The sequence below is a fragment of the Acinetobacter sp. WU_MDCI_Abxe161 genome, assembly GCF_025514355.1.
Lineage (GTDB): Bacteria > Pseudomonadota > Gammaproteobacteria > Pseudomonadales > Moraxellaceae > Acinetobacter > Acinetobacter pittii_E.
This window is the reverse complement of the sequence record NZ_JAHPTU010000007.1, coordinates 1-115,343: the sequence shown is the minus strand read 5'-3', so window position 1 is coordinate 115,343 and position 115,343 is coordinate 1. Positions and strand designations below refer to the sequence as shown.

The window sequence follows — 115,343 nt, the reverse complement described above, 5'->3', positions numbered from 1 at the left end:
TATTTTTGATACCATTTTATATTTTCAATTGAAGAGCAAAGTACAGAAATCCCAGCACCAGCTAAGGTAATTTTTGAAGTAGAGGTAAATTGAATTGGTCTATTTGGATTGCCTGCTTTTGAACATTCATCAATTATATTAATCAAAGAAAACTTCTCTTCGGTAAGATGATGGAAGTGATAAGCATCATCCCAAAATATACGAAAATCATCAGCAGCAGTTTTCATCCGTGCTAATTTTTTAATAATTTCATCAGAATAAATCACACCATTAGGATTACTATATTTAGGTACACACCATATACCTTTTATACTTGAATCTTCTTTTACAAGTTTTTCAATCTTATTTATATCAGGTCCATCATGATTGATTGGAATATTAATCATGTTAATACCAAGGTTTTCACAAATAGAAAAGTGACGGTCATAACCAGGAACAGGACATAGAAAAGAGATTGGTTCTTTTATCCAAGGTTTACCATTAGGAGTTCCATATAACATAGAAAAAATAATACAATCATGCATTAAGGCAAGACTAGAGTTATCACCTACGATAATTTGTTGATAAGGAATATTTAATAAATTTTCAAATAATAATCGGGCATCAAGAATACCTAAGGACTCGCCATAATTTCGAACATCAAGATGATCTATTGATTTGTAATTATCTAGTTTATTCAATAATTTTGTAGATAAATCTAATTGTTCAGATGAGGGTTTTCCTCGTGACATATCAAGTTTTAATCCAAGTTCTTTAAAAGAATTGTATTCTGCTTGGACGGAAAGTTCACTCATAACATTAGACCTTACTAAATAGAAATTAAAAGCAAGTAATACAGTATGCATACTAATAAAAATTAATCTATTTTATATCAAAGCATTGCGTGTTGGTTTTTGTGGCATACAGATCTGTTTACTTTGGCTAAATCTTATGCTGCGAAAAAAAATATGTCAATATTTGTTTATAATAGAATAATTAAAAAATTGATATCTAAATTAAAATTAACTTTCTATTAAAACTTTGAATTTTAGTAGATTAAATTATTCATAATGCAGAATTATGAATAATTTCATTGGTCGTAAAAGCAAATAAAATTAATAATCTCACAATGATAATAATAAAGTGTGATGTAGTTATCTTAATCTAAAAAGTTAAATTACTTATATATTAAGAAGAATTGACATTGGGAAAACAGAAGATTAAGATCGCACAAAAAAAAGGAAACAGATCTGTTTCTTTATGTAGGGAAAATATCAAATGATTGAAAAAAATGAGTTAATGAAAAAAAAATTAGTAATATTTGATTTGGACGGTACTTTAGTAGATACATTAGATGATGTTGTCACATCCTTAAATGAAGCATTAGCAATATATAATTATCAAGGTGTAACAAAAGATTATGTTAAGGGGTATTTAGGATATGGAGGAAATACTTTAGTAAGTTCAATCTTAAAATTTGACGAAAAGCATTTAGTGAATGAAATTAACAATATATATTTAGAGAAATATCAAAAAAATTTATTAAATAATACTATTTTATATCCAGGTGTAATGAATACATTAGATTGTCTTGCAAATTTAGATGTTAAAATGGCAGTTTGTACAAATAAGAAAAGTAATTTTACTTGGGAGATTATAGAAGAATTAAAAATTAAAAAGTATTTTAAAATAATTGTTTCTGGCGATACATTGGAAGATAAAAAGCCATCAGGAATACCACTAAGTCATATTATAAATAAACTTTCTATTGAAAAAACAAACACAGTAATGGTAGGGGATACTGAAATTGACTATAAGTCGGCTATATCGGCAGATGTTGAGTTTATATATGCTAACTATGGATATGGTGAAACTATAAAAACTTTAAATAAAGTAAATAATTTTAAAGAGCTTCTAAACTATTTTAAATAAAAGGAGTAATGTATGCTGAATAAAGAGCAGAAAAGAAGTCAAATTTCATCAGGTCATAGATTAATTGAATTAGCTAAAAAAAATAGGGATAAATTATATACAAGTAATGAGTTTAATGCTAAAGCTATATTTTTATCTGCTGACTTTTGGCTTGAAAATTTTATTCCTCAACTAAAAATTAATATGAGTACAAATATTTCTAATCGTGTGAGTGCAGCTATAGCACGGGCAAGAAAAAATATAAGTTTGTATAATGTTGAGGCCGTTGGTATACCTGAATTAATTGCTGAGGCTCTATTTGATAATAACTGGTATAAGGCTAAAGAAGATAATATTTCAAGAATAGAGGTGCGTGATAAAATATCTAATATACTTGGTAAAAACAAAAAGATACAGTTGTATTTACCAATATTATCGAGAAAGCCATATAGTCCTGTAAAAAATAAAGGTACTTTGCCAGATATTTCAGAATTACATACACTCGCAAGATGTGCTGAAGCTGCTTATACAATTAACTCTTTAAGTCCTACAGGGTGTGAATTTATAATTTTGTCTGATGGCTTTAAATATAATAGGGCTTGTGGTACCCCAGATTCAGAAGTTGAGCTTTATCAATCTGGATTAAATTATTGGATTGATTTATTAGATATAAAAGATGTAGTTAAACTGGAAAATTATGAGAATTGGGTAAATAAAGATTTATCAGATTTATTAAAAAACAAAAGAGAAGAGCATTATAATAATAAGTGTATAGAGTTAAGGAATGAGTTTGATAGTTTTTTTGATTGTAATGATATAGAAAAATCTATGTCTAAAATTTCAGATAGAAGTGATGTTGGTAATCAATTGGAATTTACTTTTTGGTCTATTGTTAGTTCAGTATATTATGAAGAGTTATTTGAGTTAACTGAATGTAAAAATTTAAATTTTAATGAACAATATTATAATGATGATATTCAAAAATTATATACTTTATATTTGACATCATTAGATAAAAATCTGAATTTATATAAATTTCCGAGTTTTATTCTTAACTTGACCGGTTACTTATCTAGTTTAAAAATAAAAGAACTCTTTCAGAGAATGAGGAGTAGAGCTTGGGAATCTGCAATTAAATATGTGGCAATTTCATTAACTGATCGTGAGTTAAACACCTTAGAAGAAGTAAATGAGAATGCAATAAAATTAACAATCCATGGTAAGAAGGGGGAAGTACATTTCTTATCAACTACTAAACAAGATGCTAATATAACAGCTCAACATTGTTGCGGAGGAATTGATTTTAAAAATGGTAGTACAAAGCTATCTTTTAAATATAGATTAGAACGTGAATTAAAAGAAGAGATACCTATTCTTATTGATGATTTAGTTGATAGTAAATTTAATCGTAATAAGTATGGGAATATATTTCTATTAAGTAGAAGAAAACAACCAATTTGCTATGTTTCAAATGGTTTTGATTTTAAAAAAGAATTAATTAATAGTTATAGTTTACGTAGAGACTAATGATGAATATGAATATTGCAACTGATAAAAATATTGTAAGTGAATCAAACTTGCTTAAATTATTTGTGAGTAATTCTAAAGTCAATATTAGTGATATTCCAAATTTTGAAGAAATTTATTTGGATAACACTCATTTAAATATATTTCTTCAGTCATGGAAAAATAATATAGAACGTGATGCTACACTTTTACAACGACAATCATTAAGTGCGCTTACTGATTTACCAGAAGATTCATTATATTATAATTTAGATAAACAAGATTGGCGAAAAGCTGCGCAAATAACTGAAGTATTTAGAAATCCATTATTGTGTAAGAATGCTGGTCGACTAGACTTAAAATTTTTACAAAGAAATATTAGAAAATGGATTATAAGTTCAGATGAGCATTTGAATTTAATTATTGGTTGGGGGCAACCAAAACGTTCTGCTGGAGGTATAAAAAGTATAGGCCCTTATGCAGATTTAGCAGAATTATTTAGTATTTGCAGACTAATTACCATTGTAAAAGCTTTGGAAAATATTGTTGGATGTAATATAACTTTAAAAGTTCTGACTGGGGGAAGCCGATTTTTCTCGGCTCTATTTACTCGGCCTGACATTACTAATAATTATGACATGCAAAGGCAGGCTATAGCTGATCTTTTAGATGAAACAAAAAAAATTGAGTTCATCCCATTTATGGAAGAAGTTGATAATTCAAATAATTATTTAAAATTAAATAGTTGTGATGTGAGAGATATTTCTGATGAACAAATACTAAGTAAACTTAAAACAATTATATTGAATATTGATTGGGAACATTTATTTCATCCAAATGTAAAATATAGATATAAAAAACCTCATAGTATTGAATTGCCTAAATCTTTAGATAAGTGGCTACAAGGAAACTCTATTGAAAATATTAGGAAGTTTATAAGAATTTCAGTTTGTTTCTTAATTACTAATAATTACTATAACGGTTTAAATGAAAATCTTGAAGAGAATTCTATTTTGGATGATATGATTTCTTTTATACATGATGTTTCTTGGGAGTCTACTAAAAAATATATCGCTATTCATGATCTTAATGATTTAAGTGATGAAAATCTAGTCTATGATAATAATTTTAGGCTTACTGTTCATGAAAAAAAAGGATTACGTTCTCTCCCCGCTATTTTGACATTAGGAATTAATGGTGGTAATCAATTATCCCAACATGTAGTAACTTATTTAAATAATAAAGAAGCTATTTTTGGAGCTTATGCAGAGTTTTGGGATAAAGATTTATTTCTTTTTAAATTAAAAAAAGATTGTAATTATGATTTGTTTAATTGGTTAAAAGAATATGAACAGCCATTATTTATTTCATCAATTTCTATGGATGAAGTTCTACCAATTCTAAATAAGGCTTCAAGAGTTTTTAATTAAAGGTAATTATAATATGAATAATATTTCAAAAAATATGATAATTCTCGCTATTGGCCAGGCTTTAACTACTACTGTTGTTTCATTGTTAACATTAGTATCTAGCCTATCAGGAAATTTTCTAGCTCCTTTACCGTCTTTAAGTACTTTGCCCGTTACTGCCACCGTAATTGGCACAATGTGCATGATTTATCCAGCTTCGATAATAATGGGTAAGCTTGGCCGTAAGAATGGTTTTATGTTTAAAGCAAGTATTGGCTTCTTTGGTGGGTTAATATGTTATTTAGCTTTATTCATTCATAATTTTTATATTTTAATTTTGGGTACATTTATTTTAGGTGTTTTTAGCTCTTTTGGGCAATATTATAGATTTGCTGCTATTGAAGTAGCTAAGAATGAAGAAGAAAAACATATAGCTATTTCAGTTGTTACAGGTGCAGGAGTGATAGGAGGAATTGTTGGTCCATTTTTAGGCGGGAGCTATGCACAATCAATTTCAAATACACCTTATGGTGGAGCATTTATCGTTTTATCGGTTGTTTGTATTCTATTGGCGATTTCACAGTTTTGGTTATCGGCAGATCTTGGGAAAATAGCTAATATCACGAACTCTAAAACTGAAAAATTTAAATTAAATCAATCTTTTTATTTGATTACATTGATTTGTGCTATAGGTTTTTCGGTAATGACACTCGTAATGAATGCTGCTCCCATCTCACTTCATCATGATGGATTTAACTTGAGAGATACGGCATTAGTGTTACAGATTCATTTTATCTTAATGTATATACCCTCATTCTTTAACCCTTCCATAATAAAGAGAATTGGTGTCAATGGGTTGATATCGGTAGGAGCTTTTTGTAGCTTGCTAGCAAGTTTACTTTCATTCTATCCTGAACAAACCAAAATTATATATATAGTGGAGCTCGGATTAGCAGGTATTGGTTGGAACTTTATTTTTAATGGTGGTACATTATTGTTAGTTAATACTTATTCACCGAATTTAAAAGTTAAAGCACAAGGAATTAATTCACTTTTTGTCTATTCTGCTAATGTGTTTTCTTCTTTTGGTGCTGGTTTTCTAATTACCCAATACAATTGGAAGGCTGTTAATTCTGTCTGCATTCCACTTTTGATTTTAGTATTGTATTTAATTGCCATAAAAAAGGTTCACAAATTCAAGCTTAATCTATTTTCATGACAAATTAAATCTTCTATTTTTGGGATTAATTGTTCAAAATAATCCTCTTTTAAGAAAAGGAATAGCTTATATGCAAGAAAAAGGGGGGAAAAAGGCTCTTATTATTGATGTTGCGACAGAGCTATTTGGTAAATATGGATATCATGCAGTAGGAGTAGATTGGATAATTAGAGAGGCAGGAATTTCAAAAAAAACCTTATATAACCACTTTAATTCAAAGGAAAATTTAATTATTGAAGTTCTTATAAATCGTGATAAGGAATGCTTTACTTCTTTAAATCAATTACTAATGGACGTAAGTGATCCGTTGATGAAGTTAGAATTGATTTTTAATTGGCACGATGAATGGTTTAATCAGCAAACTTTTACAGGATGTATATTTGCCAAAGCAGCAAGTGAATTCCCCAATAAAGGTGAAGAAATAAATAAAATCGCGACCCAGCAAAAAACGGGTCTAATGAATAGAATTGAGAAGATTCTTGAGGAAATCGTTCTCTCTGAAAAAGCTAAAAGCATTGCCCCGATTGTGATTATGCTTTTGGATGGGGCAACACTTTCAGCTCAAGTGATTGGAAATAAAAATTCTGCGAATGATGCTTGGGAAGTTGTTAAACAGCTTCTCAAATAGCCTTTAAATATTGATATAAGCTATCGTAATAGTCATTACAAGTTTTTAGACGGAAATAAGTACCCAGCAAAATATCATGTTTGACATTATTCGCAGCTACAATGGGTTCGATGACGTTTGTAAGCCATCCTTTAGCATGTTCTACATCAATCTCTGAATGTTCTGAATAATAACGATATAACCTGTCATTCATATTGTAACGTTTACAAGCTTCTTGTACTTTGATATAGGACTGAGGATCAATAATTTCAGTTGCAGCCATAATTCCAAGTAGTAAATAATAATATTTTCTGTTTAAAGAGGCTAACATAAATAGATTATAACCAGCTAATTTTTGCCAAGTATCATGGGGTTCAATTAAAATTTTGTTATCAAGTTCAAAATTTTCGATTAAATCATTGAACATATTGACATGGGTTTCTTTTCGGTTACCTTTACCAGATTCATCCCATAGATTTTTTATCATCTCCATACGCCCTGTCGTGGGTGAGTTGAGTAAAGTAAGAAGTAATAAATCGAAAAAGCGTACATTTAACTCATAGTCACTATTAAAGAAAGCGAATAACTGTCTCTCAGAAGCTTCTTTTGCAAGAAAATTAAATAAAGGATGCTCTGATAGATTCATATTACTGCATAGCGACAGGATTAAATCGGAAATCGTTTCATCCGTATCTTTAGAATTATAAATAAAGTCTAAATTTAAAAAATTAAGCCAGAATTCTTCAATTTTATTTCTTATCTCATAAAAGAATGGCTGGTGCTGATTAATAGCAGCATTGGAAAGAGGGTCACAAATTTGCAAGTTATAGAGTTGATATAATGTTGAATGAATTTCATAGTTAGTACTACTATTTTTGGTTAGAAATGCATCTTCTAACTTTGTTTGAATACTTTCAAGAAGTCTATTTTTAAAATTTGTTGACTCTCTGAGGCAAAGATCAAGATCTTTTTTATTGATTAAATAATTGATAGTTTTATGCAGAGGCGAATGTAGCCAACTAGAAAGAGTTGAAGCATGTGTAGTTGAATCGTTAATCTCAGTTTCTGGAAAATTTTCCATAATAACTCCCTGCAATATAGTTGGCTTTAAAGATATAAAATGAAACCCTCTTTAGTATTAATTTAAGAAGGTCTTTATAGCTATTATTAATAGAAGATTAATCTATTAAATAAGAGGGATTATAACCGATGAAATTAGGGCAATGGCAAATATCATGAATACACTACCACCAATTTTGTTCAGTATTACGAAGCCATTGCTTGCGCCTATTTTTTTTCTCGCTGTTTGAGCAAAAAGTGCATAAACTAAATGAATTAAAATAACTAATATACAAAAAGTTATACCTAAAATTAGAAATTGATGAATAAAAGGCCGATTAACATCAACAAATTGAGGGAAAAGAGCCATAAAAAAAACTATAGGTTTGGGGTTTAATAATGATACGAACATTCCTTCACGAAATCTTTTCCATTTTGAAGGAATATTTGTATTAATAGTTGAATCATCAAGAATTTTCTTTGGCGCAGATTTAAATAATTTAATACCAAGATATATTAGATAAGCTGCTCCAATTACTTTGACAACTGAGAGTGCAAGGGGAGAGGATGTAATAATAATTCCTAAGCTACTAGCAGCTATTATTGCGATAATTCCCATTCCTGCGGAAACACCGAGTATACCGATAAATGAGTTTTTTAATGTATAATGTATTGTATTGGTAAGGGTTAACAAAATGCCTGGCCCTGGGCTAGCAATAGTTAAACTAGCAATAAGAATATATAACATAAGAGGTTGCATTATCTTTTTCCTTGTATAGTTAAGGAGCTTAGCTCCTTAACTTAGTTGTATTTAAACTTTTAAATGTCTATATTCTTGGCCAGTAAAAATTGGACTATTGATTAATAGATCACCTTGATTTTTCGCAACTTCAATATGGAATTTTGTTGGACCTGCATACTCAAAATAGTTACGAGGGATTTCTAGGTCTTTAGCACGTTCTGCATCATATGTACTTTGATCACAGAAGAATCTCATAACAAATGCTGCGCGAGAATCAATAGGTCCTTCGCCTAACATTACGCTCTTATGAATTACATATTTATCAAAAATTAAAGCATCCCCTAACTCAAATTTATCCTCTACTCCAAAGTGATCCAAAATATCTTTCTGAGCAGTATCATTCAAAGGCCCATCACGCCACTGAACAAATTCTTCAAGTTTAGGATCTTCTTTTTTATCAATTTTATTCTGAAGCATTCTAAAAACAGCTGGGTCAATATGGCTATATAAGTATTTACCATTTACGACATTTTTAGGCACATAAGCCATACCACCACGTTGCCCTTCAGGATTAATAGGAGCTAAAGGTGCCCAAATGGTACATCCAAAATCATCAGCATGGTGATAGCCAAAACTTTGAGTACCAATGTGCCAAGGGAAACCTTTATTTTTGAGTTTTTCTAGTTCAAATGAGAGGGCTTGGGCAAAGAACATATCCCTTTGAGTTAGCTCTTTCATAGTTTCACGAAATTTTTTATTTTCTAAAAGTTCAATTACTTTTTCATCGCCATCATACATGTCAAATGCAAGTCTACTAAAACCACTTTGATATTTATCAGTTGGTGTATTGATATATTTTCCAATAGTGGATTGGATGTAAGCAACAAATTCTGGAGAATAAAAGCCTTTTAATAATAGGAAGCCTTTTTCTTGAAATTCCTTGATTTGATCCTGAGTTAACTTGAAATTTTCATTCAACATTTTTTCTTACTCCATAGGTGGATTATACTGATAAAACATGACTTTATATTTTATAAATAATAACTTTTAGAAAATTTAAAGCTTTTACTTTTGTCTTGGTATACAGATCTGTTTACCTTGCGAATCGTATTTTATAATTTTCTTATTGTCAACTACGACTTTCTTGTTATTTTCATAGATTTTACAAAGAGGTATGAGAAATAAATATTGCAAAAAAATGACATAATTGTTTTGTGAAATATTACTTTGATTTAAGTTTTTAATAAAAAAGATATTTAATTAATTAAATATCTTTTTATTATTTAAGTTTTAATGTGATTTATATGTTGGGAATACTTTATCTAGATGATTTTAATTGTATTTTATACATTAAAAATTATTTTTATTTAAAGGTAAGTTGATTTTATCAATCTTTAATTCATTATTTATGTGTTGTTTTATTCCAGGTTGCATAGCTCCACAACTAATTAATCTATCAACTATAGTTGGATTGTTAATTAATCCTACTAAAAATGATAGTTCATAAATTGATCTAAGTTCTTGCTGTTCCATCATTTCACCTAGTTCATCTTTTCCTTGAAAATTTATATCATTTGCGGTGAAATCTTTTACTTTGGATAGCGAAACTGGAAAATCTCTATATTTATATTGGGATTTACTTTTAAGTAAAGAATTTAACTTATTCGCTTCATTAATTATATTTTGAGGAATATTTTTATTATTAGCTTTTCTTTCAATTACTAAAATGTTGTTTTTTATACTTTGAATAATTGGTAATATGAAGTCTCTACTTAAAAAATATGAGTGCATTTGGAAGTTATAAGATGTTTTGATTTCATGTTTAATATACTCTGATTTGTTATCAGTATTTTTCCCAGCATAACAAGAAAATTCAAAATCTTGAATAATTTGTTTTTCTAAATTTTTGGTTGTTTGGATGGTAGTATATAATTCTCTAGGCTGTTGTTCTAAATAATCTATTAATAAATTAGTTTGTTCATAAACATTGCTATCTACTGTAGATGCATATTTGTTTTTAATCTTACTAAGATATAAAGTATTTTTTGAAATTGGTTTGATACATTTTTGGTCTAACTGATACGATGTAAGAAATAAATTCTTTGAGGCTTCTGTTAAACATTCTTTATATACTGTTTCTAATTTGTCAATTGTATTGTTAACTTCCTTTAAATATGAGTTTGTTTGATTTTTATCGTTTTTATCCTCTATTGAGTTATTTGTATATTTATCTAAAAATATATAAATTAAGCATATTATAATAGCTATTGTGATTAGGATAAGGATAATTTTTCTGGTTTTAAATGTTGAGGTTATATTATTAAAACCATAAAATTTCCTAGCTTTATCAGAGGTATTAATTCGATCAACAATCTCATCCCATCCCCATAAAATTACTTGAGCCTGATTCTTATTTCTTTTAGTATTTAGCTTAGCTACAAAGTTTTGGCTTTGAATATCATTAGGTAATGTAATAAGAATATAGATTTCTTCTATATGATTATCGTATTCTTTATCAATTTTATATACAATACTTTCTATTTCTGTTTCACTTATTTTCTTAGTACTATTTATAGAGTCTCGACATTTACACTGTATTACAATATTTTTAGTACCAAGTTTACCAATAATATCTACTCCTTTTTGACCTTGCCCAGCTCTTCCATATCTCATAAATGAGGCATGGAAATGATCTTCAAATAATATTCTAGTAAGACGTTCAAAATCCTGCCAGTTATCAGGTGGAGTGAATTTAAAAGGTACTTTTGACATTTATATATTCCAGTTAGTTATTTAATTGAGTATTTATTGTAGCTAATTTCTGTAGGGTATAAATATTCGATTTAAGTCTTATTAATTATATTTCATTAATTATATTTAATATATTTTGTTAATGATTACTTTTTATTAATAATTTAATTATAGATAAGTTAAAATAATTTTATGTAAACTATTAATTAATTGGCTAAATAAAGAAATAATCAATAAAAATTGCTTTTTAAAAAGAAATAACTAGAAAGCTAACCTAATTCTACTATACGTTTTTACTTATTGTATTCTAGTGAAAAAGATAGCAGCTATCTATATTAGAAAGCTGCTATCTACATGGCTAACAGATACTACTTATCACGCACTTGGGTAGTAAGTTTACAGTTTTAAAACTGCCAGCTCTGATAGGCTACGGAATTATTATAACGCATTCATCCTATATAAGTTAAAGGTTTATGCTCTTTTTGGAGAGATGAGTGAGCTAAACTTTAAAATAGTTTGAGTCCTTTAATTTCTGTACGTCTTCTCGCTTAAACAATCTAATTTTTTTATCATTTTTACCCATATAATAAGGTTTGATCAGCCTCTGTTTCTGTAAGTTAGTGATATATGAATGACGCATACCAAGTAGAGTACTAGCTTCAGCCCCAGTTATGTATTCATCTTTTAATTTAAGAACTTCATTCAACTCACTTTTCTTTATAAGCCTCCAAAAGATGAGCTTTTCAATTGTTAGAAAGCCTGTTTTGCACCAATACTGGTTCAACCAATTCAATGGGCAATTTAATATTTCGGCAGCTGCTTCAAAGCTAACGTAGTCTTCACTCTCAATTTTTTGTTTCAATGAGTCTAGGGATATCCTGTCAACTTTTACAGATGCAGGATCGAGATAATTTCTTGAGAGATGACCTGCATGTATCAAGTATGATACAGCCCGTACACTGATTTTCAATAGTGCAGCAGCTTCAAGTAGAGAGTAGCAGTGAGCTTTTACTGAGTTCTTGGTGTCTTTCTTATGTCTTCCTGTGCGTGTTTTATAGTTTGCTATGGAGTTAATATCACTCTGTCTAATACTTTCTACAGAAGATTTTTCATAAATATTAATAGGTAACCCATCAACATATGGCCCACTAACAGGAGATATATCAATACTCAAAAGCTTCTCAACTAAGTTTGTGGGATTAACATCGAGCTTTCTAGCCAAGCTTGAGGCAGTTATATAATTTTTATAGAAATCTTCAAGTTTTTCATATGAGATAACTTTGACTATAGACACGTTATCTTCAAGGAGCCAATGAGTCTTACTTAGCTTTCTTGCTGTCTCAAAATTAATATCAAGTTTTGTGGCAATTTCAGAAATGGTTGGTTGTATTGGCTTACTCCTGTGTGTACTTTTAGGCGGAGTAAATATTTCATAATCTATAAATTTATTTTTTCTAATTAAAAGCTTCTCAATTGATGAGCTTTTAAAGTCTTCATGACCATAGTAGTTCTTACCTACCTTCAGAAAATCATCGGCAATAAGACTTTTCAGTCGCTGACGTCCAATGTTTAAAACAAGCCTTACCTCTTCCTGTGATAGAAAAAGCTCTTCTAATCTAGAGCTAGTGATTTTATAGCGAGAACATTTTTTTTCTACTAATTTTAGATAGTCACAAAAGTAGTGGAACTTCTCTTTTTCCTTTAAAAAAGGAAGAAGTTGAATTCTCGGATGGGCTAGATAAATTCTATTGTTGATCCACGTGCTTAATCTTTTTATCGAGCTTGGAAGGTCAGTAAAATATTCGTAAGTTATTTTTGTGTATTCTTCATCAGATAATGTATCTTGAAACTCAGCAAAGTTCTTTAAAGCTGTCCAATAAGAAGTAAATTCATGAAAAAAATCAGTATTTTCTTCTTCTAAAATTCTTATAAACCAACGAACAATATGGACTGTCTTACAAAAAATTCTTGGTGCTTTTGTTCGATCCGTTTTACAAGAAGGGCATAACGTAATATGACCCTTCGCAAGTGTAATTGTCTCACCACATTGATGACATTTGTCTAGAAGTAATAAAGAATGTATTGGGCATGCATAAATTGGCCTAAAGAGCCATATTTTTTTAAAATAAGCTTGTTCATTAAGACAGTCAGGACAAAATGAAAATTCATGATGCAGTAGGAGGTTTTCATTGATTTCTAGCTGTCCCCATCTTTTGGGAGAACGACTGGTTGGACCTACTCGTTCTAAAGCTACAGTTTGATAAGAAGAATTTATCCCCAAAACTTTTAGAGCAAATTTGAAGCGGGGAAGATCTGTCAAATCACAGTTTGGCGCTTGCTTAGTCAAGTAGGCAAAATTTTCTTTGCCTATTAGCGTATATACTGATGAATGCATATTAAGTTGTGCAGCTCTTAGTAAATAGCTAGCGGCGGATTCATCCTCATAGGGAATTGGTTGTATAAGTAAACCTTTATTATTCATAATTATACCTCTCTTATATTTGATGCTAATTGGCTGAGACTCATAGCAAAGGGATCTTGTTTAAAATCACTAATAATAGGGTTATTCCAAGTGCCCATGCCTGACTAAAATCATTTTGAGTAACGGTCGTTCTACCATCTTCTGATGCGATCATCATACTTTCACGGACCAGGCTCATTACATACGAATGATAGCCTTTGGTTGCCGCATAGATTTGCATACCTAAAAGGTAGCTATCTAACTCAGGGCTGAAATGAGTATTATGTTGAAGTGCTTTATTGGCGATTTCATGAAGAAACGAGTAAATCGTGCCACAGATATCTTTTGTACCTAAGGTAAGCGGAGATAATTTATAGTGAAAAGGGAACCTTCTTGCGATTTGGGTATCAACCTGAATAAGGTCTGCGAATTGAGGAAGCCCTACAAGACAGAAACTAATTCCGGTTTCATTAACTAGAGTTTTTATCCAATTTCCAACCGTAATATTCATTCTTGTTGAAGTTGGTTTACGATCAAAAAGATGATGAAACTCATCTAAAAAAACCAGTTTAGTTTCACATTGTATAAGTAAGTACGTAAGTCTTGAGGTGAGGTATTTTGTTGTTCCGATGTCATAACTTGGGTCACCTAGTTTATTTAGCATTGTGATTGCTAATGATTTCACTGTTGCTGGTGAGGGAACTTCAACGTAAAACGCCGGAATGATAATTTTCTGTCGATCATTCTCTATTTTTATGGAATTTGGCATTTGAGCGATTACTGCATGACATAGAGTTGTTTTTCCAAGTCCTCCTTCAGATAGAAGCATACTTCCAATTGGTTCTTTATAAGCAATACTACGTTCAGCGCATTGCTGAATACCTGTATAGGCATTCATAAATTCCTCTGAAGTAATAACAAGATCATTAAGATAACTAACGGATTCAAAACTATTATTATTTTTCATCTTTTTTTTACCTCCATTGAGCCAAATCTAGTTGGAGACGCTTTATTCGCTTTATGGATTTTCTCGTAGATTTTTAGGTCTTCTTGATTGTTACTCGTATTTAAGCCTAGTTTTTTTTCCAGCTGTTGCAATTGTTTTGGAATATCAATTTTGATTTGTTTTAGTTTTGGTTTTTTTCTGACAAGATCGATTTGTATGTCTTGCATAAGCTTGTATAAGCTATGAAGATCAGCAAACTTCCCTAATCTTTGTCGATCTGAATCTGCCATAAGCTTTTTTCTTTCTTGTACTTCTAGATGGATTATCCGAGATAAATTTTGAGTGTATTCTGGATTTGTTGAGTCGGCTTGAATGACCAGTTGTTTATCATTCGGCGAAAGAATATAGACAATGTTAAGATCAAGATCGTCGACTAAAACGGTAACTTTTTTAATTCTTTTTGCTTCTAATACTTTTAATGCGTGGGAATAATAAGCTAATCCATCAATTTGTACTTGCCCATGATTGATTGTTCTTTCAACAGGCCTACGACAAATAATTTTGGCGTCAGATACTGTTAGAAAAGATGGTTTAACCTGCTCAATTGCATCATTCCACATTAAAATAGGGGTTCTTCCAGTCTGGCTATGAATAGATTGGTGATAGACATCATTGATCCACTCATTTACGTATTCTTTTACTTGTAGTAGTGAATAGCCTGCATTCTTCCCAGAATTATAGAGACCACGTTCACCAGGATTTGAAAAGGTTGTACCTGATAACTTTTGAATGACTCCTTTGGTCAATGTTGAGAAAAAACGTTCAATATGAGGCTTATTATTAGGGGTTCCAATTTGAGAGGGTGTGAGCGTAATTTTTAATTGTTCACAGACTCTTGCTAAGGAATTATTCTTAAATTCAATTCCATTATCTGGAATGATGATTGATGCAATTCCTCCAGGTAGTCCATAGTTTGGGCGCGTAATCATATCTTTAATAACAGCTAAAGTAGTCATCGCACTTGGTGGGAACATACTTATATATGTACCCACAATTGCACGTGAATATACATCAATAGCACAAGCCAAGTATGGTCGCCCGAGTACTTGCTGGGTTAATGGATCAATCACAATAATATCTAAATAATGTGTGTCAATTTCAACCATATAAAGTGCAAAGGGGCTGGGACAACTTTTACCAGATGCTTGAAAAGCTTTATGTGCTATACGGCTCCCTTTTTTAATTTTAGTAACTAAATAAGGATCTAATTTTTCTATGTAACGTTGAACAGTTCTTCTACTGGGCAAATATTTTGTTGATATACCTTGTTCTATCAATTTACCTAATATGTATGCTTGAACATCTTTACTAGTTCTATACTCAGGCTTTAAATAAATTTCATTAATACCCTGAGACATAATTTGATAGATTTCTGGAGGGAATCGAAGTGACTGATTACCTTTATAACTATTACTTAAACTGAGGTTATGATGACAACTACTACGGTATTTATTTATCCATCTTGCAACTGTTCTAGGAGAAGGAGGGACTTGATCACCGAGTTCTGTTGCAATCTCATCAATAAGCTTTTTTAAAGGAATTAAGGCTGTAGGTTCATATAGTTTGTAAAGTGCAGATCTTACATATCGTTCTTTACGTTGAATTTCGCTACATTTTTCCGGATTGATGATTAATTTTTCGGGAGCAAAAATGCATTTGATTTCATCGTTTTTATAGTATTGCTCAAACGCATCAGATGATAAGGTGAAGGATTTTCCACCGATAACAGCAGCATAACGAATTTGACCATAAGTAACATTAGTGATCTCAAAAACATAGTCGTCTTGATTACTAAAAGCGAAACGAAAACCTGGCTGAGGAATAAATAATGATGATGGCATCTTAAATTCCTCCATCTGTATCTATGGTGATCTTTTTATGAAAAAGTAAATAGTCGCCTAATTCACAAGGTAAATCCGATTCTTGAAGTGATCTATATATTGCTTCAATGTTCTGGAAAGCAGTTTCCTTCAGTGCATCCATTGCTTGATCAATTTCTAAAGGTGTCCAGTTTCGTTTATGCCCCCTTTGATAAAGATATAAAAGATTTTGAAGCTGTTTTGTTGTTGGTAAGCTGAATTGGTCAATAAGCTTAAACAATATCCCCATTTGATTAAGTATCTCAGAGACTTGTTCAAACTTCTGGAGCTCTTCTTGTGCCAGAGCCCTAATAGAGGGTTTCACTTCATGGATCTCAAATGATCCATCGATGTTTTGTATCAAAAAGTCTGGATAGGAAAAACGATTACCTGATAAAGGTATTTTTATGGCCTGAGTACGGAAACTTTTCACTTGGGGACTTTGTTCAAGGCAGAGTGCTTGAGCCAATTCAAGACGACTTTCAAGTGGAATTGCTCCACCAGATTTAGTACTAGGAAATAAGGCTGTTCTGCGGCCAAAACACCCTTGATAAATTTTTCGTTGGCCATGGAGTGTTGATGCTAAATTAGGTTTAACCTGAAAAGCTTTTTCTATTTGTTCCCAAATAAATTGAGCCAAATTATTTCTATTGTTTTGTGGGAAAGGGTACATATATGTATCTCCAGTATTCCGTTACATCTCCAAAACTTTTTTAGAGATGAGTGAAATTCTTTGTTGCTTAAAAAATGGCAACAAGACTTGACTGGTGGCTTTATACGGAAGATACTTTGATTACGACGTCTTTGTATCTTCGTGTATAAAGTCACTAGCGGACCCTTCTAGGGTCCGTTTTTTATTTGCTTAGATTTTTAGATCATTCATGTTCTCCTTAGTACCAATTAACTTTATTGGATTGCTTCATTTCGCTGTTTTGCTAACCAGAAAGCTAAATCTTTAACTAATGCATATTTACCACGACGGTTTTCGACAGAAAAAATAGGGATCGGTACAGTTTTTCTTGTTAAAGCTTGTCTAAAGGCATCAAAGGAACGATATCCTAAAGCAATTCTCAAAGCATCATCTGAAATCATGGGACCATGACGTTCAAATAGATCACGTTCAATCATTTCTGCACTTATTAAAATTGTTTTATTCATCTTATTTATTAGTCCTGACACAACATAACAAAATCATATATCCTTTTAATAAAATTGGGCAGGAGTAATCTAATGGCTAAAGTTTACTCTAGTAGTTCGTGTTAGATGGTTGATTTTAAAAAGATAATCATAATTTATTTATGGTTGCGTTGAGGTTGCCGCAACATGCAAACAAAAAAAAGAAGTAGTCGATCAAGAAGAGACTGGATTGATGTGATTCGTACAGCTATTTGGTACGCCTATATACAGACTAATTTTCCCGAGGCCACAAATTATCAGATAGAAAAAATCATTGAACCTGAAGCTTTTGTAAAAGATGGGGAATATTATTTTCATCGCAATAAATGGACGAAATATGAATTGGGAAGGCATACACCTGAAATGGAGCTTATTCGTAAAGTAAATCAACATGTAGAAGGAACAGCAAGAGTTATTAATCATGTTTTATGGGAGGCTATAAGAGGACGTAAGCCATTGAATTGGTTTATTGAGAGTGGGGTCAACCAACTTTCTTGGGATGTTCAACGAATTATTTTTAAATCAGAGAATGATCAAAAGGAATTAATTCCAGTTTTACAGATAAGAAAGGATTTAAGAAGATTAGAGCGGTTAGCAAACTTGGATGCATTAGCTGCTTTAATCATATTCTTAAGAATGGCAGATGATCAAAATCAAAGAGAAATTGCTTTAAGTATTGGGCAGTCAATTTATAGAATATTATTGGTAATGTGTGTGTTTTTGCCTTTAGCAAAGTTTAGGTATGGACTAGCATTTTTAATTTATCTATATGTGTTTCCTCTCTGTCGGAGTGAGATGAAAAAATTTGATAGTAATGATGTTGATGAGTTTTTTGATAGATCCAGTAATTTAAATTATATTTTATTAGCAGCTGAAGATGAAAATATTATTGATTTAGAGCGTAAGGGGATTACCAAAGAAATGTATGCTAATTTTCTATTTGACATTCTAGAGGGTAAACGTGGTCTTGAAATGATTCGTGAATTTTCTCCATCATTTTAAAATGAAATTTTATTAGTTTTTTATCTATTTTTTCTATATTTAATCAATACCTTATAGCTAGTAATTGGAAGTTGCTAAAAGGTATCGATCTTATTTTATTATTTGCTAACAATCTTTGTTGTAAGTGTTATATATCGCCAAGCATTTGTTCCATCATTTTTTGCTCTCCAGTTAGTTGCTTTAATGGAGGTTTTCCAATTTTCTGTACTACTTGAACAAGAATAGTCACCAATCCATTTAGAGTTACGAATTTGTGTAAGTACTTCAGTTGTTAAACGATCGGGAGGAGGTAACGGTTTTCCATTTTTTACTGATCCAGCATTTATCATTACTGAGTTATTATCACCTAAATAAGTAAATTGTCCATTTTGTCTTCGACATAGACCTTCTAGTTTTTTATAAGGTGATGCTAATTGCTCTACCCACTGCTGATGAATAAAAATAGGGGATGAGTATGTGGAGACCCGCATTTCAAACTCATTATCGATCAGGACTGGTTTTGATGAGTCATATGATTGTATATGCCATTCGTTAGTCAACATTTGGTTCACAGAGGTGGATGTACCTGTATCTTGAAATTTTGTTGTACAAGATGCCACGGTCATAACGCATAGAATTATTGGTAAATTTTTAATCTTTAACATCGTTCTAATTCTTAAATATCCTATTTTGGGATATTTTGAATTGTAACTGATATTGAGCCATGCGCTCAATACATGACCCTAGGTATCAAGACCTAATCAAGAAGCTTATAGAACTCCGCGAGTCAAAAAATGTGACTCAGGTTGAGCTTGCGCGTCGTTTGAACAAACCTCAATCTTATGTTTCTAAAATTGAAATTTTAGAAAGACGTATAGATGTGATTGAGTTAATAGATTGGTTAAATGTATTGGAAACTGATATTTCAGATTTTCTCACTTTTTGTAATGTTTTAAATAAAAGGCTTAGAAGATAACTCTAAGCCAGTCATAATTGTATATTTCAAGGTTATTTATAGATATCATAAAGTTGATTTAATGCTTTTGTTTCTGGAGAGTCTTCTTCAGATTTGAACTCTTCTAATTTTGTAATAATCCTTGAAATCAGCCCTTCAGATTTATTTTCTGGTTTAATGGATTTTTTAGTCAGTAACCAATAAATTCGATTCCATTGGTTGTTGTCCAACCATACCTTCAATCTTTCAGCCACTTTTTCCGGTGAAATTATAGAGAGATCTTGCCAATATATGCTTAGGTATTGGAACCCAGTATCATCAATAAAGTCTTCAGGCTGTTGGAAATATTCATTAGATATTTTGCTAAAATTATCTTCCTTATCTAAAAGGTATTCTGAAATTTTATCAAAGTGTTTCCAAACCTCTTTCTGAGTCTTATCTCCCTTAGCGATAACTTGTGATAACCATAGAAAGAAAGCTTCACTAAATTTGTAGTCAAGCTGGATTGGATAGTTAAAGAAATCACAAAGCTTCTTATCCTTGTTTAAATCATTCTCCCAATTTTCTTTATTGATATTTTTGATGAGCTCAATGACTTTACTCTGTGTTGGCTGGTCTCCATATTTTAGAAATAAGCATGAGCATTCACTATAAATTACAGGGCTATCCTTGTATTCGCTTTGCACATTGTCGTTGAATCCACCCATGGAACATATTTTAGTAATGATATCTGTGATCTGCTGTGTATCTTGAAGATATGAGTTATATTCATCAATAAAAAGAGCAGTCTCAGACTTTATACCAAATAACTGTTCATGCTCGCTTGATTTGATGATTTCAAGTGCTAAAAGATTTTCTTCATTACGGGCAATTCTTGAGATACGACCAAGTTGGTTGTATTTAGCTAGAAACTGAATAGTCTGTGTAATTTTTTCTTGAGAAGATGTTTTCCAATAATCTTTTATATCGGGTCTTTCAAATTGATTTTGAGTTTGGATCTCTTCAGTAAAGAGCAGGGCAACTAAGTAATATAACGAGGCATTATTTTTTATTTGTTCAGTGCTAATAGTTTGCTTTAAATGTACGTGTGTCTTTAATATTTTCTCTAAATTTTCAAAAGAAAAATTAGAAAGAAGTGCAAATGATAATTCATATAGCTCATCAATATCCTTCACTCTTTGGTTATAAGGTGTACTAAAGAGTTCCACTAACTTATTTATGACTCCTTCCCATTTCGCTTTATTTTTTATATAGGGAATTGTTTCAATAAGTAGATTTACATCCTCTTGTTGTATTTGAGCGACATTGGTTAAAGCATCAACACTCCAAGAAGAAAACTCATTTAGATTAGGAGTAATTTCTGGGAATCGAATGTTGTGACTTTTAGTAAGAGCTAACCATTTTGCCCATTGTATCTTGTTTAATGAAGCATAAGTTAAGGTAGGAAAGGTACTACCTAAATAACCAATAGTATCAATTAGTGCTCTTAATTCTGTTAAAGGGTCAGAATTTTTAATATTTTCTGGTTTTGATGTGACATGAACGCATAGTTTTTTAATACTTTCTGAAAGCCACTTTATATCTTCATCTCTATTTCCTAGGAAAGAAATTAGTGTTTCTAATGTTTTACTATATTCCCATGCCTCATTTAGCTCCCAATCGCTAGCTTTTATTGTTTTCCATTGTATTAGGAGATATTCCATATATTGGAACAATTGTTGGTCATCAGTAGTAAATTCAGAGCATATATAATTTGTAAAATGATTCAATTTACCAGATTCAAATGCATTATTCTTTTCAAAAAATATATCCCAATTGGTTGACCATGTAAGCCAGAATACGCTTTTATGCTCCTCAACAAGCTTTCGAAGATTACTTGGGACTAACTCATCTAAAGTACTTAATATAATTTCTTTTAATAAAAGTTCAGCTCCTTTTTCTTTTTCGACACCAAATAGTAAACCAGCTAATTCATATGTTAATGATATATCTTTGCTAAAAGATAACTTGTTGGTGTCATTTTCTACTAATATTTTTTTTAGCTCTGTTCCACTATATTGAAGGTGTAAAAAGGAATAGAGTGCAAGAGATTTAGTTGAAAATTTCTCTTTCCATTTATAGCCGTTCATACCAACTTGATTCACCCAAGCTCGCATTTTTCTAGGGGTAGGGGTGCTATCTTTTATAGCAACAATCCGACTATATTCGTTCAACAATGTATCTTTACTATCTTGTGACCAACCTATTAATGATTGATCAATGCTTTGACGACAATATCCAAGCCAATTGGATGTGATAGGCTGAGGAACTTCTACACGGACTTGGAAGCATTTGTCTAAAAAGGACGCTGCTGTTTCTGCTTTATCTTTATCCCATATTGCTGAGAAGCCATCTCTATCATAGGGTACGATAAACCATATTTTGTTTTGTAGATTAGCTATCTCATTCGATAGTGAGCGATTTTGAAAGAATGTTTGAAGTGTTGACCAGATACTTTTTGCTTGATCTGGATCGACACGGTCTAAGTTATCTATAACAATAAGTGCTTTAGTGTAGTTATTTGATTTAAAAGCAATTTCTAATATTTGTTTAAAATAGTTTTGAAATTCTATTGATGTTCGTTCCCCTTGCTCAGAGATATCTTGGGTATAGTTTTCTGTTGATTCGGTTCTGAAGAAATCCCAATTTCTTTGATTTGTAAGTGGATCAATATCCCCCCTTTTAGACCAATACAGGAGTACCCATGCTGGACTAAATAAGAAAATTAAAGATAAAAGGAAAAAGATTATGAAGGTCCAGTAAATAGGGTGTGTTGAGTCAAAACTTAACTTATCAAAATTTAGCTTATTAAAGAAAGCTATCCCTGCTGGTACTGCGAAAGCACAAACAGACAAAAGCTTACCTAGTCTAGAAGCAGACTTTTTTGCACTAACATCTACAGTCTTTTTTCTACCGCTTAATTGCTTTTGAAGCTCTTGTAGATCATTATTTGTTTCATCTGGATCGATGGTTTGAATAAGACTTTCTAAAAATATTCTTCTAAGTGGTTCATCTTCATGAGCCCAAGCATCAAACAAAAAGAATAAACTTGCCTCGTTTTTCTGAATTAGATCCTGGTGAAACATATTTATAACTGTTGATTTACCTGCTCCCCATGAGCCTTCTAAACCAATAGTGATATTTCCATTAGAAGAGTTGATAACTTGAAGTAATGTCTCAGCTGAGTGTTGATGAGTTTTATGCTCAAATAAGTCTTCAATAGCTGCATCATCATTTAAAATTTTAAATTCGAAAGTTTGTGTTTCTAGCATTTTTAATTATTCCCCATTATTACGTTATTAATATCCGTCCAAAATTTTTTAAATAAAATGGATTTTGATAAAGAAACCGCCATGAGTTGGCGGTTTCTTTATCAATGACAACTTATGTGTCGCTCAATGACATTTTATGTGTCGCAAATGACAACATATGTGTCGCGTGACGATAAGTTAGACTTACCAGCTTAACGCACCACCAGTCTGGTAGTCTGTTACGCGAGTTTCGAAGAAGTTCTTCTCTTTACGTAAGTCCATCATCTCAGACATCCACGCAAATGGGTTAGTTACACCAGCAAATTGCTCTGGTAAACCTAACTGAGATAAACGGCGGTTACAGATGAATTTCAAGTATTCTTCCATCATGCTTGCGTTCATACCCAATACACCGCGTGGCATTGTGTCACGTGCATATTCGATTTCAAGCATTGTACCTTCAACAATCATTTGAACCACTTCTTGTTGGAACTCAGCAGTCCAAAGGTGTGGGTTCTCAATCTTGATTTGGTTAATCATGTCGATACCAAAGTTCAAGTGCATCGATTCATCACGCAAGATGTATTGGAACTGCTCAGCAACACCGTTCATCTTGTTACGACGGCCCATACTCAAAATTTGAGTAAAGCCACAGTAGAAGAAGATCCCTTCAAGTACACAGTAGAATGCGATCAGGTTACGAAGTAAACGCTGGTCGTTTTCAGGTGTGCCTGTGTGGAAATTAGGGTCAGTTAAAGATTGCGTGTATTTCAAGCCCCAAGCTGCTTTACGTGCAACAGATGGAATCTCGCGGTACATGTTAAAGACTTCGCCTTCGTCCATACCTAAAGATTCGATACAGTATTGGTAAGCGTGAGTGTGAATTGCTTCTTCAAATGCTTGACGCAAGATGTACTGACGGCATTCAGGGTTAGTAATATGACGGTAAATCGCCAATACCAAGTTGTTTGCAACCAAAGAGTCCGCAGTCGAGAAGAAACCTAAAGAACGCATAACAATAGTACGCTCATCTTCGGTCAAGCCATTTTCAGACTTCCAAAGCGCGATGTCGTGGTTCATGTTAACTTCTTGAGGCATCCAGTGGTTTGCACACCCGTCAAGATATTTCTGCCAAGCCCACTCATATTTAAATGGAACAAGTTGGTTCAAGTCCGCACGACAGTTAATCATTGCTTTGTCGTCAACTTGAACACGTTGAGCACCCATTTCTAGCTCTTCAAGGCCAGGGGCAACGTCTAAATGTTCTAAGGCTTGAGCGGCTCTAGCCACTGTATCGGAGGCAACTGTTGGTCGCACGGAATGGGTTCCAGCGGATTGTGGAGCTGCCACGCTCGGCGATGATGGCTGCGCAGTAGATACATTCTGCGAATCTGACGCTTTTTCCGATTGGACGGGCGCAGACTTGTGTTCAGGTGCAGTCGGTTTTTGCGAATCATCTTCAAAATCGTCCCAACTAAGGATAGACATTTTTGTTCTCTCTTCGTTGTATATATCTATATTTGACATCTCTTAAACGAAGATGTCCCTACTATACGCTTTTAATGTGTAAACAAAATTAAGTTTTATTGATGCATGACCAAATTTTGGGCCTTTGGTCTCTACCCACTACAACTTATTTTGTTTACGCTGCTGCTTACGTATGGTGATAAATGCGTAAACCATCGGCATATAAAAGAAAATAAAGGCAAAGATTAAAACTCCAACACCAAGCATATAGTTATGGCTGAGATGAGAAAGCATAATCTTTACCTCTTTTAAAATTGCTCTTTAGTGAAAAAGAGCAATTTTATTGAATGTTATTGGCAAGCTTCACAATCAGGGTTATCGATTGAACAAGCCATTGGTACTGGAGCTGCTTGAGTAAAGCCTTCTTCTTCAACCGCTGCTTCTGGTTTCTTCGCTTCTACCACAGGGGCAGCAACCGCCGCTGCTTCAACAGTCGCTGGTTTAACTGCGTTTAAAGCACCTGTGTTGATTGTAGATTTTTCAGCAGAAGTTGCACCTAAAGCTCGGAGGTAATAAGTCGTCTTAAGACCACGTAACCATGCCATCTTGTAAGTGATGTCAAGTTTCTTACCGTTTGCACCAGAGATGTAAAGGTTAAGTGACTGAGCTTGATCAATCCATTTTTGACGGCGTGATGCAGCATCAACGATCCAACGTGTATCCACTTCAAACGCAGTAGCAAAGATTGCTTTTAATTCTTCAGGAATACGAGCAATTTTTTGTACTGAACCTTCAAAGTGTTTAAGGTCGTTAACCATTACTGTGTCCCAAAGACCACGTTCTTTTAATGCACGAACAAGGTATGGGTTAATAACAGTGAATTCACCAGACAAGTTAGATTTCACATATAAGTTTTGGAATGTTGGCTCAATAGACTGAGAAACACCACAAATGTTAGAGATGGTTGCAGTTGGAGCAATTGCCATCACGTTTGAGTTACGCATACCGTCTTTTTGAACTTTGGCACGTAAAGTGTCCCAGTCTAAACGTTGAGTACGGTCAACTTCGAACATGCGCTCTGGACGAGACTTCGCAACAATTTCTAAAGAGTCGATTGGAAGGATGCCTTGATCCCACAATGAACCTTTGAATGTTGAGTAAGCACCGCGTTCAACAGCCAAGTTGCTTGAAGTTTCAATCGCGTAGTAGCTAATTACTTCCATTGATTCATCAGCAAAATCAACGGCAGCATCTGAACCGTAAGCAATACCCATTTCATATAGAGCATCTTGGAAGCCCATGATACCCATACCCACAGGGCGGTGTTTCAAGTTCGAGTTTTTCGCTTGTGGTACAGCGTAGTAGTTAATGTCGATCACGTTATCGAGCATACGTACAGCTGTTTTAATTGTGCGAGCTAATTTCTCACGGTCTAACACACCACCTTGAACGTGTTGTACAAGGTTGATCGAACCTAAGTTACATACTGCAATTTCGTCTTGATTTGTGTTCAAGGTAATTTCAGTACATAAGTTAGATGAGTGAACTACGCCAACATGTTGTTGTGGTGAACGTAAGTTACATACATCTTTGAATGTGATCCACGGGTGACCAGTTTCAAACAACATAGAAAGCATTTTGCGCCATAAATCTTTAGCACGTACTTTCTTATGTAGCATGTTAGTTTCTTTCGCTACAGATTCATAGTAAGCATAACGCTCAGCAAATTCAGCACCAGTTAAGTCGTGCAAGTCTGGAGTTTCAGAAGGAGTAAATAATGTCCATTCACCATCTTCAAATACACGTTGCATAAACAAATCTGGAACCCAGTTCGCAGTGTTCATGTCGTGAGTACGGCGACGGTCATCACCCGTGTTTTTACGAAGCTCTAAGAACTCTTCGATGTCTAAGTGCCAAGTTTCTAAGTATGCACAAACGGCACCTTTACGCTTACCACCTTGGTTTACTGCAACAGCTGTATCGTTCGCAACTTTCAAGAATGGAACAACACCCTGAGACTTACCGTTTGTACCTTTAATATAAGAGTTCAAGGCACGTACAGGTGTCCAGTCATTACCTAAACCGCCAGCCCATTTAGAAAGCATCGCGTTGTCACGCATTGCGCCATAAATGTCATAAAGGTCATCGCCAATTGTTGTTAAGTAACAACTTGAAAGCTGTGGACGTAATGTACCTGAGTTAAACAGGGTAGGCGTAGAAGCCATGTAGTCGAAGCTAGACAATAAGTTATAGAACTCAATTGCACGTTCTTCTTTATCTTGCTCATTGAGTGCAAGACCCATCGACACACGCATGAAGAATAATTGTGGTAATTCGAAGCGAACGCCGTTTGAGTGAATGAAGTAACGGTCAAATAAAGTCTGTAAACCTAGGTAGGTAAACTGATTAGAACGTTCTGGCTGAATTGCTGCTGATAATTTTTCTAAGTCAAAGTCAAGCAAGTCAGGTGAAAGCAAATCAAGCTCAACACCTTTTTTCAAGAATGCTTCAAGTGCATTGTTTTCAGGTGTATCTGTTGATAAGCCTAAGAACGTTAAACCAGTGCTCACTAATTCGTTACAAAGCAAACGTGCAGTGACGTAAGTGTAGTTTGGTTCTTGTTCAATACGGGTACGTGTTGCCATCATCATTGTTGTGGCAATATCACTTTCTTTTACGCCGTTATATAAGTTTTTAACGGTTTCATCCACAATGGCTTGAACGTCAATACCTTCCAAACCTTCAGCTGCCTTAGAAACAGTTGCTTGCAATGCACTTAAATCAAGTGGCTGAAGCTGACCGTTTTTGTCGGTAACTTGTAAAGTAGGGTGGTGGTTTGAGTTCGTTTGCTGACGAGCGCTAGCACGTTGTTCACGGTAAATCACATAAGCGCGGGCAACCTTTTGTTCCCCAGTACGCATTAAAGCAAGTTCTACTTGATCTTGAATTTCTTCAATATGGATCGTACCGCCCGATGGTAAACGGCGAGTAAAAGTATTTAAGACCATTTCCGTCAACTGGGTAATACGGTCATGAATACGGCTAGAATCCGAACTCTGTTGACCTTCCACAGCAAGAAAAGCTTTACCAATCGCAACTGAAATTTTCTCTGCATCAAATGCAGCAACATCTCCAGTGCGTTTAATCACCTGAATTTGACCGGGAGTCGAAGTAATTACGCTCATGCCAGCATAGCTCCATTGTCACTTTTGTTATGTTCATAGACCGTTTGAACCGAGCAAAAAACATGCCACGATATTTGAGGGATAAACACAAGACTTAGTAGTTAAAGTTTATTTTCAACACAAGATACGGGATTTTTCATAGCAGATCAATCTTGACTTTTTAGTAATTTTTTATCTGTATGATTTGATGGGAGATAGCATAGCAAAGCTGTTAAAAAACACTTATAGATAAGTTTGTGGATAACTCAAAAAACAAACACTTAAATAAATTTAAACTAAACAGAGAAATAATTTGTTTAATATTCATACATTGGAAATATGAATAGAATATGAAATTTAATAACAATAAATAAATCTTAAAAACACGTGAAAATTCAAAGGCTAATAAAATGCAACAAAATACGATTGTCATGTATCAGTTTGGTGAACGCCTACTTGTTTACAATGTAAACGTGTGTATATTGCAAATGATAAACGAATGTATCTGCAAGATTTTTAAGATGCATGAAACGAGATTTATAGGGGCAATGATATGAGCCAAGAAGAAAAGTTACCAAAGATTCTGATCGTTGAAGATGATGAGCGCTTAGCGCGTTTAACTCAAGAATATTTAATTCGCAACGGTTTAGAAGTTGGTGTAGAAACTGATGGTAACCGTGCAATTCGTCGTATTATCAGTGAACAACCAGACCTAGTGGTCTTGGATGTCATGTTGCCGGGTGCCGATGGCTTAACTGTTTGCCGTGAAGTTCGTCCACATTACCATCAACCGATTCTTATGTTGACTGCACGTACAGAAGATATGGATCAGGTACTTGGTTTAGAAATGGGCGCAGATGACTATGTCGCTAAACCTGTTCAACCGCGTGTTCTTTTAGCGCGTATCCGTGCACTCTTACGTCGCACAGACAAAACTGTAGAAGATGAAGTTGCACAGCGTATCGAGTTTGATGACCTTGTCATCGACAATGGCGGTCGTTCTGTAACGCTAAATGGTGAACTTGTTGACTTCACCAGCGCAGAATATGACCTATTATGGTTGCTTGCATCAAATGCTGGTCGTATCTTATCGCGTGAAGATATCTTCGAACGTTTACGTGGTATCGAATACGATGGTCAGGACCGTTCAATCGACGTCCGTATTTCACGTATTCGTCCAAAAATTGGCGATGATCCTGAAAATCCAAAGCGTATTAAAACAGTACGTAGTAAAGGTTACTTGTTCGTTAAAGAAACCAACGGGTTATAAGGTCGGAATAAACTTCCTATAAGGTTGATCGAGTGTTTAAACACAGTATATTCCTGCGAATTTATGCGGGACTGGTAATTCTTGTTGTTTTGGTTGCTGTATTTGGTTATTTGCTTGTACAAATCATCAATTATCAACGGGCACAAGAATACCGAGAATCTTTAACTGATGGTATTTCTTATGTCATTAGTGAAGGGGTGGCTCGACAACCGGGGAAGCAACAGAAAATAGACTGGGTTTCAGACGCATCAGATTTATTGGAACTTCCAATTTACTATACTGATGCAAGCAAGGTTGAGTTATCTCGTACCGAGAAAAAACGAATCGAAGCTCAAAAGTCTGTTGTCCGTTACGATGCCAGTAATAGTATTGCGTATATCATTATTGGCTTGCGTGACGACCCACAGCATTATCTATCTATAAAAGTCGACAAGATTAGTGAGCGCCAAATGAAGGCTCTCCCTATTTTTGTACTTGATTATCTAATGTTTTATCCGGGGCAAGAACAAGAATATCTTGCCAAGATTCAAAAACATTTCTCTTATCCAATTAATATCTACAATATTCAAGACGTTAATTTGGACTCTGAGCAAATTGGTCGTTTACGCCAAGATCAAAGCGTCATGTTGTACAAAGACAGTGCAACAGTTCGCGGTACAACTATTTCAATCGTATCTCCAATCCCGAATCATCCTACACAGGTTCTCGTGCTTGGACCGGTGCCGATGTTTAATTGGATGCCTTTGCAGCTTTCAGCAGGGATTACCTTATTTAGCTTATTCTTGTTGAGTCTAGGCGTTTATGGGTTGATCTTGCCGCTAGAGCGTAAAATTCGCCAAGTGCGTTATGCATTAAACCGTATGAAGTCTGGTGATTTGTCATTGCGTGTTCCTATTGAAGGAAGTGACGAAATGGCAAACTTGGCATCAAGTTATAACAACATGTCTGATCATATCCAGCGTTTAATTGAGGCTCAGCGTGAGTTAATGAGAGCAGTATCTCATGAGCTTAGAACACCTGTGGCTCGTATTCGCTTTGGTACAGAAATGTTGGCTGAAGAAGATGATTACAACCATCGTATGCATCAGGTCGATATGATTGATAAAGATATTGAAGCACTCAATACTTTAATTGATGAAATCATGACTTATGCAAAACTAGAGCAGGGTACACCTTCACTAGATTTCGATGAAATTACTTTATTTGATGTGTTGGATCAGGTTGCTGTCGAAACTGAAGCTTTAAAAACGCAAAAAGAAATTGAACTGGTTGCTCCTCCTCTTTATGTAAAAGTAGATGCAGAGCGTCGTTATTTACATCGTGTTGTTCAAAACTTGGTAGGTAACGCGGTTCGTTATTGCGATAATAAAGTTCGAATTACCGGTGGCATTCACAGCGATGGCATGGCCTTTGTGTGTGTTGAAGATGATGGTGCCGGTATTCCTGAACAAGACCGTCAAAGAGTATTTGAAGCTTTTGCTCGTTTAGATGATAGCCGTACTCGTGCGTCGGGTGGTTATGGTTTAGGATTGTCTATTGTAAGTCGTATTGCATATTGGTTTGGTGGTGAAATTAAAGTCGATGAAAGCCCAAGCTTGGGTGGCGCTCGCTTTATCATGACATGGCCAGCAAAACGCTTTAAACAGCCTCCTTTAAAAGCCAATAAAAAAGCACCTTCATAAGGTGCTTTTTTATTGGGCTATTTATAGTCGAGTTGCATCTGGTTCCAAAATAGGTTTTCCGCTTCTTAAGCTGGTTAACGCATCGGAATTAAAGTCGATCAGTAACGAATTATTTTTTGCATCAATCTGGTATTTTTGAATAAGAGGTTGGTCTCCATTAATTGTTTCTATTTTATATTCATCAGCAATATGCAAAATACCTTCTAGGTTTGTTGTGGTTGACGCAAAATCCTGTCTAAATATTTCATAGACATCCCGCAAGTCAAAAATTGCATTATTAGCATCTGGATGTTTGTGAATATAGCTTTCTATATGTCGCACAAGTAGCTGTGCAAACAAGTAGTAATTTGGTTTGTGCGTATATTCTAGAGTCATGCATTTTTCTCCTTATTATCTGTTATTAGCATACATGGCAAAATACAGCTTATTGTATAAAATTCATTACACTAGATGATGAAATGAAAAAATTATAAAGAGATAAACACCCGATTACGTCCTTGGCGTTTTGCTTGATATAAAGCGTCATCTGCTTCTTTAAACAAACTCTCAATCGCTCTATGGGACGATGGGGAATATAAACTTATACCAATACTCACCTGTATGAAAATGGGTAATTTTCCATAAATATAAATAGGTTGCTGGCTAATTTTAATTCGGATTTGTTCTGCCAGTTCAAAAGCACTTTCCTTGCTGGTATCTGCAATAAAAATCGCAAATTCTTCACCGCCCAAGCGGCCTAACAAATCATGAGGATGCAAAATATTTTGAATCGTGGTGACACAAGTCTGTAGCGCACGATCACCGATTTGATGACCGTAGTTGTCGTTGACTTGTTTGAAATGGTCGACATCCAACATGAAAAAAGCTGAGGTTTTATTTTCTTTTTGTACTTTTTCTTGAAGTAATCTGACCGACTGTAAAAACTGGCGTCGAGTAAGACTAGAAGTCAGCTCGTCATGTGCAATTGCATGTTGAAGCTTCTGAATTAATTCTGAATGTAAAACACTAATACTCGAAACTGTCAGAGGGGCAATCGTCATCATGATTAACCCTATACGAATTGAAATCGTATTGCTGAAATACTCATTCGGATAGAGCAAAAGGTAATGTCCGGAAACATGATAAATAATATAGGCGCTGGTAAGGCTCGTAATGAGTGCAACAACAATAGGTTTATAGCGAATAGCGCACCAGATGAGCGCAGCAATGGGGTAGAGTAGCGAACCGGGACCGGAGTCATAATAACTGGCTGCGATGGAAATCAGAACAGCCCCAAAAGGTAAAAGGACGGTTGCCTGTAACCCACGACTTCTCGAAAAGTAATGCTTTACCTGACTATATTGAGGTAGGTTCAATATGATAGGTAAAAGAAGCAAAGCATTTTGCAATTCAGAAGTGAACCAATAACCGAATTCATCCAACAAACCACCCAACATAAATTTAGTATTAAACATAGGCACGAAAGTTGCTGCAAACAATCCGCCTACTACGCTACCGACTCCGCATAGAGCAAATAAAAAGAGGTAAGAATAGCCTCGGTAGGCTGCTTTAATATGCTGATTAAAAAATATATAGAGCGCAAACGTAGTAACAACATAAAGAAAATTTGAAGTTGTTAAAACGAGTGTGAGAGCAAAGGGCGTGCCTTGAAATAGATCGGCAATAACATAGCCGCTATATGCACCTAAAAATGTGCTTAGTCGACGTGTGTTCGGGAAGCGAATGAGCAAGCCAAGTAAAACGGAGTTGGCAGGCCAAAAAAACGCGAGAAAACTTAAAGGGCGAGATGCGATGCCAATGAAACAACATACTGCAATAATGATGCTAAACAGGAGAAAATATTTTAAAAAGGAGAAAGGTGAAAATTCACGAAGTGAGTATGGCATCAGCTGCCCTTAATGATAAATACTCTTATCTAAGAGTAATAAAATATTATGCATGATTAAACATTCATCATAATTCAGAGGAGAAGTTGAATACAATAAAAAACAAACTAATATTATAAAAAAGTAAGTTATTAAAACTTAATAGTCGATGAACTGTGTAAATATTCTAAAATTAAAAAATGAAAAAAATCATCATAAATAAAGAAACTATTAAATAAACCGATTATGTGCGGTGAAACCCCCCTTACAACACATAGATGAATAGTTTTGTTGGGAAAATCATCCGAAAGACTAAGACGCTTCAACTAGCATGGGAAATTAGAAATCAGGTACAATTGGCGGGATTAATTTTGTGTTTGGTGTATTTGAAGGCCAATACATACATTCTTTGTTAAATAAATAGGCCTGCCAGGAGTTATCCCCGCATGAGTGCCATTACTCCATACGACTGGGCGATTATCGCCTTCGTGATCGGCGTTACATTTCTTTGCGTCTTTATGCTCACAGTTCCCTTACTTCTCGGGGGAAAATCGTGGGGACGTGCTAAGCAAGAGCAGTTTGAATCAGGTGTCGTGAGTGCTGGTGGCGCTCGCATTCGCCTGTCTGCAAAGTTTTATTTAGTCGCAATTTTCTTTGTTGTCTTCGACTTAGAGGCTCTTTACCTCTATGCATGGTCTACTTCTGTGCGTGAAGTAGGGTGGTTGGGATATACCACTGTTGTGATCTTTGTCGTTGATTTATTGATTGCGCTTGTTTATGCCTTCTCTGTAGGTGCTCTAAGTTGGTCGCCAGCAGATCGCCGTAAATCAGCAGGTGAGGCGATTAAAATCGGTTCACCAACAATGAACATTGCTGAAATTACACGCTTTAATTCTATTGAAGAGCTCGTAACTGACCCTACAGGCCAGATTCCAGCTCAATCATCAGGTCGTGTTAAGTCAAAAACTACACCTGCATTGTCATCTGAAAAGGAGTAAGTCGGGATGAAATATACTCTGACCCGCGCGAATCCGGATGCTGATCAATACCCATTGCAAGAACGTCAAATTGTGACGGATCCGCTTGAAGAGGAAGTGAATAAAAACGTATTCATGACTCGTTTAGAGGATGTCTTGCATACAGCAGTAAACTGGGGACGTAAAAACTCCTTGTGGCCATTTAACTTTGGTACCTCATGTTGTTACGTCGAATATGCAACGACCTTAACAGGTGTGCATGACTTGTCACGTTTCGGTGCAGAGGTTATCCGTGCTTCACCTCGTCAGGCTGACTTGATGATTGTTGCAGGGACCTGTTTCGTAAAAATGGCACCAGTTATTCAGCGTCTTTATGAACAGATGTTAGAGCCTAAATGGGTCATTTCGATGGGTGCTTGTGCAAACTCTGGAGGTATGTACGACATCTATTCAGTAGTACAAGGTGTAGACAAAATTATTCCTGTTGACGTGTACGTCCCAGGTTGTCCGCCTCGTCCTGAAGCATTAATTCAAGCTTTAATGCTTTTACAAGACCAGATTCAATTAGAGCGACGCCCGCTTTCTGCCGTGATCGGTGATGATCTTCAGCCAGTGTATAAGCCAAAGATGATGCCAGAACGTGACCGTAAGAATGCACAGCGTATTGCCGTTAAAAACTTACGCTCTATGGATGAGATTAAATAATTTTTTGACGGTGTTTTGACATATCTAACTGATATGTTCATCGAGAAAATTGACAGAATTTGTATTAAATAGGAAGCCAAGCCAATGGCTGAAACTGACATTGCTATGCCAGAGTCAACAGCAGTTGATTCACGCCCAGCATTTGCAATCGTAGAAGAGCTCAAAACCAAATTTGGTGAGAACTTTTACGTGCAGGCGACTTTTGAAGAGTTTCCAACAGTCTGGGTTGAGCGCGCACGCGTGCAAGAAGTCCTTATGTTCCTACGTAAAGTGGAACGTCCGTATGTAATGCTATTTGACTTATCTGCGATGGATGAACGTTTACGTGTTCATCGTGATGGTCTACCAGCATCTGACTTCACTGTGTTCTATCATTTATTATCGCTTGAGCGTAATAGTGACATTCGTATCAAGGTTGCCTTGAACGAAAATGATCTTAACATTCCGACAGCGACAAATATCTGGCCAAATGCCAACTGGTATGAACGTGAAGCTTACGATATGTTCGGTATCAATTTCGAAGGGCATCCAATGCTCCGTCGTATTTTGTTGCCAACGTATTGGGAAGGTCATCCGCTTCGCAAAGAATACTCAGCACGTGCGACAGAATATACGCCGTACATGCAAGACAAAGCGAAACAAGACTTTGAACAAGAGCACTTACGTTTTGTGCCGGAAGACTGGGGTCTTAAGCGTGGTAACGCTGATGAAGACTTTATGTTCTTGAACTTGGGTCCTAACCATCCATCTGCACATGGTGCGTTCCGTGTTGTATTGCAGTTAGATGGCGAAGAAGTGAAGGACTGTGTACCTGATATCGGTTATCACCACCGTGGTGTGGAAAAGATGGCTGAACGTCAAACATGGCATTCTTTCATTCCTTATACTGACCGTGTTGACTACCTAGGTGGTTGTGCTCAAAACATGCCGTATGTGATGGCTGTCGAGCAAATGGCAGGTATTAAAGTTCCTGAACGTGCGCAAGTGATTCGTGTCATGTTGAACGAATTGTTCCGTATCAATAACCACTTATTATTCTGTGGTACGGCAATTCAGGATGCCGGTGGTATGACACCAGTATTCTATATGTTCGCAGACCGTCAAAAAGTTTACGACATTGTTGAAGCAATCACGGGTTACCGTATGCATCCAGCATGGTTCCGTATTGGCGGTACAGCACACGATCTTCCAAACAACTGGCAAAAGCTTGTTAAAGAATTGCTAGAGTGGATGCCTAAACGCTTAAACGAATACTACACAGCAGCATTGAAAAACTCTGTGTTTATTGGTCGTACGCGTAATGTTGCACAATACGATGCCAAATCTGCACTCGCATGGGGTGTAACTGGTACTGGTTTACGCGCAACAGGTATCGATTTTGATGTACGTAAATATCGTCCATACAGCGGCTATGAAAACTTCGATTTTGATGTGCCGGTTGAGTATGAAGGCGATGCTTATGCACGTGTGCTTGTTCACTTCCGTGAAATTACCGAGTCGCTAAAAATTATTCAACAGTGCTTGGATAACATGCCTTCTGGTCCATACAAAGCGGATCATCCATTGGCTGTTCCACCACCGAAAGATAAGACATTACAAGATATTGAAACCTTGATTACGCACTTCTTGAGCGTTTCATGGGGTCCTGTCATGCCAGCGGGCGAGTCATCATTTATGACTGAAGTGGTTAAAGGTGCAAGTACTTACTACTTGACTTCAGATAAAGCGACCATGAGTTATCGTACTCGTATTCGTACACCGACGTTTACTCACTTACAGCAAATGCCGTCAGTGATTAACGGAAGTTTAGTATCTGACTTAATCATTTATCTGGCGACCATTGACGTGGTTATGGCTGACGTGGATCGCTAAGAGGTAACACATAATGATGATTTTGACTGATAAAAAACCACGTGTGAATGTTGAAGGGATTTTGACTGCAGAAGAAATCCACGATATCGAACATCACATTGGTCACTATCCATACCCTCGTGCAGCCTCTTTGGATGCATTGAAATGCGTACAGCGCCGTAATGGTTGGGTAGATGACGCTCAGATGAATGCTATCGCACAGTTGTTGTCGATGAGCGTTGCTGATTTGGAAGGTGTCGCAACATTTTACAACCGTATCTATCGCCATCCGGTAGGTCGTCATGTGATTTTGCTTTGTGACTCAATTGCTTGCTTCTTGATGGGTGCAGAAACACTTGCTGAAGCATTCCAGCGCGAATTAGGAATTCAGTATGGTCAAACGACACCAGATGGTCGTTTTACGTTGCTTCCGATTTGCTGCCTAGGCAACTGCGACAAAGGCCCAACTTTAATGATTGATGAAGATACTCACGGTTTAGTCGAAGTGACATCAATTAAACAGTTATTGGAGAAGTATGTATGAATACTGAACCAAAACCAATTTATGGCGACGGTAATCCGGAAACTCATCCGCTCACTTGGCGTTTAAGCAAACAAGAAGCGGTACGTAGTGCTGATGATTACGAAGCACTTGAAGGTTATGCAGGCTTTAAAAAAGCATTAGGCATGAAACCTGCTGAAGTGTTAGACGTCATTAAAGCTGCAACTGTAAAAGGTCGTGGTGGTGCGGGTTTCCCAGCGGGTATTAAATGGTCATTGATGGCACCAAATGATGGTGGTCCACGTTACTTGATCTGTAATGCCGACGAAATGGAACCGGGTACCTTTAAAGACCGTTTGTTGATGGAAAAACTTCCACATCAATTGATCGAAGGCATGTTAATTGCGGGTTATACCTTAGAAGCAACTCAAGGTTATATCTTTATCCGTGGTGAATACATCGAGGCTGCTCAATATCTAAATGAAGCGTTAGAACAGATTCGTGCTAAAGGTTATTTAGGCGAAAACATCTTAGGTTCTGGCTGGAATTTTGATCTGCATGTACATACGGGTGCAGGGCGTTATATCTGTGGTGAAGAAACTGCATTGATTAACTCGCTTGAAGGCCGTCGTGCTAACCCTCGTACTAAGCCACCGTTCCCGCAAGTTGCAGGGGCATGGGGCCGTCCGACGATTGTGAACAACGTTGAAACTTATAACAACTTGCCAGCAATCATGCTTCGTGGACCAGAGTGGTATATCGGTTTATCAGCTGGTAAATCAAAAGATCCAGGCACTAAAATTTATGGTGCATCGGGTAAAGTTAAATTCCCAGGTCTTTGGGAATTGCCGTTTGGTACAACTGCACGTGAAGTCATTGAAGATCATGCAGGTGGTATGCGTGAGGGCTTAAAGCTCAAAGCATGGTTGCCAGGTGGTGCTTCAACTGACTTTTTACCAGCAGATACCATTGATTTACCAATGGATGCGGACACGATTATGAAAGCAGGTTCTCGTTTGGGAACATGTTTGTTAATGGTGGTAGACGAAACTCAATGTATGGTATCGCTCACTCGTAACTTAGAAGAGTTCTTTGCGCGTGAATCATGTGGTTTCTGTACACCGTGCCGTGATGGTTTGCCATGGGCTGTTAAAGCGCTTAAAGCACTTGAAGCAGGCGAAGGTAAGAAAGAAGATATCGACCATTTACAAGAACTAACTCGTAAATTATGGATTGGTAAAACTTTCTGTGCCCACGCACCAGGTGCGATGGAGCCGCTTATGGGCGCACTCAAACATTTCCGTGGTGAGTTTGAAGCGAAAGTGACGAATCGTCCTGTCGTGCAAACCAGCAACGTAGAACAAGCTTAAGGAATTCGACTATGGCTACAATTCATGTCGATGGAAAATCGTATGAAGTCAACGGCTCGGAAAACTTGCTACAAGCATGTTTGAGTCTGGGCATCGACATCCCATATTTTTGTTGGCATCCATCCTTAGGTTCGGTTGGTTCTTGCCGTCAATGTGCTGTTACGCAATATGCGAATCCAGAAGATACGCGTGGTCGTTTGGTCATGTCTTGCATGACACCAGCATCTGACAATACCTATATCTCAATTGAAGACAAAGAAGCAACGGATTTCCGTGCATCTATTGTTGAATTTTTGATGACCAACCACCCGCACGACTGTCCAGTTTGTGAAGAGGGTGGTCACTGTCATTTACAAGATATGACTGTAATGACAGGTCATGACCGTCGTCGCTATCGTTTTACAAAACGTACGCATTACAACCAAGAACTCGGCTCATTCATTGCGCATGAAATGAACCGTTGTATTGCTTGTTACCGTTGTGTTCGTTACTACAAAGACTATGCAGGCGGTACAGATTTTGGTGTTTATGCCAATGCATCTCGTGTTTACTTTGGTCGTCCGGAATCAGGTACTTTAGAGTCTGAATTCTCTGGTAACTTGACTGAAGTATGTCCAACAGGTGTATTCACTGATAAGACTCATTCAGAGCGTTATAACCGTAAATGGGACATGCAGTATGCACCAAGCGTGTGTCAAGGCTGTTCTTCTGGCTGTAACATTTCTCCGGGTGAACGCTATGGTGAAATTCGTCGTGTAGAAAACCGTTTTAATGGTTCAGTTAACCAATATTTCCTTTGTGACAAAGGTCGTTTTGGCACAGGTTATGTCAACCGTGCAGACCGTCCACGTCAGCCACAGTTCCGTAATGGCGAAACTGTTGCAACTGTTTCTGTCGATCAAGCTCTCGATCAAGCGATTGCGAAGCTTCAAGGCAAAAAAGTTTTGGGTATTGGTTCTCCTCGCGCAAGCTTAGAATCAAACTACGCATTACGTGAGCTTGTAGGTCAGGCAAACTACTCAACTGGTATTGCACAAAAAGAGCAAAAGCTTGTTGAACTTGCTGCCTCTATCATGCAAACCGAGGGTATTTACAACCCGAACATGCGTGAAATTGAAAGCTATGATGCTGTTCTGATCTTAGGTGAAGACCTAACTCAAACTGCACCTCGTATGGCATTGTCTGTTCGCCAAGCTGCGAAAAACAAAGCACGCGAAATGGCTGCAAAAACACGTACACCAGATTGGTTGGCTGAGCCTGTACAACGTATTGGTCAAGAAGCAAAATCTCCGGTTTACATTTTAGCTGCAACTCAAACTCGTCTTGCTGACATTGCAACTGGTGAAGTGGTTGCTTCTCCAAATGACATCGCGCGTTTAGGCTTTGCAGTTGCTGCGGCAGTGAGTGGTGAAGTTGTAAGTGGTTTAGATGAAGATGCAAAAGCATTTGCTCAAACCATTGCTGACACTCTAAAAGCAGCAAACAAACCATTAATTATTGCGGGTACAAGCTTGCAAGATGCTTCTATTATGGAAGCTGCTGCACAGTTAACTCAGAACTTAGGTTCTAAAGCTGGTTTAAGTCTTGTAGTTCCTGAAGTGAACTCTATGGGCTTGGCATTGTTTGGTGGTTTAAGCCTTGAACAAGCCTTTGCTCAAGACTACGACACACTGGTTATTGTTGAAAATGACTTGTTCCGTCGCTTACCTGCTGCACAAGTAAAAGCTGCATTAGATAAAGCTGAAACAGTAATTGTGCTTGATCACAGTGAAACTAAAACTGTGAAACAGGCTGATATCGTTCTTTCAGCAGCAAGCTTTGCAGAGGGTGATGGTACTGTTGTAAGCCAAGAAGGTCGTGCACAGCGCTTCTATCAAGTTTACGATCCAAGTTACTACAAACCTGAATACGCAATTAAAGAATCATGGCGTTGGTTACATGCCATTGAAACTGGCATTAAAGGTAAAGCTGTAGATTGGACATTGCTTGACGATGTAATTGAAAGCATCGTGAAAAATGTACCAGTACTCGAAGCTATCCAAGATGTAGCACCTGATGCAGGTTACCGTGTACATGGCTTGAAAATCGCGCGTGAACCACGTCGTTATTCGGGTCGTACAGCAATGCGTGCGCCGTTATCGGTTCATGAGCCTAAACAGCCTACCGATCCAGATTCAGCATTAACATTCTCAATGGAAGGTTATGTTGGTCCGCAAAAAGCATCATCATTAGTACCATTTGCATGGGCTCCGGGTTGGAACTCTCCACAATCTTGGAACAAATACCAAGATGAAGTCGGTGGTCACTTAAAAGGTGGTGATTCGGGTGTTCGTTTATTCGATCGCTTGGCAAAACGCCCTGCACGTAGCTATGTTGCTCCAGTGCCGGTTGTTGCAAACCCTGAAAGTTTCCGCTTAGTACCAATGCATCATATTTTTGGTTCTGGTGAATTCACGATTAAAACACCTGCAATGGAAACTCGTATTCCTGAAGCTGTGTTTGCAGTGGGCGAACAAGATGCAACTCGTTTGAACCTTCAAGAAGGTCAACGCATTACAGTAAAAGCAGGCGAAACGACTGTAAGCTTGCCGGTACAAGTAATTGAATATTTACCTACAGGTTATATTGGTTACCCAGTTGGTTTAGCACCAATGGTGTCACTAGCTGAGCCTGTTTCAGTGGCTTTAGGAGTGTAATTCATGAATCAAGAAATTATACGTCAAACGCCACTTTGGGCTGAGAACTGGCCAATCGCCTACGCTGTAGTTCAAGCAGTTGTGATTTTGCTTGTTGTAGTTTTAGTTGCAGCGTTGATGTCTTTTATTGAGCGTCGTTTACTTGCTTGGTGGCAAGACCGTTATGGTCCAAACCGTGTTGGTCCTGGTGGTATGTTCCAGATCGTTGCCGACATGCTCAAGATCATGTTCAAAGAAGACTGGACACCAAAGTTTGCTGACAAACTTACATTCCGTTTAGCACCAGCTGTTGCAATGGCAACAGCGGTTCTTTCATTCATGGTAATCCCGGTGAGTCCTTCACTAGGTGTTGCCGACATGAGTATCGGTTTGCTGTTCTTTATGGCGATGGCTGGTATTGCTGTCTATGCAGTATTGTTTGGTGGCTGGGCTTCAAATAACAAATACTCATTGCTTGGTGGTTTACGTTCGGCTGCTCAAACCATTTCTTATGAAGTGTTCTTGGGTATCTCATTGATGGGTGTGGTTGCAATTGCAGGCTCATTTAACCTTCGTGAAATTGTTGAAGCACAACGTGATGTTTGGTTTGTTATTCCACAATTCTTAGGTTTCTTGATTTTTGTGGTTGCTGGTGTTGCGGTAACTCACCGTCATCCATTTGACCAACCAGAAGCAGAACAAGAATTGGCTGAAGGTTACCATGTTGAATATGGTGGTATGAAATGGGGTATGTTCTTCGTTGCTGAATATGTCAACGTAGTACTGATCTCTGCATTGATCGTGACTTTATTCTTCGGTGGCTGGTTAGCACCATTCAATTTAGAAATTCCATTTGTTCCGCCAGTATTCTGGTTTGTGATTAAAACAGCATTCTTTGTAATGATGTTTGTTTTGGCACGTGGTTCTTTAATGCGTCCACGTTATGACCAAGTCATGAACTTTGGTTGGAAAATTTGTTTGCCATTGGCGTTGGTCAACTTGTTAGTGACTGGTGCTGTGATTCTGATGAATCAGGCCTAGGACAGCAGGGAGTACAAAATGTATAAATTTCTAGCTGGATTTGGATCAATTGTACGTACGTTACTCATGGTATTTAGCCATGCAACGCGTAAACGTGACACGATTTTATATCCAGAAGTTCCGGCTGAACAGATTGTGCCGCCACGCTTTCGTGGTCGTATCGTATTAACGCGTGACCCTGATGGGGAAGAGCGTTGCGTAGCATGTAACCTATGTGCGGTTGCATGTCCAGTTGGCTGTATCTCATTACAAAAAGCAGAAACAGAAGATGGTCGTTGGTATCCGGAGTTTTTCCGTATCAACTTCTCACGTTGTATTTTCTGCGGTATGTGTGAAGAAGCATGTCCAACAACTGCGATTCAGCTCACCCCAGACTTCGAGTTAGGCGAATACGTACGTCAAGATCTTGTTTATGAGAAAGAAAACTTACTCATTTCAGGTCCGGGCAAATACCCAGACTACAACTTCTACCGTGTAACGGGTATGGCGATTAACGGTAAAGAGAAAGGTCAAGCACAAAAAGAAAGTGCACCAATCGATGTACGGAGTCTATTACCATGATGTGGCCGTTTTATTTGATGGCACTCGTGGCCATCGTTTCTACGGTTCGTGTAGTGACTAACACGAACCCTGTACACGCTTTACTCAGTCTAATTGTTTCATTGCTTGCTGTTGCTGGTATTTTCATGATCGTGGGGGCGCCTTTTGCAGGTGCTCTTGAAATCATCGTCTATGCCGGAGCGATTATGGTTCTGTTTGTCTTCGTGGTGATGATGTTGAATTTAGGTCAACACACCGTTGAACAAGAACGTAAATGGCTTTCTTCAGATGCTTGGGCATATCCAGCACTCATGAGTTTTTTACTCGGCTTGCTTTTAGTTTGGATGCTTGGTGGTGAATACACTACTATTTCAGCACCGCTTGGGGCACAAGTGATTGGACCAAAAGTCGTTGGTCAAGCACTCTTTACTCACTATTTATTATTGGTTGAAGTTGCCGCGATGTTATTGCTAGCAGCCCTTGTTGCAGCATACCACTTAGGTAAACGTGAACCAGGTGCAGAAGAGGAAAAAGAATAATGGGCCAGATTCCTTTAGAACATGGTTTGATTGTTGCAACCATCCTTTTTGCACTCGGTTTTTACGGTGTAATGGTGCGACGCAACCTATTATTTATGTTAATGAGCCTTGAGATCATGATGAATGCTGCAGCATTGGCATTTGTTCTTGCGGGTAGCGTATGGGCACAACCAGATGGACAAGTAATGTTCATCCTGATTTTGACCCTTGCAGCAGCAGAGGCATGTATCGGTCTTGCGATTGTCCTTCAGTTCTATCATCGCTTCCATCATTTGGATGTGGATGCTGCTAGTGAGATGCGCGGATGAGTTATTTATATCTAACAGTATTATTTCCGCTAATCGGTTTTATTTTATTGGCGGCGGGACGAGACAAACTCTCTGAAAACGTTGCAGCAGTTATTGGTGTAGGTTCTGTAGGTTTATCTGCATTATTTGCACTCATTGCTGGAATGGCATTTACCACGAGTGGACAGCAAGTTTTTGTTCAAAACTTGTGGACATGGTTCAATGTTGGCGGTTTTGCCCCTGGCATTAGCTTACATCTAGACGGCTTATCTTTACTCATGATGGGCATGATCACGGGTGTTGGTTTCTTAATCCACATCTTTGCGTCATGGTACATGCGTGGTGAAGAAGGCTATGCGCGTTTCTTCTCTTATTTCAACCTATTCGTTGCCAGCATGCTTGTGCTTGTATTGGGTGACAACTTGGCGTTGTTATTCTTGGGTTGGGAAGGCGTAGGTCTTTGCTCTTACTTGCTGATCGGTTTTTATTATGCAAACCCTGCAAATGGTTGGGCAGCGATCAAAGCGTTTACAGTGACCCGCGTTGGTGACGTATTCTTGCTTATTGCTTTATTCTTGCTTTACCAACAATTTGGTACGCTAAATACTCAGTACATCGTTGAACACGCAGCAGAAGTAATGACGAAGAGCTCGTCACTTACCATCTGGACTGCATTAATGTTGTTCTTAGGTGCTGCTGGTAAATCTGCTCAAATTCCATTGCAAACATGGTTGGCAGATGCGATGGCAGGTCCAACACCTGTTTCTGCATTGATCCACGCTGCAACAATGGTAACGGCTGGTGTGTACTTATGCTGTCGTCTATTCAGCGTATTTGAACTTGCTCCTGAAGTGATGCAATTCATTTCAGTAACAGGCGCAGTCACTTTGTTAGTTGCAGGTTTTGCTGCACTCGTTCAAACAGACATCAAACGTATCTTGGCTTACTCAACAATGAGTCAGTTGGGTTATATGTTTATGGCTGTAGGTGCGGAAGCTTATCAAGCTGGCTTGTTCCACATGTTGGCTCACGCATTCTTTAAGGCATTATTATTCTTGTCTTCTGGTGCGGTTATTCTGGCTTACCATCACGAGCAAAACATTTTCAAAATGGGTGGTTTGTTCAAACGTAACAAATTCCTGTTTGCTTGTTTCGCGATTGGTGGCGGTGCATTAGCAGCGATTCCATTCTTGACTATCGGCTTCTTCTCTAAAGATGCGATTCTTGGTGAAGTTTGGGTACAAGGTCAATCAGTTGCCCTATATCACACCTTATATTGGGTGGGTGTAGCAGGTGCATTCCTGACTTCAATCTATACATTCCGTTTAATCTGGGTTGTATTCTTTGGTCAAGAAAACACGCCTTACCATGAAATTAAGGGTGCAACTTACTGGGCTCCATTGGGTATTTTAGCTGTATTGTCTACTTTTGTAGGTGCAATCTTAAAAGCTCCAGTAGCAGGTATTCTGAATACTGCAAAAATTCCTGAATTCCATGTAGCTGAACAATTTGTAGAAGGCATGCATGGGGCAGAGCATTTAGCGGTAGGTATTGCGCTAGTTGGTCTAGTTGTTGGTATAGCATTATTTACATTTGCTTATGGTGCAGTGAAATCATTTGCTCAAACAAGTTTGGGTTCAGGTTTGGCACATATTTGCCGTACCGCTTTTGGTTTTGATGCGTTGTATGACATCGTTTTTGTTAAACCTTATTTATTCTTCGCCAAAATCTTTGGCCGTGATCCGATTGACGGTTTGTGGTTGGTTCTTCCTGCACTTGTGAAAGGCGGAAACAGTTTTACAAGCTCACGTCAAACAGGTTCATTGCGTGAATACGCATCAAGCATGTCACTCGGTGTAGTGGTGTTATTGATGATCTTGATCGTTATTCAGGTAGTGGGGAAATAAAATGGAAAACAATTTAATTTTACCCGCGCTGATCCTTGTTCCGTTCATTGCCGGTTTTATTTGTTGGTTAGTCGATAAACTCGACAAAACTTTGCCACGCTGGATTGCCTTAATTGGTATGCTCATTACTTTGGGCTTGGGTCTTGCGCTTTGGCAAAGCGGAACTTATAGCTACGAGTTGGGTTCTAAAATCCCAACTTGGTCTGCTGAGTTCTATTTACCGTGGATTCAATCACTCGGTATTGGCATTCACTTAGCTGTGGATGGTTTATCTTTACTCATGGTGTTATTAACAGCGTTACTTGGTGTACTTGCTGTTGGTTGTTCATGGGGAGAGATTCAAAAGAACGTTGGTTTCTTCCATTTAAACCTCTTATGGAGTTTAGGTGGCGTTATCGGTGTATTCTTAGCGATTGACTTGTTCTTGTTCTTCTTCTTCTGGGAGATGATGCTTGTACCAATCTACTTCTTGATTGCGTTATGGGGTCATAAAGGTTCAAACGGTCGTTCACGTGTTTACGCTGCGACTAAGTTCTTCCTTTACACGCAGATCGCTGGTCTAGTGATGTTAATCGGTATCCTTGGTCTTGTGGTTTATGGCTACATGATGACAGGCATGATCGGTTTCGATTACAACTATTTATTAGCTGTAGCTAACCATTTACCTGCGGGCTTAGCATACGGTTTCATGATCTGTTTCTTCATCGGTTTTGCGGTGAAGTTACCAGTATTCCCATTACACGGTTGGTTACCAGATGCGCATGCTCAAGCACCTACAGCAGGTTCTGTAGACTTAGCGGGTATCTTGATTAAAACAGCTGCGTATGGCTTACTTCGTTTTGTTATTCCATTCTTCCCGACAGCTTCTGCACAATTTGCAGACATTGCGATTATTTTCGGTTTGATTGGTATTTTCTACGGCGCATGGTGTGCTTACCAGCAAACTGACATGAAACGTTTACTTGCGTATACGTCGATTTCACACATGGGCTTTATCTTACTTGCGATCTACGCAGGTAACATTTTGACCTTCCAAGGTCTAATGATCATGATGTTGGCACATGGTTTGTCATCAGCTGCATTGTTCATTATGTCTGGTCAAATCTACGAACGTTTACATACACGTGATTTACGTTTAATGGGTGGTCTTCGTGGCCAGCTTCAGTACTTGCCATTTTTCTTAATGTTCTTCGTTGCTGCTCTTGTAGGTGTGCCGGGTCTAGGTAACTTTATTGGTGAATTCCTGATTTTGATGGGTTCATTTAATAAATATCCTGTCTTCACGATTCTTGCTTCTATCAGCCTTGTATTCGCAGGTTTATATGGCTTGATCTTGATTCACCGTGCTTTGTTTGGTGAACCAAATCCTGAACAAAAGCAACATTACACTAGTCCATTGAAAGACTTATCTGCTCGTGAAGTTGGTATTTTGATGATTTGTGCGATTGGTCTCGTTTGGCTTGGTATCTACCCACAAACATTCTTGGATGTATCTCATTCAAGCATGCAGTGGTTAGTCAATAGTTATGTGCCAGTACAAGAAGTCGTTGAAACTGTTCAGCAAACAGCTACTCAACTTGACCATGTGGAGATCCAATAATCATGAACTTCACAGTATCATACTCTACGCTTATGCCTTTAACTCCGGTGATGATTGTTGCTTTGACAACAATCGTCGTCATGTTGTTAATTTCTATTAAGCGTAATCATAATTTAATCGCAACGACTTCTGTTGTTGGTTTAAACCTCGCTGCACTTTATATTTTATTTGCAGTATTTGGCGGTAAGTTTGTACCGGCAAATGTGATGGGCATGTTTATGGTTGATCCATTTACCATGTTCTATCAATTTATGATTTTGATTGCGGCATTGGCTTGTTGTACTTTGTCCCACGCCTATATCGAAACTTATAAAGACAACCGCGAAGAGTTATACCTTTTGTTACTTGCTTCAGTAGCAGGTGCAATGTTGATGGTTGCAAGTTCTCACTACGCGTCGTTCTTCATTAGCCTTGAGTTAATGTCGATTCCTGTGTATGGCTTACTTGCTTATACGTATCAACGTAGTAATTCACTTGAAGCGGGTATTAAATACCTTGTACTTTCAGCAACAGCTTCTGCAATGTTGTTGATGGGTATGGCATATATCTATGCATATACTGGTTCGCTTTCATTCTATGATTCTGTACAAGCATTATTTGAAGCAATCAAACAGCCAATGGTGTTATTAGGTTTAGCACTTATTATCTTTGCTGTTGCATTTAAATTGTCGCTTGCGCCGTTCCATAAATGGACACCGGATGTATATGCAGGTGCACCAGCACCAATGGCAACTTTCTTAGCAACTGCTGCTAAAGTTGCAACAATTGGTTTATTCGTGCGCTATATGCTTGCTTCGGGCGCAATGATGGTGAACTCGTTAGTAACTATTTTGACAATCATTGCTGTATTGTCGATTTTGGTTGGTAACTTACTCGCTGTTCGTCAAGTTAACTTAAAACGTATTCTTGGTTATTCATCTATTGCTCATTTTGGTTATTTGTTAATTGCTTTAATTAGCATGACTTATGCAAGCTTGGGCAGTGTAACTGTATATGTGGTGTCTTATGTATTAACAACTATCGGTGCCTTTGGTGCGGTAGCGTTAATGTCTAGCCCATATAACAACGTAGATGAAGCACAAAGTCTTGCAGACTACCGTGGTTTGTTCTGGCGCCGTCCAGTACTTACAGCAACTTTAACAGTCATGATGTTGTCTTTGGCTGGTATTCCATTAACAGCAGGCTTTATTGGTAAGTTCTTGGTGGTAATGGCAGCTGTAACAACTCAACACTGGTTCTTAGCTGCAATGATTATTGTGGGTAGTGGTATTGGTTTGTACTATTACTTACGTGTGATGGTTGTCATGTATATGACACCACCAGAAACTCCTCGTATTGATGCAGATGCTCATTGGGGACAAAAAGTGGGTGGTTTAATGGTATTGGCTGCTGCTGCATTAGTTATTATTTTGGGTGTTTACCCAGATCCAATGATTAATTTGGCATTAAAAGCAGAAATTTTATCTCCATTACATTTCATGCTTTCACAACAGTAAGTCTGGTGTACAAAAAAGCCTCCAAAACTGGAGGCTTTTTTTTATTGAGCATTAAAAAAAGATTATAATAAATACGTTTTTATATTTTTAGGTAACATCTGTGGCCATTCAAGAAATTCGTCACCCACTTATTCGTCATAAATTAGGTTTGTTACGTCGTGCTGATATCAGTACCAAGAACTTCCGTGAGCTTGCTCAGGAAGTGACTATGTTATTGACGTATGAAGCAACAAAAGATTTACCAGTTGTGGATTGCGAAATTGATGGATGGGCTGGAACTGTTACTACACAGCGTATTGCTGGTAAGAAAATAACGATTGTACCGATTTTACGTGCCGGAATTGGTATGTTGGATGGTGTACTTAACCTAATTCCAAGCGCAAAAGTGAGTGTTTTAGGTCTTGAGCGTAATGAGGAAACTCTAGAAGTTCGTACTTATTATAAAAAACTAGTTCCAGATGTCGCTAACCGTCTTGCGATGATTATTGATCCAATGTTGGCAACAGGTAATTCTTTAGTTGCTGCTATTGATGTGTTAAAGGCGAGTGGGTGTAAAGATATCCGTGTTATGGTGTTAGTTGCCGCTCCAGAAGGTGTTGCTAAAGTTGAAGCAGCTCATCCAGATGTGCAAATTTATACAGCATCTATTGATAATGGCTTAAATGAACAAGGTTATATTGTTCCTGGCTTGGGCGATGCTGGTGATAAAATTTTTGGTAGTGTACAAAAAGATTAATTTTTTGAAATCGTAATAAAAAGAGACTTCATTAAACCGTATAATTTTAAAACGGAATCGTGAGTCTCTTTTTTATTTACCGCAACAACTGGATTGGAAAAGTAGGGGAAAGATCATGAAGCAAGAGTTTTATACTGGATGGGTAAAACAATATAACCCTGATAAAGGGTTTGGTTTTATTGAAACTACTGAAGGAGATATTTTCTTTCATATTTCTGATTTCCCTGCATCAGAGGGCGAACCGAAAAGAAATGAAAAAGTAAGATTTCTTGCCGCAGATAATCAGGGCAAATTTAAAGCGATCAAAATTGAGCGTGTTGACCCAAATCCTGCGAAAACCAAGAAAAATAAAATTGCGAATCACAATAAAGCGATCACAAGCGAATTGTTGTCAAATTTTCGACGTTAATGAATGAAAAGATCAGGTTTTAAACCTGATCTTCACAAAATTGTAAGAATGCTTTGAGGCCTGGACCCTGATACTTTTGACGGTGTACCAACATATAAAGTGGGCGGGTAAGCTGCCAGAAAGGTGTATTTAAGATCACTAATTGACCCTTTTCTATTAGAGGTTCAATAGCAAGTTTAGAAATACATGACATACCTAAACCACCAGCAACAATTTTTAAGATTGCTTCATTGTGACCAAGGGTGAGGCGAATATTCGCGTCTGGTAGATCTTGCAATATAGCGTTATCAAATACTTCACGCGTTCCTGAACCTTCTTCACGTAAAATCCATTCGACTTGAAGAAAATCATGAGCTGTTAAAGGTCTATTTAAGCGTGCTAATGGATGATTTGGGGAACAGCATACTGCAAGCTCATCATCACGCCAATGGATACATTGGAGCTGAGGTAAATGACATGATCCTTCAATTAAAGCTAAATCAAGTTGGAATTGATTAACTGCTTCAATCATTTGGCGTGTATTGCCCACTTGTAATTGTAAATGTGCTTTAGGATGATGCTGTAAAAAGTTTGCCATTAAATCTGGCATGAGGTAATCACTAATCGTTAAAGTGGCCCCAATACGTAAATCAATGCTTTGCAATTCACCTTTTGCAGCTTGTTCAAAAGCTTCACAGCGACCTAATATTTCTAGGGCTTGTGGTAATAGAAAGCGACCTAAATCATTAAGCTGTAATCGTTTACCTAAACGATCAAATAGAGGAGCACCAAGGCCATCCTCTAAATCTGCTAAAGCCATACTTGCTGCACTTTGCGTCAGTCTGACCGCATCACTGGCTTTAGTGACAGTTCCTTCTTGAGCGACTGCTACAAAAACAGCCAACTGGCGTAATGTCATGCGCATGTTTAAAAAGCCTTAACGTTTAAAAGTATTCATTATTTCGGCTGTCATGCTAACATGAGCGCACTATTTCATGCCACGTTGAAATCATGTCAATTGAAAAATTTAGCGTAGAAAAAGTTTTATCAGTACACCGCTGGACCCCAACTCTTTTCAGTTTCACCATGACTCGCCCTGCTCATTTTAAATTTACGGCTGGGCAATTTGCACGTATTGGGTTGAAAGTTGGAGAGGAGCTTGTTGTTCGTGCTTATTCGGTTGTCTCCTCACCATTTGATGAAACGCTTGAATTCTTTTCGATTGTAGTGCCCGACGGCGCATTTACATCAAATCTTCAACATCTAAAAGTAGATGATGAGCTTTACTTAGAAAAAATACCTTATGGCTATTTGACCTTAGCTCGCTATCAACAACCTTTACCGCATGATTTATGGTTACTGGCAACAGGTACAGGTTTAGCTCCATTTTTATCGATGCTACAAGACTTTGAAACTTGGACTAATTATCAAAAGATTAATTTGGTTTACAGTGTCCGTACTGAAGCTGAATTAGCGTATGTCGTTCGTATTCAAGAGATTGCTGAAACTTTTGGAGAAGGGCACAATGGTTTTAAATTTATTTCAATTATTACCCGTGATCCATCTGCACCGTTACATGAGCGTTTACCAATTTTGATTGAAAATGGTGAACTAGAAAAATCTGCTGGTATAGAACTGAACCCTGCCACTAGCCATGTCATGCTTTGCGGAAATCCGCAAATGGTAGATGACACTAAAGAGGCTTTAAAACGACGTGGTTTGACGATGAATCGTCGAGGTGAGGGAAATATTGCGGTAGAAAATTACTGGTAATAAATCTTATTTTGGAATTACTTAAAAATTAATTTTATGGATATGTTTATTAGTGGACAAACATATCCATAAATTCGCGAATTTCTGCGATTGCACTATCTACATCAGTTGAAAGCCAAGTTGGTTCAAAAAGACCTGCATAATGTTCCAAACGATCTTGAGGGACAACTAAGCGAACAGGGCAGTCTTCTTCAAGCAAACGCCAAGGTAAAATCGGAACTTCATTATCCAAAAAAATATTGATATTACGAATATCAACAATCATGGCATTAATGCAGTCAGGAAACGGCATGACGGAAAATTCTTCAGTACGGCGACGAAAATACTCTAAATCACCCCATTTGAGTTCATAACTTGGTTTATTAAATTCAATAATACCAATGAGATGTTCGTCTCTCGTCTGATGTAAATAACATTGATGTGTGACGTCAGTGTCGAGATCAAGTGTTACGTTTTGCTGACGATACATCATAAAATAGAGCAGCTTTAAAACAAGGGGGCTTATTATAGCCTATTTTATAAAAAGTGAGCGCTAAAACATATTGTATTACAAATAGAACATTGAAGAAGCTGGGGCATAACTCATCATTATTTTTTAAGGGTAAAATAATTTCGCCTAAATTTTATACTGTTTTTATGATTTTAATAGTAGAGTTTTGCAACCACAGACACCTTAGCATAATGCTTTTTCACACAATGCAACAAACCAAATTGCTATGATGATTATAAAGTTAATGATAAAAGAAGAGGGGAAAGAAGATGCATGATTTTTCAAAACCACCTCATGTGACGAGTCCTGAAGAAACTGCGAAAAAAAGAAGATTGCCAGTTTACATTTTAATTATTGTTGGGCTTTTTCTTATTGCATTGATCGTCTACATGGTTGCTGATCACAGCAAAACACCTAAAGAAGAAGCCGCTTTTCAACATGAGGCCACACCACATGTCATTAAGAGCACTTCAGATTTAAATATTTATAAAGGGTAATAAGCTAACCAGTATATCTTTATAGAAAGCCTTTAGGACGTGACCTGAAGGCTTTTTTTGCAACCTTTTGCATCAATTTGTTGTATTTATGCAGAACTGTGTTGATTAGAAAATATTCAAAACATAAGGTGAGATAGACCGCATTCATCGTCATTTTTAACAACGAAAAGTGTTTTTCATTATTGATAGCACTGAAAAGAACATAACAATTGAGGACATAACAATATGAATGAATTTTTTGATGGGCCTCGCGGCGCTCAGTTTGATGCGATGTATTACTGGGATCAGTTTCATCCTATTTTAGCTGCAATCGTCATCTTACTGGTAGGCTGGATAATTGCTTTATTGGTTGCGGCAGGTGTTAAAAAACTCCTGCAAAAGGTAAATACCAATGCAAAATTATCTTCAGCGACTGGGCGTACTCCAAATATAGAAGGCCTTATTTCAAAAGTCGTATTCTGGTTTATTTTAATCTTAGCTGTTGTCGCAGCTCTCAATGTACTTAACATTAGTGGAGTAAGTGGCCCGTTCAGCAATATGGTGAATCAGGTACTCGTCTATATTCCAAATATTATTGCTGCTGTTGTGGTAGGTTTTATTGGTTGGATCGTTGCTCGACTGGTGCGAGCAGGGGTGACCAATGTCTTATCGCGAACTCAACTCGATGATAAGTTAAGCAGCGAAGTGGGTGTAGGTGGAATTAGCCAAAATATTGGTGAAATTCTTTACTGGCTTGTATTGTTACTTTTCCTTCCGATTGTTCTTTCAATACTAGGATTAACAGGCTTACTGATTCCAGTTCAAAATATGGTAAATGACGCCGTAGCGTTCTTACCAAATATCTTTATCGCTGGCGTTATCGTTTTTGTTGGTTATATCTTGGCAAAAATTGTACGTGGTATTGTTGAAGGTTTGGTAAATAGCTTAGGTGTTCAGGCTCAAGCTGAAAAAATTGGTCTTTTCAAAAGCTCTAACGTAGGCAAATTCTTAGGTTCATTTGTTTTTGCAATCATCATTATTACCACGTTGATTGTGGCGTTTGAAGCTTTAGGCATTGAGACAATTTCTCAGCCAGCGACAGCAATGCTCAATGAAATCTTGCAGGCAATTCCAAATATTATTGCTGCTGGTTTAATTCTGCTGGTTGCTTATATTGTTTCTCGTTTTGTTGGCCGCTTAGTCGCTGAATTAATTGCAGGTACAGGCGTTGATGAAATTCCTGCAAAATTAGATGTACAACGCTTTTTAGGTGAAACTAAAGTTTCTAATGCAGTTGGCTGGCTAATTGTATTCTTTACCATGCTGTTTGCAGTTTCTGAAGCTGCGGATCGTCTTGGTTTCGATCAGATTAGTGGTCTAATCGCAATGTTTATCCATTTCGGTGCAAACATTCTATTGGGCGCAGTAATCTTGGTTATTGGTTTCTGGCTTGCCAATGTTGTGGCAAACGTAGTTCAACGTGGTGAATATAATAGCTCGCGTTGGTTGGGTAGTTTAGTTCGTGTGCTAATTATTGGTCTAGTACTTGCGCTTGGTTTAAGAGCGATGGGTATTGCGGATTCAATCGTTAATCTTGCATTTGGTTTAACTCTAGGCGCAGTTACAGTTGCTTTCGCTCTTGCATTTGGTTTAGGTGGTCGCCAACCAGCTGAAAGACTATTGAGTGATTTGTTAGATAAAGCTAAAAAAGAAGCGAATGAACCAAATCCTCTGTATCAACCACCTTCTACTACCACTACGAGCACTCCATCTGCCAGTAGTTCATCTGCAACGACTACTTCGTCAACATCTACAGTTGCACCGACGACAACTACAACTTCACCGTCAACCGTGTCATCTGACGCAAAACCCGCTGATTCTGCGCAAGTAAATCCAGCACAACCACCAGTAAATAAACCGTTTGGATCTACTGGAGAAAATGACGAAATTTAGTAGATGAAACTAATTTTCAGATAAACAGTACAAAAAATCTTTGATTTTTGTGATAAGTTCGACCACTCTATATTGAGTGGTCGTCCTTTTTTGGCCGTTATAAAAACAAATAAGTGAGGAAAATACGATGAAGAAACCAGGTCGTTTTTTAGCACCGATTGTCATTGCGGGAATTACCGTAGGTTTTTTAGCAAGTGCTTATAAATTTGTCTTTAACAAATCTAATTCATCAAAACAGACAACAACTCATACGCGTAATTCTGAAAATTCGTCAAATGATTCGAAAGCATCAAATTAGCTTCTTTGTCATTTAAACATATTGTGCTGCTGCATAAGCGGAAGACCAAGCCCATTGGAAGTTATAACCTCCTAAGTGGCCAGTCACATCAAGTACTTCGCCAATAAAAAACAGCCCTTTTTGCTTTTTACTTTCCATGGTTTTGGAAGATACTTCAGTTGTATCCACTCCACCTAAAGTAACTTCGGCAGTACGATATCCTTCTGTACCTGATGGTTTGACAGTAAAACCATGTAGTTGCTCGGCAATATGATCTAACAGTGCATCACTGATATTACCAATCGCTGTTTCACTCTGCTCGCTCCAGATGAGTTGCTGTAACTCTTGGACAATACTTTTCGCGGTAAACTCGCTAAGAAGGGTACGTAATAGAACTTTGGGTTGCGCTTTCTTTTTATCTTTTAAATAAGTTGCTAAATCTTGGCTTGGGAAAAAGTCAATTTTGAAGCTTTCTCCCGAGTTCCAATAGTTTGAAAGCTGCAAAGAACTTGGTCCACTTAAACCACGATGCGTAAATAATAATGCTTCAGTAAAGCTATTTTTCGAGTTACTGAGGGTCACATCTAAAGCATTACCACTTAGACGTGTAGTGACCTCTTTAATATGATCTGAAAAAGTAAATGGAACTAAACCTGCACGAGTTGGGTAAACCTGATGTCCAAACTTTTGTGCCAGTTCATAGCCAAACCCAGATCCCCCGAGAGTCGGAATAGATAAGCCGCCTGTAGCCACCACTAATGACTCGCAACTAAACCGACCTTGGTTTGTGTGTACAGTAAAGCCGCCTTGTTCTAATGGGTCAATCTGGACAGCTTCGCATTGGGTTTGAATATCAACATTGTTGGTTTTATTGCATTCACTCACCAGCATTTCTAAAATTTCTTTAGCGCCATTTAGCGTGAATAACTGTCCGTGTTTTCGTTCTTCATAAGCAATTTTATAATCACATACCAAACCAATAAAGTCCCAGTTGCTATAGCGTGATAGGGCAGAAATAACAAAGTGTGGATTATGAGAAATATAGTTGTCAGGCTCTACATACAAGTTAGTAAAGTTACACTTACCGCCGCCTGACATTAAAATCTTTTTACCAATTTTATTGGCTTTTTCTAAAATTAAAACCGAGCGCCCTCGTTTAGCAGCATGTGCAGCCAACATGAGTCCAGAAGCACCTGCACCTAAGACAATGACATCGACATGACTGTTAGACATAAGAGATTCTCGATTAATCGTGAAAATTTAAAAGGGGCATATACTATCATGCCGAGCCTTAGTCATGCTAAAGACATTTACTGCTATGGGGAATAATACGACCTGAACATAAGTAAGTTATTGATGTGATTTATTTCTTATATCTGCCTGTAAACCACCAGAATGGATTGCCAGAATGCGAGCTCCCTCAGCAAAGTAATTATTTTTTATAAGATCAAACAGACCAAACATCATCTTTCCCGTATAGATCGGTTCAAGTGGTACGGCATGTTGCTCTTCAAAATTTTCTATAAATGCCAATAGCTCGGGTGAGGTTTTTGCATATCCGCCACAGCAGTATGCATCGGTGAGCGACCAATTTTGTTTTTTGGTCCACTGCCGAATTTCTTGTTGTAAAAAATCACCTTTTAAAGCCGAAAATCCTAAAACCTTTTGATGCGATGCACTTCGCTCAATGAGCCCTGAAATCGTTCCGCCAGTTCCCACTGCACAGCAAATTACATCATATTGCTCTAAATCGCTTTGACTGAGAATTTCCTGACAACCTTGAACTGCCAGTTCATTAGTACCACCTTCAGGAATAATGAAAGTTTCAGGAAATTGATGGTGTAACTGTTGAAGATAGTTGGCATCATTTCGTAATCGATATTCATGGCGTGAGACAAAATGTAGCTGCATTCCTAAGCTTTGGACTCTTGCTAAGGTTGGATTAAGAGGTTTGTCAGCTAACTCTTCTCCACGAATAATGCCTATACTTTTTAAACCAAAAAGATGAGCTGCATAGGCAGTTGCGGCAATATGATTGGAATAAGCCCCACCAAAAGTCAAAATACTTGATAAATTTTGTTGTTTTGCAGCAAGCAAATTGTATTTCAATTTGAAAAACTTATTACCCGAAATTTGAGGATGAACTAAATCTAATCGCTTAATGTCGAGATAAACAGATGAGGGGAGTTCAATGTGTTGGCAGGAGATAGGCTGGGCAATGTGATCAAACATTAGAAATTGAGAAAAATAATGATTGATCACATTGTAGCTTTTTAAATAGAGCTTTAAAAAGCTGTTTACGAACTTGTATCGACAGAAGTAACCACTGACATGCCAGGGCGTAAATGTTCCATTCCTTCCTGATTTGGATCAATGGTAATACGTACCGCAATTCGTTGAACCACTTTGGTAAAGTTTCCTGTTGCATTATCAGGCTTTAATACACTGAACTCAGAACCCGCGGCAGGTGAGATTTGTTCAACATGCCCTGTAAATTTTTTATGTTTCATGGCGTCGACTGTGAACCATGCTTTTTGACCAATTCGCATATTAGCAATTTGGGTCTCTTTGAAGTTAGCGATTACCCAAGTTTGCTGTGGGATGAGGTAGAGTAATTGGGAGCCTGCTGCTACATATTGCCCAACACGAGGGTTCACCTCACCAAGTTGTCCATCCATTGGAGCAACAATGACACTGTAGTCTTTGGTAGTTTGTGCCTGATCTAATTGTGCTTTAGCGCTGGAAACTTGTGCTTCTAAACCTGCTTCTGCGACTTGTGCCGTTTTAAGCGCTTCTTTCGCAACTAAAACATTAGCCTCTGCCTGTTTAAGTGCTGCAAGGTTATTTTCAGCATCTGCTGCAGCTTTATCTTGTTCAGATTTAGAGGCTGCTCCGCTATTTCCTAACTGTTGATAGCGTCTAAGTTGGGCTAAAGAGAGATCATATTGAGCTCTAACTTGTTCAACTTTGGCTTGTGCAGCCACAATATCAGCTTGTTTTTGAGCAATGGACTGGGTTTGATTGGCTAAAGTATTTTTAGCTTGTTCAACCCCTGAGGCCGCTTGCGCTACTTTTTGGTCGTAAGTAGTGGCATCGATATGCATGAGCACTTGACCCTTTTTGACATGGTCAAAGTCCTTAACAACTACATCCTTTACGTAGCCATTAATTTGTGACGATAAAATCGTTGTCTTACCTTTTACATAACTATTGTCAGTTTGCTGAACACTCGTTGCAAAAGGTCCGATTCTCCATGCCCATAAAATCACTAAAATACCGACAATAAGAACACCTAACATCCATAATAAAGTTGAGCGTTTTGTCGGAATTAGTTTACTTGCAGGTGCAGGTGCAGGTGTTGGCTCGTTGGCAGGTGCCTGAGCAGGGGTTTGTTCCAGTTTGTTTTGATCATCTGACATATATCAATCTCAATTTCTATTTCATCAATAATGAAAGCCATTAAGGACGGCTAATTCCTCTACGTTGTAAATATTTACTTCGTGCAATATTAAAACCACCCCACAAGAGTAGTGCGACAGCAAAAATACCGTTTAATGCAATTACATCATTGTAGGCACGCACTTGGGCTTCACGAGTGACCACTTGATTAAGTGAACGCATGGATTGGGCTGTTTGTAATGCTGGGTCAGTCGTAGTAACTGATGCACTGTGTTGATAGGTAGAGAGTCTTTGAGCGACTAGAGGGTCTGCTTGTTCTAAATCTTTAATAATCTCGGCTTGATAGTTTTGCGTGCGGTGTTGTTGATAGGTTGAAAAGAATGAAGACCCGACAAGACCACCGAAAGTTTGGGTTGCAGAAAATAATACGATAAAGGTGACGACATAAGATGGACCTTTAGCAAGTGTCTGTGCAAAGCCAATAAGCAGTAATGGGCCAATAAATAGACCACCAGCAAAGCCGACTAAAAATTGGCTTGCAAAGAAATTCACAGGTCGGACATCACTGGTTAGGTGATAATCTAGTCCACAGGCAACTAAAATTAAAAACTCTGCAAAAAGTAAATGGAAGATAATTCTTTCGCGTGAAAAAGTCAGGGCACTAAAAAGAGTTCCACTTAAAATCCCCACCAAGATGACAACATAGAGTGGAACAAATTGGTCTGGACCCATCCCCATTGTTTTTAAGAAGTTAACTGCTGCATAGCTTTGTTCTGACATTAAAAGTCGAATGGCAAAGGCACCAAAAATGAAACGTAGGGTGGAAGCGGCACCTAACCAGCGTGTCATAATTAATGGATTGGCGCGATAGTGTTCATAGAGCAACCCAAGAACAACTAAGCTAAAACCTGCAATTAATACATAAGCAAGCCACTGGCTATTAAACCACCATAAAATTGGACCTTGTGTGAGCACAATACATAAACAAGCAAAGCCGGGAGCGAGTAAAGCAAAGGTGAAAAAATCTTGCTTCTCAAAAACATAAATTCGTAAGCTACGTGGTAACTTCAATGAAACAACCATGGCTAAACAACAAAGTGCTAAGCCGAGCTCAAATGTATATAGAACAGACCAACTGTCTGTATTTACAAGAAATGGAGAAATAATCCAAGCCAATGGTACGCCGAGTTGCTGAAAGCCGAAGGCGATATATATTCCTTTTGCCATGTCTGCTTTTTTAAAAGCTTGCATGGTGTAATACATGCCTAATGAGCTCAGTGGCGCGCCAGCTAAACCGGCCACAACCCGAGCAAATAGCGCCATTTCATAGGTATGCACAAAAATATGCAAGACCAGAACTGCAATAAAAATCACGAGTCCTATTTCTGAAAATACTCTCAGTCCATACTGTTGTCTGGCTTTAAATAAAATTAGGTTTGAGCTAACGTTTGCCATAACATAGGCCGCAGGTAGCCAAGCAGCCTCGGAAGGCGTCAGTCCATACTCACCTTGAATTAAAGGTAAATTTGCCGTAATAAAACCATTACTTAAGCTTGCTGAAAGAGCGACAAATAAACCGATAAAAAAATAAATAAACCGTTTAGGTACAGAATGTGCAATAGCTGCCGGTGAACCTGGTAAAGTCGGTTGTTCTTCTGGCGTCCAGTCGGGTGGTGTTTCTAAATAACGAGGCGTTTTACTCATTCTATCCCTCGAATTTTTTGTATTTGAATACCTTGAAACAGTAATTCAATTGCTCGTTTTGCTAAGCGAGTCTGTTCTTCTGTTTCATGTCCTTGAAATGAAGAACCCAACATTGCAGTGACCATTGCATAGTCATCAGCAGTTAGATCAGCTCGGCACAATTTTTGTTCTATCGCATTTTCAATCAGTGGGTTAAGTGCATTATTCCGCCGTTCATAAATTTTTAACATAATTGGATCTTGTCGATCAATCACTCTCCAAAAATCTTGCAAAATTGCAAGCTTAGGAAGTTGTCCAATATGTCCTTCAATTAAACGAAATAAACCATCCTCGAATTGTTGAAAATAAGCTGCTTTTTGCTCTAGCTGTGTAATCGCACGTTCTAAAAGAGCGGTAATTAAAGCTTTGCGATCACTAAAGTTACGATAGAACGTTGCTCTGCCGACACCAGCATGATCAATTACAACCTGTAAAGGCACGTTAATACCATGAATACGAAAGCATTCTTCGGCTGCATTGAGTAATTCATCCCGATTCTGGGCAGCAATTTTTTGACGTTTACTCATGTCATTGGTTGGAGAGTTTTAAAGGTTATATATTTAACGGACATTTTTGTCCGTTGTGAAGATATAAATTGTAAAAACATGAAAATTCAATTTTCATCATTTATATCTTCGCTATTTTTATATGCGTCATAAAAAGCTGTTAGAATAGCGCGCAATTGCATGATGCTAGGTCAATACAATGTTTGAGTCCCTTATTCCTCTTTTTTCAATTGCTATGGCATTGATGCTTGGAGCAATAAGCCCTGGGCCAAGCTTTATTTATGTAGCGCAAAATTCAATTTCTAAATCACGTAAACACGGTTTGTTTACAGCATTAGGAACGGGGACTGGCGCAGCTCTTTTTGGTCTATTAGCCGTTATGGGATTACAAGCAGTTTTGTTGGCGGTACCTTCTGCTTATTTAATTTTAAAAATTGGTGGTGGACTTTATTTGCTTTGGCTAGCTTTTAAAATTATTAAACATGCCAAAGAACCTATTGCGATGGAAAACGACGGTAAATCGAAAATGACTTATAAACAAGCATATCGATATGGCTTAATTACCCAGTTAAGTAATCCAAAAATCGCTGTTGTATTAGCCAGTGTATTTACTGCCTTGTTGCCAAAAGAAATCCCAAATTATTACTACGTCGCATTACCAGTGATTTGTTTTATGATTGATGCTGGTTGGTACTCATGTGTGGCAATGCTGTTATCTTCAGAAAAACCTAGAAAAATGTATTTGAAAGCAAAAACCGGCGTTGATCGAGTTGCTGGGAGTATTGTTACTCTACTAGGTTTAAAGCTTATCTTTTTCAAGTAAATAAAGTTTAATTAAAATATCTAAAAGATAAAAAGCCAGACCATTAAAGTCTGGCTTTATTTTTGCGTAAAATATATACAAATTAAAATATCTTTTTCGGCATTTAAACGTTTAAAAAGTGGTAACTTAATAAATAAAACAAAAAGAAATGAGGATCACGTTATGAAAAAACTAATGGTGAGCATTTCTGTAGTTTTTCTCATCTTAACTACAGGATGTGAAATGAGAACGATGAGCAAGCAGCAACCAGCAAATGAACGGAGCATGAGTATTGTTGGTACACCTGTGCACGAAAAAGACTATAAGATTTCCGACTTACAAGCCAATAATCGTGAGCAATCCAATTATTAAGTTATTGGTAGGGTATATCATTTATTGCATTTTTAATGTGGTAAGTGCTTGCGAACCTGCCTCTTTAGATTGGGAGTTTTTTTAGGAAAAATACGATGTAAATCATGGCGGTATGTATATCCTAAAAGAATTTCAAAGGGTTGAGGATTTCTATCCGTACAACTGGCCGAGCGATAAACGCTTTCAAGGTGAAAACAAGCAAACAGAGCTATTTAATTATTTGGATGAAAATAAGAATAGTTATTTAATAAATGAGGAATTAGGAAACATACATGTTTTGTTTAATAATCCTTGTGAAGGGTGGCCATGGTCGTAATTTAAAATTGTTTATTCATGCTTGTTTAAAACTTAGATATTTAAAATAAAAAAGCTCCCAATTTAGGGAGCTTTTTTATGAATCTAGATTAAGAAACTTTATCGCCAGGTTTTGCACCGCTATCTGGAGAAATAATGAAAATACCTTCACCATTTCCAGCAGCAAGTACCATACCGTTTGAAATACCAAAACGCATTTTACGTGGTGCGAGGTTAGCAACCATCACCACTAATTTGCCTTTGAGGTCTTCTGGTGCGTATTGACTACGGATACCGCTGAATACATTGCGTGGTTCAGCTTCACCAACGTCTAAAGTAAGTTGAAGTAACTTATCTGAACCTTCAACTGTACCTGCTTCAACAACCTGAGCAACACGTAAGTCAACTTTTAAGAAGTCTTCAATACCGATAATTTCAGCTTCACCCACTGCTGGAGTAGGGGCTGCTTTTTTCTCGGCAGATTTCTCTTTTTTCGCTGCTTTAGTTGCTTGTGGAGCAGGAGTACCTAAAGACTCTTTAGAAGCATCAACCATAGCTGCAACAGCTTTTGGATCAACACGCTGCATAAGAGGTTGGAACTGCGCAATTTCATGGCTTAAAAGTACTTGTTTACGTGACTCGAAATCGAAGCTTTCAAGTTTTAAGAAATCTTGAACTTGCTGAGCTAAAGTTGGCAGAACTGGAGCTAAGTACACAGCTAATTGACGGAATAAGTTGATACCAACCGAACATACATCAAGAACTTGTTGTTCTTGACCTTCTTGTTTAGCAAGTGCCCAAGGCTTTTTCTCGTCAATATATTGGTTTGCACGGTCAGCTAGCGCCATAATTTCACGAATAGCTGTAGAGAATTCACGTGCTTCATAAGCAGCCGCAATTGAATCACCTGCATCAATAAAACTTTGTACTAAGTCGGATTCTGCACAGTCAGCAGATAAAGTATTGTTAAAGTTGCTATTGATGAACTTCGCACAGCGGCTAGCAATATTGACAACTTTACCCACTAAGTCTGAATTTACTTTTTGAACAAAATCATCAAGGTTCAAGTCAGAGTCTTCAACTTTATCTGAAAGCTTAGAAGCAAAGTAATAGCGTAAATATTCTGGGTTTAAATGCTGTAAGTAAGTCTCAGCCTTAATGAAAGTACCGCGTGACTTAGACATTTTTTGGCCATTTACAGTCAAGAAACCGTTTACAAACAAGCCAGTTGGAGTGCGGTAGTTCGCGCCTTCAAGCATTGCAGGCCAGAATAAAGCATGGAAATAAACAATGTCTTTACCAATAAAGTGATAAACATCGTTTTGGCTATCTTTTTTCCAGAAATCATCAAAGTTTAAATCTGGGCGTTTAGTTTTGATGTAGTTTTCAAAACTAGACATATAACCGATTGGGGCATCTACCCAAACATAGAAATATTTATTCGGTGCATCTGGAATTTCAAAACCAAAATAAGGAGCATCACGGGAAATATCCCAGTCTGCTAAACCGGCTTCAAACCATTCATCAAGTTTGTTTGCAATCGAAACTGGTAAGCGTCCTTCATCACGGGTCCATTTCTGCAAATATTCAGCGAAGTTAGGAAGTTTAAAGAAGTAGTGATCTGATGATTTTTCAACTGGTGTTGCACCACTTAAAGTCGAACGAGGGTTAAGTAACTCGGTCGCATTATAAGTTGTACCGCAGACTTCACATGAGTCGCCGTATTGATCTTCTGACTTACATTTTGGGCACGTACCCTTAATGAAACGGTCAGATAAGAACATACCTTTTTCTGGGTCAAATAATTGAGTTACAGGACGAACTGCAATATTTCCAGCTTCACGGTTCTTAATATAGATATCTGTTGAACGTGCTTTGTTGGCATCGCTATGTGTAGAATCGTAATGATCGAAATGTACGCCAAAACCGTCAAAATCACGAATGTGTTCTTTTTGAACATTCGCAATTTGTTCTTCTGGGCTAATACCATTTGCTTCGGCACGTAGCATGATGGCAGTACCGTGAGCATCATCCGCACATACATAAGTCACATCATGACCCATTGCTCGCATGGCACGAACCCAGATATCTGCCTGGATGTAACCGAGTAAATGACCCATATGAATTGGACCATTAGCATAAGGGAGGGCATTAGTGACTAAAATTTTACGCACGGATTTCATTCTCTCATTCGTATTTATAAGGTGGAAGATTTTAACTGATGCACGGAGATAAGCAAAGATTAATAATCTTGGGCTTGGCGTAAGAGGTTTCGACTAAAATAGATTTTTGCTCAGAAATGTTTCTCTTTAGAACAGATAAACAAATCAAAAAATATTTGAATCTTCCTGTATTGTCTTTGTTTCAAATTGCAGTTACGGTCAGAAAATAAGCCATAACGATGTATAACTAATAACTTATTCAAGTAATTTTTTTAATTAACTATGAGGATAACAACGATGACTACTGAAAATAAATTAGACGAATTAAAGGCAAAAGCGGCTGATGCAAAAGTACAAGGTGAAAAAGCTTTGGATGATTTAAAAGAAAATGTAAAAGAGAAGCAAGCTGCTGGTAAAGAAGCAGTTGAGGATAAAGTAGACCAATTAAAGGCAAAAGCAGCCGATGCAAAAGTACAAGGTGAAAAAGCTTTGGACGATTTAAAGGAAAATGTAAAAGAGAAGCAAGCTTCTGGTAAAGAGGCTCTTGAAGATAAAGCAAACGACTTGAAAGGCAAACTTGAGGATGCTCAGCATACTCTACAAGACAAGTTTGATCATTTACGTACAGAGGCAGCCCATAAACTTGACGATGCTAAAGCCAAAGCTGCGGAATTAAAGGAAGAAGCTGCTACCAAATTGGATGAGTTGAAAACTCAAGCAACGGCAAAACTGGATGAGTTAAAGAAAACGGCAACCGATAAATTAAACAAGCTAAAGAATCATGATTCTGCTGAATAAGCTGATTTAAACTAAAATCCGTACTCCTTACCTAAAAGATGAGATGTGAAGTTAGTAATTATTCATCCCAAGGTGAGCGAGTGCGGAGCAATACTGTTACACTATCTCCATTAAGCTGTAATGATCTGTTTTTGGAGTAAACAATATGTCTTGGCTTTCTTCATTAAAGTCCGTTTTTTCACCCGCACAAGAAGTGAAAGAAGATGAAATCCAAACCGTACTCCAGAATTATTTATTACCGCATTCAAAAGATGCTTTAAAAGATCGGATTAGTCAGCTCCAAGTTCAGGGTCGTGTGTTACAACTTACTATTAATACATTTCCTGATGAAAAAGAGCATTTGCAGCAAATCCATGATGACTTAGCTGGTGCATTAGAAAAGTGTGGTATAGAAGAACTTAACTTACACGTAGTTCAACAAAAGCGTCCTGCACAAGAAAGTTCAAACTTGCCTCCTGTACTTGATGCTTCACCTAAATCAGAACCTGATCCAAATAATCCACCGATTCAAAAAGCTGCTCCGCAACAGAGAGATGTTCCACTTCACCCTCGCATTAAGAATGTTATTTTAGTTTCATCAGGAAAGGGCGGTGTTGGTAAATCGACAACTACTGTCAATTTAGCACTTGCCTTGCAAAAAATGGGACTTAAAGTTGGGGTATTGGATGCTGATATTTATGGCCCAAGTATTCCGACAATGCTAGGCAATGCAGGTAAAACGCCACTTATTGAAAGTGAAAATTTTGTACCGTTAGATGCTTACGGTATGGCTGTACTTTCTATTGGGCATCTCACTGGCGATAACAACACACCTGTTGCATGGCGTGGACCAAAGGCAACCGGTGCTCTAATGCAATTGTTTAATCAAACACTTTGGCCAGATTTAGATGTGCTCATGATTGATATGCCACCGGGTACTGGTGATATTCAACTGACGCTTGCACAGCGTATTCCAGTGACTGGCTCAATCATCGTGACTACGCCACAAAATGTTGCTTTATTAGATGCGACCAAAGGAATTGAGTTATTTAATAAAGTTGGCATTCCGGTATTAGGTGTTGTTGAGAACATGTCGACTCATATTTGCTCAAACTGTGGGCATGAAGAGCAAATTTTTGGTATCGGTGGTGGTGATAAGCTTTCCGAGCAATACCATATTCCATTGCTAGGCCGTTTGCCTTTAAATGCTCAAATACGTGAACATGCGGATCAGGGCAAACCGAGTGTGGTGGTAATGGATGACGCAGCTGATAGCTATATCGATATTGCTAAAGCGGTGTGGCAACAGATTGAGAAAGTTCCTCAGCGTGCACGTGATGATAAGCGTATTTTCTAATTTATTAAAACCCGGCTTTAAGTCGGGTTTTTTATCATCTGATTAAAAGAAAAATTTAAATTACTGAAACCTAATAACAAAGCTAAACTTGTAATTGGCATGTACATTGCTACTTTACGCTTCTTTTTCAAAGAAACAGGTGAAAAATGCAATTTAAATGTGCTTTTGGCGTAATCAGTTTATGTAGCGCTTTATTTTTAGTGGGATGTAATGATGACAACTCATCTGTCTCACAAACACCAACCGTTCAGGAACAAAAACAGAAATTACAGCCGATCATTATTCAGGGTGCTTTGCCAGTAGAATCGGAAAGAATGGCTTCAAAATTGGAGAATAAGACTGTTGAAGAAATCGGTGGGTGGAAATTCTGGAAGGGTACCTATAACGGATATCCAGTGATTATATCTAAAACCCGTATGGGGATGAGTAACTCAGCTGCTGCGACGGCTTTAGCTATTGAACGTTATAAACCGATTGCGATTATTAATCAGGGAACAGCAGGTGGACACGACCCAGATCTACATGTTTACGATATTGTTTTAGGAAAATATGCAACCAATATTGGAGCATTTAGAACGCCTAAACAGCCAGTAGGTGCTGGTTCAGACTCACTCACATGGAATGAGGCTTTTGATGTTTTGCCAACAGATGAATCTGATCCAGAACCTATTGCAATACGCAAATTTGAAGGTGACCAAGAGTTATTAATGGCGGCCCATAAAGTTCGTTATGATAAAGGCGAAGTGGTTGAAGGAACGATTGGTTCAGCAGATGTTTGGAATAATGAGCTAGACCGTATTCAATTTTTCCATCAGCGTTATGGCACTTCTGTTGAGGAAATGGAAGCAGCTTCTGTTGCACAAATCGCAAGCCAGTTTAATGTTCCTTTCCTCGGTATTCGAATCTTATCTAATAATATTACCAATAATGGAGCTTATGACCCAGGTACGGGAGAGGCTTGCCAAGAGTATGTACTTAATGTGGCTGAAGAGTATATGAAATCAAAACTATCAAAATGATGATTTAAACTTATGCAAGAAGAGAGGAGTTTTTATAAAACCTCTTCTTGCTTTTTACGACGATGTCTACTTTTCCAGTTTTTTATGACCATCCAACGCCAGAAAATTTCTGTGCATATATATAAAATAACGGCAAATACAAAAGCTTCTACGACTAGACCTGTCATCAAGATTTTCGCAAGACTAAAATCAATATGACCATGGCCGAAATGAGTGATCCAGCGAGAAATTTGATGCAATACACCCAGTAGCATTTCCTTGTTGATCATATGCACATGAAAAATATGCGCACCAAACCAAAAACCAATATATAGAATCGGAACTAGAGTAAGAGGATTACTTAACCAAGCGAGCATTAAGCTAATGGGTAAATTTACTTCGAATAGTAAGACCGCCATCACAATAAATACACTGTGAAAAGGAATAGGGAGTAAACCAAAAAAAGTTCCGACAAAAACAGCTCGGGTAATCGATTTTCGATTGATATACCAAAGCACAGGATTAAGGGTCTTTTGACCAAAAATCCTTAGAAATTTCATATTCGAAACTTTCTCGGGGGAGGGAAGCCAAGATTGAAAAAAGTGCTTTGCCATAATCATTAAGGTAGTAGAGCGCGGTGCTCTATATAAAAAATCAGAAATAATATAAGAATTGAAACTTATTAAAAGCTTAAAATTTAAACTTACCATTACTATATATTTTTTATTATAAAGACTTTTGATGGAAAAATAGACTTAAAATAAAAATACTTATGTTACTTAATGCGTAATCTATTTGAAAAGCATCACAACTGACCGTAAAGTTTTCTTCTTTACTTTTTGAAATAATTTTATAAATATTTGTTTTTATAAATTTTATTGAGATGATAAAAATAATTTTAAAAATTTTGTCTTACAATTACCTTTTGCCTTGTAACAGGATATCTATTAATCTGAGATGACTATATTGTGAGGTCATTCAATGATTTCATGGCTTTTTATTGGCTTAGTAGCCACAATTTTACTTACTCCTGGTCCAACCAATACACTACTCGCTTCTTCGGGCGTGCAAGTGGGTTTAAGGAAGTCAGTAAAACTTATTCCAGCAGAAGTTTTGGGTTACGTGATCTCTATTTCTGCATGGGGAATGTTGATTGGAAAAGTGTCTAGCACACTACCAATGCTGCCGCCTATTCTAAAGCTATTGAGTGCTTGTTATATTATTTTCTTAGCCATTAAGTTATGGCATACGGCAAATCAAGAAGTTGAATTAAATCAGCCTACGATTCGTGCTCGTGAATTATTCTGTGCAACTTTATTAAATCCCAAAGCCTTACTCTTTGCTTCAGCTATTTTTCCGGTAGCTGCATGGAGTAATTTTCATATTTATTTAATTCATATGATGGCTTATTTAGCACTTATTACCCCAATTGCATTGTTCTGGATCTTCTTGGGATCGGTTTTAGCATCTAAGAAAGTGGGTTGGTTAAATCAAACTAATTTACAAAGAACGGCCTCTCTTGTTTTGGTCAGCTTTTCAATTCCAATTAGTTATTCTGCTTTACTGAACCTTTAAATGTACAGCTGAGCTATTCTTATCGAGAAGAGTAGCTCAAGCGTTGTTTTCATAATTGCTTTTTTACGTTAAAGTACGTCGCAATCAATGAAATTACCTTTTGGATAGAAAATACATGGCTATTAAGTCTGATCGTTGGATTCGCGAGATGAGCGAAAAACACGGCATGATTGAACCTTATGCAGAGAATCAAGTCCGTTTTGATGAAAATGGTGAAAAGTTGATTTCCTACGGGGTCTCTAGCTATGGTTATGATGTACGCTGTGCCCGTGAATTTAAGGTTTTTACAAACGTACATTCTGCAATTGTTGATCCAAAGAATTTTGATGACAAAAGTTTTATCGATATTGAATCTGACGTTTGTATTATTCCACCAAACTCATTTGCTCTAGCGCGTACAATTGAATATTTCCGTATTCCTCGCAATGTGTTGACCGTTTGTTTAGGCAAGTCGACCTATGCTCGCTGCGGTATTATTGTAAATGTGACTCCCTTAGAACCTGAATGGGAAGGTCACGTTACTTTAGAATTCTCAAATACGACTAATTTACCTGCACGTATTTATGCAGGGGAAGGCGTAGCGCAAATGCTATTCTTTGAAAGTGATGAAGTATGTGAAACCTCTTATAAAGACCGTGGTGGTAAATACCAAGGCCAAACAGGTGTTACTCTTCCTAAAACATAATTTTCTTAGCTGAATAATAGTTTTAATAATGATGGGTCACTGAGGTGGCCCAATTTTATATATAAAATTTTTACGAGAAGCGTTTATCGGAATTATGATAAACGACAGTTTTCTTTTGTAAAAAATGATATAAAATGATCAATGATTGATTTGTTTTTTGCTCTGTATCACAGAATTTAAAAGCAAATAGAGTAGATATAGGCTCTCTTTGATAATGTTTAGTTAAATACATAATCAAATGTAGATAGGCCAAATAAAAAGAAATTAAACAGGATTATGCCCCCACGGATACGGAGGTCGGCCATGCGACAGTTTACGTCTCTTCGAGTAGCACTCTTAACACTCGGAAGCTTATGCTTTTCTTCAGCTTATGCTGCTTCGACATTAGTTCCTATGTCAGATTCGGAACTATCAGCAACTCGGGGCCAAGCCTTGATGAGTATGTCTTATATTGCACCTAATGATTCTGCAAATCTGGAAAAATTGCGTGATAGCAATAGTAATGTAGGATTTTATAAATTAGGTTTAGAGGCCGAGTTAGAAATTAATGCCAATGTTCGTAAACTACAGTTAGGTTGTGGTGGGGTAAATGGTGCAGGCGGCTGTGATATTGATTTTGATAATGTTAGTTTAAGTGGTATAGCAGATACACGCGAGGGCCGGGTGGCAAGCGATGCTAAACTGACAAATCCTTTTTTCGAATTGGCAATAAAAAACCCAAATAGTGCATCAACTCGTGAAGTAGCTGGTATTCGCTTGAGTGCTGAAGCAGTTGAGGGGCTTTTAACTATTGGTTCAGAAAACTCAGCTACACCAAATGGTATTAATAGTTTAAGTGGTTATATGGTAGTAGCACCCCAAGTTGGTGCGGCGACTGTTGAGGCTGCACGCATTACCCAAACAGGTAGTCCTGCTTGTGGCGTCTATCCATCTCCTGCGGGTTGTGGTGTTAATCAGGCAATTACAGGTAAAGCTAGAGGTGAAATTGCATTGGGAGCAGGATTTAATCTTGATTTCCAGACTAAATCTTATGATATAACACTGTCTCCTACACAAAAAGCACAGTTATCATTACCACAATCAATCGTATCCGGACAACGGATGAGCAGTGTAAATTTATTAGCCTCTGCTATAGTCAATGGGATTGACTTGTCGGGTACATTGGCAGCTGATGTTGATATCCTTGGGGGAATTACGTTAAATGGTAATCTTCGCGGGACCATTAATAATTTACCTGTAACAGTGCCGTTGTTAGAAAATTTAGGTTATATCCATAAAATTAATTTGAGTGGTAGTCCATTATCATTATCGATGCAGGGACAGGATATACGTTGGCCTGGAACAGTATCAACAGCAATGCGTGGTTGGTGGCTAGAGTTATCAAATCCAATAGATATTGGTCGAATTGACCCGACTAATAGTGTCGTTATTAAAACAGATACTATTAGAGATGCCCTTACTGAGGTGAGCAAAGAATTAACCCAGAATCCATTAAACTGTGGTTTCTTGGCTGTAAATTGTATTGGTGGTGATTTTAATGTTGGGACAAGGGATTTATCAAACGCGAGACCAGCAGTACTAGAATTACAGAATTTACAATTGGCTAATCAGTCTTTTGCTCCAAACTGCTACGGAAGTTTAAAGTTCTGCTAAGTATGAATATGTAGTTTAAATTTTGCATTCATCGGAAAAGTAAGTTTTTAAGCTCTTTTTTTTGCATTCGTGCAAATATTGCGCATAATGGAAATGTGGAAGGGTTGGCAATATCTATTTAGATTTGCCTTCTAGTCTAGGGGGAAAAGGAAAAATTCACCTAGCATCAAGGATTGTTAAAGAAAAATAAATATGGTGCGCGGCATCGTATAAACAGGAAGGTCAAGATGACTACACTTAATTATACGGTAAGGTTTCAAAAAACCGTTTTGGCAAGTTTAATCGGGCTTTGTATAAGCCAGCCAAGTTTTGCTCTTGAAGAACTTTCTGATGCAGGTTTAAGTGAAACCACTGGTGAAGGTATCGCTATTTTGCCTCAAAATACTTATATGGTATTTCGTGGGGCTGGAGCGAATGAAACTACAAACCAAATTTTAACCGACCGCACTAAAGATACGGGTTATATCAATTATGTGCCTGTAGGTCCATTAAGTATGACTTCGGCAGACACCAATAAAAACGGTTCGGTTGATTCAGGTGACCGTGCAGTGGGTAAAGCTGATATTTATCTTTATGGCTTAGCTCTTTCTAAATCTGATAATAATACTAACACCCGTATTGCTTCTACTGATGCGGCTGCCGCAATTTCAAGTTGGGGTACAGCTGTTAACCCTTGGATATTTAAAGTTGCCACTGAAAATTCAGTGCCGAATTTTAGTGCAAATAACTGTACAGGTGCGACTGATCCTACTTGTCAATTAACCTATCTAGCTTTGGAAGCGCCTTTATATGAGATTGGAACAAAAGATACGGCGGGTATAGATGCTTATAAGTTGAAGCTAGGTCTATGGTCCGATATCTTCGTTCGAAATCCGAATAAAATAAATGGGGCAGCAGATCAATTTAATTATGGCGACTCAAATGGTTTAATTGGTACAAGTACTGATGCAACACGGGCAAATCGTCTTCGTCTACAGGGGATTTGGAATAATTTTAGTCTAAATGGTAGTCGTTTACAGGTATTTCAAACTTTAGGTGGAGCCACAACTAGTGGAGGCATGAGCCCTTTTTATAATAATACTTTGGGGATTGCTGGAGTTATACGTTTGAATAGCGGGGACAGCAAGGATGTTAAGGCTATTACTACGAGTTCTCTAACAGAGGGATCTACTACTTCTCCGTGGACTCTTATTCATGCAGGCGCCAATTCAACATTAAGTACAAGCACAACAGGTGATTGTAATAATGGCGGAACAGGAAGTTTTGGTACCTCAGCGGGATGTCGGTATTATGTAGAAAAACGTACACGTACAGATAGTAAAACCGCCACAAAAACGTGGGATGCTTCAGGTTTATCGAATGCTGGAGTTTTACGTTTGAGTACACGTGAAACGAGCGATAGTGGAAATCTTATTACACCTGCAATTAATGGTGGCGTAGCACCTACTTTTGATGCTAACGAGGGTGTTTACCTTTATAACCCAAATATTAATCTTGTATTAGGTACTTTATATCAGCCTTTGATTTTAGGTTCTGATGGTAAAAACTTTAGTTTAGAAATTGCCCGTATTGCGAATAAGCCAGAAATTTATAAACAAATTTATACGGACTATAGCGGTGCGGATACTTCTTATAAAGGCTCAACTTGTAATGTTTATCAATGTGGTAACCAACTAACTTTAGGCGGTAAAAATTACCAAGGCTATAATGCGACACACAGTAGTATTACCATTGGTACTGCCTTTAGTGAGGATGGTGGAAAAACTCTAAGAGCTTCAACAGATGAAGGAGCAGTGGGTATTTCGTTTGGTAAGTTAAATTCTGGGACGGTTTCACGAACAACTTCTTCAAATCAGATGACTGAAGTGCATTATAAACAACGTGGAGTAAATACTCAGACGTGGGTTCAGTCTTATAGTTGTACTCTATTTATTTGTGGTGCTGGTACAACAGGATATTTATATCAGTGGGAATATAACAATGGTTCTACACCTTGGGCAATTTTAGCTCCAACAACAAAGCCTGCTGATGCTACCTGCTCTACAACTATTGGTTGTAGTAGCACTTCTGGAACTACGCCTATGTATGGTTCAATAGCAAACCGTGTTTGGGCAAACTCGTCAGCTGTTTGGTTAACCGCAGCAAATAACGAAGTAAATAATTTAATTGGCGCTAATAATGGAATGACAGGTACAACTTTTCCAACATTAAATCAGGCGCCAACACCTGTTATAAATTCTAGCCCAATAAATAATTTAGGTTCAGCTGTCATTGATGGTGTATTAATTCAACACCTTAAATTAACAACTAAAGGCCTATAAGAGGAGGAGCGTAATATGAAAAAAATAAGTACCTTAATCCTCGCTCTTTGTGCAACCGTCACTCATGCAGAGCTACAAACTTTAGATAATGATGCATTACAGGCCATAAATGGCCAAGCAGGTGCTGATTTATCTTTAATGCTCAATTTAAACCAGACGGCTAACGGTGTATTTGACAACGGTAGTGGAGGTGTCTGTGAAAACGTAGAGTTCTGTCATATTGGTTTAGCAATTAACAAACGTTTTGTACAGGCAGATCCGTCGAAACCAAGTGGTTGGGCTGAAAATAGTGATAGTGGCAATAAACTTTGGCTTGTATTTAAAGGTGTACAAGGTACTTTAAATATTCAAAAAATGGGTTTGGATGGTGCTGATTTAAAGTATTTGGATAAAAACAATACTGAAATGATTAAGCCTGCTATTCAACTGAGTTTTAGTGCAGCACAGCCAATTTTAATTCGTAACTTTGGTTTTAATGCTTTATCAATTGAGCAAGATAACTTTACCAGCTCAACAACAGCGCAAGGGTCGAGCGCAAATATGTATGATTATGCATATTTCAAAAAGCCAACTTATGCAGCGACTGCTAATAGTGCGAACCAGCAAGTTGCTACAGCGACACCATCGGCATATGACCATGGACGTGAAACTGGTTTTATGGGCTTGATGATGAATGGGAACTTGGCTATTCAAGGAAAAGTCATGGTCTTTAGCTGTGATGGCAGCCATCCTCGTTGTTAAGGGTTAATGTAGATTTCAAAGGAACTGAAGTGATGAAAAAAAATAAAGAAAATCACAGCTCAAAGTTTATTTTAAATGCATTAACAACCAGCATGTTGTTAGTGAGCGGACATGTTTTTGCTTTAGAAGCTTTAACAGATGCTGATTTGAGTGCTGTTAATGGACAAGATGGAATTTCGATTCAAACGACGTTCAATGAAATCAATATTGATAATGCTTACTGGGATGACCATGCCGGTACATCTAGCAGTGCTGATCAGGTCTTAAGAGCACAAGCGGGCGGGATAAAAGTTCAAAAAAGTAATGCATCTAGTCAACCTTTAAGTACAAATTATCGGTTAGATGTAGGGAGCAATCCAACTACGGGTAAAACTGGACTCGACTTTTCTATGCAAAGCAGTCCATCACTCATTACTGTAAATAGTTTTAAAGTATGTAATAACTCTGCTACTTGCTCACCGACAATGGGGCAGTTGGCTATTCAAACAACTTCTCCACTAAATTTGGCACTTACCACCCAAGACGGTCTATTTAACGCAAATAGTCAGTCCAGCATGACGCTCGGTATTAATAATGCCAATATTTATCTAGGTCAAGTGGATGCGCGCAGCCAGTTGAATCAATTAATTTTAAGAAATTTTAACTTTAATTTTGTTGGTAAAGGGGCAATGTTGATTGACCCAACTCGTGGCGTAGTTTTACAGACAAATACTGGAACTAATGTCGCTAGCGTAGGGCAAACACCGAATAGTACCTATGGCTATGTTGATTTTAACCGTGTAGCAGATTCAGCTTCTGGTTTAACCGCAGGTACATATGTAGATAGCAGTGGGAAAGTAACTAATTCAGGCCTGAATATTGAGGTCATGCTAAGTTCCAATGTCGATAAAACTAATCCTTATGCTTTAGATGCAACCAATAGTCCACAAAATGCGAAAGGTTTGATTCGTTTAGGTGCTAGCGGACGTATGGTAAATAGTTATTTACAAGTCCGTGGTATTGATGGTACGTCAGATACAACAATATTAGGTACAGCAAATACCGCTTCGGGTACCAGTTCAAGTAATAGCATTTTAGGTAATTCTGGAATTGCCTTTCGTATGAAAGGTGAGTTCACTAAAGATAATGACTCAATGCTAGGTTCAGATGGTAAAGCAACCACGTTAGAAATAGGTGGAGCAGGTCTGAATGCTTATGGTTTCGAATTTGGTAATTTAACAGGTCTTAACTCAGCTACCCGCGGATATTTCGACAGCGGAAATATTTATTTAAATCTCGCTGATACAAAAACATTATTAATGCCAAACAACGCGACTTTAAATGCAATTCGTTTAGGATCGGGCACTTTAACGACAGCTGCTGATTATCAGCATAATATTCACCGTGATACGGTGACTAATCCATTTAGTTTAATTCTTGCGATGCGTGGAGCAGAGTTTCAGGCATTTTCAAGACGCGGTCGTTTTACGACAAGTGCAAATGTCGCGGCTGCCAATCAGTTTGCGGACAATGGTGCAAATAACCAGTGGGGCTTAGCCTTACCTTTTTATAACTTAAATGCTAATGCTGCTGTATATGGTTTAGATGCACCTGCAAATAGTGCTTATTACTATACCAAAGATGCAAATGGTAAGCCTGTTCGAAATGTTGTGGCGACCTCTGGAACGACTTCACGTTTAGGTATCGGTATTGCTGCTGGAACTACGGGACGTGATGCGACTGGAACCAAAACAACCTCAATTTTATTAATTGATGGTTCTCCAAATGCTAATAATGGCGGTAGTCCTACTGATTATTACATGGGATTACGTAATATCGATATGTTCGTTAAAGGCAATGGAAGTATCGGTTTGGAAAATGGCAGTCTCAATATTAGTTTAAAAGAGATGCTACTTGCTTTATCAACAGAAATTGCAGCAGGTTATTTACCGGGAGCTAAATATAAAACTTGTCCAGCGACAGGTTCCTGTACTTCACCTATTGATAATTTTGCCAAAAATAATGATGTCTTATTTGGTTTAAAACTACGCTTAGGTGGTGATCTTAACTTATCGATTGTGCCAAATAGTTCAATTGCAGATGGTAGTGCTTTAACTGTACTCGGCGATTTTACAATGCCTGCGACCGCAACTGGAAATACGGTTCAAATTAGTGATCCGATTGATGGTTCTGCAATTGGTTTTGATAATATTACCGGAAAGCTAGCGTTTAATACTGCTTTGGTTGTGGGTAAAGATACAGCAAGTGGTTTAGGTAAAGTTGGCGTAAATACGGCGGTTTATTTTAACCCTGATAAGAGTATTGACGGCGCATTACGTGTTAAAGATATTAATTTCTATCCGCCTTCAACAGGGGCTGGAGCACGTTTAGGTGAGCTTGCAATTACTGGTGGACGTTTAAATAGTAGCTTTAGTATTGTGCCTAGAAATGGCGCCTTTAACTAATTCAAGTAAGCAGCGTTAATCGCTGCTTTTTTATATAAATTTTATTTTAGTGTGATTGAATTTGCATTCGTCGGGTTATAGGGATAATTGCTTTGTAGTTGAATATTATTCTGATAGTCTGAACAAATAATAAACGTTTGTCTCTTAAGGATTAGAGCGACATGAAGAATAAGAATATAGGGTTCTGGCTGCTACTTGCCAGTAGTTCAAGTGTTTTTGCAATGCAGCCTTTGGATGACCAAAGCCTTGCGGCAGCGACGGGCCAAAATGGTTTAACCTTAGGTATTCAAGCTGATAGTGTTAAATTTAATCAAGTCGCGCTCATTGATACTAATGGTATTGCTTCAACGTCTTATAACAGTAAGGCTGGTTTTGTCATTGCCGGAAACTCTACTAATCCGGTTCCTGGTATAGAGTTTATTAAAGCTGCCGTATCTGGTAATCCTTCTTTTAATATTGCAATCGATGCCGACGCGGGTGGTGGGAATCCGTTTTTAAATTTAGCTATATCGATGGGGAATGATGTAAACGGTATTCGACTTTTACCTTTCTCAGTTTATTTGGCTCCAAGCGCATCTTTATCTAGTCCATCCGATTACGCACTAACGAGCTATGCACCCAAATCAATTTTTAGTTCGGGAACGACAGTGAATACGGGTGTAAAAGAAATTATTCGTTCTAGTGGAAATCTGGATATTAACTTTGTATCAACCAATAAACCCCGTTTAAATATTCAACTTGGCCATGCTGCGCAGTCCGTCATGGTTAAATTTGGTGGGGCAATTCAATCTATTTGTTCTGCTACCGCGGGTTGTCCAATTACTTTAGTGTCCGATAATACAGGTGCAACATTTGGATTTAAATTTGCTGGAACAAATACCTCAACCGGTTTTGTATTAGATGGTTTTTATGCAGGTGTTGATTCAACTGGATTAACTTTTGGAAATACAGGCGCATCTAGTAAATTTGATGCTTCACTTAACAATGTCACTTTAGGAAATATAGGGAGCCAAAATACAACAACGTTTAATAATTTACCTAATGGCTCAATGGGGAGTTTTGGTGTCACTGGTGTTTCTGTAACTGACTTTAAAATGAAAGTAAGCGGCTTTTAAAAAAGAATAATAGCTTAACCTGAAATACAAGAGGGCGACTATGAAAATAATCGCCCTCTTTTTTATAGCTATACCGAGTTAAATATTGTCTGATCTGGTGTGTTCTAATTGTTGAACAATTTCCTCTAAAGCTTTAATACGTTTCACTTGATCCCATAATTCTTTTGCTTGTGGATAGGCTTTGGTCATCATACCTAGCCATTGCTTATAACGACCTACCATTCCAATTTCTGTTTTTGCCTGACCGTTTAAAAATCGAATTTGTAAGTCAACGAGTTGTTCCCAAGTAAATAGTGCTTCATCCATATTTTGGCGAATACATTGGGTTAAATCTGGAGTAGTCACCGCACCACGGCCAATCATGAGGTCTTCACACCCAGATTGTTGCTGGCAAGCCCTAGCATCAGCATTGGTCCAAATTTCACCGTTAGCAATGACATTAATTTTCAAAGCCTCTTTAATAGGCAGAATTTTTTCCCAATAAGCGGGTGGCGTATAGCCATCTGCTTTAGTTCGAGCGTGTACGGTTAACCAGCTTGCACCGGCATCTTCAACCGCATGAGCATTTTCCATGGTGTGGTTTTCATCGAGATAACCTAAACGCATTTTTGCTGAAACAGGGATGTGCGCAGGTACTGCATCTCGAACAGCTTTAATGAGCAGATGTACTACATCTGGTTCATCAAGAAGTACTGAACCACCACGATGTCGATTAACTGTTTTTGCAGGACAACCGAAATTAAGGTCGATTGCGGGTGCACCTAATTCAACAACTTTTGCTGCATTTGCTGCCAGCATATCTGGGTTGTTCCCTAAGAACTGAACATGAACAGGTGTACCAGCTGCTGTTTTACCGTCATTTTTTAATTCTGGGCAAAAACTATAGTAAATATGGTCTGGCAAAATACTGTCTGTAACGCGAATAAACTCGGTCACACACCAGTCGAAATCACCAACAGATGTGAGTGTATCCCGCATGATCGGGTCAGTTAAACCTTCCATTGGAGCGAGTATGAGTTTCACAGTCTGTGTCACCTGAGTAAAACGAAAACAGCGTTATACGGTATATGTATAACGCTGTCTAGTATCGATTAAATTTTAATTTATCTAGCGACCCAAGATCATCTCGAGTACAAATTTACTACCGATAAATCCAATCGCCAAAAGCACAAAACCGATTAAAGTAAAGCGAATCGCTTTTTGACCTCGCCATCCGAGTTTGTAATGGCCGATCAATAATGAGCCATAGATAAACCAAGAAATAATACTAAATACGGTTTTATGAGCGAGATGCTGAGCAAAGAAGCTATCAATTGTTAAAAAACCAAATGCAAGCGCAATCGTTAATAAAATGAAACCAGTAATAATCAGATCAAATAGTAAAGATTCCATTGCCTGAATCGGCGGGAGTAAATTGACCCAGAAACGTTTTTTTTGTTTCTTTTTGAGTTCACGATTTTGGAACCATATTAAGATCGCATGTATGGTTGCCATCAGTAAAACTGCATAGGCCGAAAGTGAAAGAATAATATGAGTATCAAGACCTAACGAATGTTGCTCAATAAATTGATCTGGTCGGCTAAAGGCAAAACCTAAAATAAGACCAATGGCCGCTACAGGAATGCCTAATAAATTTAACGGTACAATCGGACGAAAAGTACTAAAAATTAAACTTAACAACAACATAAGCCATGATGTAAAAGATACTAAATTAAAGACATCATAGTTAATTCCGGCTGGAGTCAGCATGCCATGGCATAAAACTGTACCGTGCAGTAAGAGTGCCAATATCACGACAAATGCAAATAACCATGGGTTTGGTTCACGTTTTGACATTAAACGAATAAACAGATACCAGAAAGAAGTGGTATATGCGATGAGTGCCAAAATTGTGTAAACCAAGGGGAGGCTAATCATGTCAAACCTTTTTCAGGATTAATTCATCTATATAAGATATAAATTCGCTGCGAACTAAAGTATCCTATAGCATTCTATGCATAAATTTTCTATTTCGAGAAAGATTTTTTTGCAACTAGCCATTTTAAGCGGATTTTGCAATGTTTGATACCTTAACAGAACGACTCACACAGAGTTTAAGAAATGTTACTGGCTCAGGGCAGCTGACCGAAGACAATATTAAAGATACCTTACGTGAAGTACGTATGGCACTTCTTGAAGCCGATGTCGCGTTACCTGTAACTCGTGAATTTATCGCGAAAGTTAAGGAAGAGGCATTGGGCCAAGAAGTGATGACTCAGTTATCACCAGGCCAGGCATTTGTAAAAATTGTTTATGACGAACTCACCAAGATGATGGGTGAGGCGAATGAAACACTTGATTTAAGTGCGAAACCTCCTGTTGTAGTGTTACTTGCTGGTTTACAAGGTGCAGGTAAAACAACAACTGCTGCCAAGTTGGCACGTTTCTTAAAAGAACGTCAAAAGAAAAAAGTAATGACTGTTTCTGCTGACGTTTACCGTCCGGCAGCAATTAAACAGTTAGAAACTGTTTCAAATGAAGTTGGCGCAGGCTTTATTCCTTCAGATCCTTCTGAAAAGCCAATCGATATCGTTAATCGTGCAATTGAACAGGCAAAAATCCAGTTTGCTGATGTGTTGATTGTCGATACGGCAGGTCGTTTACATGTCGATGAAGACATGATGGACGAAATTAAAGAATTGCATGCAGCAGTTAAGCCGACTGAAACCTTGTTTGTGGTTGATGCCATGACAGGTCAGGATGCTGCCAATACAGCAAAAGCATTCAATGATGCTTTAGCACTTACAGGTGTAATTCTTACTAAAACTGATGGTGATGCACGTGGTGGTGCTGCGCTTTCTGTGCGTGCCATTACTGGTAAGCCAATCAAGTTCTTGGGTATGGGTGAGAAGCTTGATGCTTTAGAACCATTCCATCCTGACCGTGTTGCTCAACGTATTTTAGGTATGGGTGACGTACTTTCTTTAGTCGAAGAAGTTGAACGCAAAATCGACAAAGAAAAAGCCGAAAAAATGGCGAAAAAATTGCAAAAAGGCGGTAGCTTCAACTTTGAAGATATGCTGATGCAATTTGAACAAATGAAAAAAATGGGTGGCATGATGGGCTTCTTAGATAAGTTGCCTGGCATGAGCGGTGCAGGAATTCAACAAGCGATTGAGCAAGCGAACCCTGAAAAACAAGTCAAGAAGATGGAAGCTATTATCCAGTCAATGACTGTTAAAGAGCGCCGTAATCCAGACTTGATGAACCCAAGTCGTAAAAAACGTATTGCGGCAGGTTGCGGTATGGATGTTGCTGAAGTGAACAAACTTATTAAGCAACAAGCGCAAATGGCTAAAATGATGAAGAAATTTGCGAATCCATCTGGCATGAGCAAAATGATGCGTTCATTAGGCAATATGCAAAAGCAATTCGGCGGCGGTGGCGGCGGAATGGGACCACTCTTTGGTAACAATGACCAAAAGAAATAAATCCATAAAATAAAAGGCGCATATAGCGCCTTTTATTTTGTTCTGTATTTTAGTCTTTAGGATAATGCGCAATATATTGTTGTAATCCTTTGAGCAAAAGATCGGTTTCTACAACAGGATCATATTTTTGTAAGAATTTGGCAAAAAGTGGAGCATCGCCACCAGTCAGCAGCAGCTTTTTGGGAGATTGCTGCATAATATTTTCGATGGTACTAATGAGGCCTAATAAAATACCGTGGTGTACTGCATCAACGGTGTTATTGCCTGGGTTTAGGTTATCGAAAGCTGAGTCTGGAATTTTAATGCCCTTTGTATTTTGAATCAGAGCATCTCGCTGCAAATATAAATTAGGAAGAATGTAGCCTCCTAAATGTTGTTTACCTTGCGTTAGGTCAATTGTGAGCGCTGTACCACAACCAATAATGCAATAGTTTTCATCTGCTTGAGCTACAGCTAAGACTTGTAACCAGCGGTCAATACCGAGCTGACTCGGTATTTCATAACCACACTGTAAGCCTGCATATTCTGAATGAACTTTGGCAAAGATCACAGGAATTTCAAGCCATTTTAAAATCTGCTGAATACGTTGGTTGTTTTCAGTATCGAGTACCGATGAAATTCCAATTCGATGTAGACCTTGATGTTTAAAGTGTTGGATTAATCCCAGTAATAAATCGGCAGGAGACTGTAAATGTAGCTCGGCTGCATGCTCAATAGTTTGCTGATTTTCAGTAATCCAGTATTTTAAACGAGTGTTTCCGATATCAAGCCATAAACTTTTCATGGAGAAAACACCTATTTACTGAGTGGTCTGTGGTCTTAAACGACCTTGATAAAACTGCTGTGGTTCTGGTGTTTCAATAATTACCGCACCTTCATTGGAAATCCCCACAAAACGACCATGTACCAGTCCTTGACTATGTTCGAACTGAACTAACTGGTTGATCCATGCCGCATGATGGTTAAAACGTCCTGCCAAATTGTAGCAACCATGATCAAACCAGCGAGCAGCATTTTGAATTGCAACATAAAGCTCTGAAATTAACTCAAGACGACTCATTTGCTCTAAGCCTAAATCTTCTAGAGAGGTAATCGGTTGATCGCTATCTGTCACTGGTGGTGTTTTTAAATTAATGCCCACACCCACAATAGCCTGATGCTGAGAAAGAGGTTCAACTAAAATTCCACCCCATTTCCCTTGAATACTATATAAATCGTTTGGCCATTTCACTTGCAGGTTTAAAGGTTGTAACTGCGGTATTTGTAGAATATTTAGAGCAACTTCAAGTGCTAAGCGACCATCTAAGGGTGTTCGAGTTTGCACCAATGTGCTTAAATAAATGTTTCCTTCAGGTGAAATCCATTGCCGTTGATGTTGGCCTCGCCCTTGAGTTTGTTGAGCACTGCAAACCAAGCCTGTTGTAATGCCTTTTTGGGCAATTTCACGAATATCATCATTGGTCGAAGTTGTGGTTGCTTTTAATAAAACCACTTCTGGAAGCTGGTTTTTTGCGCTTAAAAGTTGTTGTAGTTGGCGAGTCTCTAAATCCATGTTGAATATGAGCAGAGTGGTAAAACATTTATGGAGTTAATCATATATTTACTCATTGGCGCAATTGCTGGTTTTACTGCCGGATTGTTTGGGGTGGGCGGTGGACTAATTATTGTACCAATCCTCTATGTGGTTTTTACCCAACTAAACTATGACCCAGCGGTAATCATGCATATTGCAGTAGGAACATCGCTTGCAACGATTATCGTAACGTCTTTTAGTTCGGTTTCGGCTCATCATAAAAAGGGTGCGGTACTTTGGCCTGTTTTTCGTAATTTAGCGCCTGGGTTAGTGATCGGCTCATTTTTAGGCGCAGGTATTGCCGACTTGATGTCTGGTCAGCATTTGCAACTTCTTATTGGTGTTTTTGCAGTTTTTATGGCTTATCGGATGTTTAAAGGAGCACATGTCGTTGTTGACCCAACACGTCAGCTTCCTTCAACACCTATGCAATTTATGGCGGGTGGCGGCATTGGCATTGCCTCTGCAATTTTTGGAATTGGGGGCGGTAGCTTAACTGTGCCATATTTAAATCGTCATGGCGTGGTAATGCAAAAAGCAGTTGCGACTTCTGCTGCTTGCGGTTTACCAATCGCAGTTGCAGGAGCGATTGGATTTATGTGGTTTGGTGCGAAAGAACAAATTTCAGTGCCTAATACGATCGGTTATGTACATATCTATGCTTTTATTGGCATTAGTATCATGAGTTTTGTCACAGCGAAGCTTGGAGCAAAGGTTGCTCATGCACTATCACCGCAAATGTTAAAAAAATGCTTTGCTTGTTTGTTAGTCGTGGTCGGCAGTTATTTTGTTTATAAAGGTATTATGCACTAGAAACTAACTTATTAGATTTAGTAAGAAGATTATGGAATAGCTTGAATTTTTAGAAATTTGAGCTTTTTTTATTAATAAAATATAAGAATATTCGAAGCTTTTATTCATCTGATTTTAGTATTGTTTTTAAATGAGTTGGCTTAAAATGCAATGAAATTGTCAGACAATGACATAGTTTTTAATCGATGGGATCAGTTAAAAACAAGGATGCGAAAGAAAAGCATGGATTAATGCATATAAAAAGTAGCGGGTGATTTATGAATCTCGAAGAGACAGAAAGTCTTTCTGAGCAAATTGTCAAATATATTAGCGAACAGATTATTAGTGGCGAACTGGTTGAAGGCGAACGTATTCAAGAGCTTCGTATTGCCAAAGAACTTGACGTCAGCCGAGGGTCGGTTCGTGAAGCACTATTATTATTAGAGCGTACTCATTTAATTGAGATATTTCCACGCCGCGGGGCAATTGTCTCAGAAATGTCTGCACAACAAGTTAAAGCACTGTTTGATACAAATATGATGATATTGGGGCATATTGTACAACGTATGAGTGAAACATGGCGTGCACATGAGGCTGATCAATTGCAGTTATTGTTAGAACAACTTCTTGAGCATGTTAAAGCAGGGGATATCGAAAAATTTTATGATGGGGTCTTCCAATATTTAGCTGAACAGCAAGATATGGTCGGTAATCCTTATCTAATGAAGTTTTATAAAGAGCTATTGCCTTCATTACGTCGTAGTTATTTTTTGACCTTAAATACCTCTAAGCGTGAACTGCAAGAAGCATTTGCATTATTTAAACTCGTGACTGATGCAATTTTAATCCGAAAATCACAACAAGCCGCTTTATTTATGGAAGATTTTTGTCGACACTTACGTAACCTTGTGTTGGAATCGCTGACACGAATGAAACAGATTGAATTGGCCTGGGCAAGACGCTCACGCCGCTAGTTAGGGCATTATGCGTTTAAGCAGTTTAAAACTTTCCGGCTTTAAATCTTTTGCAGATAGTACAACTTTAAATTTTAAGGCGAACCGCACAGCAGTGGTTGGCCCAAACGGTTGTGGCAAATCCAATGTAATCGATGCGATCCGCTGGGTGATGGGTGAATCAAATGCCCGTCAGCTACGTGGTGGTAGCATGCAAGATGTTATTTTTACAGGAACATCCAAGCGCAAGCCTGTTGGTGTGGCCAGTGTTGAGCTACGCTTTGATAATACCTATGGTAAATTGGGCGGGTCTTATAATGCTTATAATGAATTAGCCGTTCGCCGTCAGGTTACTCGTGAAGGAAAGTCTGAATATTTCTTAAATGGTACTCGTTGCCGCCGTCGTGATATTACCGATATTTTCTTAGGGACAGGCTTAGGACCGCGTTCTTATGCGGTGATTGAACAAGGCATGATTAACCGTTTGGTTGACGCCAAGCCAGAAGAAATGCGAGTGTTTATTGAAGAGGCGGCAGGTGTTTCACGCTATCAAGCGCGTCGACGCGAAACATTGCAACATCTTGAACATACAGAGCAAAACCTTTCACGTTTAGAAGATATTGCGCTTGAGTTAAAATCGCAGCTTAAAACGCTTAAACGCCAGTCAGAAGCGGCGGTTCAATATAAAACGTTAGAAAGCCAGATTCGTACCCTAAAAATTGAAATTTTGTCTTTTCAGGCAGACAAAAGTGTACGCCTACAAGAAGAATATACAGTTCAAATGAATGAACTGGGCGAAACCTTTAAATTAGTCCGCTCAGAATTAAGTACAATTGAACATGATTTAGAATCAACCAGTGCTTTATTTCAGCGACTTATTCAGCAATCTTCACCGCTACAACAAGAATGGCAACAAGCTGAAAAGAAACTGTCTGAACTGAAAATGACTCTAGAGCAAAAACAGAGTCTATACCAGCAAAATAGTATGACTCTCGTTCAGTTAGAGCAGCAAAAATTCCAAACTAAAGAACGTTTACAGCTTTCTGAATTGCAACTTGAAACACTGAATAATCAGCTAGAAGAGCAAACCGAAGCTTTAACTGGAATTGAGCATACAGCTACTGAAGCTGAACAAAACTTTGCTAATTTACAATCTCAGCAAAAACAAGCACAACAACAGTTTGACCAAATCAAAGCTCAGGTTGAAAAACAACAGCAGCAAAAAATGCAGATGTCAGCTCAAATTGAGCAGTTGGGCAAAAATGTTCAGCGACTTGAGCAGCAAAAAGAAACATTGCAACATCAAGCAAGCCAAATTCAATCACACGTTCATGAAGATGAGCAGGGTGAGCTTGAGCAATTACAACAACAGTTATATGGCGAAATAGCGACGCTTGAAACTGAAATTGAGCAACAATTGCTAAGTTTAGAGCAATCTCAACAGCAACATCAGTTAAGTAAAAATCAACAACAAACCCTGAAAACCGAAATTCAGGTTTTATTATCAGAGCAGAAAAATTTAAGTCAGCTGGTTGCAAAGCAAAGTCCAAAGCAACATCAAGATGCGCTACGTTTAATGCAGGCTCTACAGTTAACTGAGCAAGGTAAACCGCATGCGCAGATTGTTGAGAAGTTTTTAGCAAAATGGTTGCAGGCGCATATTGTTGAAACTGAACAAGCCTTTCAGGAAGGAATTGCTCGTCAGTTAAAACCTTCCGAGCAAATAAGTAAATTTAAGGGGAATTTGGCCTGTTTAAATGACTGGATTGCTTCGCCACAGCTATCAATATTTTCAAATGTAGCGATTGCGCAAGATTTGGCTCATGCTTTGAGTGAGCAAAAACAGCTGGAACATGGTCAATCTATTTTGACCTTAGATGGCTATCATGTTGGGCAGGATTGGGTGATTGCGCTTATGTATGATGACGAGAGTCAAAGTGCACAAGGTATGCTGAGCCATCGTATTCGTTTAGATGAAATTGAACAAACTCTTGAAAAGCAACAACCTGAATTACAAGCATTAGATCAGATTGTAGTACAGCAAAAGGATGAGTTAGGGCAGTTACAGGCTGATGTGCAGCACAAACAGCAAGTGGTGAAACAAAAACAAAAAGACTTGCAACAGCTGGATGTACAAATTGCTAAGCAACAAACCGCAGCACAAGCATTTTTATTACAAAAACAACAATTGAAAGATCAACTTGGTCAGTTAGACATGCAGCTTGAAGAAGATGCGATGCAAAAAGACGATCTTGAAATTGATTTGCATGCATTGGCAATCAAGCTCGAAACCATCTTACCTGACTATAAAACTTTGCAATTTCGGGTAGAAGAGTTAACAGAGCAGTTAGAAGAACAGCAACAAGCTCTACAACATCAGCAGCAAGAACGTGAAATTTTACGCCGTAATTGCGCGCAGACTACTCAACAAATTGAGTTGCTTGAAAAAGATATCTCGTTCTTGCAGAGCCAATATCAGCAAATTGCCGCTCAAATGGAACAAGCGAAAAAGTTTGTTGACCCTATTCAGTTAGAGTTACCAAACCTTGAGTCAGAATTTCAGCAGCAATTTGCTCAAACTGAAAAGTTGCAAAAGAACTGGAATGAGTGGCAGCTTGAACTCAATAGTGTGCAGGAAAAGCAACAAACACTGACAGATCAGCGTCATCAATATCAACAAAAAGATGAGCAGCTTAGAGAACAACTTGAACAGAAACGGTTAGCATGGCAAGCAGCTAAGTCAGACCGTGAACATTATCAAGAACAGCTTAAAGAACTAAATGCCGAGATTCAAAAAGGCTTACAAATAGATTTAACCGAGCATCAGCAAAAACTGGAAAAAGTACAGAAACAGTTTGAAAAAATCGGTGCGGTTAACCTTGCTGCTTCACAAGAGTTTGAGGAAGTTTCTCAGCGTTTTGATGAGCTGAGCCACCAGATCCAAGATTTGGAAAATACGGTAACTCAACTAAAAGATGCGATGAAAAGCATTGATCAGGAAACCCGTAAGTTATTTATGACAACTTTTGATCAAATTAATCAAGAGTTGCAAAATCTGTTTCCAAAGGTCTTTAATGGTGGAGAAGCGCGTTTAAGTCTTGAAGATGACTGGCAATCTGGTGTTAAACTGATGGCAAGACCACCGGGTAAAAAAAATAGTTCTCTAGCATTACTTTCCGGTGGAGAAAAGGCTTTAACAGCGTTAGCATTGGTATTTGCAATATTTAGATTAAATCCGGCACCGTTTTGTGTATTAGATGAAGTGGACGCACCACTCGACGATGCGAATGTTCAGAGATATTGTAATTTGGTAAAAGAGCTTTCTGAACATGTACAATTCATTTACATTACACATAATAAGCTGGCGATGACCATGGCAACTGATTTGTTGGGTGTGACCATGCCTGAACCGGGTACATCAAAATTAGTCACTGTCGATTTAGAACAGGCAAAAGAATACGGGTTAGTTTCGGAGTCATAGAATGGAAATCAATACGATTATTGGCATCGTTGTTGCCATTATAATTATGCTAATTGGCTTAAAAATGATTTTAAAAAAGCCAAACCATGCTGAACCCTCATTAGATAGTGATTTACATATTAATCCTGATAGTAATCAACCGGTTATACCTAGGCATGTAAGAGATCAGCTTGAAAAAACTGAAGCTGAATCTGTAGCGGTGACGAGTGCTGAGCGAGTAGAACCGACTTTAAGCGGAGCTGCACCGTCACAAGTACCTGAAACAAAACAGTCAGAAATTGAGTCTGTAGAACCCACTAAAACAATTCAAACTGAACAAACCCCAGCAGTTGTTGAAAATGCTTCGGTAGAAGAAATTAAAACTGAAGAAGAAGTAACAAGCTCTGCTATTACCACAAATGGTTCAGTTGAGTTGGTCGATGCAGTTTCTATGAAACCGGAAGCTGAAGCTTTAGCACAAGAGAGTCTGGAAGCTGAAAGCGAAAAAGCTGAGCCTGAGTTGAGTTTAAACCCGAATATTGAAACTGCCAAAATTGCTGAATTTGAAGGCGAGAGCAATATTCTGGATGTACATTTACATGAACAGCAACGCTATGATGATGAAAGTGCATTGGCGATGGCTGAACAGATTATTGCGTTAAATGTGTATCCAAACCCTCGTCGTGCTTTGTCTGGCGATAAAGCCCTTAAAGTGCTGTTAAAATATGGTTTACGTTACGGCGAAATGTCATGTTTCCATCGTTATGAAAATACGGATGAGCCGAGTGTACTCATGTTCTCTGTATTGCGTATGACAGACAATGGGCCAGCTGGGTTTGATCTTGAAACTTTATCTACCGAACAAGTTCAAGGGTTGGCATTTTTCCTTGCGCTTCCAAACAGTAAAGCCGTGACTGGTTTTGATATGATGGCGAGTATTGCGGGTCTAATTGCTCGCGAAATCGATGGCAAAGTTTACGATGAAAATAATCTTGAATTTACGCCACAGTTGAAAGAGCACTGGCGTCATCATGTGATTGATTATCGTCCGGCACAGGCGACTGCCTAGTTTTAATTTTTTACGTTCGTTGCGATAATTGCAACATATCTAGTCGCAGCTCAGGGTGGAGAAATTTCCACCCTTTTTTATGGTGAATAACATAATGGCAACAACTTCCGTGATCGAACAGATGCGTCAGCTTATTCAACTGATTGCAAAGCATAACCATGCCTACTATGTCATGGATCAGCCGACAATCTCGGACAGTGAATATGATCATTTATTTCACCAGTTAAAAGCTTTAGAAGAGCAACATCCTGACCTTGTTCAATCAGATTCACCAACAACCAAAGTAGGTGGACAAGCACTCTCTAAATTTCAAAGTGTAATCCATGTAGTTCCGATGCTTTCTTTGGGGAACGTTTTTAATCAAGAAGACTTGTTCGCATTTGCTCGCCGTGTGGAAGAGCGTTTGCCTAATCAAAAAGTACAATATGAAGTCGAATTAAAACTTGACGGTCTTGCGATTTCGCTCTGGTATGAAAATGGTGTCTTAGTACGTGGCGTTACACGTGGTGATGGCGAAACCGGCGAAGACATTACCCAGAATGTTAAAACGATTCGTAATTTGCCTAAAGTGTTGCATTCAGATCACTTTGAAATTCCACGTTTGTTAGAAGTACGCGGCGAAGTACTTATGCCAAAGTCTGGCTTTGAAAAACTCAATGCTGACCAAGAAGCAAAAGGTGATAAAACATTTGCGAACCCGCGTAACGCAGCAGCGGGTAGTTTAAGACAACTTGATCCTAATATTGCTGCTGGTAGACCTTTAGCATTTTATGCTTACGGTATCGCTCAATGTGAACCTAATCATGGCTTAACTACCATGCACGATAGCCTACAATGGCTCACAAAACTTGGATTTGAAATTGCGGAACGTCAATATCTGTGTGATTCAATTCAAGAAGTACAGCAGCGCTACGAACAAATTCAGCAAGAACGTCCAGATCTACAAGTTGAAATTGATGGGATGGTCGTAAAGGTTGATGACTTAAGACAGCAGCAACAACTTGGTTTTTTAAGTCGTGAGCCACGTTGGGCAACAGCCTATAAATTTCCTGCACAAGCTGCATTAACGACGGTTGATCAAATTGATTGGCAAGTCGGGCGTACAGGTACTTTGACTCCTGTAGCGCGTTTAAACCCTGTATTTGTAGGGGGGGTTACGGTTTCTAATGTAACCTTACACAACATTGGTGAAATCCATCGTCTTGATGTACGTGTTGGCGATACAGTCAGTGTTTACCGTACAGGCGATGTTATTCCTAAAGTAGAAAAAGTTTGGCCAGAATTTCGTTCGCCTGACGCTGAAATTGTACATTTACCAGAAAGCTGTCCTGTTTGTGCTTCACCAGTTGTGATGCCTGAAGGAGAAGCTTTAGCACGTTGTTCTGGTGGGCTTTATTGCGCTGCGCAGCGGATTGAAGCGATTCGCCATTTCGTATCACGTAAAGCTCTGGATATTGAAGGTCTAGGTGATCGTTGGGTAGAGTCTTTATTACACCTCGATTTACTCAAAGATGTTGCCGATATTTACCATTTGCATGAGCACCGAGAAACTTTACTTGGTATTGAAAAAATGGGCGAGAAATCGGTACAAAATCTGATTGATGCCATTGAAGCGAGTAAGAAAACAACTCTTGCGCGTTTTATTTATGCTTTAGGAATTCGTGGGGTAGGTGAAACAACAGCTAGAATGCTAGCCAATACTTTCCAAACTTTGGAAGCGCTTAAAGCTGCCGATGTTGAAGCATTAAAGAAAACTCCAGATGTCGGTGATATTACCGCAGAATGGATTGCTGACTTTTTCTTAGCTCCACACAACATTGAAGTGCTGGATCGCCTAATAGCAGCAGGGATTCATTGGGATGCGCCAACAGCACCAACACGTCAACCGTTAAATGGCGAAAGTTGGGTATTAACAGGCACATTAGAGCAAATGACCCGTGATCAGGCAACTCAAATGCTTCAAGCGTTAGGTGCACGTGTAAGTGGTAGTGTATCGAGTAAAACCAAATGTGTTGTTGCTGGTGAGAAGGCTGGTTCGAAATTAGAAAAAGCAGCAAAACTTGGTATTGCAGTTATGAATGAGACTGATTTCTTATCACTTATGGCGAGCTATGGGCAGACTTTAAGCGAATAGATGTACCGAAATAAGAACCATTGATTTTAGTTACAAATTTATAAATTGATGGTTTATGCTTTATTTTAACGCTTGTCTGAGCTAATAAATCGGACAAGCGTTTCTTTTTGCAGAGAAAATTTAAATAACTTAAACTGCAAATGCGTATGTTTCTCATTTTAATTTGATAAAAATCATAAACTTAACTATTTTTTGTTTTGCAATCACTTTTAAGATTGCCCATAATAGTTCTCATACGATAGGAGATTTATTATGCGTGGCAATCCAGAAGTCATAGACTATTTAAATATGCTCATTGGCGGAGAATTGGCTGCCCGTGATCAATATCTAATCCATTCTCGTATGTATGAAGATTGGGGTTTAAATAAAATTTATGAACGTATTGATCATGAGATGCAAGAAGAAGCTTCTCATGCTGATGCGATCATTCGCCGTGTATTATTTTTAGGTGCTAAACCAAACATGCACCGTGAAGATATCAACGTTGGTACAGACGTTGTATCTTGCTTAAAAGCTGATTTGGCGCTTGAATATCACGTTCGTGAAAAGTTGGCGACAGGTATCAAACTTTGTGAAGAGAAGGGCGATTACATTAGCCGTGATATGTTGCGTCAACAATTATCAGATACTGAAGAAGATCATACATACTGGTTAGAAAAGCAATTACGTTTAATTGAGTTGATTGGCTTACAAAATTATATTCAATCTCAAATTTAATAAAAGAACCCAGCTCAGGCTGGGTTTTTTATTGGCTTATTTAAATAAAATTAACCCATCGCTTAAATGTTAGTTTTGTCAAATTGAACATATTCAAAGCCTTACTATATAAGGCTTTCGCAGTTACAAAAAAGTCAGAAAAATTGTATCACACCCCCTGTTTTTTTTAAGAAATTGGATATAATTTCGCCAACAAAACCCTTGCCTACAAATTTAATGAGGCAAGGGTTTTTCTATGGAAAATCGGTTGGTATGGATCGCCCATGATTTTATGGTGAGTTCGCGAAATATGTTATTTACCAAACCTGCTGTTTTAGATACAGCTACGCTCTTAAGCACACAACGTCTTGCAACACGACTAAGCTTTTTTAGTTTAGGTTTTGCGACTGCAGCTTGGGCACCTCTTATTCCTTTTGCACAGCAACGTTTAAACTTAAATCATGCCGATTTTGGTTTACTTTTGCTTTGTATGGGTATTGGTTCAATGATTGCTATGCCTGCGACAGGAGCTTTAGTCAAGCGCTGGGGATGTCGTCCATTAATTGCTTTGGCATTAATGCTGTTAATGGTTTTATTGCCTAGCCTTACGATGTGGAGCAGCATTGTGACCATGGCTGTAGCATTGTTTATTTTTGGATCGGCAGCAGGATGTCTTGGAGTAGCTATCAATTTACAAGCAGTGGTTGTAGAAAAGCATAGCTTGCGAGCTCTTATGTCTAGCTTCCATGGAATGTGTAGTTTGGGTGGTTTAACAGGCGCTATGCTTGTGACTGCATTATTGGCAGTGGGTCTTTCTCCATTAATGAGTACGTTATCAGTTGTTATGATTTTACTTGTTATTGGTGGTGTTGCGATTCCATCTTGTTTAACGTCTTTTGAACAGGATGAAAAGACACATGAAGATACAACTCAAGCACCGAAAAAAATTTATCGTCCCGATGGCATTATTTTGCTTATTGGTATGATGTGTTTTATCGCCTTCTTATCAGAAGGTGCGGCAATGGACTGGGGTGGTATTTATTTAACAAGTAAATATCAGCTTAACCCTGCTTTTGCTGGCTTAGCTTATACTTTCTTTGCGCTTAGTATGACCTCTGGACGTTTTGCAGGTCATGTCTTGCTTAAGCAATGGGGCGAAAAGAATATTGTAACTTATAGTGCAATTGTGGCTGCGATTGGTATGGCTATTATTGTGACTGCGCCAGTCTGGCAAGTAGTTATATTAGGTTATGCACTGTTAGGATTAGGCTGTTCTAATATTGTACCAGTGATGTTTTCTCGGGTGGGTCGACAAAACAATATGCCAAAAGCAGCTGCACTTTCTTTAGTATCAACGATTGCTTATACAGGTTCTTTAAGCGGCCCGGCTTTAATTGGTTTAATTGGTGAATGGACCAGTTTAAGTACTGTTTTAACAGGTGTAGCTGTATTGCTATTTGTCATTGCTTTACTTAACCGTTTTACATTAATAAAGACAAATTAATTTATAAATAATAGAGATCCTCAAAGAACATCGAGAAATTTAATTCCTCGATGTTCTTCTATTTAGATTTATAAAACCTGATAGATCGATTGATAACTATCTTGTAATAATCGCTGAGGTTTCATCAGTAAAGTTGGTGTCTTTTCTAAATCATCCAAGAAATTATTTCGCCAATGGGTAAGATCAGATGATGTTAATCCTTCTATCAATTGCTGGTAACGATTAATACGCTCAGTTTTAGACATTTCTAAAGCCATTTTTAAAGCATCCATCATCGCTGCTCTATCTTGCGGATCAACAATCAAGGCTTGAGACATCTGCTCAGCAGCACCAGCATATTTAGATAAAATGAGTACGCCCGGATTTTCTGGGTCTTGGGCTGCAATATATTCTTTAGCGACCAAGTTCATACCATCGCGTAGTGAACTGATCCAGCAAATATCTGAATGGCGATAAATGTGCATAAGATTATGGTGTTGAACCGTGTCATAGCAGCAATCTACAGGTCGCCAGTCTTCATGGGCAAACTCTTCGTTAATTAACTCGAGCTTAGTTTTAAAACGTTGGAATAAACGCTGATAAGCTGGAATATCAGTACGAGAAGGTATTGCAACTTGAAGATGACGAACTAGACCATGATATTCAGGACTGGTTTCCAAAAAGGTTGCAAATGCATTAAATCTTTCGAGCAAACCTTTCGAATAGTCAATACGATCAACCCCAATAATTGTTTTTTGACGTGGTATTTCCTCAAAATTAAACACAGAAGAGGTCGCCAAATCTTGTTGGGCTTGCTTTTGTATAATTTCGGGCTGAACACCAATTGGGTATGACTTAATTAATATTTGACGTTTCTTGTAGCTAATACTGTTACTTTGTATTTTCTGAGCTTCGAGTAAATTTAGACAAGTCTGCATACATGCATTTTGATCGATTTGGGTTTGTAAACCAATAACATCATATTGACTCAAGTCTTGAATTAATTCTCGGCCCACTGGAATTTTGCGCCAGATATTGAGACTAGCAAATGGTATATGTAAAAAGAAACCAATTTTATTTTGCATGCCTAATTCACGGCAGTAACGCGCTACACTAAAAAAGTGATAATCGTGTATCCAAATAAGATCTTCAGGTTGAGCAAGCTGTTTTAACTTTTCAGCAAACAAACGGTTGACCTTTTGGTAGGTGCTATATTCTTGCGCATCATATTCAATTAGATCTTCGCGACTATGCATTGCTGGCCAGAGAACCTTATTTGCAAAACCACAGTAATATTGCGCATATTGTTGATGAGTAAGAGGGCAGGTAATGTAATCAATCCCTTGAGAAGAGGCTTGTTCAAACTCTGGCGCTTCGCTATCGGTAATTTGCTGACCATTCCAGCCTAACCAAATGCCATTACTATCATTCAAAGCATCTTGTACAGCCACGGCGAGGCCACCAGCTGAAGCTTTACCTGAGGGCATACTTATCCGGTTCGATAATACGATTAATTTAGACATATTTTTTCTCCATTCTGATTTTGGCTATTTTTGACATATAAGCTTTTTATTCTGTTTTGAAATAAAAAAAGTAAATTAGCAACACTATCAATATCTTTTAATCTATATTCAGCTTGTGTTTCACCGGAACCCACTTTAATCGTGAGACCAGATTGTTGATTAATAAATACAAAACCTGATTCATCTGTTAAATCATCGCCTATAAAAATAGGTAAAACAGAAGGTAAATTAAGATGATTTAATATGGTTTTAATTGCTTTGCCTTTATCAGCTTGATGAGGAATTAATTCAATAACAAATTTTCCCTTATTTAATTTTAATTGAGGATAATCAGCGCTAATCTGTTGCATAATATTAATAGCGTGATTTTCTAAATCTGGTTTCTTGCGATAATGTAAAGCAACAGAATAACCTTTGTCCTCAATTAATAACTCGGGATATTTTTCGCAATATTTTTGAATATCTTGTTTTAATTGTTTAAAATTAATCTGACTTAAATCTGGCCGAATATAATGATCTGAATTAAGGCAAATATCTAAACCATGCAAGCCCGCAATTGGAACTTCAATAGGATATAAGAGTTTACTAGCTGTATTGACATCACGACCTGTTACGGCAATAACAGGTATATTTAATTGAATAATTTTTTTTATAATTTCTAATGTGGTGTTTGGAATAAAACTATGCTCAGGATTAATTTGAAAGGGTGCTAATGTCCCATCAATATCCAAAAATAAACAATAATTTTTATCTAAAGATAAATTACTTATAATATGATTGGGTGTAACAAAATATGTATATTTTTCTCTCCCATCAGATATTGTATTTTGACTGTTCATATTAGTCTTCCCAATATTTTTTGATCAATAATTACTCTTCTAACATTAAAATGAATTGATGAGTCATTTCTTTTAATAAAAAAACATAAGTATTAACATTAATTACATTGCATAATGGATTTATAGGCGAAGTGTGGAGTATGTTGTTTTTTGATTGGCTTCAATGTTTAGATAATTAAAGTTTTGTATATTTAATATGAATAATGCAGGTCTTATTTATCAATATATTTCAGAATATTATCGTATTATAAATACTTGATTTTATGATTTAGAAATTGTTTTTAATATTGATTTTAAAGGATATTTTAAATCAATATTATTATATAATCTTTATAAAATCGGTTTTGGATAGGCATATGAAGTTACAAAATAAAATTTTATTAATTACAGGTTGGGGAGTAGGAGTGGAACCTTTGCAATCTCTTAAATTGCATTTGGAAAAAGTAGGGTTTGAGACACAACTTATTAATATTTTTAATATTTTAGATGGTAACTTTCAAGCACAGCTGGACTTGGTGGCTAGGACTGATGTAGTCATAGGCTGGTCTTTAGGTGGACAGTTAGCAACTCAACTGGTCGATATTTTTTATAAGCAAACAGGGCAGACTAAAACATTAATTACACTTGCTTCAAATCCTTGTTTCGTTGCCAACGATAATTGGCAACCTGCAATGCCTACAGATGTATTCACTCAATTTAAATCTTCTTTTTTTCAAAACCCGCAAGCTACGTTAAAGCGTTTTTATTATTTGATTACACTTGGCTCATCTCAAGCGAAACAAGATTGGATAAATATTCAAAATATAGCAAATCCGCCATCAAATGAACTTTTAATAGAAGGTTTGCAAATGCTTGAACAATTAAACTTGGTAGATAACTTAAAAAACTATTCTGGCCGACAACTTCACCTGTTTGCTAAGCAAGATAATGTCATTCCTTGCAAAATTATCGAAAAATTTGAGGAAATCGTGACAGAAAACATGAGTTATAAAGTGCTAAAAGGTGCTACTCATGCTTTTCCATACCTCGAAGTAGACCGAACAATTGAAGAAATCTGCCAATTTTTAACAATTCATCAGCAAAGTTAATAAGCTTTGATTGATCTCGCAATTTTCTTTCATTCTTAACAGGTTTAACATGTGCTAAATGAGAGATTTAATTGCTGTAAAAGGGTAAATAGGATGACCGATAATTTTGATTTGGAACATATTTGGCATCCTTATACTTCAATGACCCAACCTTTACCGACCTTTAAAGTTAAACGTGCCTATGGGGCAACGATTGAACTCGACGATGGTAAGACTTTAATTGATGGTATGTCATCTTGGTGGTGTGCAATTCACGGCTATAATCACCCTGAACTCAATCAAGCAGTGACAGATCAATTACAAAACATGTCACATATTATGTTTGGTGGGTTAACCCATGACCCTGCCATTGAGTTGGGTAAAATTCTTTTAAAAATTACACCGCCAAGCCTCGACAAAATTTTTTATGCAGATTCGGGGTCGGTTGCCGTTGAAGTTGCTTTGAAAATGGCTGTGCAATTTTGGACAGCACAAGGCCAACCACAAAAAACAAATTTTATTACCACACGTTCTGGTTATCACGGTGATACATGGAATGCGATGTCTGTTTGTGATCCAGTAACAGGCATGCATCAGATTTTTGGTACAAGTTTACCAAATCGCCTTTTTGTAGCAGCACCGCAAACCAAATTTCATGAAGAATGGAACCAAGAAGATATTGCTGAACTAGAACAAGCTATTCAGCAAAATCATGAAAATCTTGCTGCACTGATTATTGAGCCAATTGTACAAGGTGCAGGGGGCATGCGTTTCTATCATCCTGAATATTTACGTCAGGCCAAAGTGCTTTGTGAAAAATATAACCTACTTTTAATTTTCGATGAAATTGCCACTGGTTTTGGCCGTACGGGTAAGCTCTTTGCGTGGGAGCATGCCCAAGTTGAGCCAGACATTATGTGTATAGGTAAAGGCCTAACAGGCGGCTATATGACCTTATCTGCTACCTTAACCACAAAGCATGTTGCAGAAACCATTAGTCGCGGTGAGGCTGGTGTATTTATGCACGGCCCAACTTTTATGGCCAACCCACTTGCTTGCGCGGTTGCTTTAAAAAGTACGCAATTGTTAATTGAACAAGATTGGCAGGCCAATATTGAGCGAATTGAGCAACAGCTTAGCCAATATTTAACCCCTTTAAGTCAGCTTGATTATGTTGCCGATGTACGGGTGATCGGTGCAATTGGTGTAGTAGAACTCACCTTTAATGTTGATATGAAAACTTGGCAGCAACAATTTGTAGACCGCGGAATCTGGATTCGTCCTTTTGGAAAATTGGTTTATGTGATGCCACCGTATGTCATCACTCATCAAGAGTTAAATGATTTGCTTGAACAATTAGTTGAGGTTGTTCAAACGATGCAGGGAGCGTATTAAGATGTCATTGCTCGATCATTTTGCTGCCGAGTTAGATGAGTTAAAACAACAAGGTAACTTTAGACACTTTACTCAAAATGTGCAGCATGACCGTTTTATTACGATTCAAAATAAAACGATGCTTAACTTGGCTTCAAATGATTATCTTGGGTTGGCGGCTGATATTAATCTTCGCCAAGAGTTTCTAGATAGCTATCCATTAGAAAGAAGCTATTTTAGTTCTTCATCTTCACGCCTATTAACGGGCAATTTTGAAGAATATGAACAGTTAGAAAATAGCCTAAGTAAAGCATTTGGTAATCGGGCGGCCCTATTATTTAATAGTGGCTACCATATGAATCTTGGTATTTTGCCTGCGGTTGCTGATAGCAAAACTTTAATTTTGGCAGATAAGTTAGTCCATGCAAGCATGATTGACGGTATACGTTTGTCTGGTGCCCAATATGTACGTTATCGGCATAATGATTTACAGCATTTAGAACAACTTCTCCAAAAATATCATGATGATGAAAAGATTGAACGTATCATCGTGGTCACAGAAAGTATTTTTAGTATGGATGGGGATGAAACAGATTTAGCAGCTTTAGTCCAGCTCAAAAAACGTTTTGCTAAAACCATGTTGTATGTCGATGAAGCACATTCAATCGGTGTGCGTGGTCAGCAAGGATTAGGGTGTGCTGAACAATACAATGTCATTCAAGAAATTGATTTTTTAGTTGGTACATTAGGTAAAGCATTGGCAGCAGTTGGTGGTTACATTATTTGCGATCCAATTATTAAAGATTATCTCATTAATAAAATGCGCCCACTTATTTTTAGTACTGCACAGCCCCCGATTGTGATGGCATGGGCAAACTTTATTTTTCAAAAAGTATTAGTCGCTCAATCTCAGCGTGAACATTTAAAAAGCATTAGCCAATATCTTCAACAAGCTGTCGTGCAAAAGGGTTATGTAAGCCCATCGACCAGCCATATTATTCCCGTCATTGTTGGAGAAAGTCAGGCTGCTATCGATAAAGCGAAGCAAGTTCAGGAAAGTGGTTTTTATGCTATGCCTGTGCGTCCACCCACAGTACCTAAAAACAGTTCGCGTTTGCGTATTTCTTTAACGTCAATGGTGCAGCAATATGAACTTGAAGAATTGGTGAGTTTTCTGTGAGTTTGAATAAAGACTTGGTTGCCCAGCGTTTTGCTAAAGCAGGGCAAAGCTATTCAGAACAAGCAATTGTTCAAAAACAAATTTGCCAAAATTTAACACGGTTACTCCAGCAGTTTTGCCCAAGGACGATGCCACGTGTTTTTGAAATTGGTTGTGGTTCTGGCAATTTAACTCGTCTTATTACTGCATCTTTTCAAATCGAAGAGTTAATTTTGAATGATCTGTATGCAGATGTGCAGCAGCACTTTAGTTCTCACGAAAGTTTGAAATGGTTGATTGGAGACGTTGAGGCGTTAGATTTTCCTCCGCAACTCGATATGATTGTTTCCGGTTCAGCTTTACAGTGGATGCAAGATTTACCGCGCTTGCTCGAACGTTGTGATGAGGCTTTAGTTGATCAAGGTTGGTTATGCTTTTCAACATTTGGTTCTAAAAACTTATTAGAGATTAAAGAGCTAACAGGACAGGGTTTAAGTTATTGGTCAGTTGAAAATTGGAATAGAGCCTTAACTCAGGCTCGTTTTGAGATTTTGCATTTGTCAGAGTCAGAAACTCAACTCTATTTCGATTCGCCTAAGGCTGTGTTGCAGCATTTAAAGGCAACAGGGGTAACGGCAACTGCTCAACATCGTTGGACTAAGCAAACGTTACAACAGTTTTATCAAGATTATGATCGGTTTAAGCATGCCGAAGGATATTCCCTAACATATCATCCGATTTATTGTATTGCCCGGAGAGTGAAGTAAATGAGTGGCCAGATCTATTTTGTGAGCGGGATTGATACCGAAATTGGTAAAACTTACGCAACAGGATTTTTAGCAAAATTATGGACTGAGCAGGGTAAAAAAGTGATTACCCAAAAACTCATTCAGACAGGTAATGCTGATATTTCTGAAGATATCGAAAAGCACCGTGAAATTATGGGTCAAGGCTGGTTTCAAGAAGATCATGACAAGCTCACTATGCCTGAAATCTTTAGTTACCCAGCTTCACCTCATTTAGCAACACGTCTTGATAACCGAGAAATTGATTTTCAAAAAATTGAAAATGCGACCCAAACATTGGCAGAGCGTTTTGAAATCGTATTGTTAGAAGGTGCAGGAGGCTTAATGGTGCCATTAACCACCAATCTGCTAACCATTGATTATGTCGCTCAGCACCAGTTTCCGGTTATTTTAGTAACCTCGGGACGTTTGGGAAGTATTAACCATACTTTACTTAGTCTTGAAGCACTTAAATCTCGTGGACTGAAATTAAAGGCTTTGGTTTATAACCTAAAAGATGAATCAAAAGATCCATTAATTTCTCAAGATACTTCAAATTATTTGAAAGATTATTTAGCTGTTCATTTTCCTGAAGCTGAATGGATCGAACTGGCAAAAATGAATTAAGTTCAACAGGCTATAAAAAACCGCTCAAATTTGAGCGGTTTTTTTACATCTTATGAATGTTTAGAATTTCTTTGAACCACGGTTAAAACCAGTCGCTTTACGTTGGTTGCCCGTGTTAACAGGAGCTTCTTTTTCATCATCGCGACGTTGTTGACGCAAGAAACCGCCACGACGAGCTGCCATTGGTTTTTCGGTCATACGGTCAGTACGACGTTTTGCCATACCAAATAAACCTGTGCCTTGACGTGGTTTTAACTCAACAGATTTTGCTAGATTGTCGATGTCAGTTTTATCGAGTTCCATCCAGCGGCCAGTACGTAATTCGCGTGGTAAAATAACTGTACCGTAGCGCGTACGCAATAAGCGGCTTACTTTAAGTTCTTGTGATTCAAAAATACGACGAACCTCACGGTTACGACCTTCTTTCACCACTACTTGATACCAGCGGTTAATACCTTCACCACCAATTTCCGAAAAAGACTCAAATTTAGCTGGGCCATCTTCAAGCTCTACGCCATTTATCATGTTTTGGCGTATTTTAGGAGTTACTTCACCCATCACTCGAACAGCATATTCACGTTCAATTTCATTTGATGGATGCATTAAGCGGTTAGCAAGTTCACCATCATTTGTGAATAGTAATAAACCAGTACTGTTAATATCCAGACGACCTACCATTACCCAGCGGTCATTGGCAATTTGTGGTAAATGATCAAATACGGTTGGGCGTTTTTCAGGATCATTACGTGAACAGATTTCACCCTCAGGTTTATAATAAATCAGTACGCGACGACGAATTTCGTCTTCAATCTGAAACTGAACTTTACGGCCATCAATGCGTAATTCATCGCCTGGTTCAATGCGCTCACCCACTTGGGCAACACGACCGTTTACACTCACGCGTCCTGCGGCAATAACCTCTTCCATATATCGGCGGGAACCTAATCCGATTCGCGCTAATACTTTTTGCAATTTTTCACTCATGACAGCACAACCTTAGACATAATGATCAACAGTCCACCTCTTTATGATTTCGGTGCATTTGCATCGAGAGCCATAAAGGCTTCCTTGGCGTTCTGTAGGGGAGGCAATTGGCCTAGAGAGGCTAGACCAAAAGCATTCAGAAACTGAGGCGTTGTAATTAGCAACGCAGGTCTTCCGGGTAAATCTCTAAAACCGGCTTCTTTAATCCAGTTCCAGTCAAATAGTGTTCTAAGAATCTGACTATTATTAGATACACCACGAATTTGTTCAATATCAGCTCGGGTAACCGGTTGATGATAAGCAATGACAGCCAGGGTTTCTAGTAATGAAGGCGACAGTTTTGTTGGTCGCTCTGGCCAAATTTGCGCAATAATACTACGATATTTAGATCTTACCTGAAAGCGAAACCCTTGCGCTGTTTCAATCAGCTCAATAGAGCGGCCATGCTGTAATAACGCGAGCTGTTGTAAAAGCTGACGAAGCTGTTGTTTATTATACTGATTATTAAATGCTTCTTTTAAACGGGCAATTGAAACAGGCGCATCACTGGCAAAAATAATTGCTTCAAGTTGTAATAAAACTTCGTGATGTATGTCCGCTAATGACAAATCACTATTATTTTGTTCAAAACTACTCATAGTGAAGACCCTTGAATTGCTAACGGGGCTTCAATACCAGTGGCAATAATTTTAATTTTCTGTTGGCGAGTCAATTCTAAAACTGCCATAAATGTAACAACCATTCCCATACGACCTTGCTGGGGATTGAGTAATTCTTTAAAACTTAACACGTCACCAGACTCTAATTTCTCTTCAATATATGCAATACGTTCTTCGAGTAAAACAGGTTCTTGAGCGACAACATGGGTAATAGGTTCGGGGCGATTAAATACACAGAACAACGCATCATGTAGCGCTGAGATATCGTAACCTTCATAAACAGGAGAGATATGTCCCAAGCTTACATTGGCACTAAATGTATCGCGCTCAAGAATTGGCATTTGGCCTAAACGCTCAGCTGCTTGCTTAATGCGTAGATAGGTTTCAAGACGATCAATAAGTTCCTGCTTAGGATCTTTTTCAATGCTTATAATTGTAGGTTTCGGTAAAAGCAGGCGAGATTTTAGGTCAGCTAATAGAGCAGCCATCACCATATAATCTGCGGTTAATTCGATATTTAAAGACTTCATACTATCCATATAGGCTAAATATTGAGTCGCAATAGGTGCAATATCGAGTTGGATTAAATCGAAACCGTTTTTTTGAATCAGATAGATTAAAAAATCTAGTGGACCTTCAAAGTGCTCGAGCAAAATCTCAAATGCAGCTGGAGGTATATAGAGATCTTCAGGAATCTTGTCATGCCACTCATCTAAAACACGGATGTGTGGAGCGTCTTCCATGGATTGATGAAGTGATTGATTCATTACGATTATAAGCCACGCGAATTTTCAAAAGCATGAGACTTGTTATTCAAGTCAAAGACAGCTGTAAGTAGAAGAACAGCAGATAGTGAAAATCATTCTAAATGAATTATGTCTTTTAATAAATTACTTAACGACTAAAGTGTAAAAAAAATCCAAAATAAATAAAGAGTATTTTTTTGAGTGATAATATATTTTTTTAAACTATTGGTAAAAAATGTAAGTGCTTATTCAAAAGCACTTACATCGCCAACACCACGACGGATAATCTCAGGATGTTCACCCGATAAATCGATAATACTTGTACTTGTTAACGTACCAAAACCACCGTCAATAAATACATCAATTCGTTTATCTAGCTGATTTTCAATATCGTAAGGGTCATCTAGAGGGTCTTCTTGACCCGGTAAAATTAATGTACTGGTAAGTAGTGGTTCACCAAGTTCTTGTAATAAAGCCTGACAAATCGGATTACTTGGAATACGTAAACCAATCGTCTTCTTTTTAGGATGCATCAATCTACGAGGAACTTCACTTGTTGCAGGTAAAATGAACGTAGTAATCGCTGGTGTATTCGCTTTTAATAAACGGTATGTCGCATTATCAACTTTTGCATAAGTCGCAATATCTGATAAGTCGCAGCACATAATGGCATATTGATGCTTAGGTCCTAAACCACGTATCTGTGCAATACGTTCCATGGCACTTTTATTACCGATTTGACACCCAATTGCATAGGCTGCGTCGGTAGGGTAGACCACAACATCTCCTGCTCGGATACGTTCAACCGCTTGGGAAATGAGGCGTTGCTGTGGATTTTCAGGATGTACATGTAAATGCATCATATTTTAGAGACTCCATCACGCCAGTGTTAAAAATAATTATTAGGCTTTTTAAATATCCTAGGCAAGCAATTAACGTAGTTTTTTTGTCAATTAATCAAGGAGTTCACGTTTAAATTCATTTAATTGTAAAGGTGTACCTGAACGTGTGCATTGGCAAATAAAACCAATAAATGCTGCTGCATCACGGGGTAGCTTGGCTTCACCCGAAAAGTAACGTTGCACTTGAGCATAGACATTATCTTTAAATAGTTTGCCATCTCCGCTATCACCTGTCAGGTTATCGAGAGATACTCTAAATTTTCTGCCAAAAGATTGTGCAAATAACCATTCAATTGCTTGAGGCTTAATTTCTACTTGTTCAAATAAACTTTGCTGTTCTTGGGTACGACCATCAGGTGCATACCAATATCCTAAATCTGGTAATAGACGTCTTTTTTCACCCGCAATAGACCAATGACTAATTTCATGTAAGGCACTATTAAAGAAACCATGAGCAAATTGAATCTTGGCAGGGTCTTTATTTGTTGCAGGGAAATATTCTGGTTCAAAATCTCCACGAACTAATGTCACATTATGGTGGGAAAACCAGTGATTAAAGTGTAAAATAAGCCAATCAACTTGCTCAGACTCCGATTTTGAGCTTGACCATGGTGAGAGTTGCACTGGGTCAGGTACAAGCGTGTTCTGATGGGTTGAATGGGTGCAAACGAGTAATGAAGTGTTAACTTCAGGTTGCGGCTGCAACAGGTGCATTGCTTAATTTACCCCGAGTTCTGTCTAAAGAAGTGCAAAATTGTATCTTAATCTTTGACAGAGTACCGATGAATTTGTAGAATTGCCGCCTTAATTATGTCAGCAAATACCTTTCCGGCACAGATTGAGCCGTTTAAATGGGCTGAACAAGGCTTTACATGGTCAGGTCAACTGCCCTTGTCTCGCTTTGCTCGTATCGCTCGTGAAGCTGTTGGATCAATTGATAATCAATTGATCAACATAGACTGTAAGCTATCAATGGATGCATATCATCGCATTGTGTGGATGGACGGTCATATGGACACGAAAGTTCCAATGGAGTGCCAACGTTGTTTGGAACCTGTTGAAATGCCTCTTGTCTTAGACTTCCATATTGCATTAGTGGATGATGAGTCACTGATAGAGCGCTTGGATGAGGATGCTGATTTCATCGTTTTAGGTGAAAGTGAGTCTTCGACGAAAGGCGATTATGATACGCCTGCCTCGATTAACTTACTCGCATTACTAGAAGATGAACTGTTATTGTTGATGCCTTTATCTCCCAAGCATGATGCTTGTGAACATAAACATCAACCTACCATTCAAAATGTTGTCGAAGAAAAACGGGATAATCCGTTTGATGTTTTGGCAGGTTTGAAGGGTAAACTTAACTCATAATTTGTGTTATAATTATGAGATAAGACAACTGAATTTGTTCTGATCCATTTTTTCGATCTTTGTAAGGAGCCATCATGGCCGTTCAGCAAAACCGTAAAAGTCGCTCTCGCCGTGACATGCGCCGTTCACATGACGCTTTAACCGAGAATGCATTAACAGTAGACCAAGCAACTGGTGAAACTCATCGTCGTCACCACGTGACTAAAGACGGTTTCTACCGTGGTCGTCAATTATTCGCTAAAGCAGCTGATGCTGAATAATTGCATGATATGCATTAAGCGTGATGCTTAAGTATAGAAAAAATGGGAGCGAAAGCTCCCTTTTTTTGTTGTTTTTCGCAATTATAAATATATAAATAACATGTTAAATTTCCGCTCCAGAAATGAGTGAAAACCCAAAAAAGGATTTCTTATGTCTGCTAAACGTCTTGAACAAGTAGCTTTAGCCACAAAAACTGCGTTTGTGTTTCCTGGTCAAGGTTCACAAAAAGTCGGTATGCTTGCTGAACTAGCTGAACAGTTTAGTGGGGTCGGGCAAACCTTTGCGGAAGCTTCAGATGCTCTTGGATTTGATCTGTGGCATATTGCGCAAAGTGGTGAAGGTCTCGACCAAACAGAAAATACCCAACCTGTGTTATTAACTGCCAGTATCGCTTTATGGCGTGTATGGCTTGATTTAGGTGGTCTGGCACCTAAGTATCTTGCAGGACATTCACTAGGTGAATACAGTGCATTGGTGGCTGCAGGCTCTATGAGCTTGGCAGATGCAATTAAATTAGTTAACTTGCGTGGCAAACTGATGCAAAGTGCCGTTCCTCAAGGGGAAGGGGCTATGGCTGCAATTCTTGGTTTGGCTGATGAAAAAGTGGTTGAGCTTTGTCAAACTGTGAGTGCGTCAGGTGAGGGTTCTGTAGAAGCTGCAAACTATAATTCACAAGGCCAAGTTGTAATTGCGGGTAGTACTGCATCTGTACAACAAGTTATGGCATTGGCAAAAGAACAGTCTGCTAAAGCAATTGCTTTACCTGTATCGGTTCCTTCGCATTGTTCTTTAATGAAACCTGCTGCAGAGAAATTTGCAGAAGCTTTGGAACAAACTGCCATTGAGCTACCTACCATTCCTGTAATACAAAATGTCAACGCGGGAATAGCTACCGATGTTGCTCAATTGCGTCAGGCGTTAACTGCTCAATTGTACCAATCTGTACAATGGACAGATACGATGCAGTTTTTACAAAACCAAGGCATACATTACATTGTTGAATGTGGTCCTGGTACAGTATTGAGTAATCTCGCAAAGCGTTTACCAAATATCGAAAAAGCTTTTTCTATTGATAGTAAGAGCAAAATGGAAGATGCCCTAAATGCTGTTTTAGTGGCAGAAGGAAAAATTGCATGACACAAGAACGCAAAGTTGCATTAGTAACGGGCGCGAGTCGGGGTATTGGCGCTGCCATTGCCCAGCAACTTATTCAAGACGGTTATTTTGTTGTAGGTACTGCGACTTCTGAATCTGGTGCACAAAAGTTAAGTGATAGCTTTGGTGAGCAAGGTGCAGGTTTGGCGCTCGATGTGCGCAATCTCGATGAGATTGAAGCAGTCGTTTCTCATATTGAACAGAACTATGGTCCTGTACTTGTTCTAGTTAACAATGCAGGTATTACGAAAGACAATTTGTTGCTTCGTATGTCTGAAGATGATTGGGATGACATTCTCAACATTCACCTGAAAGCAGTTTATCGTTTATCTAAACGTGTGCTTAAGGGGATGACTAAGGCACGTTTTGGTCGAATTATTAATATCAGTTCTGTTGTAGCTCACTTTGCAAACCCAGGCCAAGCGAACTATTCTGCTGCTAAAGCAGGTATTGAAGCATTCAGCCGTAGCCTTGCAAAAGAGATGGGCAGCCGCCAAATTACTGTAAACAGTGTGGCACCCGGTTTTATTGCAACAGAAATGACAGATGCACTTAGTGAAGACATTCGCAAAAAAATGAGTGATCAAGTGGCTTTAAATCGCTTAGGTGAGCCACAAGATATCGCAAATGCGGTGAGTTTCCTTGCAAGTGATAAAGCAGGTTACATTACCGGTACGGTATTACATGTAAATGGTGGTTTATACATGGCCTAACGCCGATGTATAAACTTTTAAAAATTTTTATATTCAATTAAACTAGTGGCAAATTAAACGCCACAAGCAATGAGGAGAATTCCTGTGAGCGATATCGAACAACGCGTTAAACAAGCGGTTGCAGAACAACTTGGTCTTAAAGCTGAAGAGATTAAAAACGAAGCATCTTTTATGGATGACTTAGGTGCTGACTCTTTAGATTTAGTTGAACTTGTTATGTCTTTCGAAAATGACTTCGACATCACTATCCCTGATGAAGATTCTAACGAAATCACTACAGTTCAATCTGCAATTGACTATGTAACTAAAAAACTTGGTTAATTCGCATATTGCTGAATAAAAAGAAGGCCACCGTAAGGTGGCTTTTTTTATGAGAGGAAAAATTAAGAGATACATATTTTTACAAGATCAACCTCAATTGATAGCAGAGGCATGACTTTTTTGAAGTATAACAATAGAGGTCAGTTTAATGACTTTACTATAAACAATAATATGAGGACTAAAAGATGGGTCTTTTTGATTTTGTAAAAGGTATTGGTAAGAAAAATACCGCTCCAGCAGAACCACAACCAGCTCCGGCAACACCAGCAGAACCTTCTGCACAAGAAGTTGCAAATAAATTATTAGGTTTAATTAAAAGTTTAGGCTTAGGGGTAGAGGGCTTATCTGTAACCTATAACGGTACTACCGATACCGCGACTATTAAAGGACAGGTAAAAAGCCAAGCAGATAAAGAAAAAATTATTCTTATTGTTGGGAACATTGATCATGTGGCACAAGTAGATGACCAGATGACTGTTGCAACGCCTGAACCAGAAAGTAAATTTTATACAGTGAAATCTGGTGACAACCTTTCAAAAATTGCGAAAGAAGTTTACGGTGATGCAAATCAGTATCCAAAAATCTTTGAAGCAAATAAACCAATGTTAAAAGATCCTGATGAGATTTTCCCAGGACAAGTTTTACGTATTCCTCAATAATTGAGGTTAATAAAAAGGCGCTTAAAGCGCCTTTTTTGTGCTTTTTAAAATCGCTTTGGAATCTTTTGTCCGTTTGGTACAGGGGTATCAGCATTTTTTAAAACACCGAATAACCATGTTTCAGCATGTTGTACCGCAATTTTTAACGAATCACCTAAAGCTAAACGCCCTGCGATAAAGCTAGCTAATGAACAACCTGATCCGTGATATTCACCTTCAAGGCGAGGACAGCTACTAGTCGCTGCCAGTTCACCGTTAATGTATAAACTATTTTTAATATGATCTGGTGTATCTTCGTGTCCACCTTTGACTAAAACAGCTTTAGCACCCATTTCAAATAACTTTTGAGTGGCTTGATCTAAATCAGTAATACCTGTTAAAGCGCGTAATTCAACGGTATTTGGAGTAATAATCGTTGCTAGAGGAATAAGCTCAACGAAAGCTTTAACCAGAGTTGCCTGATCACCTAAAGAACCACCACTGTTTGCGACTAAAACAGGATCAAGTACATATTGGTAGTCAGGATGTGCACGAAGAAATTCAGCTAGAGCAGCAATATTATCTGTAGTGCCAAGCATGCCAGATTTAACGCATTTAATGGGTAAGTCACCTACCACTGCATTTGCTTGTGCTAATAAAAGTTCTTTTGAGGTTGCTTCGAAGCCAAATACTTGTTGTGAGTTTTGAATGGTGAGGGCAGTACATGCAATTGCTGCATGGGCACCACTTTGTCCAATTGCTTCGATATCGGCTTGTAAACCTGCACCACCTGAAGGGTCTAAACCCGAGAAACAAAGTACGGTTGGACGCACGGTTATTTCCTTTTCAATTTAAATTTACGTTAGTATAAGAGAGTTTGATTAAACTCTCGACCAATTGAATTAAATACTTTACTGGGTTAGTGATTGAATGGCTATAAAACATATTTTGATTGATTTAGATGGAACCTTAACAGACCCAAAAGTTGGAATCCATACTTCAATTCGCTATGCAATGGATAAGTTAGGTTATCCATTGGCTGCCGATTTAAATATTGACTGGACAATTGGTCCCCCGTTAAAAGCTTCATTAGCGAAACTTCTAGACACACAAGATGATGCTTTAGCTGAACAAGCTTTACTTGCTTATCGTGAGCGTTTTTCGGTTACGGGTTTATTTGAAAATGAAGTATATCCATCTGTTGCGCAAACACTTAGTGCATTAAAAGAAGAGGGATATCGCTTATTTGTCGCAACCGCTAAACCAACGATTTATGCAAAGCGTATCTTGGATCATTTTGAATTAAGCCAATACTTTGTACATATTTACGGTAGTGAGTTAACAGGTGAACGGACCAATAAAGCTGAGCTTATCCATTATATTCTTGAGTGTGAGCAACTAAGCCCTGAAGAATGTTTAATGGTGGGTGACCGTCAATATGACGTTTTAGGTGCACGCTATAATAGTATTGAGGCGGTAGCAGTAACTTATGGTTATGGAACACCTGAAGAGCTCGCTCAAGCACAACCAAAAGCAATGATTACGCAATTTTCTGAACTTTTGGAATATGTTGAAGGGCAGGCAACCCAAAAAAAAGTATCTTAAATATTATTAAATTTTAATTTGAAGGTTTGGCTTTGATCTAAAGCCAAACCTTTTTTATTTAAATATCGTGTTGTTGACGGTATTGAACAAGTTCTTCAATCGTAATCACAGTTAAGTGATGAGTTTGAGCGTATGCTAAAACTTGAATGCCTGATGCCATAGTACCGTCTGGGTTAGTTAATTCACATAACACACCAGCAGGTTTTAGTCCTGCTAATCTTGCTAGATCAATTGTTCCTTCAGTGTGACCTCGACGAGTAAGCACACCACCATTACGTGCACGTAAAGGAAAAACGTGGCCTGGACGATTAAGATCACTTGCGACAGCACCATCTTTAATTGCAGTTTGAATGGTAGTAACACGGTCTTTAGCTGACACACCGGTAGTCACACCTTGAGCTGCTTCAATGGTCACTGTAAAAGCAGTATGAAACTGACTTGAGTTTTGAGAAACCATTGGAGGGAGTTCTAGATGATCTGCTAGCTCTTCTGTAAGGCATAAACATACAATCCCTGAGCCATCACGGATCATACGTGCCATTGTTTCTACTGTTAAAGTTTCGGCTGCCACAATTAAATCTGCTTCATTTTCGCGGTCAAAGTCATCCATAACCAAGACAGGTTTGCCTTGACGGATATCTTCTAATGCTTGTTGAATACGTTGTTCAGCAGGAGAGAGGGCTGAGAAAAAAAGTTCTGGTTGAATTAAGCTAGACATAATGAAACGCTCTCGTAAAAATACGGTGGAACATTTCAGGACTGATGTAAAAACAGGCTGGCACTGAAATAAAACGGATTTATCCCAGTTCGTCGTCTTCTTTCATCCGGACTATACCGTCGGCTTTGGAATTTCACCAAATCTGCTCAAATTACACAATTTAAGCTCGTGGGCTTGTTAATCTAATTATAAAAATTAACTTTACCACCGGTGGGGAATTGCACCCCGCCCTGAAGCGATGGGTTTTATTATAGCGCGCTTGATAAAATTGGCTAGATGCTTTTATAGAATGCTAAGTTTCTTTATGAATAAGTATTTTCATAAATAGAATTAGGCTTTTTAACAAGAGCTTACTTGTTGATATGAAAATGGAATGCTATGTTTTTTATAGAAAATTATAAATAAAATAGGTGTTTCATGCAGATAAGAGACGATTACCCTCTTACCAGTAGCTCATTTATTCAGCATCTCCATATTTTCAGTTATATATTTATGGCGGTAAGTATTCTGTATTTAATTGCTGCTAACTGGTTAATGCTTCCAGACAGTATTCAACTCGCTATCCCGCCCGCTATATTAGTTGTCACAGCTTGGTTTAGCATAAAAGATACTTTAAGCGATGGGGTTAGGCAGACCTTACATAGCGTTTGTGGTTTGATGATAGGCTTAAGTCTGGCTGTAATTGGACAAGTTTATCAAACTGGGGCAGACAGTTATTTGCTTTTTTTAATTTGGACATTGCTTTTATTACCGTGGTTATACCGCCCGAATATTGGCATCTTCGCTTTAATTTGTATTACCAGCCAACTTACACTTTTTTTATTTTTTAAGCAGACTTTTTGGTTAGAAAAATTTCCGTATTTATATCTATTCATTCTAAATTTATTAAGCCTTATAGAATTTTGGATATGTATAAAGAAATATCGTGCTTTAAGGTTCGTCTTTATCGCTTGGATTGCAGTTATTTCAATCATTGGAATGATTCAATATTTATCGAATGAGAATATTCCTTATCTGATCTCTGCTTTCTGTTCAGGAATAATTGCTTTTTACTATTTCTTCAAAAAAGATGATCAATTATGTGCCAGTTTAATGGCTGCTGTTCTTGGTGTAACGGCTACCATATGGCTTGTGGATGGGATTAATCATCTATTTAAAGATTCTAATGAGTTCATCTTTTTATTGATTGCGGGCATTATTTTTATTTGGTTTGCGCTGATTAGCTATATTTTAATAAAAATTTTTCGTCAAAGCCGCTTTTATATCATTCCAATGGCAATTGGTGCTTGGCTTGCAGGTTTAGCGCTTGCAGCTTTTACGCTCGTGTTTTGGGAGACCATTTCTTTAGTCATTGGAATTATTTTTGTAGCATTTGCTATCGTGCTTTTAAAAAAATCGCAACGTTATTTCTTTCGACAATTTGCTTATTGTTTATTTATCAGTGGACAGACTGCTTTCTTATTTCACCTTGGTTCAGAAACAGATCAGATGCTATGGGTTTTAATTGCGCAGATTTTTATTCTATGTATTAGTTATTTCCTTAAACCGCATTGGTTCTTCATTTTAATTCAAATGCTTGCTACGTATGGCCTAGCTTTTATCTATTTGCTACAACTGGACCATTCATTATGGTCAATACATTCTACTCAAACCTATTTAAATTTAACTTTGCTCAATTATTTTGTTTTTAGTTTGGTGCTCTTACCTAAGAGAAAATCACTAGCTTTATATGAACGTAGTATTTTTTTATGTGTGCTAGTCGTCATTCTAGTCGCTTCTTTTTTCGATACTTTTATGGGGCTCGTTCTAGAAAATTCGATAGATCAACATAGGTGGGTTCTATATTTTCTGCCTAGTGTTTGGTTACTTTACTTTAGTGTTTTTCATTTATATAGACAACTTCAGGGAATCACTTTTTTCGCTTTTTTAATTTTTGGTGTGTTACTTATTGCATTGGGATATTTCGAAATTTTCATATTGTTTACTATTTTAACGTGGGCATTAAAAAGTAAAGATCGGATTGTTTATGGAGTTAGCTTAGCTGTATTCGTTTTAGTGTTCTGGCAGCTCTATTACAACCTACAAATAACTTTTCTAGCTAAGAGTTTATCTATTTTTATTTCTGGTGTTTTTCTATTGGCTTTGTCGTGGTTGCTTCACCGTGAAAATAAAAATGGTCTTATTAAAGGAGAGAAAGAATGAAAAAGTATTTTTCTCTAATTCTTGCATTAGCCACAATGTTATTTTTCGCAACATTAGTCGTCAAAAATGAATGGCATCTGCACCATAGTAAAAGTATTTTCATTGAGCTTAAACCAGTTGATCCTCGTTCAATCTTACAAGGTGACTATATGACACTGGCTTATGAATTACATTTACAATCTCTTAAAGCTCTTGCTGGAAGTGAAAGTGAAGCACTAGAACAGGTGGTTTTTAATCGCTCTTCTATTCCCGCAAAAATTATTTTGGATTCACAAAATCGTGTAGTTGGTACAGTTCTAGATACTAATAATTCATTTACTGGGCAAAGATTAATTTTAAAAAATCCTGAAAATCGTTTACAGGCTTTATATCCTGCCTCACGGAGTTTCTTATTTGCAGAAGGCTTGGCTCAATGTTATGAAAAAGCCAAATATGCTGAATTTAAGGTAAACCCTAAAGGTGAGGCGATTCTGTTTGATTTGCGAGGAGAGGGGCTTCAACCTTTAAATTGTGAAAAGCAAAAGAACTGGTGGAAAAGAACTATTTAGGATTTATAAAAATAAAAAAAGCCCGTCGATGCGGGCTTTTTTATTTTTAAATTTTTAATTAGGCAACTTGTACAGGAATGCAATTCGCTGTGTGGTTGACTGTATTATCTGGGTTTGCATATACCAATCGTGGTTTGTGAGCATTTGCTTCAACTTCGGTGAAATCACCAAACGTAGCAATAATAACTAAATCGCCAACATCTGCTTGATGTGCAGCACCGCCGTTTACTGAAATAATGCCAGAGTTATCTTCACCACGAATCGCATAAGTCGTGAAGCGTTTGCCATTGGTCACATTCCAAACATGAATTTCTTCATATTCACGAATACCAGCTAAATCCATCAATACGCCATCAATTGCACAAGAACCTTCATAGTGAAGCTCAGCATGGGTTACAACTGCACGGTGAATTTTGCATTTTAATAAACGAGATAGCATGGCTAGCGTCTCCTGAGTAGACCTAAGATGTAGATCTTATGGTGAAATCTTTAGCTTTTGCGGTTGGCAAAGTGGCTGATGCGCATTTTGCTCCTAAAAAAGCAAGATAGCAAGCATGATTGTTCAACAATTTAAGTGGGTTTATATGCATTAATTTGATTCATGGCCTGAGGAACTTGTCCTTGAACAAGTAGCTTCACTTTAGAAAGGGCATGATCAATTGCTGCATCCATCAGACTTTGTTCACTACTTGGTGCTTTTCCAAGTACGTGACCTGAAACTCTCTCTTTGGAGCCAGGATGTCCGATCCCAATTCGTAAACGATGAAAATTTGGACCAATATGAGGGACAATGTCACGTAAACCGTTATGACCACCGTGACCACCGCCTGTTTTAAGGCGAATCACACCAGGGTTCATATCAAGTTCATCATGAGCAATCAAAATTGCTTCGGGAGCAATTTGATAAAATTTTGCAAATGGAACTACACTTTGCCCAGAACGGTTCATAAATGTAGTGGGTAGAAGTAGACGGACGTCGTGTCCTTCTATATTACCACGTCCACTGATTCCGTGAAATTTCGGATCATTTTTTAATGTAATGCCATATTTATCAGCAAGCTGTTCAATGAACCAAAAGCCTGCATTATGGCGGGTTTGGGCATATTCTGAACCAGGATTGCCCAAACCAACAATTAGCGAAATATTTGACACTAATCTACGCCTTTAAACACTTATGCGCGTTTGAAGTCAGCGTGCATAGGAGTGTTTTTAGATGGGTGACGTTGTAACGCTTGGATTTTAACGTTTTCAACTTTGTCGCCCACTTTGATTTCTACAACTTCTTCAAAGAAAGCATTGTTTTCTAAAGCTTTTACAAGCTCACGAAGTTCTAAAGTAACAGTTACAGGCTCAGCATTGCCACCATAAATGATAGCTGGAATTAAAGCTTCGCGACGAAGGCGGCGGCTCGCACCTTTCCCTTGTTTGTCTTCAGCACGCGCTTGAGCGTTTAATACGAAGTTTGCCATGAGTAAATCCTCATTAAAGTTTAAATAGACTAAACTTGCGACCAGTTTAGTGATAGAAAACCCCAGCCAAGGCTAGGGTTTAGAAAAAGCTGCAATATTATAAACTATCGAACATTGCACTGATAGACTCTTCGTTATTAATACGACGAATCGTTTCAGCAACCATGCTAGCAACGGAAACCTGACGGATCTTGCCTAAGGTCAATGCTTCTTCAGAAAGAGGAATGGTATCAGTCACAACCAGTTCATCAATAACTGAATTACGTAAGTTTTCAATAGCCTTACCTGATAGTACAGGGTGAGTTGCATACGCAACTACACGACGTGCACCAAATTGCTTAAGTGCATCAGCTGCTTTACACAATGTACCAGCAGTATCAACCATATCGTCTACGATAACGCAATCACGATCTTTTACGTCACCAATTAAGTGCATAACTTGCGACTCATTGGCTTTTTGACGACGTTTATCAATAATTGCTAAATCGATGTCACCCATCTGTTTGGCAACAGCACGCGCACGCACTACACCACCAACGTCAGGAGAAACCACCATAAGGTTGTCATGTTGTTGTTGACGTAAGTCAGCAAGCAAAGCAGGAGTACCGTAGATGTTGTCGACTGGAATATCGAAGAAACCTTGAATTTGGTCAGCATGTAAGTCGATCATCACGACACGGTCAATACCAACAGTGGTAAGCATGTCTGCGACAACTTTAGCTGTAATCGGTACACGTGCAGAACGTGGACGACGGTCTTGGCGAGCATAACCAAAATAAGGGATAACAGCGGTAATACGACCAGCACTTGCACGACGCAAAGCATCTGCCATTACCAAGATTTCCATAAGGTTATCATTGGTAGGGGCACAAGTAGGCTGAACGATAAATACGTCTTTACCACGAACATTTTCAGTAATTTCTACTGAAATTTCTCCATCAGAAAAGTGACCGACTGATGCAGCACCTAGAGGGATATGTAAGTGACTTACGACTTTTTGAGCGAACTGTGGATGAGCATTTCCACTAAAAACGACAAGATTGGGCATGAAGCACCCTTGGCGGTTGGTATGTAATGAAATAGATGGCAGGGGCGGCTGGATTCGAACCAACGGATGCCGAGATCAAAACCCGGTGCCTTACCACTTGGCGACGCCCCTAA

105 protein-coding genes, 1 tRNA gene, 2 pseudogenes and 1 riboswitch (1 of these 109 running past the window's edge) are annotated in these 115,343 nt (G+C 37.8%); of the genes and pseudogenes, 64 read left to right on the top strand and 44 right to left on the bottom strand.

Features of this window, described 5'->3' with window-relative positions:
* A protein-coding gene (locus KTI78_RS10035) for an aminotransferase class I/II-fold pyridoxal phosphate-dependent enzyme (protein WP_262446003.1) crosses the window boundary here: on the bottom strand, window positions 1-794 show its 5' portion. It extends 424 nt beyond the left edge of the window; only the first 794 of its 1,218 coding nucleotides appear in the window; it begins with the start codon at window positions 792-794; its stop codon lies beyond the left edge, outside the window.
* 463 nt (window positions 795-1,257) lie between these two features.
* On the opposite strand from KTI78_RS10035, the gene KTI78_RS10030 reads away from it, so the two are divergent.
* The 5 genes from KTI78_RS10030 (at window position 1,258) to KTI78_RS10010 (ending at window position 6,652) form a co-directional block, all read left to right on the top strand.
* Complete coding sequence (locus tag KTI78_RS10030; protein WP_262446002.1) at window positions 1,258-1,911, top strand: HAD family hydrolase; 654 nt, start codon at window positions 1,258-1,260, stop codon at window positions 1,909-1,911.
* 12 nt (window positions 1,912-1,923) lie between these two features.
* The gene (locus tag KTI78_RS10025) at window positions 1,924-3,417 is read left to right on the top strand and encodes an L-tyrosine/L-tryptophan isonitrile synthase family protein (RefSeq protein WP_262446001.1); all 1,494 of its coding nucleotides are present in this window, start codon (window positions 1,924-1,926) and stop codon (window positions 3,415-3,417) included.
* 8 nt (window positions 3,418-3,425) lie between these two features.
* The gene (locus KTI78_RS10020; protein WP_262446000.1) at window positions 3,426-4,826 is read left to right on the top strand and encodes a hypothetical protein; all 1,401 of its coding nucleotides are present in this window, start codon (window positions 3,426-3,428) and stop codon (window positions 4,824-4,826) included.
* 13 nt (window positions 4,827-4,839) lie between these two features.
* Window positions 4,840-6,024 carry an MFS transporter gene (locus KTI78_RS10015; protein ID WP_262445998.1) on the top strand — a complete coding sequence of 395 codons (1,185 nt, stop codon included), beginning with the start codon at window positions 4,840-4,842 and terminating at the stop codon, window positions 6,022-6,024.
* Between the two features lie 70 nt (window positions 6,025-6,094).
* Window positions 6,095-6,652 carry a TetR/AcrR family transcriptional regulator gene (locus KTI78_RS10010; protein ID WP_262445997.1) on the top strand — a complete coding sequence of 186 codons (558 nt, stop codon included), beginning with the start codon at window positions 6,095-6,097 and terminating at the stop codon, window positions 6,650-6,652.
* On the opposite strand, the gene KTI78_RS10005 is transcribed toward KTI78_RS10010, so the two are convergent.
* From KTI78_RS10005 to KTI78_RS09965, 9 genes and pseudogenes are all read right to left on the bottom strand, one after another.
* On the bottom strand, window positions 6,645-7,712 hold the full coding sequence (locus KTI78_RS10005; protein ID WP_262445996.1) for an iron-containing redox enzyme family protein: 1,068 nt from the start codon (window positions 7,710-7,712) through the stop codon (window positions 6,645-6,647). The genes KTI78_RS10010 and KTI78_RS10005 overlap by 8 nt on opposite strands.
* Before the next feature lie 105 nt (window positions 7,713-7,817).
* Entirely contained in the window at window positions 7,818-8,450 is a 633-nt protein-coding gene (locus KTI78_RS10000; RefSeq protein WP_262445995.1) for a LysE family translocator, read from the bottom strand.
* 51 nt (window positions 8,451-8,501) lie between these two features.
* The gene (locus KTI78_RS09995) at window positions 8,502-9,413 is read right to left on the bottom strand and encodes a phytanoyl-CoA dioxygenase family protein (RefSeq protein WP_262445994.1); all 912 of its coding nucleotides are present in this window, start codon (window positions 9,411-9,413) and stop codon (window positions 8,502-8,504) included.
* A gap of 369 nt (window positions 9,414-9,782) precedes the next feature.
* A complete protein-coding gene (locus tag KTI78_RS09990) occupies window positions 9,783-11,204 on the bottom strand; it encodes a restriction endonuclease (RefSeq protein WP_262445993.1) in 1,422 nt (473 codons plus the stop codon).
* 478 nt (window positions 11,205-11,682) lie between these two features.
* Window positions 11,683-13,665, bottom strand: coding sequence for a TniQ family protein (locus KTI78_RS09985; protein WP_262445992.1), 1,983 nt, complete (start codon window positions 13,663-13,665; stop codon window positions 11,683-11,685).
* Window positions 13,666-13,667: 2 nt separating this feature from the next.
* A pseudogene (locus KTI78_RS09980) lies at window positions 13,668-14,611 on the bottom strand (TniB family NTP-binding protein).
* Window positions 14,608-16,491: a Mu transposase C-terminal domain-containing protein gene (locus tag KTI78_RS09975; protein ID WP_262445991.1), complete on the bottom strand. Its 1,884-nt coding sequence runs from the start codon at window positions 16,489-16,491 to the stop codon at window positions 14,608-14,610. The pseudogene KTI78_RS09980 and the gene KTI78_RS09975 overlap by 4 nt, the downstream one beginning before the upstream one ends.
* A 1-nt stretch (window position 16,492) precedes the next feature.
* The gene (locus tag KTI78_RS09970) at window positions 16,493-17,182 is read right to left on the bottom strand and encodes a Tn7 transposase TnsA N-terminal domain-containing protein (RefSeq protein WP_262445990.1); all 690 of its coding nucleotides are present in this window, start codon (window positions 17,180-17,182) and stop codon (window positions 16,493-16,495) included.
* Window positions 17,183-17,415: 233 nt separating this feature from the next.
* Complete coding sequence (locus tag KTI78_RS09965) at window positions 17,416-17,667, bottom strand: pyocin activator PrtN family protein (RefSeq protein ID WP_262445989.1); 252 nt, start codon at window positions 17,665-17,667, stop codon at window positions 17,416-17,418.
* Window positions 17,668-17,832: 165 nt separating this feature from the next.
* Here KTI78_RS09965 and KTI78_RS09960 point away from each other — a divergent pair, with 165 nt between their 5' ends.
* Complete coding sequence (locus KTI78_RS09960) at window positions 17,833-18,687, top strand: hypothetical protein (RefSeq protein WP_262445988.1); 855 nt, start codon at window positions 17,833-17,835, stop codon at window positions 18,685-18,687.
* A gap of 98 nt (window positions 18,688-18,785) precedes the next feature.
* On the opposite strand, the gene KTI78_RS09955 is transcribed toward KTI78_RS09960, so the two are convergent.
* Window positions 18,786-19,331, bottom strand: a complete 546-nt coding sequence (locus KTI78_RS09955) for a hypothetical protein (RefSeq protein WP_125740127.1) — start codon at window positions 19,329-19,331, stop codon at window positions 18,786-18,788.
* Window positions 19,332-19,390: 59 nt separating this feature from the next.
* Between KTI78_RS09955 and KTI78_RS09950 the strand changes: the two genes are divergently transcribed.
* Entirely contained in the window at window positions 19,391-19,642 is a 252-nt protein-coding gene (locus KTI78_RS09950; protein ID WP_262445987.1) for a helix-turn-helix domain-containing protein, read from the top strand.
* A 32-nt stretch (window positions 19,643-19,674) separates the two neighbouring features.
* Here the strand turns inward: KTI78_RS09950 and KTI78_RS09945 are convergent, their stop codons facing one another.
* The 4 genes from KTI78_RS09945 to KTI78_RS09930 form a co-directional block, all read right to left on the bottom strand.
* A complete protein-coding gene (locus KTI78_RS09945; RefSeq protein ID WP_262445985.1) occupies window positions 19,675-22,932 on the bottom strand; it encodes a KAP family NTPase in 3,258 nt (1,085 codons plus the stop codon).
* Between the two features lie 183 nt (window positions 22,933-23,115).
* Window positions 23,116-24,399 carry a ribonucleotide-diphosphate reductase subunit beta gene (locus tag KTI78_RS09940; RefSeq protein ID WP_016142096.1) on the bottom strand — a complete coding sequence of 428 codons (1,284 nt, stop codon included), beginning with the start codon at window positions 24,397-24,399 and terminating at the stop codon, window positions 23,116-23,118.
* A 138-nt stretch (window positions 24,400-24,537) separates the two neighbouring features.
* A complete protein-coding gene (locus KTI78_RS09935; protein ID WP_002120013.1) occupies window positions 24,538-24,672 on the bottom strand; it encodes a hypothetical protein in 135 nt (44 codons plus the stop codon).
* 56 nt (window positions 24,673-24,728) lie between these two features.
* Window positions 24,729-27,563, bottom strand: coding sequence for a ribonucleoside-diphosphate reductase subunit alpha (locus KTI78_RS09930; protein ID WP_002120003.1), 2,835 nt, complete (start codon window positions 27,561-27,563; stop codon window positions 24,729-24,731).
* 353 nt (window positions 27,564-27,916) lie between these two features.
* On the opposite strand from KTI78_RS09930, the gene KTI78_RS09925 reads away from it, so the two are divergent.
* From KTI78_RS09925 to bfmS, 3 genes are read left to right on the top strand one after another with little or no spacing between them, the layout of a single operon-like run.
* The gene (locus KTI78_RS09925; protein ID WP_031945548.1) at window positions 27,917-28,099 is read left to right on the top strand and encodes a hypothetical protein; all 183 of its coding nucleotides are present in this window, start codon (window positions 27,917-27,919) and stop codon (window positions 28,097-28,099) included.
* Window positions 28,096-28,812, top strand: a complete 717-nt coding sequence (gene bfmR / locus KTI78_RS09920) for a response regulator transcription factor BfmR (RefSeq protein WP_000076440.1) — start codon at window positions 28,096-28,098, stop codon at window positions 28,810-28,812. Before KTI78_RS09925 ends, bfmR begins: the two co-directional genes overlap by 4 nt.
* A gap of 32 nt (window positions 28,813-28,844) precedes the next feature.
* Window positions 28,845-30,494, top strand: a complete 1,650-nt coding sequence (gene bfmS / locus KTI78_RS09915) for a sensor histidine kinase BfmS (RefSeq protein WP_016142095.1) — start codon at window positions 28,845-28,847, stop codon at window positions 30,492-30,494.
* A gap of 21 nt (window positions 30,495-30,515) precedes the next feature.
* On the opposite strand, the gene KTI78_RS09910 is transcribed toward bfmS, so the two are convergent.
* Window positions 30,516-30,869, bottom strand: a complete 354-nt coding sequence (locus KTI78_RS09910) for a hypothetical protein (RefSeq protein ID WP_016142094.1) — start codon at window positions 30,867-30,869, stop codon at window positions 30,516-30,518.
* A 92-nt stretch (window positions 30,870-30,961) separates the two neighbouring features.
* Window positions 30,962-32,380, bottom strand: a complete 1,419-nt coding sequence (locus KTI78_RS09905) for a diguanylate cyclase (RefSeq protein ID WP_262445984.1) — start codon at window positions 32,378-32,380, stop codon at window positions 30,962-30,964.
* A 425-nt stretch (window positions 32,381-32,805) separates the two neighbouring features.
* On the opposite strand from KTI78_RS09905, the gene ndhC reads away from it, so the two are divergent.
* From ndhC to KTI78_RS09830, 15 genes are all read left to right on the top strand, one after another.
* Complete coding sequence (ndhC, locus tag KTI78_RS09900) at window positions 32,806-33,357, top strand: NADH-quinone oxidoreductase subunit A (RefSeq protein ID WP_003653481.1); 552 nt, start codon at window positions 32,806-32,808, stop codon at window positions 33,355-33,357.
* Between the two features lie 6 nt (window positions 33,358-33,363).
* A complete protein-coding gene (locus KTI78_RS09895) occupies window positions 33,364-34,041 on the top strand; it encodes a NuoB/complex I 20 kDa subunit family protein (RefSeq protein ID WP_002050353.1) in 678 nt (225 codons plus the stop codon).
* 84 nt (window positions 34,042-34,125) lie between these two features.
* Window positions 34,126-35,913 (top strand): NADH-quinone oxidoreductase subunit C/D, encoded by a 1,788-nt coding sequence (gene nuoC, locus KTI78_RS09890; RefSeq protein ID WP_002120052.1) that lies wholly within the window; start codon window positions 34,126-34,128, stop codon window positions 35,911-35,913.
* A 13-nt stretch (window positions 35,914-35,926) separates the two neighbouring features.
* The gene (gene nuoE, locus KTI78_RS09885) at window positions 35,927-36,436 is read left to right on the top strand and encodes an NADH-quinone oxidoreductase subunit NuoE (protein ID WP_003653477.1); all 510 of its coding nucleotides are present in this window, start codon (window positions 35,927-35,929) and stop codon (window positions 36,434-36,436) included.
* Window positions 36,433-37,764: an NADH-quinone oxidoreductase subunit NuoF gene (gene nuoF, locus KTI78_RS09880; RefSeq protein ID WP_002120030.1), complete on the top strand. Its 1,332-nt coding sequence runs from the start codon at window positions 36,433-36,435 to the stop codon at window positions 37,762-37,764. Before nuoE ends, nuoF begins: the two co-directional genes overlap by 4 nt.
* 11 nt (window positions 37,765-37,775) lie before the next feature.
* On the top strand, window positions 37,776-40,460 hold the full coding sequence (nuoG, locus tag KTI78_RS09875) for an NADH-quinone oxidoreductase subunit NuoG (RefSeq protein WP_262445983.1): 2,685 nt from the start codon (window positions 37,776-37,778) through the stop codon (window positions 40,458-40,460).
* A gap of 3 nt (window positions 40,461-40,463) precedes the next feature.
* Window positions 40,464-41,480 carry an NADH-quinone oxidoreductase subunit NuoH gene (gene nuoH, locus KTI78_RS09870; RefSeq protein WP_004703499.1) on the top strand — a complete coding sequence of 339 codons (1,017 nt, stop codon included), beginning with the start codon at window positions 40,464-40,466 and terminating at the stop codon, window positions 41,478-41,480.
* Between the two features lie 18 nt (window positions 41,481-41,498).
* A complete protein-coding gene (nuoI, locus tag KTI78_RS09865) occupies window positions 41,499-42,041 on the top strand; it encodes an NADH-quinone oxidoreductase subunit NuoI (RefSeq protein WP_002120012.1) in 543 nt (180 codons plus the stop codon).
* Complete coding sequence (gene nuoJ, locus KTI78_RS09860; protein WP_014205902.1) at window positions 42,041-42,559, top strand: NADH-quinone oxidoreductase subunit J; 519 nt, start codon at window positions 42,041-42,043, stop codon at window positions 42,557-42,559. Before nuoI ends, nuoJ begins: the two co-directional genes overlap by 1 nt.
* Window positions 42,559-42,867, top strand: a complete 309-nt coding sequence (gene nuoK, locus KTI78_RS09855) for an NADH-quinone oxidoreductase subunit NuoK (RefSeq protein ID WP_000529822.1) — start codon at window positions 42,559-42,561, stop codon at window positions 42,865-42,867. The genes nuoJ and nuoK overlap by 1 nt, the downstream gene beginning before the upstream one ends.
* Entirely contained in the window at window positions 42,864-44,753 is a 1,890-nt protein-coding gene (gene nuoL / locus KTI78_RS09850) for an NADH-quinone oxidoreductase subunit L (RefSeq protein ID WP_224993317.1), read from the top strand. The genes nuoK and nuoL overlap by 4 nt, the downstream gene beginning before the upstream one ends.
* Window position 44,754: 1 nt before the next feature.
* A complete protein-coding gene (gene nuoM, locus KTI78_RS09845; RefSeq protein WP_002120006.1) occupies window positions 44,755-46,353 on the top strand; it encodes an NADH-quinone oxidoreductase subunit M in 1,599 nt (532 codons plus the stop codon).
* A gap of 2 nt (window positions 46,354-46,355) precedes the next feature.
* Complete coding sequence (gene nuoN / locus KTI78_RS09840; protein ID WP_016142090.1) at window positions 46,356-47,849, top strand: NADH-quinone oxidoreductase subunit NuoN; 1,494 nt, start codon at window positions 46,356-46,358, stop codon at window positions 47,847-47,849.
* A 100-nt stretch (window positions 47,850-47,949) separates the two neighbouring features.
* Window positions 47,950-48,585, top strand: coding sequence for a uracil phosphoribosyltransferase (gene upp, locus KTI78_RS09835; protein ID WP_002120045.1), 636 nt, complete (start codon window positions 47,950-47,952; stop codon window positions 48,583-48,585).
* A gap of 115 nt (window positions 48,586-48,700) precedes the next feature.
* Entirely contained in the window at window positions 48,701-48,994 is a 294-nt protein-coding gene (locus KTI78_RS09830; RefSeq protein WP_016142089.1) for a cold shock domain-containing protein, read from the top strand.
* Between the two features lie 19 nt (window positions 48,995-49,013).
* On the opposite strand, the gene gigC is transcribed toward KTI78_RS09830, so the two are convergent.
* On the bottom strand, window positions 49,014-49,898 hold the full coding sequence (gene gigC / locus KTI78_RS09825) for a LysR family transcriptional regulator GigC (RefSeq protein WP_224993313.1): 885 nt from the start codon (window positions 49,896-49,898) through the stop codon (window positions 49,014-49,016).
* An 86-nt stretch (window positions 49,899-49,984) separates the two neighbouring features.
* Between gigC and KTI78_RS09820 the strand changes: the two genes are divergently transcribed.
* Window positions 49,985-50,746, top strand: a complete 762-nt coding sequence (locus tag KTI78_RS09820; protein WP_262445980.1) for a ferredoxin--NADP reductase — start codon at window positions 49,985-49,987, stop codon at window positions 50,744-50,746.
* Between the two features lie 49 nt (window positions 50,747-50,795).
* Here the strand turns inward: KTI78_RS09820 and KTI78_RS09815 are convergent, their stop codons facing one another.
* Window positions 50,796-51,215 (bottom strand): hypothetical protein, encoded by a 420-nt coding sequence (locus KTI78_RS09815; protein ID WP_171067949.1) that lies wholly within the window; start codon window positions 51,213-51,215, stop codon window positions 50,796-50,798.
* Window positions 51,216-51,505: 290 nt separating this feature from the next.
* Between KTI78_RS09815 and KTI78_RS09810 the strand changes: the two genes are divergently transcribed.
* From KTI78_RS09810 to KTI78_RS09800, 3 genes are all read left to right on the top strand, one after another.
* Window positions 51,506-51,733, top strand: a complete 228-nt coding sequence (locus tag KTI78_RS09810; protein ID WP_005803268.1) for a hypothetical protein — start codon at window positions 51,506-51,508, stop codon at window positions 51,731-51,733.
* A 225-nt stretch (window positions 51,734-51,958) separates the two neighbouring features.
* Window positions 51,959-53,665 (top strand): mechanosensitive ion channel, encoded by a 1,707-nt coding sequence (locus KTI78_RS09805; RefSeq protein WP_262445979.1) that lies wholly within the window; start codon window positions 51,959-51,961, stop codon window positions 53,663-53,665.
* 127 nt (window positions 53,666-53,792) lie between these two features.
* The gene (locus KTI78_RS09800; RefSeq protein WP_016142085.1) at window positions 53,793-53,963 is read left to right on the top strand and encodes a hypothetical protein; all 171 of its coding nucleotides are present in this window, start codon (window positions 53,793-53,795) and stop codon (window positions 53,961-53,963) included.
* Between the two features lie 12 nt (window positions 53,964-53,975).
* Here the strand turns inward: KTI78_RS09800 and KTI78_RS09795 are convergent, their stop codons facing one another.
* From KTI78_RS09795 to KTI78_RS09775, 5 genes are all read right to left on the bottom strand, one after another.
* Entirely contained in the window at window positions 53,976-55,175 is a 1,200-nt protein-coding gene (locus KTI78_RS09795; protein WP_262445977.1) for an NAD(P)/FAD-dependent oxidoreductase, read from the bottom strand.
* Window positions 55,176-55,292: 117 nt separating this feature from the next.
* A complete protein-coding gene (locus KTI78_RS09790; RefSeq protein ID WP_262445976.1) occupies window positions 55,293-56,174 on the bottom strand; it encodes a 1-aminocyclopropane-1-carboxylate deaminase/D-cysteine desulfhydrase in 882 nt (293 codons plus the stop codon).
* 65 nt (window positions 56,175-56,239) lie between these two features.
* The gene (locus KTI78_RS09785) at window positions 56,240-57,361 is read right to left on the bottom strand and encodes an HlyD family secretion protein (RefSeq protein ID WP_262445975.1); all 1,122 of its coding nucleotides are present in this window, start codon (window positions 57,359-57,361) and stop codon (window positions 56,240-56,242) included.
* Window positions 57,362-57,401: 40 nt separating this feature from the next.
* On the bottom strand, window positions 57,402-59,045 hold the full coding sequence (locus KTI78_RS09780; RefSeq protein ID WP_016142081.1) for an MFS transporter: 1,644 nt from the start codon (window positions 59,043-59,045) through the stop codon (window positions 57,402-57,404).
* Window positions 59,042-59,611, bottom strand: coding sequence for a TetR/AcrR family transcriptional regulator (locus tag KTI78_RS09775; protein WP_262445974.1), 570 nt, complete (start codon window positions 59,609-59,611; stop codon window positions 59,042-59,044). Before KTI78_RS09775 ends, KTI78_RS09780 begins: the two co-directional genes overlap by 4 nt.
* A 178-nt stretch (window positions 59,612-59,789) precedes the next feature.
* Here KTI78_RS09775 and KTI78_RS09770 point away from each other — a divergent pair, with 178 nt between their 5' ends.
* From KTI78_RS09770 to KTI78_RS09760, 3 genes and pseudogenes are all read left to right on the top strand, one after another.
* A complete protein-coding gene (locus KTI78_RS09770; RefSeq protein WP_002120398.1) occupies window positions 59,790-60,413 on the top strand; it encodes a LysE family translocator in 624 nt (207 codons plus the stop codon).
* Between the two features lie 162 nt (window positions 60,414-60,575).
* On the top strand, window positions 60,576-60,764 hold the full coding sequence (locus KTI78_RS09765; protein ID WP_262445972.1) for an NF038215 family lipoprotein: 189 nt from the start codon (window positions 60,576-60,578) through the stop codon (window positions 60,762-60,764).
* Window positions 60,745-61,080 (top strand): annotated as a pseudogene (locus tag KTI78_RS09760) (calcium-binding protein). Before KTI78_RS09765 ends, KTI78_RS09760 begins: the two are co-directional and overlap by 20 nt.
* Before the next feature lie 88 nt (window positions 61,081-61,168).
* Here the strand turns inward: KTI78_RS09760 and metG are convergent.
* Window positions 61,169-63,232, bottom strand: a complete 2,064-nt coding sequence (metG, locus tag KTI78_RS09755; protein WP_262446041.1) for a methionine--tRNA ligase — start codon at window positions 63,230-63,232, stop codon at window positions 61,169-61,171.
* A 285-nt stretch (window positions 63,233-63,517) separates the two neighbouring features.
* Between metG and KTI78_RS09750 the strand changes: the two genes are divergently transcribed.
* From KTI78_RS09750 to KTI78_RS09740, 3 genes are all read left to right on the top strand, one after another.
* On the top strand, window positions 63,518-64,018 hold the full coding sequence (locus KTI78_RS09750) for a hypothetical protein (protein WP_239967472.1): 501 nt from the start codon (window positions 63,518-63,520) through the stop codon (window positions 64,016-64,018).
* A gap of 145 nt (window positions 64,019-64,163) precedes the next feature.
* Complete coding sequence (gene apbC, locus KTI78_RS09745; protein ID WP_262445969.1) at window positions 64,164-65,354, top strand: iron-sulfur cluster carrier protein ApbC; 1,191 nt, start codon at window positions 64,164-64,166, stop codon at window positions 65,352-65,354.
* A gap of 146 nt (window positions 65,355-65,500) precedes the next feature.
* Window positions 65,501-66,373, top strand: a complete 873-nt coding sequence (locus tag KTI78_RS09740) for a 5'-methylthioadenosine/S-adenosylhomocysteine nucleosidase (RefSeq protein ID WP_016142074.1) — start codon at window positions 65,501-65,503, stop codon at window positions 66,371-66,373.
* A gap of 32 nt (window positions 66,374-66,405) precedes the next feature.
* On the opposite strand, the gene KTI78_RS09735 is transcribed toward KTI78_RS09740, so the two are convergent.
* Window positions 66,406-66,972, bottom strand: coding sequence for a DUF2062 domain-containing protein (locus KTI78_RS09735; protein ID WP_025470372.1), 567 nt, complete (start codon window positions 66,970-66,972; stop codon window positions 66,406-66,408).
* 361 nt (window positions 66,973-67,333) lie between these two features.
* Here KTI78_RS09735 and KTI78_RS09730 point away from each other — a divergent pair, with 361 nt between their 5' ends.
* The 7 genes from KTI78_RS09730 to KTI78_RS09700 all read left to right on the top strand — a co-directional run bounded on the left by KTI78_RS09730 (window position 67,334) and on the right by KTI78_RS09700 (window position 76,886).
* Entirely contained in the window at window positions 67,334-67,927 is a 594-nt protein-coding gene (locus KTI78_RS09730) for a LysE family translocator (RefSeq protein WP_016142072.1), read from the top strand.
* Window positions 67,928-68,042: 115 nt separating this feature from the next.
* Window positions 68,043-68,612: a dCTP deaminase gene (gene dcd / locus KTI78_RS09725; protein WP_003653416.1), complete on the top strand. Its 570-nt coding sequence runs from the start codon at window positions 68,043-68,045 to the stop codon at window positions 68,610-68,612.
* 303 nt (window positions 68,613-68,915) lie between these two features.
* Window positions 68,916-70,265 carry a hypothetical protein gene (locus tag KTI78_RS09720; protein ID WP_016142071.1) on the top strand — a complete coding sequence of 450 codons (1,350 nt, stop codon included), beginning with the start codon at window positions 68,916-68,918 and terminating at the stop codon, window positions 70,263-70,265.
* A gap of 227 nt (window positions 70,266-70,492) precedes the next feature.
* Complete coding sequence (locus KTI78_RS09715; RefSeq protein WP_224993291.1) at window positions 70,493-72,586, top strand: hypothetical protein; 2,094 nt, start codon at window positions 70,493-70,495, stop codon at window positions 72,584-72,586.
* A gap of 15 nt (window positions 72,587-72,601) precedes the next feature.
* A complete protein-coding gene (locus tag KTI78_RS09710) occupies window positions 72,602-73,327 on the top strand; it encodes a DUF6160 family protein (RefSeq protein WP_262445964.1) in 726 nt (241 codons plus the stop codon).
* Between the two features lie 32 nt (window positions 73,328-73,359).
* A complete protein-coding gene (locus tag KTI78_RS09705) occupies window positions 73,360-75,771 on the top strand; it encodes a DUF6160 family protein (protein WP_262445962.1) in 2,412 nt (803 codons plus the stop codon).
* Between the two features lie 161 nt (window positions 75,772-75,932).
* Window positions 75,933-76,886, top strand: coding sequence for a DUF6160 family protein (locus tag KTI78_RS09700; RefSeq protein WP_262445960.1), 954 nt, complete (start codon window positions 75,933-75,935; stop codon window positions 76,884-76,886).
* A 78-nt stretch (window positions 76,887-76,964) separates the two neighbouring features.
* On the opposite strand, the gene KTI78_RS09695 is transcribed toward KTI78_RS09700, so the two are convergent.
* Together KTI78_RS09695 and KTI78_RS09690 are read right to left on the bottom strand one after the other, a co-directional pair.
* Entirely contained in the window at window positions 76,965-77,909 is a 945-nt protein-coding gene (locus tag KTI78_RS09695; RefSeq protein ID WP_016142066.1) for a tRNA dihydrouridine synthase, read from the bottom strand.
* A gap of 84 nt (window positions 77,910-77,993) precedes the next feature.
* The gene (locus tag KTI78_RS09690; protein WP_262445958.1) at window positions 77,994-78,803 is read right to left on the bottom strand and encodes an inner membrane protein YpjD; all 810 of its coding nucleotides are present in this window, start codon (window positions 78,801-78,803) and stop codon (window positions 77,994-77,996) included.
* 140 nt (window positions 78,804-78,943) lie between these two features.
* Here KTI78_RS09690 and ffh point away from each other — a divergent pair, with 140 nt between their 5' ends.
* On the top strand, window positions 78,944-80,356 hold the full coding sequence (gene ffh / locus KTI78_RS09685; RefSeq protein ID WP_016142064.1) for a signal recognition particle protein: 1,413 nt from the start codon (window positions 78,944-78,946) through the stop codon (window positions 80,354-80,356).
* Window positions 80,357-80,405: 49 nt separating this feature from the next.
* Here the strand turns inward: ffh and KTI78_RS09680 are convergent, their stop codons facing one another.
* Window positions 80,406-81,140 (bottom strand): pantothenate kinase, encoded by a 735-nt coding sequence (locus KTI78_RS09680; protein WP_262445955.1) that lies wholly within the window; start codon window positions 81,138-81,140, stop codon window positions 80,406-80,408.
* A gap of 15 nt (window positions 81,141-81,155) precedes the next feature.
* Window positions 81,156-81,908, bottom strand: coding sequence for a biotin--[acetyl-CoA-carboxylase] ligase (locus KTI78_RS09675; RefSeq protein ID WP_262445953.1), 753 nt, complete (start codon window positions 81,906-81,908; stop codon window positions 81,156-81,158).
* A gap of 30 nt (window positions 81,909-81,938) precedes the next feature.
* Here KTI78_RS09675 and KTI78_RS09670 point away from each other — a divergent pair, with 30 nt between their 5' ends.
* From KTI78_RS09670 to KTI78_RS09640, 7 genes are all read left to right on the top strand, one after another.
* The gene (locus KTI78_RS09670; RefSeq protein WP_224993281.1) at window positions 81,939-82,742 is read left to right on the top strand and encodes a sulfite exporter TauE/SafE family protein; all 804 of its coding nucleotides are present in this window, start codon (window positions 81,939-81,941) and stop codon (window positions 82,740-82,742) included.
* 257 nt (window positions 82,743-82,999) lie between these two features.
* Window positions 83,000-83,695 carry a GntR family transcriptional regulator gene (locus KTI78_RS09665; protein WP_016142060.1) on the top strand — a complete coding sequence of 232 codons (696 nt, stop codon included), beginning with the start codon at window positions 83,000-83,002 and terminating at the stop codon, window positions 83,693-83,695.
* 10 nt (window positions 83,696-83,705) lie between these two features.
* On the top strand, window positions 83,706-87,155 hold the full coding sequence (gene smc, locus KTI78_RS09660; RefSeq protein ID WP_262445950.1) for a chromosome segregation protein SMC: 3,450 nt from the start codon (window positions 83,706-83,708) through the stop codon (window positions 87,153-87,155).
* A gap of 1 nt (window position 87,156) precedes the next feature.
* A complete protein-coding gene (locus KTI78_RS09655) occupies window positions 87,157-88,203 on the top strand; it encodes a cell division protein ZipA C-terminal FtsZ-binding domain-containing protein (protein ID WP_239967494.1) in 1,047 nt (348 codons plus the stop codon).
* Window positions 88,204-88,297: 94 nt separating this feature from the next.
* Window positions 88,298-90,337: an NAD-dependent DNA ligase LigA gene (ligA, locus tag KTI78_RS09650; protein WP_262445947.1), complete on the top strand. Its 2,040-nt coding sequence runs from the start codon at window positions 88,298-88,300 to the stop codon at window positions 90,335-90,337.
* Window positions 90,338-90,589: 252 nt separating this feature from the next.
* The gene (gene bfr, locus KTI78_RS09645) at window positions 90,590-91,054 is read left to right on the top strand and encodes a bacterioferritin (RefSeq protein ID WP_001214863.1); all 465 of its coding nucleotides are present in this window, start codon (window positions 90,590-90,592) and stop codon (window positions 91,052-91,054) included.
* Between the two features lie 289 nt (window positions 91,055-91,343).
* The gene (locus KTI78_RS09640; protein WP_262446040.1) at window positions 91,344-92,537 is read left to right on the top strand and encodes an MFS transporter; all 1,194 of its coding nucleotides are present in this window, start codon (window positions 91,344-91,346) and stop codon (window positions 92,535-92,537) included.
* A gap of 68 nt (window positions 92,538-92,605) precedes the next feature.
* Here the strand turns inward: KTI78_RS09640 and KTI78_RS09635 are convergent, their stop codons facing one another.
* Together KTI78_RS09635 and otsB are read right to left on the bottom strand one after the other, a co-directional pair.
* Window positions 92,606-94,039, bottom strand: a complete 1,434-nt coding sequence (locus KTI78_RS09635; protein WP_239967498.1) for a trehalose-6-phosphate synthase — start codon at window positions 94,037-94,039, stop codon at window positions 92,606-92,608.
* The gene (gene otsB, locus KTI78_RS09630) at window positions 94,027-94,878 is read right to left on the bottom strand and encodes a trehalose-phosphatase (RefSeq protein ID WP_262445944.1); all 852 of its coding nucleotides are present in this window, start codon (window positions 94,876-94,878) and stop codon (window positions 94,027-94,029) included. The genes KTI78_RS09635 and otsB overlap by 13 nt, the downstream gene beginning before the upstream one ends.
* Window positions 94,879-95,234: 356 nt before the next feature.
* On the opposite strand from otsB, the gene KTI78_RS09625 reads away from it, so the two are divergent.
* The 5 genes from KTI78_RS09625 to bioD all read left to right on the top strand — a co-directional run bounded on the left by KTI78_RS09625 (window position 95,235) and on the right by bioD (window position 99,890).
* Complete coding sequence (locus tag KTI78_RS09625; protein ID WP_262445942.1) at window positions 95,235-95,966, top strand: hydrolase; 732 nt, start codon at window positions 95,235-95,237, stop codon at window positions 95,964-95,966.
* Window positions 95,967-96,059: 93 nt separating this feature from the next.
* A complete protein-coding gene (bioA, locus tag KTI78_RS09620; protein ID WP_262445940.1) occupies window positions 96,060-97,340 on the top strand; it encodes an adenosylmethionine--8-amino-7-oxononanoate transaminase in 1,281 nt (426 codons plus the stop codon).
* 1 nt (window position 97,341) lies between these two features.
* Window positions 97,342-98,499, top strand: a complete 1,158-nt coding sequence (locus KTI78_RS09615) for an 8-amino-7-oxononanoate synthase (protein WP_262445938.1) — start codon at window positions 97,342-97,344, stop codon at window positions 98,497-98,499.
* The gene (gene bioC, locus KTI78_RS09610; RefSeq protein ID WP_262445936.1) at window positions 98,496-99,245 is read left to right on the top strand and encodes a malonyl-ACP O-methyltransferase BioC; all 750 of its coding nucleotides are present in this window, start codon (window positions 98,496-98,498) and stop codon (window positions 99,243-99,245) included. The genes KTI78_RS09615 and bioC overlap by 4 nt, the downstream gene beginning before the upstream one ends.
* Window positions 99,246-99,890: a dethiobiotin synthase gene (bioD, locus tag KTI78_RS09605; protein WP_262445934.1), complete on the top strand. Its 645-nt coding sequence runs from the start codon at window positions 99,246-99,248 to the stop codon at window positions 99,888-99,890. It abuts the gene before it with no gap.
* A 60-nt stretch (window positions 99,891-99,950) separates the two neighbouring features.
* On the opposite strand, the gene rluB is transcribed toward bioD, so the two are convergent.
* The 5 genes from rluB to KTI78_RS09580 all read right to left on the bottom strand — a co-directional run bounded on the left by rluB (window position 99,951) and on the right by KTI78_RS09580 (window position 103,895).
* The gene (gene rluB / locus KTI78_RS09600) at window positions 99,951-100,874 is read right to left on the bottom strand and encodes a 23S rRNA pseudouridine(2605) synthase RluB (RefSeq protein ID WP_262445933.1); all 924 of its coding nucleotides are present in this window, start codon (window positions 100,872-100,874) and stop codon (window positions 99,951-99,953) included.
* 41 nt (window positions 100,875-100,915) lie between these two features.
* Window positions 100,916-101,512, bottom strand: coding sequence for an SMC-Scp complex subunit ScpB (scpB, locus tag KTI78_RS09595; protein ID WP_032055842.1), 597 nt, complete (start codon window positions 101,510-101,512; stop codon window positions 100,916-100,918).
* Window positions 101,509-102,300: a segregation and condensation protein A gene (locus tag KTI78_RS09590; RefSeq protein WP_262445931.1), complete on the bottom strand. Its 792-nt coding sequence runs from the start codon at window positions 102,298-102,300 to the stop codon at window positions 101,509-101,511. Before KTI78_RS09590 ends, scpB begins: the two co-directional genes overlap by 4 nt.
* A gap of 224 nt (window positions 102,301-102,524) precedes the next feature.
* Complete coding sequence (locus KTI78_RS09585; RefSeq protein WP_239975508.1) at window positions 102,525-103,142, bottom strand: L-threonylcarbamoyladenylate synthase; 618 nt, start codon at window positions 103,140-103,142, stop codon at window positions 102,525-102,527.
* 90 nt (window positions 103,143-103,232) lie between these two features.
* On the bottom strand, window positions 103,233-103,895 hold the full coding sequence (locus KTI78_RS09580) for an elongation factor P hydroxylase (RefSeq protein WP_224993260.1): 663 nt from the start codon (window positions 103,893-103,895) through the stop codon (window positions 103,233-103,235).
* 96 nt (window positions 103,896-103,991) lie between these two features.
* Between KTI78_RS09580 and KTI78_RS09575 the strand changes: the two genes are divergently transcribed.
* From KTI78_RS09575 to lysM, 6 genes are all read left to right on the top strand, one after another.
* Complete coding sequence (locus KTI78_RS09575) at window positions 103,992-104,552, top strand: YceD family protein (RefSeq protein ID WP_002120393.1); 561 nt, start codon at window positions 103,992-103,994, stop codon at window positions 104,550-104,552.
* A 74-nt stretch (window positions 104,553-104,626) separates the two neighbouring features.
* Window positions 104,627-104,812 carry a 50S ribosomal protein L32 gene (gene rpmF / locus KTI78_RS09570; RefSeq protein ID WP_000290730.1) on the top strand — a complete coding sequence of 62 codons (186 nt, stop codon included), beginning with the start codon at window positions 104,627-104,629 and terminating at the stop codon, window positions 104,810-104,812.
* Between the two features lie 151 nt (window positions 104,813-104,963).
* On the top strand, window positions 104,964-105,950 hold the full coding sequence (gene fabD, locus KTI78_RS09565) for an ACP S-malonyltransferase (RefSeq protein ID WP_262445926.1): 987 nt from the start codon (window positions 104,964-104,966) through the stop codon (window positions 105,948-105,950).
* Window positions 105,947-106,681, top strand: coding sequence for a 3-oxoacyl-ACP reductase FabG (gene fabG, locus KTI78_RS09560; RefSeq protein WP_002120395.1), 735 nt, complete (start codon window positions 105,947-105,949; stop codon window positions 106,679-106,681). Before fabD ends, fabG begins: the two co-directional genes overlap by 4 nt.
* Before the next feature lie 84 nt (window positions 106,682-106,765).
* Window positions 106,766-107,002, top strand: coding sequence for an acyl carrier protein (gene acpP / locus KTI78_RS09555; protein ID WP_001279871.1), 237 nt, complete (start codon window positions 106,766-106,768; stop codon window positions 107,000-107,002).
* Between the two features lie 185 nt (window positions 107,003-107,187).
* Entirely contained in the window at window positions 107,188-107,661 is a 474-nt protein-coding gene (lysM, locus tag KTI78_RS09550) for a peptidoglycan-binding protein LysM (RefSeq protein ID WP_016142041.1), read from the top strand.
* A 44-nt stretch (window positions 107,662-107,705) separates the two neighbouring features.
* Here lysM and KTI78_RS09545 read toward each other — a convergent pair whose 3' ends face one another.
* Complete coding sequence (locus KTI78_RS09545) at window positions 107,706-108,473, bottom strand: hydroxymethylpyrimidine/phosphomethylpyrimidine kinase (protein WP_016142040.1); 768 nt, start codon at window positions 108,471-108,473, stop codon at window positions 107,706-107,708.
* Between the two features lie 97 nt (window positions 108,474-108,570).
* On the opposite strand from KTI78_RS09545, the gene KTI78_RS09540 reads away from it, so the two are divergent.
* Window positions 108,571-109,245: an HAD-IA family hydrolase gene (locus tag KTI78_RS09540; RefSeq protein ID WP_262445925.1), complete on the top strand. Its 675-nt coding sequence runs from the start codon at window positions 108,571-108,573 to the stop codon at window positions 109,243-109,245.
* 58 nt (window positions 109,246-109,303) lie between these two features.
* Here the strand turns inward: KTI78_RS09540 and ribB are convergent, their stop codons facing one another.
* Window positions 109,304-109,963 carry a 3,4-dihydroxy-2-butanone-4-phosphate synthase gene (ribB, locus tag KTI78_RS09535; RefSeq protein WP_016142038.1) on the bottom strand — a complete coding sequence of 220 codons (660 nt, stop codon included), beginning with the start codon at window positions 109,961-109,963 and terminating at the stop codon, window positions 109,304-109,306.
* 90 nt (window positions 109,964-110,053) lie between these two features.
* A riboswitch (FMN riboswitch) is annotated at window positions 110,054-110,204 on the bottom strand.
* A gap of 176 nt (window positions 110,205-110,380) precedes the next feature.
* Between ribB and KTI78_RS09530 the strand changes: the two genes are divergently transcribed.
* Both KTI78_RS09530 and KTI78_RS09525 read left to right on the top strand, forming a co-directional pair.
* The gene (locus KTI78_RS09530; protein ID WP_262445924.1) at window positions 110,381-112,165 is read left to right on the top strand and encodes a DUF2157 domain-containing protein; all 1,785 of its coding nucleotides are present in this window, start codon (window positions 110,381-110,383) and stop codon (window positions 112,163-112,165) included.
* Window positions 112,162-112,713, top strand: a complete 552-nt coding sequence (locus KTI78_RS09525) for a GDYXXLXY domain-containing protein (RefSeq protein WP_262445923.1) — start codon at window positions 112,162-112,164, stop codon at window positions 112,711-112,713. Before KTI78_RS09530 ends, KTI78_RS09525 begins: the two co-directional genes overlap by 4 nt.
* Before the next feature lie 58 nt (window positions 112,714-112,771).
* Here the strand turns inward: KTI78_RS09525 and panD are convergent, their stop codons facing one another.
* From panD to KTI78_RS09500, 5 genes are all read right to left on the bottom strand, one after another.
* A complete protein-coding gene (gene panD / locus KTI78_RS09520) occupies window positions 112,772-113,152 on the bottom strand; it encodes an aspartate 1-decarboxylase (RefSeq protein WP_016142035.1) in 381 nt (126 codons plus the stop codon).
* Window positions 113,153-113,283: 131 nt separating this feature from the next.
* Window positions 113,284-113,865, bottom strand: coding sequence for an aminoacyl-tRNA hydrolase (gene pth, locus KTI78_RS09515; protein ID WP_016142034.1), 582 nt, complete (start codon window positions 113,863-113,865; stop codon window positions 113,284-113,286).
* 20 nt (window positions 113,866-113,885) lie between these two features.
* Window positions 113,886-114,182 (bottom strand): 50S ribosomal protein L25, encoded by a 297-nt coding sequence (gene rplY, locus KTI78_RS09510; protein ID WP_016142033.1) that lies wholly within the window; start codon window positions 114,180-114,182, stop codon window positions 113,886-113,888.
* 97 nt (window positions 114,183-114,279) lie between these two features.
* A complete protein-coding gene (locus KTI78_RS09505) occupies window positions 114,280-115,230 on the bottom strand; it encodes a ribose-phosphate pyrophosphokinase (protein WP_002120445.1) in 951 nt (316 codons plus the stop codon).
* 36 nt (window positions 115,231-115,266) lie between these two features.
* Window positions 115,267-115,341 (bottom strand) — tRNA-Gln (locus KTI78_RS09500).
* Window positions 115,342-115,343: the final 2 nt, after the last annotated feature.

What these genes read in the sequence shown, in the direction of transcription:
- KTI78_RS10030 (WP_262446002.1), top strand. Translation starts at nt 1,258, where the DNA reads ATGATTGAAAAAAATGAGTTAATGAAAAAAAAATTAGTAATATTTGAT.
- KTI78_RS10025 (WP_262446001.1), top strand. Translation starts at nt 1,924, where the DNA reads ATGCTGAATAAAGAGCAGAAAAGAAGTCAAATTTCATCAGGTCATAGA.
- KTI78_RS10020 (WP_262446000.1), top strand. Translation starts at nt 3,426, where the DNA reads ATGAATATTGCAACTGATAAAAATATTGTAAGTGAATCAAACTTGCTT.
- KTI78_RS10015 (WP_262445998.1), top strand. Translation starts at nt 4,840, where the DNA reads ATGAATAATATTTCAAAAAATATGATAATTCTCGCTATTGGCCAGGCT.
- KTI78_RS10010 (WP_262445997.1), top strand. Translation starts at nt 6,095, where the DNA reads ATGCAAGAAAAAGGGGGGAAAAAGGCTCTTATTATTGATGTTGCGACA.
- KTI78_RS10005 (WP_262445996.1), bottom strand. Translation starts at nt 7,712, where the DNA reads ATGGAAAATTTTCCAGAAACTGAGATTAACGATTCAACTACACATGCT.
- KTI78_RS10000 (WP_262445995.1), bottom strand. Translation starts at nt 8,450, where the DNA reads ATGCAACCTCTTATGTTATATATTCTTATTGCTAGTTTAACTATTGCT.
- KTI78_RS09995 (WP_262445994.1), bottom strand. Translation starts at nt 9,413, where the DNA reads ATGTTGAATGAAAATTTCAAGTTAACTCAGGATCAAATCAAGGAATTT.
- KTI78_RS09990 (WP_262445993.1), bottom strand. Translation starts at nt 11,204, where the DNA reads ATGTCAAAAGTACCTTTTAAATTCACTCCACCTGATAACTGGCAGGAT.
- KTI78_RS09985 (WP_262445992.1), bottom strand. Translation starts at nt 13,665, where the DNA reads ATGAATAATAAAGGTTTACTTATACAACCAATTCCCTATGAGGATGAA.
- KTI78_RS09975 (WP_262445991.1), bottom strand. Translation starts at nt 16,491, where the DNA reads ATGCCATCATCATTATTTATTCCTCAGCCAGGTTTTCGTTTCGCTTTT.
- KTI78_RS09970 (WP_262445990.1), bottom strand. Translation starts at nt 17,182, where the DNA reads ATGTACCCTTTCCCACAAAACAATAGAAATAATTTGGCTCAATTTATT.
- KTI78_RS09965 (WP_262445989.1), bottom strand. Translation starts at nt 17,667, where the DNA reads ATGAATAAAACAATTTTAATAAGTGCAGAAATGATTGAACGTGATCTA.
- KTI78_RS09960 (WP_262445988.1), top strand. Translation starts at nt 17,833, where the DNA reads ATGCAAACAAAAAAAAGAAGTAGTCGATCAAGAAGAGACTGGATTGAT.
- KTI78_RS09955 (WP_125740127.1), bottom strand. Translation starts at nt 19,331, where the DNA reads ATGTTAAAGATTAAAAATTTACCAATAATTCTATGCGTTATGACCGTG.
- KTI78_RS09950 (WP_262445987.1), top strand. Translation starts at nt 19,391, where the DNA reads ATGCGCTCAATACATGACCCTAGGTATCAAGACCTAATCAAGAAGCTT.
- KTI78_RS09945 (WP_262445985.1), bottom strand. Translation starts at nt 22,932, where the DNA reads ATGCTAGAAACACAAACTTTCGAATTTAAAATTTTAAATGATGATGCA.
- KTI78_RS09940 (WP_016142096.1), bottom strand. Translation starts at nt 24,399, where the DNA reads ATGTCTATCCTTAGTTGGGACGATTTTGAAGATGATTCGCAAAAACCG.
- KTI78_RS09935 (WP_002120013.1), bottom strand. Translation starts at nt 24,672, where the DNA reads ATGCTTTCTCATCTCAGCCATAACTATATGCTTGGTGTTGGAGTTTTA.
- KTI78_RS09930 (WP_002120003.1), bottom strand. Translation starts at nt 27,563, where the DNA reads ATGAGCGTAATTACTTCGACTCCCGGTCAAATTCAGGTGATTAAACGC.
- bfmR (WP_000076440.1), top strand. Translation starts at nt 28,096, where the DNA reads ATGAGCCAAGAAGAAAAGTTACCAAAGATTCTGATCGTTGAAGATGAT.
- KTI78_RS09910 (WP_016142094.1), bottom strand. Translation starts at nt 30,869, where the DNA reads ATGACTCTAGAATATACGCACAAACCAAATTACTACTTGTTTGCACAG.
- KTI78_RS09905 (WP_262445984.1), bottom strand. Translation starts at nt 32,380, where the DNA reads ATGCCATACTCACTTCGTGAATTTTCACCTTTCTCCTTTTTAAAATAT.
- ndhC (WP_003653481.1), top strand. Translation starts at nt 32,806, where the DNA reads ATGAGTGCCATTACTCCATACGACTGGGCGATTATCGCCTTCGTGATC.
- KTI78_RS09895 (WP_002050353.1), top strand. Translation starts at nt 33,364, where the DNA reads ATGAAATATACTCTGACCCGCGCGAATCCGGATGCTGATCAATACCCA.
- nuoC (WP_002120052.1), top strand. Translation starts at nt 34,126, where the DNA reads ATGGCTGAAACTGACATTGCTATGCCAGAGTCAACAGCAGTTGATTCA.
- nuoE (WP_003653477.1), top strand. Translation starts at nt 35,927, where the DNA reads ATGATGATTTTGACTGATAAAAAACCACGTGTGAATGTTGAAGGGATT.
- nuoF (WP_002120030.1), top strand. Translation starts at nt 36,433, where the DNA reads ATGAATACTGAACCAAAACCAATTTATGGCGACGGTAATCCGGAAACT.
- nuoG (WP_262445983.1), top strand. Translation starts at nt 37,776, where the DNA reads ATGGCTACAATTCATGTCGATGGAAAATCGTATGAAGTCAACGGCTCG.
- nuoH (WP_004703499.1), top strand. Translation starts at nt 40,464, where the DNA reads ATGAATCAAGAAATTATACGTCAAACGCCACTTTGGGCTGAGAACTGG.
- nuoI (WP_002120012.1), top strand. Translation starts at nt 41,499, where the DNA reads ATGTATAAATTTCTAGCTGGATTTGGATCAATTGTACGTACGTTACTC.
- nuoJ (WP_014205902.1), top strand. Translation starts at nt 42,041, where the DNA reads ATGTGGCCGTTTTATTTGATGGCACTCGTGGCCATCGTTTCTACGGTT.
- nuoK (WP_000529822.1), top strand. Translation starts at nt 42,559, where the DNA reads ATGGGCCAGATTCCTTTAGAACATGGTTTGATTGTTGCAACCATCCTT.
- nuoL (WP_224993317.1), top strand. Translation starts at nt 42,864, where the DNA reads ATGAGTTATTTATATCTAACAGTATTATTTCCGCTAATCGGTTTTATT.
- nuoM (WP_002120006.1), top strand. Translation starts at nt 44,755, where the DNA reads ATGGAAAACAATTTAATTTTACCCGCGCTGATCCTTGTTCCGTTCATT.
- nuoN (WP_016142090.1), top strand. Translation starts at nt 46,356, where the DNA reads ATGAACTTCACAGTATCATACTCTACGCTTATGCCTTTAACTCCGGTG.
- KTI78_RS09830 (WP_016142089.1), top strand. Translation starts at nt 48,701, where the DNA reads ATGAAGCAAGAGTTTTATACTGGATGGGTAAAACAATATAACCCTGAT.
- gigC (WP_224993313.1), bottom strand. Translation starts at nt 49,898, where the DNA reads ATGCGCATGACATTACGCCAGTTGGCTGTTTTTGTAGCAGTCGCTCAA.
- KTI78_RS09820 (WP_262445980.1), top strand. Translation starts at nt 49,985, where the DNA reads ATGTCAATTGAAAAATTTAGCGTAGAAAAAGTTTTATCAGTACACCGC.
- KTI78_RS09815 (WP_171067949.1), bottom strand. Translation starts at nt 51,215, where the DNA reads ATGTATCGTCAGCAAAACGTAACACTTGATCTCGACACTGACGTCACA.
- KTI78_RS09810 (WP_005803268.1), top strand. Translation starts at nt 51,506, where the DNA reads ATGCATGATTTTTCAAAACCACCTCATGTGACGAGTCCTGAAGAAACT.
- KTI78_RS09805 (WP_262445979.1), top strand. Translation starts at nt 51,959, where the DNA reads ATGAATGAATTTTTTGATGGGCCTCGCGGCGCTCAGTTTGATGCGATG.
- KTI78_RS09800 (WP_016142085.1), top strand. Translation starts at nt 53,793, where the DNA reads ATGAAGAAACCAGGTCGTTTTTTAGCACCGATTGTCATTGCGGGAATT.
- KTI78_RS09795 (WP_262445977.1), bottom strand. Translation starts at nt 55,175, where the DNA reads ATGTCTAACAGTCATGTCGATGTCATTGTCTTAGGTGCAGGTGCTTCT.
- KTI78_RS09790 (WP_262445976.1), bottom strand. Translation starts at nt 56,174, where the DNA reads ATGTTTGATCACATTGCCCAGCCTATCTCCTGCCAACACATTGAACTC.
- KTI78_RS09785 (WP_262445975.1), bottom strand. Translation starts at nt 57,361, where the DNA reads ATGTCAGATGATCAAAACAAACTGGAACAAACCCCTGCTCAGGCACCT.
- KTI78_RS09780 (WP_016142081.1), bottom strand. Translation starts at nt 59,045, where the DNA reads ATGAGTAAAACGCCTCGTTATTTAGAAACACCACCCGACTGGACGCCA.
- KTI78_RS09775 (WP_262445974.1), bottom strand. Translation starts at nt 59,611, where the DNA reads ATGAGTAAACGTCAAAAAATTGCTGCCCAGAATCGGGATGAATTACTC.
- KTI78_RS09770 (WP_002120398.1), top strand. Translation starts at nt 59,790, where the DNA reads ATGTTTGAGTCCCTTATTCCTCTTTTTTCAATTGCTATGGCATTGATG.
- KTI78_RS09765 (WP_262445972.1), top strand. Translation starts at nt 60,576, where the DNA reads ATGAAAAAACTAATGGTGAGCATTTCTGTAGTTTTTCTCATCTTAACT.
- KTI78_RS09750 (WP_239967472.1), top strand. Translation starts at nt 63,518, where the DNA reads ATGACTACTGAAAATAAATTAGACGAATTAAAGGCAAAAGCGGCTGAT.
- apbC (WP_262445969.1), top strand. Translation starts at nt 64,164, where the DNA reads ATGTCTTGGCTTTCTTCATTAAAGTCCGTTTTTTCACCCGCACAAGAA.
- KTI78_RS09740 (WP_016142074.1), top strand. Translation starts at nt 65,501, where the DNA reads ATGCAATTTAAATGTGCTTTTGGCGTAATCAGTTTATGTAGCGCTTTA.
- KTI78_RS09735 (WP_025470372.1), bottom strand. Translation starts at nt 66,972, where the DNA reads ATGATTATGGCAAAGCACTTTTTTCAATCTTGGCTTCCCTCCCCCGAG.
- KTI78_RS09730 (WP_016142072.1), top strand. Translation starts at nt 67,334, where the DNA reads ATGATTTCATGGCTTTTTATTGGCTTAGTAGCCACAATTTTACTTACT.
- dcd (WP_003653416.1), top strand. Translation starts at nt 68,043, where the DNA reads ATGGCTATTAAGTCTGATCGTTGGATTCGCGAGATGAGCGAAAAACAC.
- KTI78_RS09720 (WP_016142071.1), top strand. Translation starts at nt 68,916, where the DNA reads ATGCGACAGTTTACGTCTCTTCGAGTAGCACTCTTAACACTCGGAAGC.
- KTI78_RS09715 (WP_224993291.1), top strand. Translation starts at nt 70,493, where the DNA reads ATGACTACACTTAATTATACGGTAAGGTTTCAAAAAACCGTTTTGGCA.
- KTI78_RS09710 (WP_262445964.1), top strand. Translation starts at nt 72,602, where the DNA reads ATGAAAAAAATAAGTACCTTAATCCTCGCTCTTTGTGCAACCGTCACT.
- KTI78_RS09705 (WP_262445962.1), top strand. Translation starts at nt 73,360, where the DNA reads ATGAAAAAAAATAAAGAAAATCACAGCTCAAAGTTTATTTTAAATGCA.
- KTI78_RS09700 (WP_262445960.1), top strand. Translation starts at nt 75,933, where the DNA reads ATGAAGAATAAGAATATAGGGTTCTGGCTGCTACTTGCCAGTAGTTCA.
- KTI78_RS09690 (WP_262445958.1), bottom strand. Translation starts at nt 78,803, where the DNA reads ATGATTAGCCTCCCCTTGGTTTACACAATTTTGGCACTCATCGCATAT.
- ffh (WP_016142064.1), top strand. Translation starts at nt 78,944, where the DNA reads ATGTTTGATACCTTAACAGAACGACTCACACAGAGTTTAAGAAATGTT.
- KTI78_RS09680 (WP_262445955.1), bottom strand. Translation starts at nt 81,140, where the DNA reads ATGAAAAGTTTATGGCTTGATATCGGAAACACTCGTTTAAAATACTGG.
- KTI78_RS09675 (WP_262445953.1), bottom strand. Translation starts at nt 81,908, where the DNA reads ATGGATTTAGAGACTCGCCAACTACAACAACTTTTAAGCGCAAAAAAC.
- KTI78_RS09670 (WP_224993281.1), top strand. Translation starts at nt 81,939, where the DNA reads ATGGAGTTAATCATATATTTACTCATTGGCGCAATTGCTGGTTTTACT.
- KTI78_RS09665 (WP_016142060.1), top strand. Translation starts at nt 83,000, where the DNA reads ATGAATCTCGAAGAGACAGAAAGTCTTTCTGAGCAAATTGTCAAATAT.
- smc (WP_262445950.1), top strand. Translation starts at nt 83,706, where the DNA reads ATGCGTTTAAGCAGTTTAAAACTTTCCGGCTTTAAATCTTTTGCAGAT.
- KTI78_RS09655 (WP_239967494.1), top strand. Translation starts at nt 87,157, where the DNA reads ATGGAAATCAATACGATTATTGGCATCGTTGTTGCCATTATAATTATG.
- ligA (WP_262445947.1), top strand. Translation starts at nt 88,298, where the DNA reads ATGGCAACAACTTCCGTGATCGAACAGATGCGTCAGCTTATTCAACTG.
- bfr (WP_001214863.1), top strand. Translation starts at nt 90,590, where the DNA reads ATGCGTGGCAATCCAGAAGTCATAGACTATTTAAATATGCTCATTGGC.
- KTI78_RS09640 (WP_262446040.1), top strand. Translation starts at nt 91,344, where the DNA reads ATGTTATTTACCAAACCTGCTGTTTTAGATACAGCTACGCTCTTAAGC.
- KTI78_RS09635 (WP_239967498.1), bottom strand. Translation starts at nt 94,039, where the DNA reads ATGTCTAAATTAATCGTATTATCGAACCGGATAAGTATGCCCTCAGGT.
- otsB (WP_262445944.1), bottom strand. Translation starts at nt 94,878, where the DNA reads ATGAACAGTCAAAATACAATATCTGATGGGAGAGAAAAATATACATAT.
- KTI78_RS09625 (WP_262445942.1), top strand. Translation starts at nt 95,235, where the DNA reads ATGAAGTTACAAAATAAAATTTTATTAATTACAGGTTGGGGAGTAGGA.
- bioA (WP_262445940.1), top strand. Translation starts at nt 96,060, where the DNA reads ATGACCGATAATTTTGATTTGGAACATATTTGGCATCCTTATACTTCA.
- KTI78_RS09615 (WP_262445938.1), top strand. Translation starts at nt 97,342, where the DNA reads ATGTCATTGCTCGATCATTTTGCTGCCGAGTTAGATGAGTTAAAACAA.
- bioD (WP_262445934.1), top strand. Translation starts at nt 99,246, where the DNA reads ATGAGTGGCCAGATCTATTTTGTGAGCGGGATTGATACCGAAATTGGT.
- rluB (WP_262445933.1), bottom strand. Translation starts at nt 100,874, where the DNA reads ATGAGTGAAAAATTGCAAAAAGTATTAGCGCGAATCGGATTAGGTTCC.
- scpB (WP_032055842.1), bottom strand. Translation starts at nt 101,512, where the DNA reads ATGAGTAGTTTTGAACAAAATAATAGTGATTTGTCATTAGCGGACATA.
- KTI78_RS09590 (WP_262445931.1), bottom strand. Translation starts at nt 102,300, where the DNA reads ATGAATCAATCACTTCATCAATCCATGGAAGACGCTCCACACATCCGT.
- KTI78_RS09585 (WP_239975508.1), bottom strand. Translation starts at nt 103,142, where the DNA reads ATGATGCATTTACATGTACATCCTGAAAATCCACAGCAACGCCTCATT.
- KTI78_RS09580 (WP_224993260.1), bottom strand. Translation starts at nt 103,895, where the DNA reads ATGCACCTGTTGCAGCCGCAACCTGAAGTTAACACTTCATTACTCGTT.
- KTI78_RS09575 (WP_002120393.1), top strand. Translation starts at nt 103,992, where the DNA reads ATGTCAGCAAATACCTTTCCGGCACAGATTGAGCCGTTTAAATGGGCT.
- rpmF (WP_000290730.1), top strand. Translation starts at nt 104,627, where the DNA reads ATGGCCGTTCAGCAAAACCGTAAAAGTCGCTCTCGCCGTGACATGCGC.
- fabD (WP_262445926.1), top strand. Translation starts at nt 104,964, where the DNA reads ATGTCTGCTAAACGTCTTGAACAAGTAGCTTTAGCCACAAAAACTGCG.
- fabG (WP_002120395.1), top strand. Translation starts at nt 105,947, where the DNA reads ATGACACAAGAACGCAAAGTTGCATTAGTAACGGGCGCGAGTCGGGGT.
- lysM (WP_016142041.1), top strand. Translation starts at nt 107,188, where the DNA reads ATGGGTCTTTTTGATTTTGTAAAAGGTATTGGTAAGAAAAATACCGCT.
- KTI78_RS09540 (WP_262445925.1), top strand. Translation starts at nt 108,571, where the DNA reads ATGGCTATAAAACATATTTTGATTGATTTAGATGGAACCTTAACAGAC.
- ribB (WP_016142038.1), bottom strand. Translation starts at nt 109,963, where the DNA reads ATGTCTAGCTTAATTCAACCAGAACTTTTTTTCTCAGCCCTCTCTCCT.
- KTI78_RS09530 (WP_262445924.1), top strand. Translation starts at nt 110,381, where the DNA reads ATGCAGATAAGAGACGATTACCCTCTTACCAGTAGCTCATTTATTCAG.
- KTI78_RS09525 (WP_262445923.1), top strand. Translation starts at nt 112,162, where the DNA reads ATGAAAAAGTATTTTTCTCTAATTCTTGCATTAGCCACAATGTTATTT.
- panD (WP_016142035.1), bottom strand. Translation starts at nt 113,152, where the DNA reads ATGCTATCTCGTTTATTAAAATGCAAAATTCACCGTGCAGTTGTAACC.
- rplY (WP_016142033.1), bottom strand. Translation starts at nt 114,182, where the DNA reads ATGGCAAACTTCGTATTAAACGCTCAAGCGCGTGCTGAAGACAAACAA.
- KTI78_RS09505 (WP_002120445.1), bottom strand. Translation starts at nt 115,230, where the DNA reads ATGCCCAATCTTGTCGTTTTTAGTGGAAATGCTCATCCACAGTTCGCT.